The organism is Flexivirga sp. B27 (genome assembly GCF_052905685.1).
In genome coordinates this window covers 1,131,828-1,245,323 of record NZ_JBPYUM010000001.1, presented here as the reverse complement: position 1 = coordinate 1,245,323, position 113,496 = coordinate 1,131,828, and the positions used below count along the sequence as shown (strand labels likewise).

Below are 113,496 nucleotides of genomic sequence, written 5' to 3'. Positions count from 1 at the left end.
GGGTGCCGGCATCGTGGAAGTCTTCGCCAAGGGCGGGTTCGCGGTGTATGCCGTCGACGGCTCCGCCGAGCTCGCCGAGCGCGGTCGCGGGTTCGTCACCAAGTCGCTCGATCGCGCCGTGGGCAAGGGCAAGCTGTCCGAGCAGGATCGCGATGCGACGCTGGAGCGCATCACCTTCACTGCGGAGCTGACCGACCTGGCCGACGCCGATCTGGTCGTCGAGGCCGTGCCCGAACGGATGGAGATCAAGCACTCGATCTTCACCGCGCTGGACGACATCGTCCGGCCCGAGGCGATCCTGGCCTCCAACACCTCCAGCCTCTCGCTGACCGAGATCGCCGCGGGCACCCGCCACCCGGAGCGCGTGGTTGGCATGCATTTCTTCAACCCGGCGCCGGTGCTCAAGCTCGTCGAGGTCATCACGACGGTGCTGCAGGACCAGCAGGTCACGGACACGGTGCGCGAGCTGGCCCTGCAGCTGGGCAAGAAGCCGGTCGTCGTCGGTGACCGCGCCGGTTTCGTCGCGAACGCGCTGTTGATCCCCTACCTCGCCCGCGCGGTCGCGCTGCACGAGACCGGCAAGGTCGGGCGGGTAGATCTGGACAACGCCGGACGTGTGGGCATCGGCCTGCCGATGGGTCCGCTGACGTTGTCCGACCTCGTCGGCCTCGACGTGGTCAAGGAGGTCTGCGACGTCATGTATGCCGCCACCAAGCGCCCGTCCGACGCGGCGCCGTCGTTGCTGCGACAGCTGGTGCTCGCCGGACGATTGGGCCGCAAGACCGGACAGGGCTTCTACGACTACTCCGCGGACGCGGGTGCCGAGGAGGACGGCGGCTCTGACGCGATGACCGCGGCCGCTGCGATCGTCGGAAAGGGCGAGCTGGCAACACAGCTCGCCGATGCATTCGCCAAGGCGGGTGTCACGGTGATTGCCGTCGACGACCCGAAGGCCGACGTCAAGGCGCTCGCCGGCGCGCCTCTGGTCGTGCTGAGCGGTGGCGCCGAGGCGGACTGTGCTGACTGCAACGCCGGCGCGTGCATGATCGAGGACGACGGCGACCCGACCGACTGTGAGTGCTGTGGTGGAGCGGCGCCCGGCAACTGGTTCTCCGAGGTCGCCGAGGTGCTCGACGCTCGCACGGTCGTGCTCGCTGCCGACGAGGCGAGCGAATTCGCCGTGGCCGGTGTGCTCGACGACGACGTCGCGGTGCTGCCACTGCGGCTGCACCAGGAGACCAAGGCCGGGCAGGTCGCCGAGTTCGGCGAGGCGTTGGGCAGCACTCCGGAGCAGCGCCGAATGGTGCGGGCGACACTTGCTGCGGCCGGTTACGTGCCTGTCGCGGGCCCGGCACGCCCCGGGCTGGTCGTCGACGGACTGCTCTTCCAGCACCTGAACGACGCGGTCGCGATGGTGGACGCCGGCTACGCGACCCCGCAGGACATCGACACCGCGATGATGGCCGGATGCGGTTATCCACGAGGTCTTTTCGAGATCCTCGACGACCTCGGCGCGGACGTCGTCGCAGACGGCCTGGTCGAGCAGTCCGCACTCGACCCGACGGTCGTGCCGAGCCCGCTCCTGCTGGAGCACGCCGCGCGTGACCTGCGCTTCCTGAGCTGATCGGCTCAGCTTCCGTGCCGCGCCGCAATCGTCGTCCGAGCCGGCGGTCGGGTCAGCCCGACCGCCGGCCGGACGTCTCGCGGTTGTTGGACGGCGGCATACGGCGTGAGTCGTATGCCGGCCGGACCTACGCAGTGCGGCCGGTGCGTGGCAACGCGGCCGGTCGCAGTTATGTCTGCCCCGGATGCCAGCAATCGCTCTCGTCCGCCATCGGACACGTCGTCGTGTGGCCGGAGGACGGCCTGGGGGACGTGTCCGATCGCCGACACTGGCACACCGGCTGCTGGTCGGCCCGGGACCGGCGCCCGCCGCGCGGCTCCTGGCACTGACCGACGGCAGCCTCGGCAGACGCTCGCGCTGAGTTCCCTTATTGAGCAGGAGATTTCGTCCTGCAATAAGTCACTTTCGATGCGGACTTGTACGAGCGTCCGGCTTAATCTCCCGGCATCCGATCCGGATCGCCGACAGGGGAGAACCGATGTCTCAGCAGTCACCGCGCCACATTGTTTCGCGCCGTTCCGTCGCGAAGGGGGCTGCCTGGACCCTTCCGGTGGTCGCGTTCGCAGCCTCGGCCCCCGCCGCGAGTGCGTCGACCGCCACGACGTGCTCGGTGACGATCACCGGCAACGGAGTGAAGCAGAACGATCAGGGTGACAAGACCGTCACGTTCTCCTTCACCGTGGTCAACAACGGGAGCACCGCGCAGGCGGTCACCCTCGTGTCGATCGTCGGCCCGGCGAACGCCACCTGGTCCGGCATCACGCCGACGTCCTGGCAGGCCGCCCCCGGGACTTCCACCCAGGACGTGCTGGTCACCCGCGGCAACAACGCCAACGGCGATGCAACGATCACCTTCCACGTCTGTGACGGCGACCAGACGGTGACGGCATACGTCTCGCTCTGATCCCGCTGAGCACGTCGAGCCGCCCCGATTACAGTGGATGGCATGACTTCGTCTGACAACAACACCGCCGTCATCGTCGCCGGAGCGCGCACGCCGATGGGCAAACTGCAGGGCTCGCTCGCCGGATTCTCCGGGGCGGAGCTCGGTGGCTTCGCGATCAAGGGCGCCCTGGACAAGGCCGGTGTGACCGGTGACCAGATCGACTACGTGATCATGGGCCAGGTGCTCACCGCCGGGGCCGGGCAGATGCCGGCCCGGCAGGCCGCAGCCAAGGGCGGCATCCCGATGGATGTGCCGTCGTTGACGATCAACAAGGTGTGCCTGTCCGGCATGGACGCGATCGCGCTCGCAGCACAGCTGATCCGCGCCGGGGAGTTCGACACGGTGGTGGCGGGTGGTCAGGAGTCGATGAGCCAGGCGCCGCACCTGCTGCCCGGCAGCCGCAAGGGCTTCAAGTACGGCGACGTCACGATGAAGGACCACATGGCGCTCGACGGCCTGTGGGACGCCTACACCGACCAGGCGATGGGTGCGCTGACCGAGCAGGCCAACACCGGTGAGAAGCAGGTCAGCCGCGAGGAGCAGGACGCCTTCGGCGCTCGCAGCCACCAGCTCGCGGCCCGTGCCTGGAAGGACGGCATCTTCGACGACGAGGTCGTCAGCATCCAGATCCCGCAGCGCAAGGGCGACCCGATCGAGTTCAAGGCAGATGAGGGCATCCGTCCGGAGACGACGGCGGAGAGCCTCGCCGGGTTGCGCCCCGCGTTCGCCAAGGACGGCACGATCACCGCCGGGTCGAGTTCACCGATCTCAGACGGCGCGTGCGCGGTCGTGGTGATGAGCAAGGCCAAGGCGAAGGAGCTCGGCCTGGAGTGGCTGGCCGAGGTCGGTGCGCACGGCGTCGTCGCCGGGCCGGACTCCTCGCTGCAGTCGCAGCCGGCCAACGCGATCAATGCCGCCTGCGCCAAGGAAGGCATCGCGGCCACCGACCTGAGCCTCGTGGAGATCAACGAGGCGTTCGCCGCGGTCGGCATCGTGTCGACCAAGGAGATGGGCATCGATCCCGAGATCGTCAATGTCAACGGCGGTGCGATCGCGATGGGGCACCCGATCGGTATGTCGGGCGCGCGCCTCGTGCTGCACCTCGCACTCGAGCTGAAGCGTCGCGGCGGCGGTGTCGGAGCTGCCGGCCTGTGCGGTGGTGGCGGCCAGGGCGACGCGCTCATCGTCCGTGTGCCGCAGCGTGTGGAGCTGGACTCGCAGGCACGCAGCTGACGCTATTGACGCCGCTGGGCGAATAACTCGCGACAGTCGTGAGTGTGTCGTGGGTCCGGGGTGGATCGGGCGAATAACTCGCGACAGTCGCGAGTATGTCGTCGGTCTTGGGCCTTTCGGCTGTCGATGCCCGCTCCCACCCGGCATAGACTTGCCCGAGTGAAGCCCCTTCAGCCGGCGATCGTGCTCGTCGGGGACAGCCACGCCGACCAGCTGCAACACGAGTTTCAGCGGTACGCCGCCGACTACCGCGTCGAGTTCGCGCGCGGTCTTGGACAAGCGATGTCGCTGGTCCAGTCACTGCTGGCCCAGCATGTCGAGATCGCACTGTTCGCAGTCGAATTCACCCAGCCGGATGCCCCCGGGCTGGTCACCGTGGACTGCCTGCACGCGGTCAGCTCGGTCACCAAGCGCGCCCTGGTGTATGGCGCCGAGGAGTTCCGCGTCCACCGCGAGACGCTGCGCGAGGCACAGGTCGAAGGCCGGATCGAGGCAGGTCTCGGCATACCGCGTGGGGAGCGGGACGAGGAGTTCCACACCGCGATCACCGAGCTGCTTTCCGACTGGGGCTGGAGCTCCAGCAAGCCGGTCTTCGAGGCGGTGCAACTCATCGCCCCATCGGGCAACGCCGAGGCCGGCCGGCTGCGCGACTTCCTGGACCGGCTCGGTGTGCCGGCGCGCAGTTACTCCCCGGAGACTCCGGTGGCGCAGCAGCTGCTGGCGGACGTCGAGTGGCCGGACGGCGCGCCGGCATACCCGGTCCTCACGTCACCGCTGACCGACACTCTCGTCCGACCGACGATCGCCGAGTTGGGGCGCCGCTTCTACGCTTTCGACGACTTCGAGGACGACGAGATCTTCGACCTGGCGATCATCGGCGCGGGGCCGGCCGGTCTCGCGGCCGCGGTGTATGGCGCCTCCGAAGGCCTCTCGACGGTGGTGTTCGACTCCGAGGCCATCGGCGGACAGGCGGGCACCAGCTCGATGATTCGCAACTACCTCGGTTTCCCGCGTGGCATCTCCGGCATGCGGCTGGCGCAACGCGCGCGTGCCCAGGCGTCCCGCTTCGGTGCGAAGCTCTACTCCGCTCGCCCGGTCGTCGGCATGGAGCTGGCTGCCGAGGCCGGTGGCCCGCACGCCTTGCGGCTCGAGGACCGCGTCGTGCACGCGCGGACCCTGATCGTCGCGGCAGGTGTCGCATACCGCCGGATCGGTGTCGAGCAGATCGAGAAGTTCGTCGGGCTGGGTGTGCACTACGGCGCGGCGACGAGCTCGGCCCGTGAGTGTGAGGGCAAGGACGTGATCGTCGTCGGTGGCGGCAACTCGGCCGGGCAGGCGGCGGTGCACCTGTCCCGCTTCGCGCGGTCGGTGAAGATCGTCATCCGCCGACCGGATCTGTCGCAGACGATGTCGGACTATCTGATCCGCGAGATCGAGATCAACCCGCGCATCGGCGTGAAGCCGTGTTGCGAGGTTGTCGACGCGGGCGGCGCCACGCGTCTGGAGTGGGTCACGTTGCGCGACAACCGCACGGGTGCGGAGTTGCAGAAGCCCTGCGCCGGTCTCTTCCTGCTGCTCGGTGCGGACCCGTGCTGTGACTGGTTGCCGCGCGAGATCGCCCAGGACACAAAGGGTTTCGTGCTCACTGGCCGTGACGTTCCACGGGAGAGCTGGATCGGCGACTGTCCACCGGAGCCGCTCGGCACCACGGTGCCGGGGATCTTCGCAGCCGGCGACATACGAGCCGGGTCGATGAAGCGTGTTGCGTCGGCCAGTGGCGAGGGCGCTGCCGCCATACCGTCCGTGCACGACTACCTGGCGTCCCTCACCCCGGCGGCCGAGGGTCTCGAGGCGCCGTCGGCGTGACGCCGGGGTGAACTAGCCTGGAGGCATGCTTTTCGCCTTCTCCATCGCACCCGGCAGCAGCGACGACCCGGACGGTTCGGTCAGCGCCGCCGTCGCCGAGGCGATCCGCGTGGTGCGCGCCTCAGGCCTGCCCAACGAGACCACGTCGATGTTCACGACGATCGAAGGTGACTGGGACGAGTGCATGGCCGTCATCAAGGCCGCCTGCGAGGCGGTCGCGGCCACAAGCCCGCGGGTCAGCCTGGTGCTGAAGGCCGACATGCGTGCCGGCTTCACCGGCCAGCTCACCGAGAAGGTCGAGCGGGTCGAGGAGCGGCTCAAGTCCCAGCCATGAGCGGGGCGTTCCGCGTCGAGCCATTCGCCGACGCAGACGCGCCCGAGCTCGCCGCGATGCACATGCAGGTATGGCGGGACACCTATGCCGGCATGCTGTCGCAGAGCTACCTCGACGGCATGCAGCTCGAGCCGCGGATCGCGCACTGGCGCAAACGGATCGGCGTGACCAACGCACGCGAGCACGCAGCTGCGGGACAGGCTGCCGATGACGGCATAAAACACCGGTCGCGTCTGGCGCGACACTTCGCGACCGGGCGGATTGCCGGATTCTGCATGGTCGGCGGCCCGCGGGACGACGACGCGCCGGTGCCCCAGGAACTCGGCGCGCTGAATGTCCTTGCGCAATTCCACGGCACGGGTGTCGCACGGCTACTGGTCGACGCGACGCTGGGCGACCTTCCGGCATACCTGTGGGTCGTCCGGCAGAACCTGCGTGCGCAGGCGTTCTATCGCAAGCTCGGTTTCAGCGCCGATGGCGGCACCAAACGCGACGACACCCTGGAGTGCGACGAGATTCGCATGGTGCGTCACCGGTAGAGCAACGGCTTGATCTTCGCACTGCCCATGTTGGTCTTGTCATACCAGTAGAACCCGGTGTCGATCGTCTTCGGCAGCGGCTTGCAGTGCAGCGCCTTGATCGCGGCGGAGACCGTTTTCTCGCCGATGGCGATCGGGTTCTGCGTGATCGCCCCTGCTTCCAGGCCGGACCGGATCGCGTCCAATTGCGCTCCGCCGGAGTCGAATCCGACGATCACGACCTTCTTGTTGCCACTCTCCTTGGCACCCTGGACCACGCCGCCGGCCGACCCCTCGTTGGAGCCGTAGATGCCGGCCAGGTGCGGGTGCGCGGCGAGCATCGCCTTGGTGATGTTCGCCGACTTCGAGACGTCGCCGCCGCCGTACTGCGGGGTGAGCAGCTTGACCTTCGGGGCGTGCTTCTTCATCCACTCCACGAAGCCGTCCCGCCGCTGGATGCCCGACACACTCGTCTGGTCGTGTATGACGAGACCGACCGTCCCCTTGTAGTGGATGCGCTCGGCCAGGTTCTTCGCGGCTGCAGCGGCGGCGGCCTTGTTGTCGGTCGCGGCAGTGGTGAGCGGCACGGGGGAGTCCACGCCGGAGTCGAAGGCGATGACCGGCGTCTTGTTCTGCTGCAACTGCTTCATCATCGGGGCGGAGGCCTTGGAGTCCAGTGCCGCGAAGCCCAGGGCGTCCGGCTTCTTGGCGAGTGCGGTCTTGAGCATGTTGATCTGGCCCTCGACGTCGGACTCGGTCGCCGGACCGTTGAAGGTGATCCGAGCGCCCTCCTTCTTGGCCTGCTTCTTCGCGCCCTTGTAGACCGCCTGCCAGTACTGCTGCTGAAAACCCTTGGAAATTATGGCGATATAGGGCTTCTTGCCGGACTTGATCGGCGTGCAACCGGCCTGCACCCCGTGCGACGGCGCCGACCCGGCGAGGTCGTCCTTGTAGTCGCTGGCGCGCATGCACCCGGTGGTGGTCATCGCGATCAGCGCCGCCCCGACGGCGGCTGCCGGCAAGGTGCGGCGCCGCCGGCGCATGGTGTCCCGTGCAGTCACTTCAGACCACCTCCGCGCTGCGCTTGCGCAGCATGTCGACATAGACGGCGGCCAGGATCACGACGCCGAGGATGACGTACTGCCACTCCTGCGGGACGCCCATGATCTGCAGGCCGTTGTTGAGGACTCCGATGATGAGAGCGCCGATCACCGAGCCGATGATCGTGCCCTTGCCGCCCGCAAGTGATGTGCCGCCGATCACCACGGCGGCGATCGCCTGCAACTCCATCCCGCCGCCCGCGGTGGGACTCGCGCCGATGCGGGCGGACGAGAGGATGCCGGCGCAGGCGGTGAAGACCCCGGCGACCCCGTAGATGACCAGCTTCCACGTGCGTACGTTGATGCCGGACAGCGCGGTGGCTTCCTCGTTGCTGCCGATCGAGACGGCATACCGCCCGAAGACGGTGCGGTTCAACAGGATCCACGCGATGACCGCGAGCGCGAGGAAGATCAGCACCGCGTTGGGGAAGTTCGGGATGAGCTCACCGCCGGACAGGTCGGCATACGGCGGGAACTGGGTGTTGGTGTAGATCGTGGCGCCGCCGGCGCTGATCACCAGGGGTAGTCCCTGGCAGACCAGCATCATGGCCAGGGTTGCGATGAACGGCGGCATACCCAGGATCGACACGTTGAAGCCGTTGACCAGCCCGATCACCAGGCCGACCAGCAGCGTGAGCAGGAGACCGAGGCCGAGCGGCAGGTCCCAGGTGATCAGGAAGGTTCCCGCGCACATGCCGGTCAGTGCGATGCCCCAGCCGATCGACAGGTCGATGCCGCCGGTGACGATCACGAAGGTCGTGCCGAGCGCGAGCACGCCGATCAGCACCGACGACAGGAGCACGTTGTTGACCAGGTTGTCGTAGGTGAAGAAGTTGTCACCCGCGACAGCGAAGAAGATCGTGATGATGACCAGGCCCGCGAACGCGGCGAGTTGCTGCAGCCGCATGCGCACCTGGGGGCTCATCCCACGTGCGGCCGGTGGCACGTCCTCGGGTGGCGTGTTGTCCAGCAACGCGCTGGCGGTCTGGCTCGGCATGTCGTCCTCCTCGTGGCGGGCTTGAGATCCGAATGTCGTATGGCGACAGGGCTTTCCGGATGTCAGGCAGGTGCGTACCGCGCAGGTGTCTCGGTGGTGGCTAGCTGCATGACCGACTCCGGCGTGGCGTCCTGCGCGGCAAGCTCGCCGGTGATGCGGCCCCGCGCCATCACGACGACGCGGTGGCTGAGACGCAACACCTCGGGCAGCTCGGAGGAGATCACCACGACGGCCTTGCCCTCGGCGGCGAGGCGACCGATCAGCGCGTAGATCTCCTCCTTGGCGCCGACGTCGATGCCGCGGGTCGGCTCGTCGAAGATCAGCACGTCGCAGTCCTTCAGCAGCCACTTGGCGATGACCACCTTCTGCTGGTTGCCGCCGGACAGGTTGCCGACCACGGCGCGGATCGACGGTGTCTTGATCCGCAGCTCGTCGACCAGCCGTCGCGCGTCGGAGGCGGCCGGGCCCTCGTGGAGGAATCCGCCTCGGGAGAACTTGCTACCGACCGACGGCAGTGCGATGTTCTGGGTGACCGTCTGCTGCAGCAGCAGACCGAGGCCCTTGCGGTCCTCGGACAGATAGCCGATGCCTGCTGCTCCCGCCTGAGCAGGGTTGCGTGGTGACACCGCTTTGCCGTGCACGCTGATCTCGCCGGCTGTTCGGCGGTCGGCTCCGACAATCGCGCGGGCGACTTCTGTCCGGCCGGCGCCCATCAGCCCGGCGAAGCCGAGGATCTCTCCTGCGCGAACGTCGAAAGTAATGTCGCGCAACAGTTTCGGGGTCTCGACACCGCGCACCGCCAGCGCGACGGGAGCATCATCGGCGGGAGCATCTGCGCGCGCATGCTGCACCGGGGCGCTGTCTCGTCCGACCATCAGCGAGATGACTTCTCGCATCGTGGTCTGTTCCGCGTCCAGGGTCTCGATGAACCTGCCGTCCCGGATCACGGTGATGCGCTCCGAGATCGCTTTGAGCTCGTCCATCTTGTGCGAGATGTAGATGACGCCGGTGTCGTCGCTGACGAATCGCCGGATGAGATCGTGCAGCGTCGAGACCTCGGAGTCGTTCAGCGCTGCGGTCGGCTCGTCCATGATCAGCACCCGCGCGTCGAGCGACAGGGCCTTGGCGATCTCGACCATCTGCTGCCCGGCCACCGAGAGCCGGCCGACCGCGGTGTGGGGATCCAGGGGTAGCCGCAGTCGGTCCAGTAGCTCGGCGGCGCGGCGCTCGAGAGCGCGCGGGCGCAGCAGGAAGCGCCCCTGTGCCTGCTCGCGACCGATGAAGATGTTCTGCGCGACCGTGAGGTCCGGCATCAGGTTGAACTCCTGGAAGATGATGCCGATGCCGGCTTGTTGCGCTTCCTTGGGTGTTGCGAATTTCACTGGTGCGCCGTCGATCCGGAGCTGTCCGGAGTCGGGTTGATAGACACCGGAGAGGATCTTCATCAGCGTCGACTTGCCGGCGCCGTTCTCGCCGACCAGCGACAGGACTTCCCCGCGTCGCAGGTCCAGGTGCATGTCGTCCAGTGCGCGGACTCCGGGGAACGTCTTGCTGATCCCGGACACCGCGAGGAGCTCCTCCCGTGACGTGCTCGTGTCAGGTGTGGACATCGGTCCTCCAGCTGCTGTCGGTGGTGCCGGTGGGCGCACTGGTGCGGACACGCGTCGGACGAACGCTCGCACGCACGATCCGGCAGCAGATCGGCTGAATGAGAGTCGGCATTCGATCTGATCCCTCGTTCTGACCTCTGGTCGAGAAAACGATTACTTACTCATGGTGACACGGAGGATCGGCCGATGGGGCGGAAATGGCCGAGCGATGCGCCAGGGTGACGCGACGGCCGGTCACCGGACGCGTAAGAATGGGGCAATGACTGACCAGCCCATCACTCCGGCGTCGCTGCGCGGTGCCGTCGACCTGTCCGCTCTCTCGCGTCCGGCGACACCGGCCGGCGGCGCGCCCGGCACCGGAGCGCCGGGCGGTGGCTCCGACGCCCTGGTGATCGCCGTCGACGACGCCACTTTCGGCGACGCGATGCAGACCTCCGCCACTGTGCCGGTCATCCTCGCGCTCTGGTCGGGCGCACGCGCGGACAGCAAGACGCACATCGACGCGCTCGCCGAGGAAGTGCGCTCCTATGCAGGCCGCCTGCAGCTGGCGACCGTCGACATCGACGTTTCTCTGCAGATCCGCCAGGCCCTGCAGGTGCAGCAGGTGCCGATGGTGCTCGCCGTTCTCGCCGGCCAGCCGGTGCCGCTGTATGTCGGCGACCAGCCCGCCGACGCCATACGCCAGGTGCTGGACAAGGTGCTGGAGGCGGCCGCGGCCAACGGCGTCACCGGCACGCTGGACGCCGCGCCGCAGGAGTCGGGCGACCAGGAGACAGCGGCCGAGCCGGAGTTGCCCGCGACCCACCAGCAGGCGTTCGACGCGATCGAGCGGGGCGACTACGACGCCGCGACGGCGGCATACGAGCAGGCGCTGAAGGACAACCCGGCCGACGACGAGGCCCGGCTCGGGCTCGGGCAGGTCGGGCTGCTCAAGCGCACCTCGGGTGTCGACCTCAACACCGCGCGGGAGGAGGCGGCCGCGGCGCCGACGGATGTCGCGAAGCAGACACTGGTCGCCGACCTCGACGTGCTCGGCGGCCACATCGAGGACGCGTTCACGCGGCTGATCGATCTGGTCAAGGCGACTACCGGTGACGAGCGCAACGCCGCTCGCGAGCACCTCGTGCAGCTCTTCGACGTCGTCGGCCCGGCCGACGAGCGCGTCAAGAAGGCCCGCACCGCCCTCATGTCGGCCCTCTACTGACCCGACCCCGATATTCGCCAGTGACGGCTCCCTCGCCGAGTGACGGTCGTATGACGCCGTCACTCGGCAAATGAACCGTCACTCGGCGACGTCCCGCGGAGGATGCTCGTATGACGATCGCAGGCTCGGTGCGTCCACTCGCGAAACATGACGCCGAGGCGGTGCTCGCCGCCTTCCGCTCGGACCCGCAGATGCGTCGCCAGGGCACGGTGCGCGACGTGAGCGAGGCCCATCGGTATGTCGCGGCTCTCCTCGACCCCGACGCACATCGCCTGAGCTGGGCGATCACGGACGAAACCGATGTGCTCGTCGGGCTGGTGGCGGTGAATGTCGACACTGCTAACCGGAACGGCTGGTTCTGGTACTGGATGAACGCAGCGCATCGCGGGCGCGGATGGTCGAGTCGAGCCGCGATCGCCGTGGCGAACCAGGCGCTCGGGCCGGACGGGTTGGAGCGACTCGAGCTGGGGCACCGTGCGAATAACCCCGCTTCCGCACGGGTCGCCGAAGCGGCGGGATTCGTGCAGGAGGGCATCGAGCGGGCGAAATTCTTGATCGACGGCGAGCGGATCGACGTGCTGACCTACGGGCGGCTGCGCACGGATCCGTGGCCGACGGGCGAGGCTGCCATCATTCGACCCTGACCGCGGCGGCGTGCTCTGTCCCGTGAAGCCCGCGGGCGTCATACGCACCGAGTGACGGCGAGTTCGCCGAGCGACGGTGAAATGGAGCCGTCGTTCGGCGAGGAAGCCGTCACTGGCGATTGGGGGGGGTGCGTCGGGTGTGGCGGGTGCTTTCGGTGTGGCGGGTGGGGTCAGCGGGGACCGGTGATCTCGTCGAGTATGACGAGGTCCTCCGCGGTCGGCTCCCAGCCCAGCGCGCCGGCGTTGGTGCGGACCTGGTCGCCCGACGTCGCACCGGAGATCACCGAGGCGACCGCGGGCTGGGCGGCCAGCCCGGCGATGGCGACGTCGAGGACGGTGAGGTCGCGGTCCGCGGCATACGACTCGAGCGCCTCGATCCGGTCCCAGTCGGCGTCGTCCAGCCAGGGGGCCGGAGCTGACGTCGCGCGGGACCCGGCCGGCGGTTGCTCGCCACGGCGATATTTGCCGGTGAGCAGGCCACGCTCGAGTGGGAAGAACGGCAGCACGCCGAGGCCGAAGCTCTCCGCTGCCGGCACGACCTCGTCCTCGATGGCGCGGTCCAGTAACGAGTAGCGGTTCTGCACCGACACGAAACGCTCCAGGCCGGCGGTGCGGGCGGTCCAGTCGGCGTCGGCGATCTGCCAACCGGCGAAGTTGGAGCAGCCGAGGTAGCCGATCTTGCCCTCGTGCACCAGATCGGTCAGCACCGACAGGGTCTCCTCGATCGGTGTCACCTCGTCGGGTGCGTGCAGTTGGTAGAGGTCGATGTGGTCGGTGCGCAGTCGTCGCAGCGAACCCTCGACGGCCCGCCGGACGTATCTGCGCGCGCCGCGCACACCGTGGTCAGCTCCGTTGAGTCCACCGGTGTCCATGCCGAATTTCGTTGCCACGACGAAGTTTTCGCGGCGGCCCTGCAACGCGTCGCCGAGTAACTCCTCGCTGGCGCCGTTGCCGCCATACGTGTCGGCGGTGTCGAGCAGGGTGACGCCGACGTCCTGCGCAGCGTCGAGGATGTCGCGGACGCCGTCCTCGTCCACCCGTCGCCCGAAGGCGTTGCAGCCGATCCCGACCGCGCTGACCATCAATCCGGAGTCGCCCAACGGGCGGTATGTCATCGTCACGGTTCCGACGATACGACGCGTCCGAATTCATCCGCCGAAACCTCTTGCGTAACGGCGCGAGTGCGTCAGGATGAGCGAGTGGGTGATCGCATCGAACTGCCCGTGCCCGGGACGGACCTGTCGCTGGGCGTGGTTCGGCACGGCCACTGGGGCAGGCCGGTCCTGGTGTTCCCCAGCGAGGCGGGCAGCGCCGACGACTTCGCGAGCAACGGCATGGTCGAGGCGGTGCAGGACCTGGTGGAAGCCGGCCGGGTCAGCTTCTTCTGCGTCGACTCCGCCGACGGCTGGACCTGGTCGGACAACGACGCCACCACCGAGGAGCGCGCCACGCGCCACCGCAGCTATATCCGCTGGCTGGAGGGCGCGGTGCTGCCGTGGATCGCCGAACAGGTCGGTGGCGAGCGGCCGCTGATCACCCTCGGCGTCTCGATGGGCGCCTACCACGCGGTCAACTTCACGCTGACTCACGCGCATCAGGCGCCACTAGCGATCGGGATGTCGGGCAGTTATGACGTCACCGCCTGGCACGGGCACGGCGAGCACGGCGACGCCACCTACTTCGCCAACCCGATGGCGTATGTCGCAGGCATGCACGGGGAACACCTGGAGTGGTTGCGCAACACGGCGAGTGTGCTGCTCGTGGTGGGGGAGGGGCCTTTCGAAGTGTCGCCCACCCAGGCCCTGCCGTCGACACGAGCCTTCGCAGAGTTGTTGTCCGAGAAGGGGATTCCGCACCAACTGGACGTGTGGGGGCACGACAGTGCGCATGACTGGCCGTGGTGGCGCAAGCAACTGGCGCATCACCTGCCGCGGTTCTGCTGATGGATCGGCGAGTGGAAGGGAGCACACGATGAGCGAGCACCTGATCGGCCTGCTGCTGGGAGCCGAGGAGGACTGGCCGCGCGCCTTCGAGGAGTTGGTCCGGCGGGTCGGGCCGATCACGGCGCCGGACGGGTCGCAGCACGACATACGCACCGAACGTATGACGATCGAGCCCTTCAACCTGCGGGACAAACCGCGCACCGACCTGGTCATCGACCGGCTGGCGCACTGGTACTACCACCCCCGCGAGTGGCTGAAGAAAGCCGCGCTGATGGACGACGTCTACCTGCTCAACTCGCCGTTCACGTTCCAGTCGATGGAGAAGCACTCGGCATACTGCGCACTCATGCGGCTCGGGATGAACGTCCCCGAGACGGTGCTCGTGCCCTACAAGAACCCGGTCGACAACGTGCGCTGGGCCTACACCTCCTCGAAGTACAACCGGTCCTTCGACCTGCCGTCGGTCGCCGCGGAGTTGGGCTATCCGATGTTCATGAAGCCCTTCGACGGCGGTGCGTGGCGCGGTGTGTCGTCGATACGCAACGAAGCCGAATTGCGGCGCAGTTACGACGAATCCGGTGAGATGCTGATGCACCTGCAGCGGGCGGTGGACGGCTTCGAGGTCTTCGCCCGGGCGCTGACGATCGGCCCCGAGACGATGGTGATGAAGTTCCGTCCGGACGAGCCGATGCACGACCGCTACGAGGTCGCCTACGACTTCCTGACCCCGCAGATCGGTGCCGAGACGAGCACCATCGCCCAGACGGTCAACGCGTTCTTCCGGTGGGAGTTCAACAGTTGCGAGATGTTGGTCAAGGACGGCGTGGTCTACCCGATCGACTACGCCAACGCCTGCCCCGACGTGGCGGTCACGTCCCTGCACTACTACTTCCCGTGGGCGATCAAGTCGCTGCTGAAGTGGTCGATCTTCTGCGTGGTGACGGGGCGTGAAGGGCACACCCAGGTGGACCCGAAACCGTGGTTCGAGATCGCCGACCGGGACGACGACTATCAGGCGAAACTCGATGCATATCAACGACTTTCGGATCAATACTTCGAGACCGAGCGCTATCGGGAGTTCGTCGACACGTCGCTCTCGCACGTGGACGAGATGGTGCTCGACTGGGTGCTCTCCGACGACTTCGACCGGCTGCTGGTCGAGACGGTGCAATCGACCTACCCGCAGCACGAGCACGAGCGCTTCCTCGGGCACTTCCGTGGGCTGACCGGGCTGTGGGCCAAGGACGAGGAGAAGCTGCTCGGCTAGCCCGCCGGCCGGGTCAGAGCAGCGTGGCCAGTGACGCGATCGCGCCGTCGAACTCGCCGAGGACCTGCTCCCGGGCCGGTTGCCGGTCGCTGAGCACCCAGTCCACCGCGATCTGGATGCCGGCGCCCACCAGTGCGTCACCGACGAATCTCCGCTGACCCGAGGTGGTTTCGAGGCTAGGGGCCGTGGCGACCAACCGGTCGAAGAGCTCATCGCCCACCGATCGCGCATGCCCTCGGTAGAGCTCGTCGACGCGTGCGCTGACGCCGAGCACCTCGAAGAGGTGTACTCGTGAGCGGAGCGGATTCTCCTCGACCCAGCGCAGGAACCCGTCGACGAAGCCGCGGATGACGGTGACCGGATCTTCGCCCCCGCCCGCGAGCACGGCCTGCCGCAGGTCGGCCACGACGATCTCGTAGACCGCACACAGCAGGTCCTCCAGCGTGGCGAACGACTCGTAGAAGTAGCGCTTGTTGAGTCCGGCCGCCTCGCAGACGCCACCGACGGTGGCGTCGCGGAATCCGGTCGTGCCGAAGACGGTGATCGCCACGTCGATCAGCCGCTCGCGGCGAGCGGCCTCGCGGCTCTCGCGACTGGCTCCGGCATACGGGCGGGACGGTGCGGACATGAGGAGATCTTGACAACTTCTGGCCCTCCTCGCAAACTGGTACGGCTCTGTACCAGAAGGGATGAGATGCCTGCTTCTCTGCCGGTCGACGCGAGTCTGAACGTCGCGCGCCGCAGTCGCGAGCTCGCTGAGTTGTCCGGCGGCGACGCGGTCGACCTGCTGGTGATCGGCGGTGGGGTGACCGGTGTCGGCATCGCGCTCGACGCCGCCAGTCGCGGGCTGAGCGTCGCACTCGTCGAGCGTCGGGACCTCGCGTTCGGCACCAGCCGCTGGAGCTCGAAGCTCGCGCACGGCGGACTGCGATACCTGGCCAAGGGCGACGTCGCGATCGCCTGGGCGTCGGCCCGTGAGCGCGGCCACCTGATGACGGACATCGCTCCACACCTCGTGCGTCCGCTTCCGATGGTGCTGCCCCTGCACGAGGCCATCGGCCGCCGAACGGCTGCGATGCTCACCTCCGGTTTCGTTGCCGGGGATGTGTTGCGGATGGCGGCGCGCACACCGAAGGCGACCTTGCCGCACCCCAGCCGCATCGCGGCGCATCGGGTGCATGACATGGTGCCGGCGACCGCTCGGACCGGCCTGCGCGGCGGTCTGCTCAGCTGGGACGGTCAGCTGATCGACGATGCGCGCCTGGTCGTCACCATCGCGCGGACCGCAGCCTCGTATGGCGCACGCATCCTCACCTACGTCTCGGCGGCGACGATCGAGCGCGGTCGCGTCGAGGTCACCGACGAGCTCACCGGTGCGCAACATGTGCTCCGTGCTCGTCAGGTCGTCAATGCCGCGGGGGTCTGGGCCGACACGCTGTCGGACGACGTCCAGTTGTCGCCGAGCAAGGGCTCGCATCTGCTGGTGCGCGCCGAGCGCCTGGGCAACCCGACCGCGGCCCTCACCGCACCCGTGCCCGGCCATTTCGGTCGGTTCGTCTTCGCCGTGCCGTGGCACGACGGTCTGGTGATGATCGGCCTGACCGACGACCCGCACCGCGGCGCCATACCCGAGCGTGCGCGGCCGGACGACACCGAGCGGTCCTTCCTGCTCGACACGCTCAATGCGGTGCTCGACGAGCCGCTGACAGCGGACGACATCGTGGGCAGCTACGCCGGTTTCCGTCCGCTGCTCAGGGGCGAGGGCGGTCCCAGCGCGGACCTGTCCCGCAAGCACGCGATCGTGCCGGATCACCGCACCGGTGCGCTCACCATCGTCGGCGGCAAGCTGACCGAATATCGCCGGATGGCGCATGACGTCGTCGACGCCGCGATCGAGGCCGCCGGCCTGACCGCAGGACCGTGCCGGACAACCCACCTGCCGCTGGTCGGTGCCGGTGCCGTCGACCCGGGCCTGCCCGAGAGGCTGGTCGCGCGATACGGCACCGACGCGACGATCGTTGCGGCATACACCGCCGGCGATGCCGGTCTCGCCGAGCGGGTGACGGACCGAATCCCATTGACCGGAGCCGAGATCCGCTTCGCCGTCGACCACGAGCTCGCCGTGACCGTCGACGATGTCGTCGACCGTAGGACACGCTGGGGGTTGGTCGACGCCGACCGCGAGGACCTTGTCGCTGCCGTCCGCGAGCACGCGCCCGAACTCATCGCAGGACCCAGCTCAGCAGCCACGTCACACCTCGGCGGCGCCGAGCGGGAAGCCAATCAGGGAGAAGGATGACCACGATGGACAAAACGCAACCGCGCATGCGCTGGTGGGGCTGGGGTGAGGACGGCAACCACGGCCCGGTCAAGCCGGGGGCGCGCGCCATCCTGGCCGAGGTCTGCGGCTGGCCCGACGGCGTCGACAACCCGCCTGGCGCGCTTGCGGACGTGCACCTGCCGAGCGCCGAGTTGCCGGCATCGGTGCGTGGACGGTTCGCGGCTGTCATCGGCGCCGACCACGTGCGTGACGACCACGCGACCCTGGTGTCGCACGCCGCCGGTCGCAGCTATCCCGATCTGGTTCGCCTGCGCAGCGGTGACGTGCCGTTCGCACCTGACGCTGTGCTCTACCCGGCCGCGTCGGACGACGTCGACCGGTTGCTCGCGATCTGCCACGAGGAGCACATCGCGGTCGTGCCCTTCGGCGGCGGCACCAGCGTCGTCGGTGGCATTGACGCGTTCCGACCCGGGTTCGAGCACTGCGTGTGCATCAGCCTCGCTCGGCTCGACCGGATCGTCGAGGTCGACGAGGAGTCGCTGACCGCGACCGTGCAGGCCGGTGTGTTCGGGCCGGACCTCGAAAACGACCTGCAGGCAAAGGGATTCACGCTCGGACACTTTCCGCAGTCGTTCGAGTTCAGCACTGTCGGTGGCTGGGTGGCGACCCGGTCGGCCGGCCAGCAGTCGACCGGCTACGGCCGCATCGACGAGAACGTCTTCGGCCTGCGTTGCTCGACTCCGACCGGGGTCGTGGAGCTTCGCCCACTTCCCGCGACCGCCGCCGGACCCAACCCGCGCCAGGTGTTCGTCGGCAGCGAAGGCACGCTCGGCATCATCACCGAGGTGACCCTGCGCATCAAGCGGATGCCCGAGCACACCGCGCCGGACGCGTGGTTCTTCCCCGAGTTCGCCTCCGGTGCCAAGGCACTGCGGTTGTTCGAGCAGGAGGGCCTGCACCCGGACATCGCGCGACTTTCGGACGTCAACGAGACGGCCTTCGGGCTCGCCCAGCTGGGCAGCGAGCTGCAGCGCAAGGGCATGCTCAGCTACCTGCGGCTGCGCGGCATCAGCACGCCCTGCCTGATGGTCCTGCGGTATGACGGCACGTCGAGCGACAGCAGACTGCGCCGCTCGCGAGGCCGTGCGATCGCCAAGGAGCTGGGCGGCGTCACGATCGGCGGTGTCCCCGAGGTCATGTGGGAGAAGCACCGCTTCTCGACGCCATACCTGCGGGACACGCTGCTGACGCACGGCGTCATGGTCGACACGATGGAGACCGCCGCGCCGTGGAGCACAATCGAGGCGTTGCACGACTCGATCAAGCACGAGATCGAGCGGGCGCTCGCAGGCCGGGGGACTCCGGCATACGTGCTGTGCCACGTCTCGCACCTCTACACCGCCGGATGCTCGCTCTACTACACGGTTTTCGCTCGCCAGGAGACGGGCGTGGAGCTGGATCAGTGGCGTGCGATGAAGAACGCCGCCGGCGACGCCATTGTCGGCGGCGGTGGCACGATCACCCACCACCACGGGTGCGGCGCCGACCATGCTCCCTGGCTGCCGAAGGAGACCGGCGAGCTGTGGCCGCGCATGTTGCGCGCAGCGAAGGCCGAGGTCGACCCGGCCGGGATCATGAACCCCGGCAAGCTGATGAACGGTCCGACGGAGTTGTGACCGGCTCGTCGTCCGGTGGCAGACCGGAGCATGTCCCGGTCATCCTGAACCCGTCGGCGCGCAACGGCGCCGTGTTGGAACGGGTGGCGACGCTGCGCTCTTCGCTCGCCGCGCACGGAGTGGCCGCCGGGGTGGTCGAGAGCACGAGCGAGCAACACGCCACCGAACTCGCGAACGGTTTTGCCAACGAAGGACATCCGGTCGTCGTGTCACTCGGTGGCGACGGGATGGTCCGCGCGGTCGCAGCCGGGTTGGTCGGCACCGACGCAGCCCTCGGCATCGTTGCGGGCGGCCGTGGCAACGACTTCATCGGCAAGCTCGGCATACCCAAGAACATCGGCGAAGCGGCGGCGATCATCGCGTCGGGGGACGACCGCACGATCGACGTCCTCGACCTCGACGGTCGGATCTGCGTCGGCAATGTGAGCGCGGGGATGGACGCCGCGGTGCAGCATTACGCCGACACGGCGCGCCGCATCAAGGGCCACTGGGTCTACACGTACGGCCTCGTCCGCGCACTCCTGCAGCCGCGACGGATCGACCTGGCGCTCACGATCGACGGAGAGCGTGTCGAATTCCGGGGCTACTCAGCGGGATTCGCGAACTCCGGGAGGTATGGCGGTGGCCTCAAGCTCTCGCCGTCGGCACGGTTGGACGACGGTCTGATCGATGTGGTGCTGCTTCGTGATGTCTTCCTGCCGAAGCTCGGCGCGCAGCTCGTGCCGTTCAATCTGGGCAAGCACGACCGGCACCCCGACATCGACTTCCGGCACGCGACGGAGGTGCGCATCGAGACCCCCGCCGGTAGTGATCCGATGCAGCTCTTCGCCGACGGCGACGCCGTCGCAACCACACCGGCGACCCTGCGCGTCCGTCCGTCCGTGCTCAAGGTCCGTGTGCCGCGGTAGCGCTCTGCACCGACTGACGCAGTTGCCGCCGACTGACGCATTTGCAAATGCGTCACTCGATGCCAATTGCGTCACTCGGCGATGGGAGTGGGGAGCTCGAGGTCGCGGGTGATGCGCGAGAGCAGTTCCGCATGCGGCAGGTTCGCGTCCAGGACCTGCTCGCCCGGTATGCCGAGCGGGTCGTGGCCGCTCCACCACGAGCGCATGTCGTCACCCGTCCAGTCGGCCGCGTCCGGGCTCGACGCATGCCGGACGATGCTGTCCTCGAGCCCGATGCTCAGGTAGTAGACGTGGTTGTTGCCGCGGTGGTCCGTCAGGAGCCGGCGGATCATCTCGCCATACTTCTGTGACCACAGGATCCCTTCCAGGACAACGTCTTTGCCGTGATCGAGGCAGAAGCGCGCGGTCAGATCGATCAGCTCGACGGCGGCGGTCAGCTCCAGATGGTCACGGTCCTTGAGGATGATCCGACGGAGGTGATCCTGGCCGACGACGGACATCGGCCGCTGCCGCAGCGCCATCGAGAGCGTCGTCTTGCCGGCTCGGGACGGACCGCGCAGCACCACGAGTCGGGTTGTCGGACTGCCGACCGGCGAGCTCACGGGGCAGGCGTGTCGTCGAACCCGTCGAGCCCTTCGGCTTCGTCGGTTTCGGCGCTTTCAAAGGGGCGCGTGTCGACCAGCGCCTCACCGGTGCGACGCAGGATCTGCAGCACCGTCTGCCCGACGGACATCGTGGTGTTGTCGAGCCACAGGCCGACGCGGGTGGTCTCGTGCTCGATGGACCGCACCAGACCCTCGACGGTGAAGCCGTCCCGATAGGCGTTCTTGCCGCGGCCGGCCTCCCGCGACTCGATGATGGCGGCCGACGGCGTGAGCATCACGAAGTGCACCGGCTCCGGCGCGGCGATCATCAGGTAGTCGTCGAGGAACGTGCCGAAGATGTTGTCGGCGATCACCGCGTCGAACCCGGCCGAGCGATAGACGTCGGCGACGGTCAGTGCCCCGGCATACCGCAGGAAGAGCTGCTCGACGGCCTCGACCGACGGTGGCTCCGTCATCAACGCCTTGTCGGACACCACGAAATTGCCGATGGAGTCGCCGTCGATGAAGACCGACCGCGGGAGGGCGTCGGCCAGCGCCTGGCCGACGGTGCTCTTGCCGGCCGCCTGCGCACCGGAGATGACGAAGAGGCGGCCGATCTGGGTCGAAGTCATGCGCGCCAGGGTATGCCGAACCCCCGCCCCGTCTCAGCCGAGGGCAGCGGACACGATCTCCTTCGCCTCGGCCTGCACCTGCGCCAAGTGGTCGGCGCCCTGGAACGACTCGGCATAGATCTTGTAGACGTCCTCGGTGCCGGACGGACGCGCCGCGAACCACGCGTCCTCCGTCGTCACCTTCAGCCCGCCGACGGCTGCGTCGTTGCCGGGCGCACGGGTGAGCTTGGCGGTGATCGGCTGGCCGGCGAGCGAGGTGGACGCGACGTCGTCGGGGGAGAGGGCCGCGAGCTTTGCCTTCTGCTCGCGATCCGCCGGGGCGTCGATGCGGGCGTATGCCGGATCTCCGTGCTGGCGGACGAGTTTCGCGTAGTGCTGACTCGGTGTCTCCCCGGTGCGCGCCAGGATCTCCGAGGCCAGCAGGGCGAGCGCGATGCCATCTTTGTCCGTGGTCCACGCCGTGCCGTCGGTGCGCAGGAACGACGCCCCGGCAGACTCCTCACCGCCGAATCCGACACTGCCGTCGAGCAATCCCGGCACGAACCACTTGAACCCGACCGGCACCTCCCACAGCTGTGCGCCGATGGAGGTGACGACCCGGTCGATCATCGACGACGACACCAGGGTCTTGCCGACGCGGCGCGACGTCCAGCCCGGGCGAGCCCCGCCGTAGAGGTACTGGATCGCCACTGCCAGATAGTGATTGGGGTTCATCAGCCCGGCGTCGGGCGTGACGATGCCGTGCCGGTCGGAGTCCGCGTCGTTGCCCGTCGCGATGTCGTAGTCGGCGCGCTTGTCGATCAGCGATGCCATTGCGTATGGCGACGAGCAGTCCATCCGGATCTTCTCGTCCCAGTCCAGGGTCATGAAGCGCCACGTCGGGTCCACCAACGGGTTGACCACCGTGAGGTCGATATTGAAGCGGTCCGCGATCGCGCCCCAGTAGGCGACCGACGCGCCGCCCAGCGGGTCCGCACCGATGCGGACACCGGCCGACCGGATCGCCTCGAGATCAACGAGGTTCGGCAAGTCGTCGACATACGAGGTCATGAAGTCATAGCTGCCGGCGGCCTTGCGGGCCTTCCCGAAGGGCACCCGCGCCACGCCCTGCAGACCGGCACGCAGGTAGTCGTTGGCGGTGCCGGCGATGACCTTCGTCGCCTCGCTGTCGGCGGGTCCGCCGTGCGGCGGGTTGTATTTGAAACCGCCGTCCGCCGGAGGGTTGTGCGAGGGGGTGACCACGATGCCGTCGGCGAGACCGGGCCCGGCAGTGCGCCCCTTGTTGGCGCGCAGGATGGCGTGCGAGACCGCAGGGGTCGGCGTGTAGCCGCCGCCGCTGTCGACGAGCACCTGCACATCGTTGGCCGCCAGCACCTGCAGAGCGGACGCCCAGGCCGGCTCGGACAGCGCGTGTGTGTCGCGACCGATGAAGAGCGGCCCGTCATACCCCTGCTCGCGGCGGTAGTCCACGATGGCCTGCGTCGTGGCCAGGATGTGGGCCTCGTTGAACGCGGCTCGGAGCGATGACCCGCGATGCCCCGAGGTGCCGAAAACAACTTGCTGGTCGACGTTTTCGGGGTCCGGCTCGATCTCGTAGTAGCTGGTGACCAGGTGCGAGATGTCGACCAGGTCGCTCGACTCCGCCGGTTGTCCGGCACGACTGACGCTCATCGCACCAGGGTGCCACGGCGCGGGTCGACAGGACAGTCGCGCGCCCGGTCGTCGCAGCATCTGGACAACTGGATGAACGCGATCTCCCCGCGGGTCCGGCCAAGTCGCTAGTTTCGAATTATCCACTTTAGGAAGGGAAGCTATATGCGCTCACATATCGCCTTGCTCGGTGCGGTCACCCTCGCTGCCGGAGCTATCGGCGGGCCCGCTTTCGCGGCCGGCAACAACAATCACGATCGCAAGGTCGTCGCTCAGAGCGTCCATGCCCCGGGGAAGTCCTTGGGTGCGGCCTCGACGGCTGCCACCGAGCACTTCATCGTCACTTTCAAGTTGCGAGATCAGGCCGGCGCCGAAGCCTTCGTGAAGGCGGTCTCCGACCCCTCCAGCCGGCAGCACGGCAAATTCATCTCGCCGGCACAGTTCACCAAGCGTTTCGCAGCATCCAAGTCCGATGTCGACAAGGCGATCGCCTGGCTGCACAGCCAGGGCCTGAAGACCGGCAAGGTGTCCAAGAGCCGCAGCTACGTCCAGGTGAGTGGATCGGTCTCCCAGGTCAACAAGGCCTTCGGGACCAAGATGCAGAAGTACACCAAGAACGGTCGCACCTTCTCGGCCCCCGCGAAGGCCGTGACGATGCCCACCAGCATCGCCGGCGTCGTCGGCGGTGTTGTCGGACTCGACCACTCTCGGATCCTGCACACGACCAACGTGCGCACCAACGAGGCATCCAGCCAGCAGCGCAAGTCCGCGCGCACCCTGTCGGCGCTCGGCGCGAAGCCCAACGCGAAGTCGGGTGCCAGTGACGCCTGCTCGTCCTACTACGGGCAATACCACCTGCCCTACGCACCGAAGGCGGCCGCGCCGCTGAAGGGTGTGCAGCCGGGCAGCCTGTGCGGCTACACGCCGCAACAGATGCGTGCTGCTCGTGGCATGAAGGCCAAGAACACCGGCAAGGGTATGACGGTCGGCATCACGCTGTGGTGCAACGATCCTCGCATCGAGGCCGACACCAACACCTGGGCCAAGACCCTCGGCTTCCAGCCGCTGAAGAAGAACCAGCTGAAGGTGATCGAGCCCGACGGAGGCTACGACCCGCTCTACTGCGACGACCAGGACTCCGGCGGTGTCAACGCCGAGCAGGCCCTGGATGCACAGTCGATCCACGGTGCCGCGCCCGACGCGAAGATCATCTACTCCGCTGCGTCCCGGCCCTTCGACGACGCGTTGATGATGTCGATGCACAAGCTGATCGACGACAACAAGGTCGACTCCTTCACCAACTCCTGGGGCGGCGGCGAGGTCGACGACCCCGCGACCAACGACGCCTACTCGGCGATCTTCATGCAGGCGGCTGCGCAGGGCATCTCGGTGCTGTTCTCCTCCGGTGACTACGGCGACAACACCTACGGCGACCAGAAGTCCATGCCGCCGTCTCCGGACTACCCGGCGGCCAACCCGTGGGTGACCGCGGTGGGTGGCACGTCACTGGCCACCGCCAACGCCAAGGGCTCGAAGGTGAAGTTCGAGGAGGCGTGGAACACCTCCTACAACCTCCAGCAGGACGACGCGTGGAGCGGTTGGCAGTACCGCTACGGCGGTGGCGGCGGTGTGAGCCAGTTCCACGAGGAGCCCTACTACCAGAAGGGTGTCGTGCCGACCCGGTTCACCGGTGTCGACCCGCACCGCGCCTACCCGGACCTGGCTGGTGCAGGTGACCCCTACACCGGTTACCTGATCGGCTTCCACGACGCCGACGCGGGCAACAACTTCTCGCTGGAGAAGATCGGTGGGACCAGCTGGTCGTCGCCGTGGACCGCAGGCACGCTGGCGTTGGTCGGCAAGCGCGTCGGGTTCCTGAACCCGGCGATCTACGCGAAGGGCCACGCCGGCCTGACCGACGTGAAGGGCAACGCACTCAAGCACGGCTTCGAGTACAAGACGTCCGGCACGCTCGCGACCGTCGGCATCAACTCGCAGCAGGTGCAGGACCAGACACTGGTCTCGGACAAGGGTTACGACAACCTGACCGGCTTCGGTGTGCCGAGCTCGACGAAGGCGTTCATCAAGGCACTGAAGAAGTACTGAGCGAAGAAGTACTGAACGAAGAAGGACTGAACGCGGACGTCATACCGACGAGGCGAGGTCGTTCGCCTGACAGTGTTGGTTGACAGGCAAATGGCGGTCGACGGCCGTGACAGCAGAGGGCGCCACCCGGGAGATCCCGGGTGGCGCCTTCGTTGCTGATGGCTTCGGTACGCCTGGTCACGCCGCGCTGAGCTGCTCTCGTGCACTCTGCGGCTCCCGCCCGAGAAGGGACTCCAGCAGCGGGTCCGTTCCCGCGAAGAGGCCGCCTGCCGCTGCGTCATACATCCCGAGGTTGAAGCGGGCCAGGTACTCGCTGTTGCCGCTCGCGACCTGGGAGCGGACCCATTCCTCGGGGTCGACCACTTCGAATCCGACCTCGCGCCCGGTCACCGCCGATGCCTGCCGCGCGAGGTCCGCGAAGGTGGGTGCCGCACGGCCGGTGAGCGTCACCGGCCCGTCGTATGGCGTGTCCGACGCGATGATCACCGCCGCGGCTTCGGCAGCATCGGCGCGGGACGTCCAGGACACCGGGCCGTCGGCGGGCACCGAGACGACACCGGTCTCCCGCCAGGGACCGAGCAGCCAATCCAGCGAATGCAGGTAGAAGCCGTTGCGCAGTGCTGTCCACGGCGTCCCCGATGCGGCCAGTAGCGCCTCGGTGGCGGCGTGGTCACGTGCTGGTCCGAAGGGCGAGTCCGATGCCGCGCCCTGATGGCTCGTGTAGAGGATGCGCCCGACGCCTGCCGTGACTGCCGCCTCGATCGCGGTCCGATGCAGCTTCATGGCATCGGCGGTCGGGTCGCTCGACGAGACGAGAAGGAGTTGGTCCGCGCCGGCGAAGGCTGCGGGCAGTGAACTCGGGTCGGCGTAGTCGCCGTAGCGGACCTCGACGCCGAGTTCGGCGAAGCGGGCTGCCTTCGAGACGTCGCGTGCCACGACGGCGATGTCGGCTGCGGGTGTGGTGCGCAGCAGGTGATCCGTGGTGGCGCCGTTGAGGGCTCCGGTGGCTCCGGTGATGACGATCATGACGTACTCCTGTTATCAATGAATGGATGAACACGTTATCACTGATTACATATGCGATAACAGAGATCCGTTATCGTTGATACATGCCGAAGCAACGCAGCGCAGATCCACGCACGCGCATCATCGACGTGGCGTCCACCCTCCTGAGCGAAGAGGGTCGAGCGGGGGTCACCACTCGACGGGTGGCCGAGCTGGCCGGTGTGCAGGCGCCGGTGATCTACCGCTTGTTCGGCGACAAGGACGGATTGCTTGACGCAGTCGCCGAGCACGTGATGGCGGACTTCGCGGCCACCAAGTCAGCCGCCGTGGCCGGGTCCGCAACCCGCGGGGTCGACCCGGTCGCCGGTCTGCGCGCGGGCTGGGACATGACCATCGGCTTCGGGTTGGCCAACCCGGAGCTCTTCGTCCTGATCAACGACCCTGCTCGGGGCCCGTCGCCGAGCACCGAAGCCGGCATCCGGATCCTGGCCGACCGCGTGCATCAGGTGGCGATGGCCGGACGACTGCGGGTCAGCGAGGCGGAAGCGGTCGAGTTGATCCACGCCGCCGGCACCGGAGCAGTGCTGGCGATCCTGCGCAGGCCCGAGTCCGAGCGAGACACTGGCCCGGCCGACGTTCTCTACGAAGGTCTTTGCCAGCGCATCCTGACCGCGTCGGACTCGACGGGACGCGCGCCGGCCGACCCGGTGATCGCGCCGGCCGTCACGCTACGTGCCGCCGTGAGTGACCTGGCCGTGCTCAGCCCCGCAGAGCGGGCCATGCTCGGGGAGTGGCTCGAACGGATCATCGCGCAGGGCTGAACGACCCACCGGTCGCACAGGTAAAGGTTCAGGTCAATCGGGCTGGATCTCACTCTCGCCGCGCAGAATTCGCAGGGTCCAGTCCTTTTGGCGGGTATAGATGGCCCGCACGTGCTGACGGTCGAGCGCGCCCTGCCAGAACTCGACACGCTCCGGCTGCACCCACCACAGTCGCCAGTCCGCCGGGTCGACTTCAGCTCGGGCCTGGGGGCTGCGCGCAGCCAGATCCGCTCGACATTCTTCCGGTGTCGCGCTCGTGACCGCTCCGCGCACCCGCACCGCGCGCAGGATCGGCTGCCACCAGAAGTTCAGCGCCGCGGAGGGGCTCGCCGCGAGTTGTTCTCCCTTGCGGGACGATGCCGTGCTGGCGAAGGCGAATCCGCGGGAGCCGAGATCCTTGAGGATCAGCGTCCGACTGTCCGGGACACCGTCGGCGTCGGCCGTGGACAGCGTCATCGCGGTGGGCTCAGGGACATCCAGGGTGCGGGCCGTCTCGAGCCAGTCGCGGAACAACTCCACCGGATCATCCGGCAGGTGGTTGAGATCGAGCTGTGGCGCGGTCCCGGTCAGCGTCGGTATGGCGCGCAGCGTGTGCGCCATACCGTCGAGCGCGGCAGTTGATCGCGAGACAGCTCCCTCGCTCCGCTCCTCCGGCACGCGGTCAGCCTGCGTCATGCGTCTCCGGGACGAACCAGATCGCCGACAACGGCGGGATCGTCACGAGTGCGGAGAATTGCTGGTCGTTGTATGGCGTGTTCGTCGCCTCGACCCCGCCCAGGTTGCCCCGGTTGGAGCCGCCATACCGCTCGGCGTCGGTGTTGAGCACCTCCAGCCAGCGACCCTCGCGCGGCAGTCCGACGCGCACGTCGCGCACCTCTACACCACTGAAGTTCAGCACGGCGGCAACGACGTCACCGTCGCGCTCCGCGGTGTCGAAACGTAGATAGGAGAAGAGGTTTGCGTCCGCGGCGTTGGCGTCGATCCACTGGAATCCGTGCGGGTCGTGGTCGAGCCGCCAGAGAGCGGGGTGCGCGGTGTAGAGCCGGTTGAGGTCCGACACCAGGTGCGCGACGCCGAGATGCGCCGGTTGGTCCAGCAGCCACCAGTCGAGGCTGCGGCCGTCGGCCCACTCCGCCTCCTGGGCGAACTCGCAGCCCATGAAGAGCAGCTGCTTGCCGGGATGGCTCCACATGTCAGCCAGCAGCGATCGGACACCGGCGAGCTGCTGCCGGCGGTCGCCGGGCATCTTGCGCAGCAGCGACCCCTTGCCGTGCACGACCTCGTCGTGGCTGATCGGCAGGATGAACTGCTCGTCCCACGCGTAGACGAACGAGAACGTCAGCTTGTTGTGGTGGTATTTGCGGTGAATCGGTTGCTGCGCAACGTAATCCAGCGTGTCGTGCATCCAGCCCATGTTCCACTTGAAGCCGAAGCCGAGACCGTCGCTGCTGGTCGGCTTGGTGACTCCTGGCCACGAAGTCGACTCCTCGGCGATCATCACCGTGCCGGGCATCCGGCGGTATGCCGTGGCGTTGGTCTCCTGCAGCAACTGCATGGCCTCGAGGTTCTCCCGGCCGCCGTGCTTGTTGGGCAGCCACTCGCCGTCGTTGCGCGAGTAGTCGAGGTAGAGCATGGAGGCGACACCGTCGACCCGCAGCCCGTCGGCGTGGAACTCCTGCAGCCAGTAGATGGCGTTCGCGACCAGGAAGTTGCGCACCTGAGGGCGGCCGAAATCGAAGATGTAGGAACCCCATTCGGGGTGCCAGCCGCGCCTTGGGTCCGGGTGCTCGTAGAGCGCGGTGCCGTCGAAACGGGCCAGCGCCCACTCGTCGGTGGCGAAGTGTCCGGGCACCCAGTCGAGGATGACGCCCACGCCTGCCTGGTGCAGCTTGTCGACCAGGAAGCGGAAGTCGTCGGGGTCGCCGAGTCGCGAGTTCGGTGCGTAATAGCCCGTGACGTGGTAGCCCCAGGACGGTGGGTAAGGGTGCTCCATGACCGGCATGAACTCGACGTGGGTGAAGCCGAGTTCCGTGACATACGAGACCAGTTCGTCCGCCAGGTCGCGCCACGACTTGCCCTGCCGCCAGGACGTCGGATGCACCTCGTAGATGCTCATTGGGCGCTGGTGCGCTTGTGTCTCTGCGCGCTGCTGCAGCCAAGCACCGTCGCCCCATTCGTAGGTCGACGCAGTCACCACTGATGCCGTGGCGGGGGACGTCTCGGTGTAACGGGCAAGCGGATCCGACTTCTCTCGCCAGACACCGTCGGGGCCGAGAACGTCGAATTTGTAACGGTTTCCGACGCCAACACCGGGCACGAAGAGCTCCCAGACGCCACCGTCCAGCCGCCGCATCGGATGGCCCTGGCCGTCCCACGTGTTGAAGTCACCGATCAGCCGCACGCCACGGGCGTTGGGCGCCCACACCGCGAATGCCGTGCCGTCCACGGCACCTTGCGGGCTGTCATAGCGGTGCACGCGTGCCCCGAGCACGGTCCACAGCTGCTCGTGGCGCCCTTCACCGATCAGGTGCAGGTCCATGTCACCGAGCGTCGGGAGGAAACGGTAGGGGTCGTCCGCGACGTGCTCGACACCGTCGGAGTAGGTGGTCACGACGCGGTAGTCGGGGACCTCCGACGTCGACAGCGAGCCGCTCCACAGCCCCTCGTAGTCGTGCTGAAGGTCTGTCCGTGTGCCGTCCGGCAACTGCACCTGCACGGTGCTGGCCAGCGGCCGGAAAACCCTGACCAATGCACCGGATTCGCCGACGTGCGGGCCGAGCAGGTGATGGGGGTCGCCATACCGTCCGGTGAGCAGTTCGTGCGCCGTCTCCTGCGGGATCGCAGTCCGGTCGCCACCGTGGTCGTCGCTCATGCCTGCGGTCGCGCCTCTGCCCTCGGCTCCGGGCCTCACTGCGTTCGTGTCCTCGCCTCGGTCGTCGCTCATGTCGGTCCTCCTCGTCGGCAGCAGCCGCAGGATCGCGCTGCGTGGGATGTCCAGCCAGTCCGGTCGGTTGCGGGCCTCGTAGACGACTTCGTAGCTCGCCTTGTCGATCTCGAAGAGTTCGATCAGGCGGCGGTATGGCGCAAGGTCGATCCCGCTGCTCGCGGCATACCCGTCGAGGAACGCCGCGCGTGCCTCATCCGCCCACTCGCGACGGCTCTCGGCCGGATCGCGATGCTCGACCGAACCTGCCGCGTAGTCGAAGGACCGGAGCATGCCGGCGATGTCGCGCAACGGGACGTCGAGCTGGTTGCGCTCGTCCAGCGAGCGCAACGGCTCGCCCTCGAAGTCCAGCAGCACCCAGCCGCGCTCAGGGACATCGAGCACCTGCCCGAGATGTAGGTCGCCGTGAATCCGTTGCAGCGCAGGCCATTCCGCATCCTTGGCTGCGTCGAGCAGCGCATCGAACTCGCTCTGTCGATCCTGCAGCTCAGGCACCAAACCCGCGGCGACGGCGAAGCGGCGTCGCATGGCGTCCAGCTGCCGACTGATCGAGTCCGATGTGCTCGGGCCGGTCGGCAGCGCCTCGCTCAACTGGTGATGCACCTCCGCGGTCGCAGCGCCGAGGGCGTAGGCCGACGCAGCCACGGACTCGCTATGGGTGGCCGCGTCCAGCGCCACCCGCCATGCGTCCCGGACGCCGGGGAAGAACTCTTGCGCGAACGCGAGATCTCCCTGCACGCGCCGACCGGCCGCGGTCGCCCACTCACCGCGCAGTGACGCGATCATCTCGGGCACCCGCTCACTGCCGACGCGGCTGAGCGCCGTCTGCAGCGTGACGTCGGGGTTGTCGCCCGGGTGCAGCACCCGGAACACCTTGACTATCAGCGGCTGCTCGTCATCGGTCTGCACGATGATCGACGTGTTGGACTGCTCGCCGGCAAGCACCTCGGACGACGTCACCCGCGGCATCGCCGCGTGCCGAAAACCGCTGCCGCGCACCGTGATCGACGGCTCACGCGTGCCGACACTGCCGTCCACGACACTGTGCGTCTCCAGCACCGCCTGTCGGCCGCCGGTGACCATCACCCGCAGCAGCGCTCGGACGAAGGCCGGGTCGTGGCAGCCGTCATAGACCCAACGCCGACCCAGAGCCGAGTGCTCCATCTCGCCGATGAGCGAGGACGCAGCACCCTCCAGCGGTGCGTCGCGATAGGTGACCGGCACCTGGTAGATCACCGGCTCCGGGCCGGACGAGTCGGCCACCACGAGGACCTCGATGCCGACGGCACCGTCCGGGTCGTCGAACCGGTAGGAGCCGACGTTCGTCAGCGCCGGGTCGGTGCCCTTGCCGGCATACCAACGACGGTCACCGATCCAGGCGTGCAGCAGCTCCAGCTTGGTCGGGGTCAGCGAGGCGCCCGCGTGGATGATCGCCATCGCTCAGTCGCTCTCCGGCAGCTGCAACCCGAGCCAGAAGAAGTCGCGTGACCCGAGCGTCAGCGTGAGCGATCCGTCGGCGCCGACCGGGGTGAAGTAGACGCCCCCGAACAGGTCGCGCAGGCGGGCGCCGGCGAAGCGCTCCGGCAGGTTCAGCGTCACCGACTGCGGCCGGCCGGAGACGTTGTTGACACACAACACCGACCGGGTCTCGATCTCGTCGTCCGGGTCGTCGTCGGCGTGCACCGTCCGGGTGAAGGCCAGGATCGTGTCGTTCTCGGTATCGACGGCTTCGTAGTCGCCGAGCCCGAAGACGGGGTACTGCTTGCGGATCGCCAGCATCTCCCGGACCCAGTGCAGCAACGACGACGTCGACTCCATCTGCGCCTCGACGTTCACGTTGTTGTAGTGATAGACGAGGCTGGAAATGATTGGCAGATAAAGCTTTCCGGGGTCTGCGGTGGAGAAGCCGGCGTTGCGGTCCGGGGTCCACTGCATCGGCGTGCGCACCGCGTCGCGATCCTGCAGCCAGATGTTGTCGCCCATGCCGATCTCGTCGCCGTAGTAGAGGCACGGCGACCCGGGCAGCGACAACAGCAGTGCGTGGATCAGCTCGGTCTCGGCGCGCGAGTTGTCCAGCAACGTCGCGAGCCGGCGCCGGATGCCGACGTTGGCACGCATCCGCGGGTCGGGGGCGTACCAGCCGTACATCGCCGCGCGCTCGTCCGGCGTGACCATCTCCAGGGTCAGCTCGTCGTGGTTGCGCAGGAAGGTGCCCCACTGACCGCCACGCGGGATCTGGGGTGTCTCGGCCATCACCTCGTGGATGCGGGTCGCCTTCTCGTCACGCAGCGCGTAGTAGAGCCGCGGCATGATCGGGAAGTGGAAGCACATGTGGCACTCGGGGTCGGCCTCGGTGCCGAAGTAGTCCACCACCTCGTCGGGCATCTGGTTTGCCTCGGCGAGCAGCATCCGGCCGGGGTATTCATCGTCGACCATCGCGCGCAGCTTGGCGATAAATTCGTGTGTCTTGGGGTGGTTTTCGCCGCTGTGGCCCTCCTCGATGTAGAGGTAGGGGATCGCGTCCAGCCGGAACCCGTCGATGCCCAGGTCCATCCAGAAGCGCACGATGTCGAAGATCTCCTCGTGCACCGCTTCGTTCTCGAAGTTGAGGTCGGGCTGGTGGGAGAAGAAGCGGTGCCAGAAGAACTCGCGTCGCACCGGGTCGAAGGTCCAGTTGGAGACCTCGGTGTCGACGAAGATGATGCGCGCGTCGGCATACTTCTCGTCGGTGTCGGACCACATGTAGTAGTCGCCGTAGGGCCCGTCCGGCTCCGAGCGCGACGCCTGGAACCACGGGTGCTGGTCGCTGGTGTGGTTGATGACCAGGTCGGTCAGGATGCGTATGCCGCGGGCGTGTGCCTGCGAGACCAGCTCGGTGAACTCCGGCAGCGTGCCGAACTCCGGCAGCACCGCCTTGTAGTCGGCGATGTCGTAACCGCCGTCGCGCAGCGGCGAGGCGTAGAACGGCGGGATCCACAGGCAGTCGACGCCGAGCCACTGCAGGTAGTCGAGCCGGTTGATCAGCCCGGTGAAGTCACCGGAGCCGTTGCCGGTCGTGTCGCCGAAGGCGCGGACCAGCACTTCGTAGAAGACCGCCTTGCGGAACCACTGCGGGTCGTGCCGCAGGCCGGGCTGCGGGAGGTTGAAACCTGTTGCGGGCACGGTGGATCAAAACCTCCTGAGGTGGACGATGTGCAGTGGCTCGGTGTCGGGCCCGAGGCGGACGTAGTTGTCGGCGCCCCACTGCCAGCTGGCGTCGCTGAGCAGGTCGTGTGCGACGAAACGGTCGCCCGACTCGAGCCCGAGGGCACCCATGTCGAGGCGCACCGTCGACTCCCGCGTCGCGTGCGGGTCGGTGTTGGCGACGACGATGACGACGTCGTCGCCGTGCTTCTTGGAGAACGCCAGCATCTGCTGGTCGTCGACATGGTGGAAGGTGATGTTGCGCAACCAGTGCAACGCCGGGTGCTGGTGACGAATCTCGTTGAGCCGCTTGAGGAACGGCGCGAGCGACTGCCCCTCGCGGTCGCCGCCTTCCTCGTAACGGGACCACTCACGGTCCTTGTACTGGTATTTCTCGTTGTCGATCTGCTCCTCGGCGCCGGGCCGCGCGACGTGCTCGATCAGCTCGTAGCCGGCGTAGATGCCGTAGGTGGGGGAGAGCGTCGCCGCCAGCGCAGCGCGCAGCTTCCACGCGGTCGGCCCGCCATACTGCATGTATGGCGTGAGGATGTCGTGCGTCGTCGGCCAGAAGCTGGGCCGCATGTATGCCGCGGACTCGCGCGCCAATTCCTCGACATACTCACGCAATTCGGCTGCTTCGTTGCGCCAGGCGTAGTAGGTGTAGCTCTGCTGGAAGCCGACCTTGGCCAGGGTCGCCATCATCGCCGGACGGGTGAACGCCTCGGCCAGCCAGATGACGTCCGGGTGGTCCTTCGCGACATCGCTGATCAGCCACTGCCAGAACTCCACCGGCTTGGTGTGCGGGTTGTCGACGCGGAAGATCGTCACGCCGTGGTCGATCCAGACCTGCACGACGCGGCGCACCTCGGCGTAGATGCCGTCCGGGTCGTTGTCGAAATTGACCGGGTAGATGTCCTGGTATTTCTTCGGCGGGTTCTCGGCATACGCGATCGAGCCGTCGGCGCGGGTGGTGAACCACTCCGGGTGCTCGGCGACCCAGGGGTGGTCGGGGGAGCACTGCAGCGCCAGGTCGAGCGCGACCTCCAGCCCCTGCTTGCGGGCAGCCGCGACGAACGCGTCGAAGTCCTCGAACGTGCCGAGGTCCGGATGGATCGCGTCGTGCCCGCCGTCCGCATCGCCGATCGCGTATGGCGAGCCGGGGTCGTCCGGGCCTGCGGTGAGGGTGTTGTTGGGACCCTTGCGATTGGTCTCACCGATGGGATGCACCGGTGTCAGGTAGACCACGTCGAAACCCATGTCGGAGATCGCGGGCAGGCGTTTGGCGGCGGTCCGCAGCGTGCCGGTCGTCCATGTGCCGGTCTTCTCGTCGAAGTGGGCGCCCTCGCTGCGCGGGAAGATCTCGTACCACGCGCCATACAGCGCACGCTCCCGCTCCACCAGCCAGGTGTATGCCGGGCTCGGGCTGACCCAGTCACGCAACGGGGCCGAGAGCATCACTCGTCGCACCTCGTCCGAGGTGCCCGCCGAGATCCGCGCGCCGGGCGGTTGCTCGGCGTCACGCAGTCCGGTGATGGCGGCGGTCAGCGTCTTCCGGCCTGCGGCGTCGTGTTCCACCTCGCGCACTGCTCGTTCGAGTAGGCGCGCGCCCTCCTCCAGCATGACCTCGGTGTCGACGTCCGCTGCGATCTTGATCACGGCGTCATGGGTCCAGGTGGCGTAGGGATCGGACCAGCCCTCGACGCAGTAGGACCAGCTTCCGGGGCGATCCGCGCTCACGACACAACGCCAGGCGTCCAGCCCGGGGTTGGTGCAGGTCATCGGGACGTGGTGCACGACACCGTCCGGGTCGGTGAGGGCCGCGGTCGCGTTCACCGCGTCGTGTCCCTCCCGGAAGACCGTCGCGGTGACCGGAAACGACTCTCCGACAACGGATTTCGTCGCGAACTGGCCGCCGTTGACCGCCGGCTGGACGTCGACGACAGGGATCCGGCCGACATCCCGCAGGGGTCGGTCGAGCGAGCTCGGGTCACGCTGGGTGGTCGGCCGCGCCGCAGCGGCCGGCTGCTGATCAGTCACCTGAGCGACGCTACACAATCGACGGGTGCCACGGACAGCACTCTCGCCGGTGCGATCTGTCGGCCCGGAGAGGTCGGTGGAACGAACTTCGCGAGGGCGCCCGGCGCCCTTACCATCGGTGCCGTGAGAGCCATTCGTCGTTTCAATGTCCGCACCGCACTGCCCGAGCAGTTGGCCCCGCTGTCGGATCTCGCGACCAACCTGCGTTGGTCCTGGCACGCCCGCACCCGCGACCTGTTCCGGGACATGGACCCGGTCGTCTGGGACCGCGTGCACGGTGACCCGGTCGCGCTGCTGGCCGGGCTGACCCCGCAGCGGCTGGCCGCGCTCGCCGCCGACGAGGAGTTCGTCGCCCGGGTCCGCGCTGCCGCCGAGGGTTTGTCGGCATACCTGACGACGCCGTCCTGGTATGACGGCTTCGCGAAAGAGCGTCCCGCCTCGATCGCCTACTTCAGTGCCGAGTTCGGCATCACGCACGTGCTGCCGCAGTATTCCGGCGGCTTGGGCATCCTGGCCGGCGATCACCTGAAGTCGGCCAGTGACCTCGGCGTGCCGATCGTCGGTGTCGGGCTCTTCTACAAGGAGGGCTACTTCACCCAGCAGCTGTCCGGTGACGGCTGGCAGCTGGAGACCTACCCGCTGCTCGACCCGGACGGACTCCCGCTGACGCTGCTGCGCGAGGCCGACGGCACGCCGGTCGACATCACCCTGGCGTTGCCGGAGGACCGCACGCTGCATGCGCGAGTATGGCGCGCGCAGGTCGGCCGGGTGCCGCTGCTGCTGCTCGACTCCGACGTCGAAGCCAACGATGCGTCGGCCCGCGAGCTGACCTCGCGACTGTATGGCGGCGGCGGTGACCAGCGCCTGCAGCAGGAGCTGCTGCTGGGCGTCGGTGGCGTGCGTGCGCTGCGTGCCTGGAGTCGGCTGACTGACGCCCCGGCGCCGGAGGTCTACCACTGCAACGAGGGCCACGCCGGGTTCCTGTCCGTGGAGCGGATGCGCGAGCTGGTGACCGAGACCGGACTGGACTTCGAGCAGGCCCGTCGCGCCGTGCGCGCCAGCAACGTCTTCACCACACACACCCCGGTGCCGGCCGGCATCGACCGGTTCGACGCCGAGCGGGTGCAGGCGCACTTCAGCGGCAGCGCCGCGCTGCAGGGTGTGCCCGCCGAGCAGATCCTGCACCTGGGTGCCGAGGACTACGAGGGCGGCCAGGACGGCATCTTCAACATGGCGGTGATGGGCCTGCGGATGGCGCAGCGCAGCAACGGCGTGTCCGAGTTGCACGGCGCGGTCAGCCGCTCGATGTTCGATCAGCTATGGCCCGGTTTCGATGACGATGAGGTGCCGATCACCAGCATCACCAACGGTGTTCACGCTCCGACCTGGATGGACCCGCGGGTGATCGAGCTGGGGCGCAAATACCTCGGGGAGTCCGACGTGCGGACCGCCATCGGCTGGGACCGGGTGGGCCGCGTCCCGCGCGCCGAGCTGTGGGCGGTCAAGCGCGAGTTGCGCCGGCAGCTGGTCCTGGACGTGCGCGAGCGGGTGCGCGACTCGGCACACGTCCGTGGCGCCAGCGACGCCGAGCTCGGCTGGCTGGACAATCTGCTCGACCCGGACGTGCTGACCATCGGGTTCGCGCGACGGGTGCCGACATACAAGCGACTCACGCTGATGCTGCGCGACCCCGAGCGGCTCACGAAGCTGCTGCTGGACCCGGAGCGTCCGGTGCAGCTGGTCATCGCCGGCAAGTCGCACCCCGCGGACGAGACGGGCAAGCGGCTCATCCAGGAGATGGTGCAGTTCACCGACGACCCGAAGCTGCGGCAGCGGATCGTCTTCCTGCCCAACTACGACATGCAGATGGCACAGACCCTGATGCCCGGTGTCGACGTGTGGCTCAACAACCCGCTGCGGCCCTACGAGGCGTCCGGGACCTCCGGGATGAAGGCCGCGCTCAACGGCGCCCTGAACCTGTCGATCCTCGACGGCTGGTGGGACGAGTGGTTCGACGGCAGCAACGGCTGGGCGATCCCGTCCGCGGACCCGGCGCACGACACCGAGAGCTCGACGATGGACCCCGAGCGGCGGGACGACCTCGAGGCCGCCGCGCTCTACGACCTCATCGAGACACAGGTGGCCGCGCGGTTCTACGACCTGGACACGCAGGGCATCCCGCAGCGCTGGCTCGAGATGGTCGAGCACACCATGGCGGTGCTCGGCCCGAAGGTGCTGGCAACACGGATGGTCCGTGACTACACGACCAAGCTCTACACGCCGGCTGCCGTCGCCGGACGGGCCGCCGCCGGTGACGACTTCGCAGTCGCGAAGGACCTTGCGGCATACAGCGAGCAGGCGCGGGAAGCCTTCTCGCAGTTGCGGATCGAGCATGTCGAGGCCGACGGCGTCACCGACGTGCCGCTGCTCGGCGAGCGTTTGTCGGTGCGGGCGTATGTCGCACTGGCCGGCCTGCGGCCCGACCAGGTGCTGGTGCAGGTCGTGCACGGTCGCGCGAGCGACAGCGACGAGCTGCACGACATCGACACCACCGAGCTCTACCCGGTCGAGGATCTCGGTGACGGCCGCGCGCGTTTCGAGGGCGCCGTGACCCTCGGCCGGACCGGCGCGTTCGGCTACACCGTCCGCGTGCTCCCGCGGCACCCCGGTCTGGCGAATGTCGCCGAGCTCGGCCTGGTCGTCAACGCCTCCTGACCGAGAGGCGCACGAAACGACCGAGGGGAGTACGAAAACGGGTGGTTTTCGTACTCCCCTCGGTCGACAAGTACTCCTCGGCCAGGTAGGGGTGCTACCTGCTCTCGAGGAATTCCTTCGACTTGGCGATCGCGAATCCCCACGCCTGTGCGGTCGTCGGCTTCGGCGGCAGTGCGATCTCGTCGGGATTGGTCAGGAAATCCAGCAGGAACGGTCCGTCGTGCGCCAGGGCCTCCTGGACGGCGGCATCCACGTCGTTCGCGTCGGCGACCCGGCGTGATTCCAGTCCGAGCGATGCTGCGACCCCGGCCAGGTCCGGGTTGTCCAGCTGCGTGCCGAACTCCGGCAGACCGCCCTCCTCCTGCTCGAGCTTGACCATGCCGAGCCGTCCGTTGTCGTAGACGACGAACGTCACCGGTAGCCGATAGCTCACGGCGGTCCGCAGATCGCCGAGCAGCATCATCAGCCCGCCGTCGCCGCAGTTGGCGATCACCTGACGGCTCCGGTCCACCGCCTGTATGCCGAGTGCCTGCGGCATCGCATTCGCCATCGAACCCAGGTTGTAGGAGCCGATCAGCTTGCGGTCACCCCGCATCTGCACGAAGCGGCTGATCCAGACCGACGACATACCCGTGTCGCTGGTGAAGACCGCGTCGTCGGACGCATGCCGGTTCAGGGCGGCCGCGACGAGCTCCGGCCGGATGCGTTCATCCGGGTTGTCTGCCTTGCTGCGCAGCTTGCCGAGGAACTTCCGGTCGTGACGTGGATCGGTCAGCCGAGCCTGGTCCTCGAGCCATCCGGCATACGCGCTGGTTGCAGTCTTCAGGTGCTTGTCACTGCGCTTGGCCGTCAGTAACGGCTCCAGCGCGCGCAGAGTCGGCCCTGCATGCCCGACCAGACCGTGGTCGACCGGGGTACGACGACCGATGTGGCCGGCGCGGGAGTTGAGCGCGATGACCGTCTTGCCCTCCGGATACCAGTCCCGGTAGGGAAAGTCGGTGCCGATCAGGAAGAGGGTGTCGCAGTCGTCGAAGGCCTTCTTGGTGGACGGATTGCCGATCAGACCGGACTGGCCGATCTGGTAGGGGTTGTCCGCATCGAGGCCGGCCTTCGCCTTGAGGGTCAACACCATGGGGGCTTTCAACGTCTCGGCGAGTGACAACACCTCGTCGCGGTCCTGTGCGGCTCCACAACCGACGAGCAGGGTGACCTTGTCGGCATCGTTGAGCACCTCGGCAGCAGCGCGGACCTCGTCCGCCGGAGCGGCGACCTCCGCGGACCGGGGAGCGAACTGCGGGTCCCTGCTGTCCTCGACCTCCAGCGAGCCGACGTCCCCGGGCAGCGTCAGCACCGCCACCCCCTGCTCGGCGTATGCCGTGTTGACCGCCTGCTCGAGCAGTTGCGGCAGCTGCCCGGAGCTGGTGACAGTTTGCGCGAAGTCGCTGACGTCGGCGAAGAGGACGTCGTTGTTGACCTCCTGGAAGAAGTCGGTGCCGATGTCGGGCGTCGGCACCTGTCCGCAGATCGCCAACACCGGGGCGTGAGATTTCTTCGCGTCATACAGACCGTTGAGCAGGTGGATCGAGCCGGGGCCGACGGTGCCCATACAGACCCCGATGCGACCGGTGAGCTGTGCCTGCGCGCCGGCCGCGAACGCGGCGGCTTCCTCGTGACGCACCCCGATCCACTCGATGCCGTCCTGTCGCCGGATGGCGTCGGTCACCGGGTTGAGTGCATCGCCCACCACGCCCCACACCTGGGTGACGCCGTGGTCGGCCAGTGCCGCGACGATGAGTTCGGCGACGGTGCTCATGCGGTCCTCCCCTCTCCGGCCCGGTAGACCGACAGTTGCGGGCTGAAGCTGTCGGCGCTCGCGGCCTGCCAGTCCGCCACCCACTCGTGCGGTGCGCCCTGCAGCAGCTCACCAGGTTGCAACCAGGTGAACAGCTCGGCGTAGCTACGACTTTCATTGGGCGAGATGTTGTGCCGGAGCATGTGCGGGCTGAGCTCGTGCGGCGCCCGGGCACCCAGCGTGGCCATGATCTGTGCTGCCTGCTCGACCGTTGCCTTGTGATAGCGATGCACTCGCTCGCTCTTGCTGGGCACGTCGAGCGCCCGGGCACGCCGCTTGTTCTGCGTGGCCACACCGACAGGGCACTTGCCGGTGTGGCATTCCTGTGCCTGGATGCAGCCGATCGCCATCATCATGGCGCGCGCGGAGTTGGTGTAGTCGGCCCCTTGGATCAGGCGCTTGACGATGTCGGCGCCGCCCGCGACCTTGCCGCTGGCGCCCAGCTTGATGCTGTCCCGCAGGCCGGTCCCGACCAGCGCGTTGTGCACCGTCATCAGGCCGTGGGTGAGCGACATACCCACGTGGTCCTCGTATTCCAGCGGTGCCGCGCCAGTGCCGCCCTCCGAGCCGTCGACGATGATGAAGTCAGGTGCGGTGCCGACCTCGCGGATCGCCTTGCAGATCGCCAGCACGTCGCGCCGGGATCCGACGCAGAGTTTGAAGCCGGCCGGTTTGCCGCCGCTGAGCTCCCGCATCTTCGCGATGAATTCGATGAGTTCGACCGGCGTGGAGAAGACCCTGTGTCGTGCTGGGCTGACGCACTTCTCGCCCTCCGGGACGCCGCGGAACTTCGCGATCTCGGCGGTGACCTTGGCGGCCGGCAGTACGCCGCCGATACCGGGCTTGGCGCCCTGGCTGAGCTTGAGCGACACACACTTGACCTGGTCCTCGGATGCTTTGTCCTGGAAGAGTTCCGGGTCGAAGTCGCCGTCCTTGGTGCGGGTGCCGAAGTAGCCCGAGCCGATCTCCCAGACCAGATCGCCGCCATGCTCCTGGTGGTATGGCGTCAGCCCGCCCTCGCCGGTGTCGTGCGCGAAGCCGCCGAGCTTCGCACCCTTGTTGAGTGCACGGATCGCGTTGGCGGACAGGGCGCCGAAGCTCATCGCGGAGACGTTGAGCAGTGACATGTCGTAGGGCTGTGAGCAGTCGGGTCCGCCGATGCGGACCCGCGGCGGAGTGTCGGGTGCTTCCAAGGGTGCGGTCGAGTGGACCAGGGCTTCGTAACCTGCTCGCTCGACGTCCCGCTCGGTCCCGAACGGCTGCTCGCCGTGAGTGCCCTTGGCGCGCTGGTAGATGACCGAGCGGGTGTCACGGTCGAACGGCCGGCCGTCCCAGTTGCGCTCGATGAAGTACTGCTGGATCTCGGGCCGGATGTCCTCCAGCAGATACCGCATGTGACCGAGCACCGGGTAGTTGCGCAGCACCGAGTGCTGGCGCTGCACCACGTCGCGCACTGCCAGGCCGACGATCGATCCTGCCGCGGCGGCCGTCGTCACTTGCTGCCATCGCACCATGCGTTTGCTCCTCTTCGTCATCGTCCGACCCGGCCGGACCGTCGGGCCGAGGGGTAGTGGCTTGCCCGGTCATGGTGCGTGTCGCGGCTGCGTGGAAGCTGAGTCGGCCGTGTCCGTACGATGTTCGGGTGCTGCTGCCCCTCACCACCGTGCTTATCGCATTGCTTGCGGTGTTGGCCATCTATGCAGCGATATTGACCCTGCGCGGCCGTCCGGTCGACAACCCGATGTTCTACCTCGCCTGCGCAGCGGAGATTGCCGTCATCGCGCAGCTGGTCGTCGGCTTCGTGCGTCTGGAGGATGCCGACTCGCACATGTCCAAGGGGCTGTTCATCGCCTATCTCGCCGGTCTGGTGTGTGTCCTGCCGGTCGCCGGGTTCTGGGGTGTCGCGGAGCGTGAATCCCGTTGGGGGACAGGCGTTCTGCTGGTAGCGACGCTCGGTCTGCTGGTGATGGTCGCCCGCCTCCTACAGCTCTGGAACGGACAATGACAGCATGCGAGGTTTCTTCCGATGATGCTCGGCCAGGAATGACATGACGTCCAAGAACACAACAGCGGCACGGATCAACAGCGGCCCGGGTCGCATGCTGGTGGCCGTCTACGGCCTGCTCGGCCTGGCCGCGACCGGGCGGTCGATCATGCAGATCGCGCAGACCTGGCCCGACCAGCACCTTCCGTACTGGCTGTCGGCAGTGGCGGCAGTGGTCTATCTGGTCGCGACCGTCGCGCTCGCTCGCGGCGACCGGGCCAGCGCGCGAGTCGCCCTGGCAACCATCAGTTTCGAGCTCTTCGGCGTCATCGCGGTCGGCATCTGGTCGTATGCCGACAAGGCTGCGTTCGTCGCCCAGGGCAGCGCCGGTGACACGACGGTCTGGTCAAAATTCGGTCAGGGCTACGGCTACGTCCCGCTGATCCTGCCGATCCTCGGGCTCTGGTGGTTGCGACACAACCTGAATCGTCCTGGCCGAGCCTGAACGATTTCACGACGTCACCTCGGGGGCGTGCACGAGTCTCCCCAGTGTCGGGGTGTGTGCGGGTATGCCGGGTCCGGGCGTGCACAACTCTCCCCAGGGGAGGCGCGTGACCGGGGCACCGGCGTGCATCAGCCCTTGGCCGGCCCGCCGACTCCGAGGATCGCCCGGGTGGACACCCGCACAGCGTCATCCAGCCAGGCGGGCACCGCGGCGGTCTGGTCACGCCGACCGACATACGGCCGGACCAGCCCGTAAGGGCTCTGCTGGCAGGCCGTGCGGACGACGTCCAGCCGATGTTGCGTGGCCCGGCCGTAATAGCTCCTCGTCAGGTGGGTCATCGTCTCGAGGACATCGTCGTTGAGGTGCCGCACCTCGTCGGCCACCTCTGCAGGAGCCTGCGCCGCCGCGACCTTCTGTCGGTAGAGCGTCAGTGCGAATGCCTGCGCGGGGTGCTCGCGGCAGTAGCGGACCACGTGGACTGCCGCGGATTCGAGTGCGTGCGCGGCATCGGGCGACCCGTCCGGCTTGAACAGTCCGCGCTGGAAGGTCCGGATCTCGCGGATCCACAGGCGGATCAGCAACTCTTCACGCGATCCGAAGCGGTGGTAGATCGAGCCGACCGGCGCCCCCGCGGACGCTGCGATCTGGCCGATCGTCGCATCACGACCGTGCGTGTGGACGCTGCTGCATGCGGCGTCGAGTAGATCATCGTCGGTGAATTTTGCGGGTCTTGCCATGGCAGGCAGCCTAGCGTAATTTACGAGTATGAATTCTAGAAGGCATATTCTAAAAACTCCGTCCAGGGACATCACCCCGTGGTCACGCCGGGACGGCGACTGGCTGGTCAGCGTGCACCGCCGGCGGGTGGATGCCGAGCTGGCGGACCGGCTCCTGCTGGCGTTGCTCGATCCGTCGGCGCGGATCTGGCCCGGCGACGTGTGGCCGCAGCTGGTGCTCGACGACGGGCTGAACGTCGGCTCGACAGGCGGGCACGGGCCGATTCGCTACCACGTGATCGAGTCCGAGCCGGACCGCGTGCGCTTCCAATTCGACGAACTCGACGGCTGGCACGAGTTTCGTCTCGAGGCCGACGCCGTCGTCCACGAGGCGCGGATCCGGCGGCCGTCAGCGCAGGTTCGGCTCTTCGTGATCCAGTTGCACGACGCTCTGCTGGAGCACCTCCTGGACGACGTCGCGCACGGTGGCGGCCACTACCCGGCGAGACGATGGCCGCAGGGCACCCGATGGCGGTATGTCGTTGCGTCCGCCGGCCGGCGCCGCAAGCGCGTGCCCGCGGCCCGCACGATCGGGGCGGCGGCTGCCCGCCGTTCGTGGCCGGTGGCGCGCTGATCCCGAGTACGTTGGCCAGGTCGAGTATCGGACGGGCCGATGGAGGGCTGATGGCGCACAAGGCGACGATGGCCGACATCGCCCATCGGTTGGGCATCTCGCGCGCCGCGGTCTCCTACGCGCTCAACGGACAACCGGGCGTCGCGGAGGACACCAGAGCCCGCGTCCTCGACCTCGCGGTCGAGCTCGGCTGGCACCCCAGCGCCAGCGCGAAGGCCCTGGGCGGCTCCGCCATCAAGGTGATCGGGCTGGCTCTCTCCCGGCCGACGGACACCTTCGCCGTCGATTCCTTCTTCTTCGAGTTCCTGGCAGGGGTCGAGAGTGTGCTCGAGGAGCGGGGCTGGAGCCTGCTCCTGCGTGTCATCGGTGACAAGCCCGCGGTCGAGATCGAGACCTACCGACGCTGGTGGGGGGAGGGTCGGATCGACGGCGTCATCCTGGTCGACGAGCGCCATCGGGACGAACGCGTCGCTGCAGTCGAGGAGATCGGGTTGCCCGCCGTGCTCTGCGGTGGCCCGCGCGACAACAGCACGTTGCCGTGCATCTGGACCGACCAGGCTGCCGATGCGGCGTTGATCGTCGATCACCTTGCGGGTCTCGGCCACACGCGGATCGCGCACGTGACCGGGCCGCAGGCTTTCGTCCACGAGCGGGCCCGTCGGGGCGGTCTGCAGGCGGCGGCCGGCGTGCACGGTATGTCGGTGACCTCGCTGGAAGGCAGTTACGGCCCCGAGAGTGCCCGACGGGCGGTCTGTCAGCTGCTCGACCGGCTGGATCGGCCGACCGCGATGGTCTTCGCCAACGACCACATGTCCGTCGCCGCGCTGCGGGCGCTGCGGGCGGCGGGAGTTGCCGTCCCAGGCGAGATTTCCGTTGTGAGCTGGGACGATTCGCCGCTGACGCGCGCGGTCGATCCTGAGCTCACTGCGCTGAGTCGCGACAACGTGGCCTACGGCCGGAAGGCCGCCGCAGCGCTGCTCGACCTGGTCGCGGGCGCCCACCCCGGGCATGTCGCCGTGCCGGGCTCGCAGTTGCAGGTGCGGGAGAGCTCGGGTCGGCCGGCCTGAGTCGTCGCCGCGCACGGCAGTTTGCGGCAACACCTTCACTTAATCGCGTAAGTATGATCGGATGCCCGCATCCGATCTTTCCCGCCCACGCCCCAGGAGCCCCTGGAGAGGAGCACCACCGTGACAGCTCAGTTCCCGCCCGACTTCGTCTTCGGCGCAGCGACGGCGTCATACCAGATCGAAGGCGCAGTGGCTGAGGACGGCCGACGGCCTTCGATCTGGGACACGTTCAGCCACACGCCCGGCAAGGTGGTGGCGGACGAGAACGGCGACATCGCCTGCGATCACTACCACCGGTTCGGCGAGGACATCGAGCTCATGCGGCAGCTCGGCCTCGACAGCTATCGCTTCTCGCTCGCGTGGCCCCGGATCAAGCCCGACGACGGACCGGTCAACGCCGCAGGCCTGGCGTTCTACGACAAGCTCGTCGACGAGCTGCTCGCGGCCGGCATCGAGCCTGCGGCCACGCTCTATCACTGGGACCTGCCGCAGGCGCTGGAGGACCGCGGCGGCTGGCGGGAGCGCTCGACCGCCGAGCAGTTCGCGGAGTATGCCGCGGTGGCGGCCGAGCACCTGGGAGACCGGGTGAAGCGGTGGATCACCCTCAACGAGCCCTTCTGCTCCTCGATCCTCGGTTACTCCGAGGGCGTCCACGCGCCGGGAGTGCAGGAGGGTGAGGGCGCGCTCAAGGCCGCCCACCATCTGATGCTCGCTCACGGCCTGGCCGCTCAGCGGGTCCGCGCTGCTGTGCCGGACGCTGAGGTCGGCATCACGCTGAATCTTGCTTCGGTGCAACAGGTCTCGGACTCACAGGCCGACGCGGACGCAGCGCGCCGCAGCATGTTGATCGACAACCTGATCTTCACCGAGCCGGTGCTGAAGGGGACATACCCGGCCCTCGCACGCGAGGTCTGGGCAGGCATCACCGACTTCTCCTGGATCCAGGACTGCGACCTGGCGACCGCCCACCAGCCGCTGGACTTCCTTGGGGTCAACTTCTACTTCCCGACCCGTCCCAAGGCGGTCGCGCACGACGAGCCCGACCCGGCGAAGCGGGTGGCTTCCGACCTCGGCACCGAGCAGGTCATCCATGAGGGGGAGTACCTCACCGAGATGGGCTGGCCGGTCGACGCCGACGCGTTCACCGCACTGTTCACCTGGCTGCGTGACGAGTACGGCGACGCGTTGCCCCCGATCTACGTCACCGAGAACGGCATCGCCTGCCCCGATGTGGTCGGCCCGGACGGCACCGTCGACGACCAGGACCGGATCCGGTATGTGGGCGACCATCTCGCGGCGGTCCGGTCGGCGATGGACCAGGGCGTCGATATACGCGGTTATTACCTGTGGTCGCTGATGGACAACTTCGAGTGGGCGCGTGGCTATCAGCCCCGCTTCGGCCTGGTGCACGTCGATTACGAGACGCAGCAGCGCACTCCCAAGGCCAGCTTCGGCTGGTATCGCGACGTCATCGCCACCCACGAAGTGGAGTAGCAATGCTGGTCGAGTGCCGGAGGAGCGCAGCGGGGGAGGTGTATCGAGACCACATTCGGTGGTCTCGATACGCGATTCCCCCGCTGCGCTCCTCCATCGCTACTCGACCAGCATGACGGTGCTACGCGCCCAGGAGTATGGCGAAAGACCCGGCCCGGACCGGCAGCTCGTCACCGACCGGCACCGTCATGCTGGGCAGCTCGTCCGGCCGCTCGCACGCGCTGTCCCAGGCCAACTGCCACGCGTCGACCCCGCGTTGCTCGGGCACCCGGACGGCGGTGTCTCGCGCACTTCCGTTGAGTACCAACAGGATTCGGTCGTCGTCGACGTCCGACCCGTCGAAGACCACCTGGAGGATCCGGGTGCCGGGGTCGTTCCACTGGTCCGCGGTGAGGATCGACCCGTCTGCGCCGTGCCAGTGCAGCGCGGCGAGCGCGTCCCCGTCGATGGGGTCGCCGGGGAAGAACGTGCGCTGTCGCAGCACGGGGTGCGCAGTGCGGAACTCGGACAGGAACGCCGTGGTGTCGATCAGGTCTCGCTGCCGGTCGGTCAACTCCCAGTCGTACCAACTGATCTCGTTGTCCTGGCAGTAGGCGTTGTTGTTGCCGTGCTGGGTGCGGCCGAACTCGTCACCGCCCAGCAGCATCGGCACCCCGGCCGACACGAGCATCGTCGCCAGCAGGTTGCGGATCGCGCGGCGGCGGAGCGCCTCGATGTCGTCACCGGCCGACTCGTGCCCTTCGACGCCGAAGTTCCACGACCGGTTGTCGCTGCTGCCGTCGCGGTTGTCCTCGCCGTTCGCCTCGTTGTGTTTCTCGTCGTATGCCGTCAGGTCGGCGGCTGTGAAGCCGTCGTGCGTCGTGACGATGTTGATCGACGCCAGCGGCGAGCGTGACCCGAAGAGGTCACGCGACCCGGCGATGCGCGTCCCGAGATCGCTGACGCCGTGGCCTCCGTGACCGGCGGAGTCGGCGGCCAGATCGGTCAGCCAGAAGCTACGCACCGTGTCACGGAAGCGGTCGTTCCAGTCCGCGAACGGACTCGGAAACTGTCCGGTGCGCCACCCGTGCGAGCCGACGTCCCACGGCTCGGCGATCAGCTTCACCCGCGACAGCACCGGGTCGGTGCGCAGCGCCATCAGGAAGGGATGATCGGGGTGGAAGGCGTCGTCCAGCCCGCGCGCGAGTGCCGGCGCGAGGTCGAAGCGGAAGCCGTCGACACGCATCTCGGCCGCCCAGTAGCGGAGCGAATCCAGCACCATACGAACGGTTTCCGGGTGTCGCATGTCGAGGGTGTTGCCGCAGCCCGTGACGTCCACGTCGTTGCCGCGCTCGTCGAGCCGGTAGTAGGACTGTGACGACAGGCCACGCCACGACAACGTCGCACCACTGCCGCTGCCCTGCTCGCAGGTGTGGTTGTAGACGACGTCGAGGATCACCTCGATGCCGGCCGCGTGCAGCAGCTTCACCATGCCCTTGAACTCGTGGATGGCCTCCTGCGGGGACTGCGCCGACGCATACGCGGGGTGCGGCGCGAAGAAGCCGAGCGTGTTGTAGCCCCAGTAGTTCGTCAGGCCCCGCTGCACCAGCTGCGGCTCGGAGGTGAAGGCGTGCACCGGCAGCAGCTCGACGGCGGTCACCCCGAGTCGGGTGAGGTGCGCGATCGTCGCGGGGTGCGCGACACCGGCATACGTCCCGCGCAGGTGCTCCGGCACTTCGGGCAGCTGCTCGGTCAATCCGCGCACGTGCGTCTCGTAGATCAGCGTGCGATCCCACGGGGTGTGCGGCGGCCGGTCGTCTCCCCAGTCGAAACCGTTGCCGATGACCACGCTGCGGGCGGTGTATGGCGCGCTGTCCCTGCCGTCCTGCACGCCACCGTCGCCGCTCAGACTGTCGTCGACCGTGTGCCCGAAAACCTCCGGGCACCAGTCGATTTCGCCCACGACACCGCGCGCGTACGGGTCGAGCAACAGCTTCGCGGCGTTGTAGCGGTGCCCGTGCGTCGGATCCCACGGGCCGTGTGCGCGGTAGCCGTAGAGCTGGCCGACGCCGATGCCGGGAACGTGCCCGGCCCAGACCCCGTGCGCGTGCTCGTGCAACGCGACCCGGCGTTCGGTGCTGGTCTCGTCGGTGCCGGCCCCGTCGAAGAGGCAGACCTCGACAGCGGTCGCGCTCCCGGCATACACACTGAATTCGACGCCCTCGGCGTCCGCAGTCGCGCCGAACGCCGGGGGAGCGTCGGGTGAGGTGCGGGCGATGGCGGTCTCGTTCGTGGGTTCGGGCACCCACCGGAGGGTAGTCATCTCCGGGCTGTCGGCCCGGGAAGTGCCGCTCACCGGCCCGGTGAACCCGGGAAGTGCCGCCCGGTGCCACGGTGAAGTAGCGTGGCCCACATGACAGATCCGACTTCCTTGCCCAACTTCTCCCCGCCCGCGCCCGAGTCTGCCGGTGGGTCCGGTGCACCGGCCGCAGACGGCCAGTTGCAGAAGCGCGTGCTGGACGCGTTGCAGGGGGAGGGCTTCCGTCCCGAGGTCGACGCCGACGGCGACGTCAGCTACAAGGTCGAGGGCCAGCAGCTCTTCGTGCGCTGCGTCGACGGCGAGCCCGCGATGATGCGCGTCTTCGGCCAGTGGCAGATCACCGACGACCTGCCGCAGGACATCACCAAGCAGTTGCTCGCTGCCAACGACGTGTCGCTGAGCCTCAACATCGTCAAGACCGGCCTGGCCAACGGCAACCTCATCGTCACCGGTGAGCATCTGGTCGCAGCCGGCGACGACGTGGCCGCGCTGGTCCAGTCGACCACGCAGATGGTGTTGACCGCCGTCCAGCTGTGGCACCAGGCCGTCACCAGCGACGGTCCGCACGCCGCGAACTCCGACCAGCCGCCGGCGGTCGCGCAGACGATGGCGCAGGCTGCTCAGGGCGACGCCGAGGACGGCCAGCAGCAGTAGGACCGCAACAAGAGTTCGTCCCGATCACCTACACCGAGGCCGGTGGTGGCGCTAGTCTCTGCGTCACCACCGGCCTCGGTGGCGTTCAGACCGAAAGGCGGAGATGAGCACCGATCAGATCCCGGTCAGCCCGGGTAGCGCGGCGGCCGACCGCAGTCGGCTGGTGGCGATCACGGTCGCGGTCGTCGGACTGGTCGGCATGTTCGTGGCGCTGCTGGGATGGACCGGCATCGCCAAGGAGGTCGACAGCACCGCCGGCGTGCCGCCGTGGCTGATCTTCGTCGTCGGCGCGGTGATCGTCGTCGGCGCGGCCGTCTTCGACCTGGCGGCCGGGACGCGCTCCGACGTCTTCGTCGTGGCTCCCGGTCAGCGGCTGAGCACCCTGCAATTCGTGCTCAACAAGCTCGCCCCGTGGATCATCGTCGCGCTGACGGTCGTCGGCATGATCATCATCTGGATCCGCCAGCGCTGAGCCGGCACCGAGCCGGGGGCGTTTCTCGAGCGTTGTTACTCGCGGGTAGCATGCTGTCGGCGACGGTCCGCCGGACCCGGCATACCATCGCCGCAGCGAAGGCGCCGCTCAGGCTCCAATCGTGACCGCTGACTGACGTCAGACACTCGCACCCGTGAGAAGAAGAGGACAAAAGACGCATGAACATCGTGGTCTGTGTCAAGTACGTGCCGGATGCGCAAGCCGACCGCACGTTCAATGAAGACAACACGACGGATCGTTCGAACGTGGATGGTCTGTTGTCCGAGCTCGACGAGTATGCCGTTGAGGAAGCTCTGAAGATCGTCGAAGCCGGGGAGGGCGAGGTGACGGTCGTGACCGTCGGCCCGGAGGCCGCCTCGGACGCGATCAAGAAGGCGTTGCAGATGGGTGCGCACAAGGGCGTGCACGTGCTGGACGACGCGATCCACGGCTCGGATGCGCCGGCGACCTCGCTGGTGCTGGCCGAGGCGATCAAGAAGGCCACCGACGGCAAGCCGGAGCTGGTGCTGATGGGCCTGGCGTCCACCGACGGCACGATGAGCGTGGTCCCGGCGATGCTGGCCGAGCGCCTGGGCCTGCCGCAGGTGACGCAGCTGTCGACCCTCGAGGTCGCCGACGGAGTGGTGAAGGGCCGCCGCGACTCCGATGTCGCGTCCGACTCCTTCGAGTCGCCGCTGCCGGCGGTCGTCTCGGTGACCGACCAGATCAGCGAGCCGCGCTACCCCTCCTTCAAGGGCATCATGGCGGCCAAGAAGAAGCCGGTCGAGACCTGGTCGCTGGCCGACCTGGGCGTCGACACCGGGCAGGTCGGGCTGGACAACGCCGCGACCAAGGTCCTGTCCTTCCAGGCCCGTCCGCCGCGTGAGCAGGGCGAGATCGTCACCGATGAGGGCGACGGCGGCACCAAGCTGGCCGAGTTCCTCGCCAAGGCAAAACTGATCTAGTCGCCCTTGGCAGGCACTCCTCCTCCGGGTGGGCTCGCAGGCTCGCCCGACCGGCATCGTCGTACCTGCGATCCCGACTGACTTACAGAAATTGCAAGGAGATTCATCATGGCTGAAGTCCTGGTTCTGGTCGATCACACCGACGGACAGGTCAAGAAGAACACCGCCGAGCTGCTGACGCTCGCGCGTGCGCTGGGTGAGCCGGCAGCGGTCTTCATCGGCGGCAACGTCGAGGCCGCCCGCCCGCGGCTGGCGCAGTTCGGCGCCGGCAAGGTCTACGTGGTGGACAACCCCGACGTCACCGGTGCCATCGCGGCGCCGTTGGCCGAGGCGCTGGCCGCGGTTGCCGAGCAGGCGAGCCCGGCCGCGGTCCTGCTGCCGACCAGCGGTGTCAACAAGGAGGCCGGTGCGCGCCTCGCGATCAAGACCGGCGGCGGTGTCATCACCGACGCCACCAATGTCGAGGCCGGTGACGGTGGCGTGCAGACCACGCAGTCGGCGTTCGCCTCCAACTACACGGTGACGTCCCTGGTCACCAAGTCCCCGGCGATCGTGACCGTCAAGGCCAACGCGACCGCGCCGAAGGCCGAGCAGGCCGGCGCCACCGTGGTCCCGGTCGAGGTCACCGTCTCCGACGTGGCCAAGGCAGCGAAGATCACCGGCACCGAGGCCAAGGAGAAGTCCGGCCGTCCCGAGCTGACCGACGCCCAGATCGTGGTGTCCGGCGGTCGTGGCACCGGCGGCGACTTCGGTCCGGTCGAGGCCTTCGCCGACACGCTGGGTGCCGCCGTCGGTGCGTCGCGCGCCGCGGTCGACGCCGGCTGGTACCCCCACTCCAACCAGGTGGGTCAGACCGGCAAGCAGGTCAGCCCGCAGCTGTATGTCGCCGCCGGCATCTCCGGTGCGATCCAGCACCGCGCCGGGATGCAGACGTCCAAGACGATCGTCGCGGTCAACAAGGACGAGGAAGCCCCGATCTTCGAGTTGGTCGACTTCGGCGTGGTCGGTGACCTGTTCACCGTGCTGCCGCAGGCCGACGAGGCGGTGAAGGCCGCCAAGAGCTGAGGCGTCACCCCCGTGCCCGCTCCTGACCGAGCGGACACGCAATTACCGAGCGGACCGGATAATCAACCCGATTATCCGGTCCGCTCGGTGTGTTTCCGGTCCCCTCGATGTGCGGGGGACCGGCCGACAGACCTACGTCAGCGGCTTCAGCGTGAGTTTCGGGTCCGACCACACCGACTCGGCCTTCGAGCCACCGGGTTTGGTCAGCTGCAGCAGTTTCAGACCGTGTATGGCGCTGTCCTTCGGCACCCAGAACACGATCGTGTAGTCCTTCGAGTGCCCCTTCTTCACCAGCGCGCTGGTCAGCGTCTGGCCGGCGCTGGTGTCGGAGCTGCGACACAGCCGGCCCGACCCGTCGACCAGGGCGAAGGAGCGCCGGTCGACATACGCATCGGCGCCGTCGGCGCTCACCCGCAGCTTCACGTCGATCGCGTCGACGTTGTTGGGCTGGGTCGGACCGGGGTCGAAGGCGCGGCGGTGCGGCGTGCCGGCGCGCACCGACATCGAGACGACGTCGTCACCGTGCCGGATGGTCTTGCCGAACGATCCCTTGTCGGCCCCGGACGTCTTCAGCGCGGACTTCTCACCGTCGCAGGAGTCCGTCGACCGACTCGGCGCGGGAGTCTTGGCGTCCGCGCGCCACGCGAGGCTGGCGGAGTCGGCCCCCGTCGCGGGCAGGTAGCGCACCATGAGCAGGTTCGACGCCACCGACTTCGGGACGAGGAAGGCGACATATCCGGAGCCGGACTTCGCCTCGTCGACGGTGAGCGCGACGAAGCCGCCGGCGAGTGGGTTGATGGACGGCTGCTTGCAGCTGTGCCCCGCGCGGTCCACGAGCTCGAACTGGCCGTGGTCGATCGCGAAGGTGCCGTTGGTGCGGACGGCGGCCTTGACCGGCACCTGCACCAGCCGATATCCGTCGCGGCCCGAGGGCACGCTGCTCACCCGTGGCCGGCCGGCGCTGATCTCCAGCGCGGACGAGGACCCGGTCGGCGCAGCGGTGCCGAACGGCAGGGGCGTGCCGGTGAAGTTCGCCGCCGACGTACTCGAGCACTTGCTCGGCCCGGTCGACCCGGTCGATGCGCCGCTCCCGTTCGGGGAGGCGGCGCTCCCGCCGGACGAACCGCAGCCCGCCAGTCCGAACGTCGCCGCGCACGCGACGGCTGCGACGGCTGTGCGTGACCGAGTCAGAGAACGACCTGCGTGAAGTGACACACGGCATAGTCTGGCAAACCCCGCTGCCGCACCGGTTCACCGGACGCCGTTGCCCGCTGCGGTCGCGCGTACGCTTGACGGGTGAATTCCTCGGCATACCTCGACCACGCGGCGACGACCCCGACCCGCCCGGAGGTCGTCGCAGCGATCAGCGAGCAACTCGTCGCAGGCGGGAACGCCTCGTCGTTGCACACCGTGGGCCGGGCGGCCCGCAAGGTCGTCGAGGAGTCCCGTGAGGCCGTCGCGCGGGCCCTGGGGTGCGGCCCCTCGGAGGTCGTCTTCACCTCCGGAGGCACCGAGTCGGACAACCTGGCGGTCAAGGGCACCTTCTGGCACCGCCGCGCGCAGGACCCGCGCCGCACTCGGGTGCTGGTCGGCACCACCGAGCACCACGCGGTCCTGGACGCCGTGGAGCACCTCGTGGATCACGACGGGGCCACCGTCGACTGGATCGAGGTCGACCGCCTCGGCCGCAGCGACCCCGCACAGGTGCGTGAGCTGATCGAGCGGGACCCGGCGTCGGTCGCGCTGGTGTCGATGATGTGGGCCAACAATGAGGTGGGCACGATCCAGCCGGTGGCCGACGTCGCGGCTGTGGCGCACGAGCACGGCATACCGATGCACACCGACGCGGTGCAGGCAGTCGGTCAGGTCCCGGTCGACTTCACCGCGTCGGGCGCGGACCTGCTCACCGCGAGCGCGCACAAGTTCGGCGGACCGCTGGGCGCCGGTGTGCTCCTCGCCCGCCGGGACGCCGCACTGACGCCGATCACCCACGGTGGTGGCCAGGAGCGCCAGTTGCGCAGCGGCACCCTCAACACCCCGGGCATCAGGGGTATGGCGCTCGCGGCGTCGCTCGCGACACAGGATCTCCCGGGGGAGCAGGACCGGCTCGCTGCGTTGCGGGACAAGCTGATTCGCGGTGCGCTCGACCTCGGGCTGGACATCGAGGTGACCGGTGCCCACGAGGTCGGCAACGTGTCCGCGCGACTGGCCGGCAACGCACACCTGCGGGTGCCCGGCTGCGACGGTGACTCGCTGCTCTACCTGCTGGACGCCGCGGGCATCGAGTGTTCGACCGGCTCGGCATGTCAGGCGGGCGTGCCGCAACCCAGCCACGTCCTGCTGGCGATGGGCATCAGCGAGGACGATGCACGCGGCGCGCTGCGCCTCACGCTGGGGCACACCTCGACCGACGCCGACGTGGCGGCGTTCCTCGAAGCGCTGCCGGCCGCCGTCGAGCGGGCCCGCCGCGCTCGGTCGGCGAGCAGGGGTGGTCGCTGATGCGGGTGGTCGCTGCGATGAGCGGCGGGGTCGACTCGGCAGTCGCCGCCGCCCGGATGGTCGACGCCGGTCACGAGGTGGTCGGTGTGCACCTGGCACTGTCCCAATCCGCAGCAACACTGCGCGAATCCGCGCGCGGCTGCTGCACGATCGAGGACGCTGGCGACGCCCGCCGGGTGGCCGACCGGGTCGGCATACCTTTCTATGTCTGGGACATGGCACAGCGGTTCAAGGAGGACGTGGTCGAGGACTTCGTCGCCGAATACACCGCCGGGCGCACGCCCAACCCGTGCCTGCGCTGCAACGAGCGGATCAAGTTCGCGGCCCTGCTGGACAAGGCACTCGCGCTCGGATTCGACGCGGTCGCGACCGGTCACTACGCGCAGATCGTCGACGGCCCGAACGGCCGTGAGCTGCACCGCGCGGTCGACATGGCCAAGGACCAGTCCTACGTGCTCGGCGTTCTGGATGCCGACCAGCTGGCCCGGTCGTTCTTCCCGCTGGGCGACACGACCAAGCCGCAGATCCGCGAGGAGGCCGCAGCGCGTGGCTTCTCGGTCGCGAAGAAGCCCGACAGCCACGACATCTGCTTCATCGCCGACGGCGACACCAAGGGCTGGTTGACCAAGCGGCTCGGCGAGCAGCCGGGTGACATCGTCGACAGCGACGGTGAGGTGGTGGGGCAGCACCAGGGTGCCTTCGCCTACACCGTCGGGCAGCGCCGCGGACTCGGTCTGCAGGTGCCGCGCGAGGACGGCGCGAAGCGTTACGTCGTCGACGTGCAGCCCAGCACCAACACCGTCGTGGTGGGCACGCAGGACCTGCTCGGCATCGACGTCGTCATCGGAGAGCACGCCCGGTGGTGCGGTTCCGCACCGACCGGTGAGCTGCAGGTGGGCGCCCAATTGCGAGCGCACGGAGAGGAATTCCCGGCCACGGCCGTCGCCGACGGTGACCGGGTGACGGTGCGGCTCGACCAGCGGGCACGCGGGGTCGCGCCCGGCCAGTCCGTCGTCCTGTATGACGGCACCCGGGTCGTCGGGTCCGCGACGATCACCGCCACCGACCGCGCCTGAGCGGCTCGGCCCCGCCCGCTCGGGCGCGTCTGGGAGCACTGCTCCGCAGCGGCCACTAGGTGAGACGTGCAACCGTTTCCGCGCCCGAATCGTCAAGGCTGGAGGAGGGGTGACGCGCCACCGGCTATCGTTACCGCGGATCGACGGGAACAAAAGGAAAATTCTCATGGCTCTGACCGACCACCGCACGACTCGACCGCTGCTCGCCGTGGCGACCCTCAGCACGTTGTGCCTCGGGCTGGCTGCCTGTGGCGGCAGCGACTCCGGGGTCACGGTGACCCCCGGCAAGACGACGGCGGCTTCCGCCCCGACGGCGGCCACGTCCTCGGAGTCCTCGCCGTCGGAGTCGTCCTCGTCGTCATCGGAATCGTCGGCGCCGTCCTCCGAGTCCGCGGATCCGAGCGCGAGCAGCAGCGCAGCGCCGGCCGCTTTCAAGGCCGGACAATGCCTCAACGACACGACCAATTGGGAGTCCACGCCGTGCGACCAGCAGCACAAGCTGGAGGTCATCTCGGTGGTCAAGACCGGCAAGTACGCCGACGACCTGGTCAAGCGCGGCATCCTGCGCAACTGGACGTGCAACAACGAGTTGGCTGCCTACATCGGTAACAAGGACGCCGGCTTCGCGCGGATCCTCGCCCAGCCGGTGCCGACGGCGACCGACCCCAACGCCTCGAAGCAGATCGTGTGTGCGGCCGCGGTCACCAAGCCGGACGACACCGGTTATGAGCAGATCACCTACCGGTTGAAGAACCGCATCAAGACCAAGGGCTACACCGACTACCGCATCTGCACCAGCGACCGCCCCAGCAAGACCGACTCTCCGCACATCGTGCCCTGCGATGAGGCGCACAAGGCCGAGACCATCGGCGGCTACGTCATCGGCAAGCCGGACGGCAAATACCCCGGCAGCAACACCGTCGACAAGCGGGCGCTGAAGAAGTGCGTGCCGCTGGCCAAGAAGTACCTCGGCACCACCCGCGGTGACGTGATCGCCGCGGTGAACAGCACCGGTGAGTCCGGGTGGAAGCGCGGCACGACGATGACGGCCTGCTTCGTCGAGGCCACCAACGGCACGTTCACCAAGCCGCTCAAGGGCATGAAGAACAAGCCGCTGTCCAGTTACAAATAACGGATAGACGTGACGATGGCTCGCCGTCCGTTGCAGTTGGCCGCCGTCGGCGCGGCAGTGTGCACTCTCACTGCCTGCGGCTCCGACGGCGGTGTCGTGGTCTCGCCCCGGACCGAGGCCAGCGGAGCGCCGAGCTCCGCGCCGTCCGCGACCGCCAGTGCCTCATCCACGTCTGACCAGCTGCCCGACTACCTGCGGGACATCGCGGTCGGTGACTGCTTGGACAACAACCCTGGTGGGGAGTGGAAGACCGCAGACTGCGCGACCGGGCACGACTTCGAGGTGTCCGCGATCGTGCCGAGCAAGTGGGACAAGCACGACCTGGCAGCCCGCAGCGCGTTGCGGATCTGGACCTGCAACGACGTCGCGGCGGCATACCTCGGCGGCCCGCCGTTGGCGACCTTCTTCATGGCGGCGACGCTGCCCACGGCGGCCGATCCGCAGTCGGACGAGCGGATCATCTGCCTGACCACGCAGAGCGGCCCGGGCGGCAACTCCGTGCAGACGGTCGGCCCGATGCGCGGGGCGTTGGCCGATCCGCAGAAGCTGGCCGAGCACCGGACCTGCCTGCGCAGCCGCACCACCGAGGGTGCGCCGCAATTCGTGTCCTGTTCTGAAAAGCACGCGGCGGAGGCGGTCACCACCATCTCGCTGGGCAACGCGACCGACCCGTTCCCCGGCGACTCGGCCGTGCGCGCGAAGACCCGCAAGGTGTGCGACCAGAAGGTCCGTGCCTATCTCGGCGGCGTGACACGCAAGGACCTGGTGACCGGAGCTCTGACCTCGAGCAAGTCCAACTGGCAGCGGGGCGATCGCCACGCGACGTGCTTCGTCAACATCGACGGACCCAAGCTGACCGCTTCGGTCAAGAACATCAAGAACAAACCATTGGAGGACCTCAAGTGACCACGATCCTGGCCAGCGGTGTCGGATCCCTGCCCGGCGACGACGTCGAGGGCGCGGCGCGGGCGGTGCGCGAGACGTATGGCGACGGCGGCATCCCCTACCTGGTGGAGCTGCCGGAGCGCGGCCCGGGCGCCGACCTGATCGGGCGCACCGCCGCGCAGCTGAGCGGCCTGGCCGTGGAGTTGCAACCGACCGGGTGGCATCTGACCGACTCGCCCGGCCACGAGGCCGCTCAGGCGCGTGGCTACGTGCAGCAGGACCTCGACGTGCTGGCCGAGGTGTATGACGGCTACGCCGGTCCGCTCAAACTGCAGTTCTGCGGCCCGTGGACGCTGGCCGCGGCGCTGTCGTTGCCAAAGGGGGAGCGCGCCGTCAGTGACACCGGTGCCCTGCGCGACATCGCACAGTCGCTGGCCGACACCGTCGTCGAGCAGCTGACCGCAGTGAAGCGGCTGGTGCCCGGTGCCGAGCTCGTCGTGCAGTGGGACGAGCCCGGTCTGCCGGCCGTGCTGGAGGGGCGGCTGCCCACGGCTTCCGGTTTGGGCAAGCTGGCGGCGATCGACACCGACGTGGCGCGAGACGGACTGCGAGACATCACCGAAGCCGTTGCGCCGCAGGTGGATTCGCAGGTGCTGCACTGTTGTGCTCCGGGTGTCCCGGTGCCGTTGGTGCGCCAGGTCGACGGACTGGGGCTCTCGCTGGACACGGCGCGGCTTCGCACGGCGCAGTGGGACGGGATCGCCGAGTTCGTCGAGTCCGGCCGGAGCCTCTGGGCAGGACTGATTCCGACCGACACGACGGCGCAGCACCCGCGCGAGTTCGTGGACCCGTTTGCCGAGCAGTGGCACCGGGTCGGGCTGGAGTCGGCATTGCTGGAGCGTCTCGTCGTGACGCCTGCATGCGGGCTGGCCGGCAGCACCACTGCCGAAGCGTCCCGGCTGTCCCGCCTCACCGTCGACACCGCCAAGGCTCTCGAGGATGCCGCCGTGCGCTGATCGCAGCCCAAGGTGATCGAGTAGCGCCGCCGCCACTCCAAGGTGATCGAGTAGCGACGAGGCCTCTCCAAGGTGATCGAGTAGCGACGAAGGAGCGTATCGAGATCAAGCGCGCTCTCCGCTGTCAGCGCCATACGGCAGGATTGATCAGGTGAGCGAGCGCAGCGAACGACCAATGATGCAGGGGAACGACGACACCCGAGGGACGAGGGTGTCGTCGTGAGCGAGATCGAATCCGACGGCATACCGGCAGAAGTGCGGCACGAGTGGGGCGAGCTCGCGGAGGAGGCACGCGGCCACCAGTTCGCCTACCACGTGCGTGACGCCCCGACGATCAGTGACGGCGCCTATGACGAGCTGATGCGCAAGCTCAACGCGCTCGAGGAGCAGCACCCCGCGCTGCGCACCCCGGACAGCCCCACCCAGCAGGTCGGCGGCGCGATCTTCAACACCGACTTCACCGCGGTCAAGCACGCCGAGCGGATGCTCAGCCTGGACAACGTGTTCAGCGCCGAGGAGCTGGCGACCTGGATCGCGCGGGTGCAGCGCGAGGTCGGCGACCAATCGCTGCACTTCCTGTGCGAGCTGAAGATCGACGGCCTGGCGATCAACCTCACCTACGAGCACGGTCGTCTGGTGCGAGGAGTGACCCGCGGCGACGGCACCACAGGTGAGGACGTCACCTCCAATGTCCGCACGGTGCAAGGCATTCCGCACAAGCTCGCCGGTGACAACATCCCCGAGCTGGTCGAGATCCGCGGCGAGATCTTCATGAGCATGTCCGACTTCGAGCAGCTCAACGCCGACCTCGTCGAGTCGGGCAAGCCGCCGTTCGCCAACCCGCGCAACACCGCGGCCGGCTCGCTGCGCCAGAAGGATCCGCGCGTCACCGCACGTCGTGCGCTGCGGATGCTGGTGCACGGCATCGGTGCGCGGCGCGGCTTCGACATCGAGCGTCAGTCGCAGGCATACGACCTGCTGCGGGAGTGGGGGCTGCCGGTCTCGACGCACTACAAGGTCGTCGACACCGCCGCCAAGGTCCAGAAGTATGTCGAGTGGGCCGGCGCCAACCGGCATTCCGTCGAGCACGAGTTGGACGGCGTCGTGGTCAAGGTCGACGAGGTGCCGGTCCAGCGAGCACTGGGCTCGACGTCGCGGGCGCCGCGGTGGGCGATCGCCTACAAGTACCCGCCCGAAGAGGTCAACACCAAGCTGCTCGACATCGAGGTCAACGTCGGCCGCACCGGCCGGGTCACGCCGTTCGGTGTGATGGAGCCGGTGGTGGTCGCCGGCTCGACGGTCGCGAATGCCACGCTGCACAACGCTTTCGAGGTCAAGCGCAAGGGCGTGCTGATCGGCGACACGGTGGTGCTGCGCAAGGCCGGTGACGTCATACCCGAGATCCTGGGCCCGGTCGTTGACCTGCGCGACGGCAGCGAGCGGGAGTTCGTGATGCCGACGCACTGTCCGTCGTGCGGCACCGAACTGGCCTACGAGAAGGAGGGCGACAAGGACATCCGGTGCCCCAACTCACGCACGTGTCCGTCGCAGCTGCGCGAGCGACTCTTCAGCCTCGCCGGGCGCAGCGCCTTCGACATCGACGCGCTCGGCTGGGAGGGTGCGGTCGCGCTGCTGGAGTCCGACGTGATCACCGACGAGTCGACCCTCTTCCGACTGACTCGTGAGCAGCTCGTGCAGGTGCCGATCTACACCCGCGCCGCCAAGAAGTCCGACCCCGAGGACGAGATCGTCGACGGGAAGGTGTTGTCAGCCAACGGTATTCGGCTGCTCGACAACCTCGTCAGCGCCAAGGAGCAGCCGCTGTGGCGGGTGATCGTCGGCCTGTCGATCCGCCACGTCGGCCCGACCGCGGCGCGTGCGCTCGCGACCGAGTTCGGCTCCATCGAGGCGATCCGATCGGCGAGCGTCGAGGAGCTGGCGGCCGCCGACGGGGTCGGGGGCATCATCGCCCAGGCGGTGATCGACTGGTTCGAGGTCGACTGGCACCGGCAGATCGTGGATCGCTGGGCGCAGGACGGCGTGCGGATGGCCGATGAACGCGACGAGTCGATCGTGCAGACCCTGTCGGGCCTCACAGTCGTGGTGACCGGCTCGCTGGAGCGATACACCCGCGACTCGGCCAAGGAGGCGATCATCGCCCGCGGCGGCAAGGCGGCCGGCTCGGTCTCCAAGAAGACTTCGTATGTCGTCCTCGGCGCCAACGCCGGCTCCAAGGCCGACAAGGCCGAGCAACTCGGCGTGCCGACCCTCGACGAGGACGGCTTCGACGACCTGCTCGAGAACGGCCCGGAAGTTGGCGACGGCGCACGCTGATCGAGTGCCGGAGGAGCGGAGCGGAGGAGGCGTATCGAGATCAAGTGCTCCGGTCGCTTTGGTGGGGCGACGGCTACGCCGCCGTGCCTGACTCACTCCACTGCACTCCGCTAGCGCTCCGTTCCGTTGCATAGGCCAGGCCCGACGACGCAGCCGCCGCCGATGTACCCCGCCTTCGCGGCTGGTCGGTTGAAGTCCCGTGGTCACCATTTCTCGTTGCTCACCCAGGAAACAAGGAGTCTGACATGAGCGAAGCAGTCCCACTGGACGTCGTCATGATCCACGTCGACCGCGCACTCGACGGTATGTCGGCAACCCTGCGTGACCTGGGTGACGACCTGGTCAACGCCGGCACCGACCTACCGGGCGGCAACACGGCATACCAGATCGTGCGGCACTGTTGCGGCGTCCTGGAGTTCTGGGGCGGCAAGGTGCTCGCCGACCGGCCGATCACCCGCGACCGACCCGCGGAGTTCACCTCCTCTGGCACGGTCGACGAGATCGTGGCGATCGTGGCGGAGCAGCGCGCGAAGTTCCGTGCAGACCTGCAGCGCTTCGACGGCGAAGCCGACACTCCTGGCGAGATGAACGCGTGGAGCATGGACCCCGACGAGTCCCGCACGCAGGCCGGCGTGCTGATGCATGTCTACGAGGAGCTGGCGCAGCACCGCGGCCACCTGGAGATCACCGCCGACATCGTCCGCGCCCGCTGACGCGCGTTCATCAATGACCAAGGAGGTCCGCCCATGACTGTGAGACACGCCGACGGCAGCGCCGGGGACGCTGACTACGGGCAGATCGGTGGCGCGTATTCGTCCTATCGACAACCGGATCCGCGCATCGCGGGCCGCATCGAGGATGCCCTCGGCAACGCACGGACCGTGCTGAATGTCGGGGCCGGCGCCGGGTCCTACGAGCCGACCGGCCGCGACGTGACCGCGGTCGAGCCGTCGGGCTCGATGCGCGCGCAACGACCGCCGCACCTGCCGGAGGCGATCGACGCGACGGCGGAGTCGTTGCCGTTCGCCGACTACTCGTTCGATGCCGCCATGACGACGTTCAGCATTCACCAGTGGAGCGACCTCGCTGCCGGGCTGCGCGAACTGCGTCGTGTCACCACCGGTCCGATCGTGATCATGACCTGCGACCCGGAGTTGCTCGACCGCTTCTGGCTGGCCGAATACGCGCCGGAGGTCATCGGCACCGAAGCGCGCCGGTATCCGTCCATCGCTGCGATCCGGGAGGTGCTGGGCGACGTCGAGGTGCTCGACGTGCCGGTGCCGCTCGACTGCTCCGACGGCTTCAACGAGGCCTACTACGGGCGGCCGGAGATGTTGCTCGATCCCGCGGCGCGGGCGTCCTGCTCGGCGTGGAGTTTCGTGGACGAGGCGACCGTTTCGTCATACAGCGCGCGGTTGCGGGCGGATCTGGCCGACGGTGCCTGGGACCGAGCGCACGGCGAGCTGCGCACCCAGCCGACCTTCGACGGCTCGCTCGTCCTCGTCGTGAGTCCGGGCCGCACACCCTGACCGAGGCGCGTCAGGAACGTGTCCTAGGTTCGAAGGCGTGAGCACGCCTGATATCTGGCCCCATTCACAGACCGCACGGGCAGCGTCACCGTTCGTCATCCTCGGACTCGTGCTGGTGGTCGTCGGAGGTCTGGTGTCCGCCGCAGCAGCACCGAACGCGAGCTATCACAGCAGTTGGGCCGTCGCCTACATCGTGTTGGTCGCCGGCGCGGCACAGGGAGTGCTCGGCCTGGCGCAGGCTGCGTTGACCGGCGGTGACGTGTCCGGTGCTGTCCGGCAAGCCGAGCTGTGGTGCTGGAACGTCGGCAATGCGCTGGTCGTCGCCGGGACACTGGCCGACGTGCCGGTCGTGCTCTACCTCGGGTGCGTGCCGCTGATCATCACGCTCGTGCTGATGCTCCGGGCGATCGCACACGTCCCGTCGAACTGGCTGGTCTGGCTGATGCGCATCGTCGTGGTCGTGTTGTTGGTCAGTATGCCGACCGGCATTGTGCTGCAAGCCGTTTCGCACTGAGGGCGTCGTTAGAGTTCCGCCATGGGCGGGGGAGATCGACGCACGCGAGTCGTCACCGAGTTGCTGACCCGGTTGCAGAACGTGCGGCCCGGCGGCCGGGCCCTGGTCGCGCTGGACGGCTTCGACGGTGTCGGCAAGACACATCTCGCGGCGGAACTGGTCGCGTTGGCTTCCACCGCAGGTCGCCCGGTGGTCGGCGTGAGCATCGACGGTTTCCACCGGCCGAAGGCGGAGCGCGTCGCGGCCGGCACGGGTGCTGAGGGTTTCTACCGCGGTTCTTATCGGTATGACGCCTTCCGCGCCTGCGTGGTGGACGCCGTCCGGACGGGCAAACCGATCACGCCCGCCGTCTGGGACGTCGCCGTCGACCGGCCGGTCAAGGTCGATCCGCTCGAAATCCCTTCGGACACAATCGTGTTGGTGGACGGCATCTTCTTGCAACGTCCGGAGCTGGTCGATGTCTGGGACGCCACGGTCTGGGTCGACGCACCATTCGCAGTGACCGTCCCGAGAGGCAATGCGCGCTTCCCAGGCGATCACGACAACGACCCGAGCGCCCCGGTCAATCAGCGGTATGTCGGTGGTCAGCAGCTGTACCTCGCCGAAGCGGACCCTCGCACACGGAGCACGTGGGTGTTCGACAACACCGATCTGGTGCGGCCTTCGCTCACCGGGACCGCCTGAGCACCGGATGTCGCCGGGTCCAGCCCGCCCTCAGCCTGGTTACTCGGGTTCGACCAGCTTCCCGCTCTTGGCGACCTCCGGGTCTGTGCACGACGCCAGGTCGAAGCAACACGGCCGGCGCTTGCCCGATCGCAGCTTGGAGATGCCGACCTCGACCCGGCGGTCGCGGGTCACCGGGTTCTTTGTCGCATTGATCCACCGGACCCACTCCCAGCGAGCCATCGGCGTGATGTCCTGCCAGGTGTCGGCAAGGTCGGTCGCGTCGGCCAGAGCGGACGAAAAGTCCTCGGGGACTTCGGGTTCCGGCCAGTCCTTCGTCGGCTCGATCGTCAGCTGCACGGTCGCGCCGACCCGCAGATCGAGCTCACTGCGCAGCCCGTCGTCGATCGCGATCCAGTGCCCCTTCCGCCCGTCCGGCTCGATCACGGTCGGGTATGGCGCACCGTCAACGGTGACCGTGGCCGCGACCTGACCGCGGGACGGCAGCTCGGCGCTTGCTTCCGTGGGTAGTCGGACGATCATCCGGTCCCCGATGGTTTCGATCGGTGCGGAGCATTCGACGGTCGTGGGTGTCGCCTTGGTCGCCATACCGCAAAGGTTAGAAGAAGGCCGGAGTGCACGCGTCCTGCAGATCGTGCGCACGCAGCCCGCACGATCGGCAGGTCCGGCGCGGCATACCGGTGACGGTGACTTTTGGGCCGGCAGGAGGTGCGCTCCGGCGCACGTCTTGCGGGTCCGAGGTTGTGGAGGCCTCGAGACGCCTCCTCGGCTGCGCTCCTCCGGCTCCTCGGCCACCTCAGCCGGGCTTGCGGGCCAGCACGACCAATGCGTCGTTCTCGAGGTGGACGCCGTCGGGCCCGGCGAGCGCAGTGAGGTCTGCGCGGACGGCGGCTCGGCGCTCGTCGTCGAGCACGACGTAGCGCGAGTAGGTGAAGACCAGGTTCAACCAAGCCTCCGTCGTCATCACCCGGTCGCTTCGGAAGGTATGACGCTCAACGGTGAACCCCATCCCACGCAGCAACTCGTCGACCGACTCCTCGCGGTCCTCCGACGGTCGGGCGCTGGGCGTGACCGCCAGGTGCCGTTCGTCGATCGCAGTGATCGCATCGCGTGGCGGATCGAGCTCGGTGTAGCGATTCCACATCAGCGCCAGCGCGCCACCGGGGCGCAGCACGTCCCACGCCTTCCGGGCCGCGGACGTGGGCTCCACCCAGTGGAACGACTGCGCGAAGGTCACGGCATCGAAGCTGCGACCGGCCGGCTCCCAGGCCTCGAAGGTCGCAACCTCCACCGCGAGCCCGGTGCTCTCGGCAATTGCGGCCATGTCCGGATCGGGTTCGACAGCGTGCACTTCCGCGCCGGCCCCACGCAGCTGCCGGGCGGCGATGCCGGTGCCTGATCCGACGTCGAGCACCTCGAGGGGCCGCCGGCCCGTCGCCGGAGCGTTCAACACCGTCTCGATCAGCGCGGTCGGGTAGGTCGGCCGGTGCTCGTCATACGCAGCGGCGACCGCCCCGAACGACTCGGCACGCGCCCTGTCCAGGTGCAGGTCGTCTCCGCCGTGGTCGGTGTCTGTCGGCACCCGCGTCAGTCCGCGTCCGGAGCGTAGGTCGGCCGCTCCTCGGAGCCGGGCGTCCCGCTGAACGCGCGGTAGGCGTCGATGATCATGGCGACGCACTGGTCGAGTTCGAGCAGTGGCGTGTTGAGCTGCAGGTGATAGAGCGCGGGGTCGTCGATGTCGCGGCAGTAGAGGTGCTGCACGTACTTCGCCCGGGCGGCGTCGACCTTCTCGAGGTTCGCCTCCGCCTGCTCGGGGGTGACGCCGCCCTCGCCGAATTTCTCGGCTGCCTTGATGCGCTCCTCGGCCGTGCCGTAGAGACGGATCCGCAGCACATCGGTGCGGTCGTGCAGCGCTGCGGCGCCGCCGCGGCCGAGGATCACCGCACCGTCGGTGAGTGCCTCGCGCATGATCTTGTCGGCCTCGGTGCGGAACTCCTCGGCGGCCGCACCGTCCGCGGCGGCAATGGCCGAGCCGCCGCTGATCGTGTCGGCCAGGGGAGCGAGGTTGCGGAAGAAGCGGTCGGCGAAGCTGAGCTTGCGCTCGCCCTCGGCCGCCTCTTCGACCGACACGTCGAGTTCATGGGCGACCCGTGCACTGATGGCACGGTCCAGCATGGCGAAACCGAGTCTTTCGGCGACACGCGGCGCAACGATCCCGCCCCCTGCGCCATACGCGGACGAAATGGTGATGCCTGGCATGAGTGCCTCCTCGGCGTCGTTTTCGGGGATGCTCCACACATACTTCGTTCTGCTATCAAGTTGTATCACTGCATGTGACCAGTGTGACGCCTGAACGTATCCCGCGCTGCAGGGAAGCCGGGCGAATTGCGCCGAGCGCGGCGAAATAGACTGATCAGCATGTCTGACCTCTCCCGCGACGAGGTGGCGCACGTCGCCATGCTCGCCCGCATACAGCTCACCGATGACGAACTCGACCGGTTGGCCGACCAGTTGGACCAGATCGTCGGATTCGTGGCTACCGTCGGCGATCTCGCGACCGACGACATCACCCCGATGTCGCACCCGCTGCCGCTGGAGAACATCACCCGCCCGGACGAGGTCCGGCAGAGCCTGACGCCCGAGGAGGCGCTGGCCGCCGCACCGAAGGCACAGGCCGAGCGATTCGCCGTGCCCCGCATCCTGGACGAGGACTGAGACATCGATGACTGACTACACCCGGCTCACGGCTGCCGAGATCGCCGACGCACTCGCCACTGGATCGACCACCTCCGTCGAGGTCACCCAGGCACACCTGGACCGCATCGCAGAGGTCGACGGCGACATACACGCCTTCCTGCAGGTCGACGCCGACGGCGCCCTCGCCACCGCCAAGTCGGTCGACGAGGCGCGCACCGCGGGGGAGAAGCTCGGCCCGCTCGCCGGCGTCCCCATCGCCGTCAAGGACGTCCTGGCGACCAAGGGTCTGGAGACCACGGCCGGCAGCAAGATCCTCGCCGGCTGGATCCCGCCGTATGACGCAACGGTCGTCACCAAGCTGCGCGCCGCCGGCATGCCCATCCTCGGCAAGACCAACATGGACGAGTTCGCGATGGGCAGCTCGACCGAGCACTCGGCATACGGCCCGACCCACAACCCGTGGGACCTCGACCGCACGCCCGGCGGATCCGGTGGCGGCTCGTCCGCTGCAGTCGCCGCGTTCGAGGCGCCGCTCGCGATCGGCACCGACACCGGCGGCTCGATCCGCCAGCCCGCGTCGGTCACCGGCACCGTCGGCACCAAGCCGACGTATGGCGGCGTTTCGCGCTACGGCCTCATCGCGATGGCCAGCTCGCTGGACCAGGCCGGGCCGTGCACGCGCTCCGTGCTCGACGCGGCGCTGCTGCACGAGGTGATCGGCGGCCACGACCGGATGGACTCGACGTCCATCGACGCGCCCGTCCCGCCGGTGGTCGAGGCTGCCCGCAACGGCGACGTATCGGGCATGAAGATCGGTGTCATCAAAGGCATTTCGGGCGACGGCTTCCAGCCGGGCGTCAAGCAGCTCTTCGACGAGTCGGTGCAGCTGCTGGTCGACCGTGGCGCCGAGGTCGTCGAGGTCGAGTGCCCCAGCTTCGAGAAGGGCTTGGCGGCCTACTACCTGATCATGCCCAGCGAGGCCAGCTCCAACCTGGCGCGCTTCGACGCGATGCGCTACGGCCTGCGCGTCGGCCCGGAGGGTGTCGACAGCCCGAGCGCGGAGCAGGTCATGGCCGCCACGCGTGAGGCAGGCTTCGGCGACGAGGTGAAGCGCCGGATCATCCTGGGCACCTACGCACTGTCCGCCGGCTACTACGACGCCTACTACGGCCAGGCCCAGAAGGTCCGCACGCTGATCGCGCGCGACTTCGCGGCGGCATACGAAAAGGTCGACGTGCTGGTCACCCCGACTGCGCCGACCACGGCGTTCAAGCTCGGCGAGAAGCTCGACGACCCGATGGCGATGTACCTCAACGACGTCGCCACCATCCCGGCCAATCTCGCTGGCGTTCCTGGCATTTCGATCCCCAACGGCCTCGCGGCCGAGGACGGTCTGCCCAGCGGTTTCCAGATCCTCGCGCCGGCTACGAAGGACGAGCGGCTCTACCGTGCCGCGGCGGTCCTCGAGGCGGCGCTGCACGAGAAGTGGGGCGGGCCGATCCTGGCGCAAGCCCCGGCACTGACAGCAAAGGCGGGCAACTGATGACTGACGCAGTCGTCGACTACGACGAGGCTCTCGCGACATACGACCCGGTGATGGGTTTCGAGGTGCACGTCGAGCTCAACACCGCGACCAAGATGTTCTGCGGGTGCGCGACCGTCTTCGGGGCGGAGCCCAACTCGCACACCTGCCCGACCTGCCTCGGCCTGCCCGGCGCGCTGCCGGTCGTCAACCACCAGGCGGTCGAGTCGGCGATCCGGCTCGGGCTCGCGCTCAACTGCAGCATCGCCGACTGGTGCCGCTTCGCCCGGAAGAACTACTTCTACCCGGACATGCCCAAGAACTTCCAGACCAGCCAGTACGACGAGCCGATCTGCTTCGAGGGCTACCTCGACGTCGAGGTCCCGGCCGCATCCGGCAAGGGCACCGAGACCTTCCGCGTGGAGATCGAGCGCGCGCACATGGAGGAGGACACCGGCAAGTCGCTGCACGTCGGCGGCGCCACCGGTCGCATCCAGGGCGCCGAATACTCGCTCGTCGACTTCAACCGCGCCGGCATCCCGCTGATCGAGATCGTCACCAAACCCATTGAGGGTGCAGGAGATCGGGCCCCGGAGATCGCTCGTGCGTATGTCGCCACGCTGCGCGACCTGGTCAAGGCGCTGGACATCAGCGACGTGAAGATGGAGCAGGGCTCGGTGCGCTGCGACGCCAACGTGTCGTTGCGGCCCAAGGGCGCCGAGAAGCTCGGCACCCGCACCGAGACCAAGAACGTCAACTCGCTGCGCTCCATCGAGCGTGCGGTGCGCTACGAGATCAGCCGGCAGGCTGCGATCCTCGAAGAGGGCGGGTCGATCCTGCAGGAGACCCGTCACTGGCACGAGGACACCGGCGTCACGACGTCCGGTCGTCCCAAGTCCGACGCCGACGACTACCGCTACTTCCCCGAGCCCGACCTGGTGCCTGTCGCACCTCCGGCGGACCGGGTCGAGCAGCTGCGCTCCACGCTGCCCGAGCCGCCGGCCCAGCGCCGCAAGCGGCTCCAATCCGACTGGGGTTACAGCGATCTGGAGATGCGCGACGTGATCAACGCCGGCGCGATCGACCTCATCGAGGCAAGCGTTGCCGAAGGCGCCACACCCGCGGGTGCCCGCAAGTGGTGGACCGGTGAGCTCGCCCGCCGGGCCAACGTCGAGGAGAAGTCCGTCGACGAGTTCAACGTCACCCCGGCGTATGTCGCCGAGCTCGACGGCCTGGTCAAGGGCGGCCGGCTCAACGACTCGATGGCGCGCCAGGTGCTGGAAGGCGTCATCGACGGTGAAGGCTCGCCGACGGCGGTTGCCGACGCCCGCGGCCTCGAGCTGGTCCAGGACGACGGTGCGCTCGAGGCAGCGGTCGACAAGGTCATCGCCGCCAACGAGCCGATCGCTGCCAAGGTCCGTGACGGCAAGCTCAACGCCGCCGGCGCGCTCATCGGCCAGGTCATGAAGGAGCTGAACGGTCAGGCTGACGCCGCCAAGGCGCGCGAGCTGATCCTGTCGAAGCTCACCAGCTGACCATGCTGATCGAGGGCCCGCCCAAGCTGGTCGAGTAGGTCGAGCCGCTAGGCGAGGCCGTATCGAGACCCTGCCCAAGCTGGTTGAGTAGGTCGAGCCGCTAGGCGAGGCCGTATCGAGGCCTCTTGCCGTTGTTGCGTTTTCGTGCGCCCTCGGTCACCTGGGTAGCGGTGTCGAGGCAGCCGCCCGCCCGAACGCACTCCACTGCACTCCGCTAGCGCTCCGTTCCGCTCCATAGGTTCGTTCGGACGACCACCTCGACACCTACGGATCTCACCTGCCGCTGCCTTGTCGTTGTGCCGGCACCCGGAGCCAGCCGATAGCGGTGCCCCGATTAGGTTCTGACGCATGAGCGTTGTGTCGTTGCCGGAGGAACACTGGGTCACTGCACTGGCGGACGTCGAGGGCGTCGAGCCGGTGCTGTGGGACATGAAGGACGCGCCGCCGCGGGACGACATCGAGTTGGTCGTGCCGCCATACCTCGGCAATCCCAAGCGGCTCGCGCGGTTGGCGGAGCTGCCGCGGCTGCGTGCGGTGCAGCTGGTGACGGCCGGCTTCGAGCACGCGGTGCCCTACCTCCCCGACGGGGTCGAGCTGGCCAACGGACGCGGTATCCACGACACCTCGACCGCGGAGCTCGCCGTCGGTCTGGCGATCGCCGCGCAGCGCGGCATACCGCAGGCCGTGCGGGCGCAGGGTGACGGTGAGTGGCTGCGGATGGCCGGCCTGCCGTCGCTCGCGGACCGGCGTGCGCTGATCATCGGCTATGGCGCGATCGGTGTCGCCATCGCGAAACGGCTGCTGCCGATGGAGGTTTCGGTCACCGCCGTGGCGTCCAAGGCACGCGGGGGAGACGACCTGGTCGATCAGGTCCACGGCATCGACGAGCTGTCCACGCTCCTGCCGGACCACGACGTCGTCTTCCTGATCCTCCCGCTCACCGACGAGACCCGGCATCTCGTGGACGCCGACTTCTTGGCTCGTATGCCGCGAAACGCCTTGCTGGTCAACGTTGCTCGCGGGGGCGTCGTCGACACCGATGCGCTCGTCGAGGCGTGCGCTGCCGGCCGGGTGCGCGCCGCGCTCGACGTGACCGACCCGGAGCCGCTGCCGCAGGACCACCCGCTGTGGCACACCGAGGGAGTGTTGATCACGCCGCACGTCGGCGGCGCGTCGACGGCCTTTGAGCCACGCGCGCTCCGCCTGCTGCGTTCCGAACTCGCGCGATTCGGCGGCGGCGCTCCGTTGCGGAATGTCGTCGCTACCGGGCACAGGTGACATGCTCTCGGGTATGAGCCCAGCCACCCGTCAGCTGATCCTCGTCCGTCACGCCAAGGCCGCCGACCCGGGCGCGGCCACGCGCGATCACGACCGCCCGCTCACCGAGCGCGGCCATGCTGATGCCGAGGCGCTCGGGCACTGGTTCAAGGAGCAGGCACTGCGGGCCGACCTGGTGCTGTGCTCGACCGCCGTCCGCACTCGGGAGACGTGGGCCGACGTCGTGGCGAGCAGCGGACTCGGTGCGCTGGTCGCTAACGATCAGCGCGTCTACAACGCCTCCGTCGAGCGACTGATCGAGCTGGTCCGTGAGGAGGGCGGCCCGTCCCGCTCGGTGGTTGTCGTCGGACACGCACCGGGTATGCCGGGCCTCGCGGCCACGCTCACCGAGGGCGTGACGTCCGAACCGGACGGGCCGACCCTCGACGCGGGTTTCCCCACCTGCACCGTGGCCGTCCTGCAGGTCGACACGAAGTGGAAGGACCTCGCGGCCGGCACGGGTCGGTTGACGGCGGTGCACACCGCCCGCGCGTCCGACTGATGGGATCGCCGTCCCAGTCCGTGGACGTGGGGCGTAGCCTGACGGCATGCCAGATCTGAGGTCACGGACAACCACATTCGGTCGTGCGGCGTCGGGCGCTCGCTCGCTCTGGCGCGCGACGGGTATGACGGACAGCGACTTCGGCAAGCCGATCGTCGCGATCGCCAACTCCTACACGCAGTTCGTTCCCGGCCACGTCCACCTCAAGGACGTCGGCGAGATCGTCGCCGAGGGCGTGCGCGCAGCCGGCGGCGTGCCGCGTGAGTTCAACACCATCGCGGTCGACGACGGCATCGCGATGGGACACGGCGGCATGCTCTACTCGCTGCCCAGCCGCGAGATCATCGCCGACTCGGTCGAATACATGGTCAACGCGCACACCGCGGACGCGCTGGTGTGCATCTCCAACTGCGACAAGATCACCCCCGGCATGCTCAATGCCGCGATGCGGCTCAACATCCCGGTGGTCTTCGTCTCCGGCGGTCCGATGGAGGCCGGCAAGTCCGTCGTCGTCGACGGCGTCGTGCACCCGTCCTCGGACCTGATCACCTCGATCTCGGCCTCCGCCGACGACAAGATCGACGACGACAAGCTCAGCGAGATCGAGCTGTCCGCCTGCCCGACCTGCGGCAGCTGCTCGGGTATGTTCACCGCCAACTCGATGAACTGCCTGACCGAGGCGCTCGGTCTTGCGCTGCCCGGCAATGGCTCGACGCTCGCCACCCACTCGGCACGTCGCGCGCTCTTCGAGCGGGCCGGCGAGACCGTGGTCGAGCTGGCCAAGCGCTACTACGAGCAGGACGACCACTCGGCGCTGCCGCGCAACATCGCGACGTCGGCAGCGTTCCGCAACGCCATGGCGCTCGACGTCGCCATGGGCGGATCGACCAACACCGTGCTGCACATCCTGGCCGCCGCTCAGGAGGGCGAGGTCAAGGACTTCGACCTGGCCACGATCGACGAGATCAGCAAGCGGGTGCCGTGCCTGTCGAAGGTCGCGCCCAACTCCTTCTTCCACATGGAGGATGTGCACCGGGCAGGCGGCATACCCGCGATCCTGGGCGAGTTGCGTCGTGCCGGGATGCTCGAGCGGGACGTGACCACGGTCCACACGCCGACCATGGAGCAGTGGCTGGACGACTGGGACATCCGCTCCGGCAAGACGACCGACGAGGCGATCGAGCTCTTCCACGCCGCACCCGGGGGAGTGCGCACCACCACGCCGTTCTCCACCGACAACCGGTGGGCCGACCTGGACACCGACGCCGAGAACGGCTGCGTCCACGACGCGGAGCACGCCTACACCTCCGAGGGCGGGCTGGCCATCCTGCGCGGCAACCTCGCGCCCAACGGGGCTGTCATCAAGACTGCCGGTGTCGACGAGGAGCAGTGGCACTTCGAGGGGCCGGCGCGCGTCGTGGAGTCCCAGGAGGAGGCCGTCGACGTCATCCTGAGCAAGACCATCCAGCCCGGTGAGGTCCTCGTGGTGCGCTACGAAGGCCCGGCCGGCGGCCCGGGGATGCAGGAGATGCTGCACCCGACCGCCTTCATGAAGGGCACCGGCATGGGCAAGAAGTGCGCCTTGGTCACCGACGGCCGCTTCTCCGGCGGGTCCAGCGGCCTGTCGATCGGGCACGTTTCGCCCGAGGCTGCGGCCGGCGGTGAGATCGGCCTGGTCTGTGACGGCGACCCGATCCTCATCGACGTGATCGAGCGCAGGCTCGAGTTGCACGTCGACGACGCCGAGCTGGAGCGGCGCCGCGCCGAGGTGGAGTCCTCGGAGGCCGGCTGGCAGCCGAAGTCGCGCGACCGGGTGGTCACCAAGGCACTGCAGGCGTATGCCGCCATGGCGACCTCGGCCGACCGCGGCGCTGTCCGTGAGGTGCCGACGCGCCGCTGACGGCGGTCAGTGGGTGCCGGTCATCCCGCCATCGACCGGGATGTCGGCGCCGTTGACATAGCCGGCGTCGTCGCCGGTCAGGAACGCCACGACCGCAGCGACATCCTCCGAACGCCCTAGTCGTTGTTGAGGATTCGGCGCATAGTCGGTCGTGATCGATGCTTCGATCTCGGCCCAGGAGCGACCCTGCGATCGCGATGAACTCGCACCGCTCTCCAGGTCATGCCCTGCAGCGTCGGCGCGCGCCAGGAACATCTGCTGCATCGCCGGGGTGAGGATGACACCCGGGCTGACCATGTTGAGGGTGACGCCGGGAGCGACGGCGCTGCGTGCCAGGCTGATCGTCGCGCTCGCGAGGGCCGCCTTGGCAGCGGAGTATTCGATCATCGTCGGGATCGGCGTCCGCGTCGCGCGCGTGCCGATCAGGATCACCCGACCGAAGCCACGCTCCCGCATCGGCGCGAGCGCGGCGGTCGCCAGCTGCACCGCCGAGACGACGTTCGTCCGGTAGGCCGACTCCCAATCCGCAGGCGTCGCAGTGTCATATGTGTGTTCGGCATACGGGCCGGCGCAGTGCACGAATATGTCGAAGCCTGCAGCGCCGATGCGGTCGGCGAGTGTCTGCACCTGCTCGGGGTCGCCCATGTCGCCATAGACGAAGCTCACTGTGTCGCCGATCGACCGGGCAGCCTCGGCCGCAGAGTCCGCACTCCTGCCATGCACGGTGACCGACATGCCGCGCCGGTGCAGCAGCTCGGCGACCGCTCGACCGATGCCCGCGGTGCTTGCGGTGACCAGGGCGCTACGGGGTGACTGCGTCATGCCGAGGACGATAGGCGCCGCCGGTGACAGGCCCTAGTCAAAGGCCGGTCAGAGCTCGAGCTTCATCATCACGTCGGTGGTGATGAAACCGAGTGACCGGTAGAGATTGATGGCGATGTCGTTGCCGCCGAAGACGTGCAGCGCCAAGGTCTGGTAGCCGTTGTCGCGCGACCACTTCTCGGCTTCGCGCATGAGCGCTCGCCCGTAGCCCTTGCCGCGCTGGTCCGCCTGCACCTCGATGTCGTAGATGAACGCGGTGTCCTTGTCGACTCCCCGCGGCGCCATCCACAGTCGACCGACGCGTGCACCGGCGTCGTCGGTGGCGATGAACACAGCGTGCCCTTCGCTCAGCCGACCGCCGGGGAAGTACTGCTCACTCTCGGCCTCGGACTCGGCGACAGCCTGCTCGAGCGGCACGCCACCCATCCGATGCTTCTGGTCGGCGTACTCGCGCATGGTGGTGGAAATGAAGTCGGGGAGCTCGGCATCGGTGACCGGTCGGACGCGCATGACCTGCACAGTAACCGGTGTCCGGCGCGAGTGGCGGTCGTCGGATCCGCGCAATAAGTGCCGGTTTTGTCTCAAACTCGTAACGAAGATTTCGTGATCGGTGGTGCGGGTGTGACGGCCTTCGCGACCGCGCTCAGGGTGGTGTTTCCGCAGGTCAGCGGTATGTCGCGGGACTTTGACATCGCTTGACCTGTCCATGACGCGCCCAAAACCTGTGATTGAGATGTGCCCGCCCCCGACATAGTGTCCAGTGGACCGATTCTCCCCGGAGGTGCGTTCGGCGCGGCTCCCGTGTGTCGAAAGGCTCGATGAAGATGACACTGCGTACACCACGTACGACCAGCGCCGCTGCTGTGCTGGCTGCAGGCGCGCTCGCGCTCTCCCTGGCCGGGTGCGGCGGATCGAGCGGCGGCTCGGGCGGGGGCGACGACACGCTCGCCTCGCTGCAGAAGGCCGGCAAGGTCACCGTCGGCATCAACGGCGAGAACCCCTACAGCTACTTCGACAAGGACGGCAAGCTGGACGGTGCGACCATCGCGCTCGACCGCGCCGTCTACAAGAAGCTCGGCATCAACAAGGTCGAGGGCAAGAAGGTCGAGTGGGACGCCTTGATCCCCGGCCTCAACTCCGGTCAGTACGACGAGGTCAGCGCCGGTATGTCGATCCTCCCGGACCGTTGCAAGAAGGCCGCCTTCAGCTACCCGGAGATCACCTACGAAACGGCCTTCCTGGTGCCCAAGGGCAACCCGAAGGACCTGCACACGATGCAGGACCTGAAGAAGAAGAAGGTCAACCTGGTCACCGAGAACGGCGCCATCGAGCAGGGCTACGCCAAGACGATGGGCATCAAGACACAGACGGTCGGCTCGCCGCAGGACGGTCTGCGGGCCGTTGAGAACGGCCAGGCAGATGTCTTCGCGCTGACCGCGATCTCGCTGCGCACCCTGGTCAAGACCCAGAAGGCCGAGAGCAAGGTCGAGGTCACCAAGGCGTTCACCGCCACGGTCGACGGCAAGCTGCAGATCGGCGCCGGCGCCGCTGTCTTCCGCAAGGGCGACACCAAGCTCCTGAAGGCTTACAACAAGGAGCTGAAGAAGATCATCGACGACCCGAAGCAGTTCAACAAGATCGTCGGCAAGTACGGCTTCACCGAGGCGGAGCGTCCCAAGGGCAAGACCACGGACACCAAGTACCTCTGCTCGGGCAAGCTGCCGGACGCGAAGTAAGTGACTGCGCGGCGAAAAGACGCTGATTGTGGTTGATTTTCTGTCCACTGCCCCGGCGGGCGTGGTCGATACCGTCAAGGACAACTGGCACACACTGCTCGACGGGCTTCGCGTCACTATGGAGCTGTCGGTCTTCGGCGGCGCGCTCGCGTTCGTCGTGGCCGTCGTGCTGGGACTGGCCGCGATCTCCCGGTTCGCGGTGCTGCGGACGATCTCACGCATCATTGTGGAGTTCTTCCGCGGTACGTCGCTGGTCGTGCAGTTGTTCGTGCTCGTCTACGTCGTACCGCAGGTCTCGAGCTCGGGCTCACACCCGTTGTTGTTCGCGATCATCGCGCTCGGGCTCAACTACGGCGCCTACGGCTCCGAGGTGGTCCGTGGCTCGTTGGCTGCGGTCCCGCCAGGGCAGTGGGAGACCACCACCGCTTTGTCGATGTCGTGGCTGACCAAGATCCGGCGCATCATCTGGCCGCAGGCCTGGGCACTGATGCTGCCTGGCCTCAACAACCTGATGGTCATGCTGGTGAAGGGCACCGCGATCGCATTGTTCATCGGCCTGCCCGACCTCACCTCGGTGGGCGACGACCTGCGCAAGAGCGGCGTGAATGCCTGGACCGTCTACACGATCTCCTTCGTCCTGTACTACCTCGCGGCACTGCTCTTCTCCGCGTTCCTGCGGCACCTGGAGGTCCGCGCTCAGCGCCGGCTGGGGCAGAGGCCGCACCGTGACCTGAAGGTCGACCGCGCCGTCGCGCTGACGCCGGCCGGCGGATGAGGGGGCTGACCATGCAATCATCCGTGAAGTGGGACTGGGGCATCGCCAACGAGGCGTTCCCGGAGATCCTCAAGGCGTTCCTCGAGGTCACACTCCTCGTCACCGTCGCGGCGTCGATCCTGTCGGCGCTCCTCGGCCTGGTCTGGGCTGTTGCGTTGCGGGAACTGCCGGGTCCGCTCAGCAAGGTGCTGGCCTGGCTGCTCGGCGTCATCCGGATGACGCCGCTTCCGCTGCAGTTGCTGATCGTGACCTACGGGATCGTCACGCCACAGGGCTGGCTGGCACACCTGGACGGCCCGGACCAGCTGAACCACCGGCTGACGATGATCGGCATCGTGGTGTTCGCCGTGCACTACTCGACCTACATGGCCGAGTCCTACCGTGCCGGCATCGAGTCACTGCCCAAGGGCCAATGGGAGGCAGCCACTGCGTTGTCGCTGCCGCAGAGCCGCACGTGGCGCGCCGTCATCATTCCGCAGGCATTGCGCGCGACGCTACCGTCCCTGGGTAACTGGGCGATCGCGATGTTCAAGGACACGCCCTATCTGCTGGCTATCGGCGTCCTGGAGATGGTGACCGTGGCCAGAGGGATCGGGGGTGACCACTTCGACTACATCGAGGTATTCACCATCGCCGGTTTGATCTTCCTGGCGGCCAGTTATCCCACCGCCATCCTCATGCGCCGATTGGAGAAGAAGCTTGCCTACTGAGCAGACCGAGGGCCCCGACCTGTCCAAGAACGCGGACAAGGCCGCCGCCCCCGCATGGCAGCCCGCCCGGAACGGCACACCGCGGATCACCTTCGAGGACGTCTCGAAGCAGTTCGGCAAGAACGTCGTCCTCAACGACCTCAACTTCAACGTTGCCAAGGGCGAGCGGGTCACGCTCATCGGGCCGAGCGGCTCGGGCAAGACCACGATCCTGCGGCTGCTGATGACGCTGGAGGAGTTGTCCGGCGGATTCATCTACGTCGACGGCGACCCGCTCACGCACCGGAAGAACGACGCCGGCAAGCGTGTGGCGATGAAGCCCAAGGAAGTGTCGGCGATCCGTAAGCGGATCGGTATGGTCTTCCAGCAGTTCAACCTCTTCCCGAACATGTCGGTGATCGACAACATCACCGAGGCGCCGGTGCACGTGCTCGGCAAATCGAAGGAGGAGGCCCGGACCCAGGCCAAGGGGCTGCTCGACCAGGTCGGCCTCGGCGACAAGGCGGAGGAGCACCCGACGCGGTTGTCCGGCGGTCAGCAGCAGCGGGTCGCGATCGCCCGCGCGCTCGCGATGGAGCCGGAGATCCTGCTGCTCGACGAGGTCACCTCGGCGCTCGACCCCGAGCTGGTCGGTGACGTCCTCGGCGTCCTGCGGGACATCGCCGACAGCACCGACATCACCATGCTGCTGGTGACGCACGAGATGCAGTTCGCCCGGGACGTCTCGCACCGCGTGATGATGTTCGACTCCGGTCACATCATCGAGGAGGCCAAGCCCGACGCGATGTTCTCCGACCCACAGCACGAGCGCACCAAGAAGTTCCTGCAGGCAATTTTGTAGGTCCTCGGCGCATCGTCTCTCGTTCCGCCCATGTCAGGCGGGAGCCATCGCTCCCGCCTGACATGGGCGGAAGTCGTCTCGGCGTGTCCTACATCACTGCCCGCATGTTGAGACGCCCATCTCAGAATGTTGACGCTTTACGTCGTCCGCACGAAACTGAAGCGGTGGCACGAATTCTCGTACTTCCCAGGCGCGCAAGCTGATCCACTCGGCTCGCGCGCTAACCCTCACTGCCCGTAATCCGGGATGGGGGTTTTTTTTATGTGAGGTTCACGAGCCAGTTGCTGATGCGCGAGCGTGCTGTCGAAGAGTTAAGGACGACAAGGTGACAACGCAAAGTCAGATCCCGACCCCGGCCGAGGTGGCGCCGACGGTGAAGAAGCCGGCGGTGGTTCCCGACGTGACAGGCGCGCAGAGTCTCGTGCTCTCGCTCGAGGCCGCCGGGGTCGAAGTCGTCTTCGGCCTGCCCGGCGGGGCGATCCTGCCGGCATACGACCCGTTGCTGGACTCCACCAAGCTCCGGCACATCCTGGTCCGCCACGAGCAGGGTGCCGGACACGCCGCCGAGGGTTACGCGTCGGCCACCGGCAAGGTCGGCGTCTGTATGGCGACGAGCGGCCCGGGCGCGACCAACCTGGTCACCGCGATCGCGGATGCCTACATGGACTCGGTCCCGTTGGTCGCGATCACCGGCCAGGTCAACTCCAAGACCATCGGCACGGACGCGTTCCAGGAAGCCGACATCCGCGGCATCACGATGCCGATCACCAAGCACAGCTACCTGGTCACCGAGGCGGGCGACATACCGACCGCGATCCAGCAGGCGTTCCACATCGCCTCGACCGGCCGGCCAGGCCCGGTGCTGGTCGACGTCACCAAGGACGCGATGACCGGCAAGACCGCATTCGAGTGGCCTGCCGAGGTCGGGCTGCCGGGCTATCGCCCGGTCACGCGACCGCACCACAAGCAGATCCGCGCCGCGGCCAAGCTGATCCGCGAGGCCAAGCGCCCGGTCTTCTACCTGGGCGGCGGCATCGTGCGCTCGGGGGCGACCGAGGAGCTGCGCGAGTTGGTCGATCTGGCCGGAATCCCTTTGGTGACAACGCTGATGGCGCGCGGCGTCGTCCCCGACAGCCACCCGCTGCACCTGGGCATGCCCGGTATGCACGGCTCGGTCTCCGCGGTCACCGCGTTGCAGAAGTCGGACCTGCTGATCGCGATCGGCACCCGCTTCGACGACCGGGTCACCGGGCACCTGCCGTCATTCGCGCCCGGCGCCAAGGTGATCCACGCCGACATCGACCCGGCCGAGATCTCCAAGAACCGCGTCGCCGACGTCCCGATCGTCGGTGACGCCAAGGCGGTCATCGCCGACCTGATCTCCGCACTGCGATCGGACCGCGACGCCGGCCGAGCAGGCGACTTCTCCGAGTGGCAACAGCGCACACACGGCTGGACGGAGACCTACCCCTTGGGCTACAGCCCTGCCGAGGATGCGACGGCGATCCCGCCGCAGTACGTCATCGAGCGGATCGGCGCGCTCACCGGCCCGGAAGCGGTGTATGCCGCGGGCGTCGGCCAGCACCAGATGTGGGCTGCGCAGTTCGTGCAGTACGAACGCCCCAACGCCTGGCTGAACTCCGGCGGGCTCGGCACGATGGGCTACTCGGTGCCCGCCGCGATGGGTGCGAAGGTCGGCGAACCCGACCGCACCGTCTGGGCGATCGACGGGGACGGCTGCTTCCAGATGACCAATCAGGAGCTGGCCACCTGCATGATCAACAAGATCCCGATCAAGGTCGCGATCATCAACAACTCCAGCCTCGGGATGGTGCGGCAGTGGCAGACGCTCTTCTACAACGAGCGTTACTCCAACACCGACCTGCACACCTCGGCTGCCGGCTCGCGGATCCCGGACTTCGTCAAGCTCGCCGAGGCCTACGGCTGCGTGGGACTGCGCTGCGACAAGACCGAGGACGTCGACGCGACGATCGCAAAGGCGTTGGAGATCAACGACGTTCCGGTGGTCATCGACTTCGTGGTCGAGCGGGACGCCATGGTCTGGCCGATGGTGCCGGCCGGGGTGAGCAATGACCTGGTCACCACAGCGCGGGCGATGACACCCGTGTGGGACCGCGACGACGATGCAGAAGGAGACCGCTGATGGCACGCCATACCTTGTCGGTGCTGGTGGAGGACAAGCCCGGTGTGCTGGCGCGCATCTCGGGGCTGATCTCCCGCCGCGGCTTCAACATCGACTCGCTCGCGGTCGGCCCGACCGAGAACGACGAGGTCTCCCGCATGACGATCGTCGTCGACGTCGACGAGACCGCCCTGGAGCAGGTGACCAAGCAGCTCAACAAGCTCATCGAGGTGCTCAAGGTCGTGGAGCTGGACGAGGACGCCTCGGTCCAGCGCGAGCTGGTCCTGATCAAGGTCCGGTGCGACGCGGTGTCCCGGGCCGAGATCGTGCAGATCACCCAGATGTTCCGCTGCAACGTGGTCGACGTCGGCCTGGACGCGGTGGTCATCGAGGCGACCGGCACGCCCGGCAAGCTGGCCGCGCTGCTCGAAGTGCTCGACCCGTATGGCGTCCGGGAGATCGTGCAGTCCGGTCTGGTCGGCGTGGGCCGCGGTGGCAAGTCGATCACCGACCGCGGACGGCGCAGCGCCTGACGGCGGCGAGTTCCTTGAGGAGCTCGTGAGGGACGAGCGAGCGTCTCGAAAGGACGCCAGCCTTGCGCCATACAAATTGAATTGCCTTACAGACCAACAGAATTCACATTTCAATCAAGGAGATACCAGTGGCCGAGATGTATTACGACGACGATGCCGACCTGTCGGTGATCCAGGGGCGCAAGGTCGCCGTGATCGGCTACGGCAGCCAGGGGCACGCGCACGCGTTGAACCTGCGTGACTCGGGCGTCGACGTCCGCATCGGCCTGCGCGACGGCTCGAAGTCCAAGGAGAAGGCGGAGAACGAAGGGCTGCGCGTGCTGCCCGTCGCCGACGCGGTGAAGGAGGCCGACGTCGTCGTCATCCTCGCGCCCGACCAGGTGCAGCGCACCCTGTATGCCGAGGAGATCGAGCCGAACCTCAACCCGGGTTCCGCGCTCGTCTTCGGGCACGGCTTCAACATCCGCTACGACTACATCAAGCCCAAGTCCGACGCCGACGTGCTGATGGTCGCGCCGAAGGGCCCGGGGCACATCGTGCGCCGCGAGTATGTCGACGGTCGTGGCGTCCCGGTGGTCGTCGCGGTCGAGCAGGACGCGTCGGGCAGCACCTGGGACCTGGCGAAGTCCTACGCCAAGGGGATCGGCGGCCTGCGTGCCGGCGGCATCAAGACGACCTTCACCGAGGAGACCGAGACCGACCTGTTCGGTGAGCAGACCGTGCTGTGCGGTGGCGCGTCGCAGCTGGTGCAGTACGGCTTCGAGGTGCTGACCGAGGCCGGTTACCAGCCGGAGGTCGCCTACTTCGAGTGCCTGCACGAGCTGAAGCTGATCGTCGACCTGATGATCGAGGGCGGCATCGCCAAGCAGCGCTGGTCGATCTCGGACACTGCCGAGTTCGGTGACTACGTCTCCGGCCCGCGCGTGATCGACCCGCACGTGAAGGAGAACATGAAGGCGGTCCTGGCCGACATCCAGGACGGTTCTTTCGCCAAGCGGTTCATCGATGACCAGGACGCCGGCGCGCCGGAGTTCAACGCGTTCCGTGAGAAGGCCGCCCAGCACCCGATCGAGTCCACCGGCAAGAAGCTGCGTGGCCTGATGAGCTGGCTGAAGGACAACGACACCGACACGGACTACGTCGAGGGTTCCGCCGCGCGCTGACCCTTATTCGCCAGTGACGGCTTCCTCGGCGAGAGACGGCGAAACTTCACCGTCTCTCGACGAAGGGGCCGTCACTCGGCGTTTCAGGGTTTGTCGCCCGGTCACCGGCGTCAGTCGCCGGACCCCAGCCGACCCAGCGCGTTGCGCACGCGGCTCGGCACGCGGACCGCGCGTTGTGACCGGTCGTCGGCCCGTTCGGCCTCGGCGGAGACGGCGCGCAACCGCTTGTCGAGGTCGGCCGCCTTCTTGGCGGCGCGTCCGGCGCGCTGCTCGGCAGCCCGTGCGCGTTCTTCGGCAGCGGCCGCTCGCTTCTCGGCCTCGTCCAGCCGGCGACTCAGCTTGGCCAGCTCGTCCTTGCTCGTGCTCTGCAGCCGACCGAGGTCACGTCGCAACGCCGCCTGTTGCTTCTTCTGCTTGTTGCTGCGCTCCTGCAGCACCGCGTGCCGGTGCGCCACGTCGGCAGGGCGGTCCTGCCAGGTCGGGCGGACCGGCGGCGGGAACTGCACGGCGGCGATCCGGGCCTCGTAGTCGGCGCGGGCAGCCTCCTGCCCGGGGTCGTAGATGTGCTCGAATCCGTTCTCGTGGATGAAGTCGCTCAGCCGGTCGAAGCGCTCGCCGTGGCCACGGTTGAACTCGTCGTAGTCGGCCAGTGCGTAGAGGTCTTGCACCGTGTCCGGCATAGTTCCCTCGCCGCGCACCACGCACGGAATCCCGTGGTAGCGCGCGAGTTCGAGCGTGCGTGAGTCGTGCGCGAGCATGACGCTGGGCGTGCCGCCGAGGATGGCGGCGATGTTGCCGTGGGCGCGGGCGCCGAAGGAGAAATCCATCTCGCTGAGCCGGGTGATCCACGGGTAGGCGTCCAGGTAGAACTCCGCCATACCGGCGGCGAACTGTTGGTGCGATGCGTCGAGCGGCAGCCGCAGGTCTGCGTCGTCGTATGGCGCTGTCGCCCACAGCATCAGCTCGAGGGTGCCGTGCTCTTGCGGTAGGTATGTCGCCCGGTAGTGCCGCTCGGCGTCCTGGATGAGTTCGCCCCCGAAGGGGTCCTTCGTCTCCAGGTTGTAGGCGACGGCCGACCCGAGGGCGAGCGTCTCCGGAACCTCGACCCGGTGCCCGCGACCGTGCAATGTCATCGAGGGACAGCCGATGACCACGACGTCGTCGAACCCCAGCGAGCGCAGGTAGTCGGCGCTCAGCTCGCCGCGGACCGACAACCGGCTGGAACCCTGCAGCACCGCCCGGGCGAAACGCTTGACGGTCGGCTCCATCTTCTGCAGCGCGGCGGGGTCACCGTCGAGCGGCAACTGCGCGCCGCCGGACAGCATCAGGAACGGGATCTTCAGGCGTTCGAGGAACTGCGCGGTCCGGAGCAGTTCGTTCTCGAACTCCGGCCGGAACGCGTTGGCCAACGGCAGGATGAACCCGTCGTACTCCTCGTTGACCCGATCGGCCATCGCAGCGTTCATCGTGTAGTGCGTGGCATCGACGACGGTGCCCTCGGTGGAGAAGAGCTTGTGCGCGGCGGCACCGTAGACGAGGTTGCCGTTGTTGGTGCCGAGAGTGTTGCGGTCGAGGGTGTGGAAAGCGTCGACGACGTCGAACGGCGTCTTGCCGAGTCGCATGAGGAACCGCTTGGTCATTGTTTGTCGCTCATTGTCTCCGGCCCGCCCCGATCTGAGCGTGACAGTCGCGGGCCGTCGACTGCACGTGTTTGGTTCCAGCAGCCTAGTCAGCGGTGCGCGATGTCAGGTTCGAACGCATGAAACCGATGTGAAACCGCCAGGAATCCGACCTCGGGTGAAGTGGTTCCCACGCCGGCAGAGTGCCGGCAGGGTCCGATGAGGACCTCGACGATCTCGAGTGGGGGCAACCACCATGACTCGACCTGCTGTCGACGCCACTGGCCTGGTCAAGCGATTCGACACCGTGCACGCCGTCGACGGCATCGACCTGTGGGTCGAGCCGGGTGAGGTGTATGGCGTGCTCGGCCCGAACGGCGCCGGTAAGACGACGACGTTGAGCATGCTCGCGACACTGCTGCGGATAGACGCGGGCTCGGCGCGCATCTTCGGCGTCGATGTGCACGACGAACCGCACAAGGTGCGGCAACTGATCGGCCTGACCGGGCAGTATGCCTCGGTCGACGAAAAGCTCACTGCCCGTGAGAATCTCGTGCTTTTCGCACGCATCCACGGGCAGCACAAGCAACGGGCGCGAGCGACTGCGGGGGACCTGCTCGACCGCTTCGGCCTCACCGAGGCGGGGGACCGCTTGCTGGAGAAGTTCTCCGGCGGGATGCGGCGCCGGCTCGACCTGGCGGCAAGCCTCATCGCGTCGCCGCCGTTGATCTTCCTGGACGAGCCGACCACCGGTCTCGATCCGCGCACCCGCGGTCAGATGTGGGACACGATCCGCGACCTCGTCCGGCAGGGTTCGACGATCCTGCTGACCACGCAGTATCTCGACGAGGCCGACCAGCTCGCCGACCGGATCGCCGTGATCGACAAGGGCCGCAAGGTCGCTGAGGGCACCTCGGGGGAGCTCAAGGCGTCCGTCGGCCGGTCGACACTGGCGGTCCGGCTGGCGGACCCGGCGGACATGGACGCCGCCGCCCGCGCGGTCGGGCAGGTCCTCGGCCGTCCGGCCAGTCGCACGCCGGAGGCGGCGCGGCTCACGGTGCCGATGGAGCGCGCCGACGAGGCCGCCGATGCGCTGATCGCGTTGCGGCGCAACGAGATCAGCGTGCGCGAGGTGAAGGTCGAGGAGCCGACCCTGGACGAGGTCTTCCTCGCCCTGACCGGCGCGCCGGCCACCTCTGACTCCGACCGCTCCGAGGACCGCTCCGATGACGGCACCCACTCCGCTGCGCCCTCGCAGCTCGACACGATGGAGGTTTGGCGATGACCGCACTCACCGCACCCGAACGTATGCCGCTGCCCGAGCTCCGCTCGCGGGTCAGTCCACGGGAGACGCTGCGACAGATCCTGCTGATGACCGGGCGTGCCGTGCAGAAGATGCGCCGCAACCCGGAGCAGTTCTTCGACGTGACGCTCCAACCTCTTTTGTTCACACCGATGTTCGGGCTGATCTTCGGCGGCGCGATCGCCGGCGACGTGTCGGACTACCTGCCGTTGCTGGTGCCGGGCATCCTCGTGCAGACCTCACTCACGACCTGTATGGCGACAGGCGTGACCCTGCGGGAGGATATGGAGAAGGGCGTCTTCGACAGGTTCAAGTCGCTGCCGATGTCACGCGTTGCGGCGCTGGCCGGCCCGGCCGTCGCGGACACGCTCCGCTACACGATTGCCACGACGCTGACGTTCCTTGTCGGCATCGCGATGGGGTATCGGCCAGGTGGTGGTGTCCTCGGTGTCGTCGCCGCGGGCCTGCTGATGATCGTCGCGGCGTGGTCGCTGTCGTGGGTGTTCACCTTCCTCGGCACGATCATGAAGTCGGCACAGGGGCTGCAGGGCATCTCGATGATGGTGCTCTTCCCGCTGACCTTCCTGTCCAACGCCTACGTGCCGACGTCGACACTGCCGGACTGGCTGGAGAGCTTCGTGCAGGTCAACCCGGTCTCGCACGTGGTGTCGGCGCTGCGTTCGCTGGCGAACGACGGCACGGTCAACGGTGAGGTCGGTTGGGCACTGCTCGCGTGCGCAGCGGTCGTGGCGGTCTTCCTCCCGCTCGCGGTCCGCGGTTATCGACGACAGCTCTGACGACAGCTCTGACGACAGCTCTGACTTCAGCTCTGTCGTCAGCTCTGCGGCAGGCCGCCCAGCCAGTCGCTGAGGTGCTGCAGCGACTCGTCGCGATCGGCGTCGGCATACAGCTTCCCCGCGGAGGCGTATGCCGACGCATCGGTCTGTATGGCGAGTTGCTGCGCGCGTTCCCGGGACATCGTCGGGGGAGTGCGTGACACACCCAGTGCGTCGGACAGTGCGACGCCGCGTGCCGCGTGTGCGCGTTCCGCGGCGGTGGTCGCAGAGGCGGAGAGTGCATAGCTGAGCCCGAGCACGGCGCAGCCGCAGACCGGCAGATCGACCCGGATGACCAGCGACGCGGGGTGCGAGACGTTGTCGGCGACGCTGTGCAACGACGTCGCGAGTGTCTGGGCCAGGTCGGGAACGTCGGCCAGCCGGTCGTGCGTCGCGTGCGCGGCGAGGCTGCCGGCGCGCGCAATGGTCACCCACGGAGTCGTGGTCTCCTCGCCGATGAACGGCGCCAGGTGCGAGCGCGTCTCGGCGTGCTCGACCGCGGCACGGTAGCGGCGCAGCCCCGAGGTGATCTCGCCGCGGGCCAGGTCGAGCTCGGCACGGATTGTCAGCCCGGTCGTGCCCTCACCGAACGAGTCGTCGGTTGCTTCCTGGCCGGCGGCCCGCAACTGATCCGCCGCCGCGTCGACGTCACCGCGGTGCAGGTGCAGCATCGCGAGGATCCAGCGCATCGAGGTGATGTCGCCCTGCGCGCCGAAGCGCTCCAGCAGCGGCAGGATCTGCTCGGCAGCCGTGGCGGCTTCGGCGTATTCGCCCATCGATGCTGCCAATTCGGCGATCCGGGAACGCAGCACCAAGCTGCCCCACACACTGGAGGCGGAGGCTTCCTCGTGCACTGCGCTGCGAGCGACCTTCAGTGCCTGACGGACGCGCCCGTCGTTCTCCAGGATGTGCGAACCGAGCAACAACGCCGTGACACGCAGCATCGGGTCCGCCGACTCGGCGAGCGCGAGCGCACGGTCGGCGTCGAGGAGTTTGGCGGCCTTCGGCAGCCGCGCACCGTTGTCGGTGATCAGCCGCCCGAGCGCCTCGATCATGCCGCGCTCCTGCGCGGGAGGCAGTCGCTGCAGCAGCACGATGGCGCGCAGGCCGGTGGGATTGCCGACGATGTTGAGGCTGACCGCGCCGAGCACGAGCGCCTGCCGGGTGATCTCGACGTCGTCCGGCCCGGGCCGGTAGTGGCTGATGGCGCGTATGGCGTCGGCCGCCGGCCCGAAGACCTGCTCGTGCCGTGATTGGAGCGACCACACACCGGCGAGTGCACCGAAGATCGCGGCCGCAGCTGCCACGTCGTCGGTGGCCAGCGCGGATCGCAGTGCGGCAGAGAGGTTGTCCTCCTCCGCCAGCAGTGTCTGCAGCGCGGCGTCGGGCTCTCGGCCGAAGATGACCTGACCGTTGGCGCGGGCGACATCGGCAGCCCATCCGGTGACCGCCTGCACGGCATCCGCGGTGCATCCGGCACGGTCCAGTTGCTCGGCGCCGAACTCGCGCACGGTCTCCAGCATCCGGAAGCGCGGTCGCCCGTCGCGGTCCACCCGGCGCAGCAGCGACTGGTCGACCAGGTGCTCCACCACGTCGACCGGATCGGACGCCGGCGCCGAGCCGGCCGCGGAGAGCACCACCTCGGCAGCGTCGAGGTCGAAGCCGTCGGCGAAGACGGAGAGGATCGCCAGGGCCTGCTGCTCGGGCGTGCCGAGCAGCTGCCAGCTCCAGTCGATGACGGCCTGCAGGGTGCGGTGCCGATCCGGCGCGTCGCGTGCGCCCCTGTTGAGCAACGCGAAGCGGTCACCCAGCCGTTGCTCGATCTGCTCCACCGACAGCACATTGGTGCGTGCCGCGGCCAGTTCGAGGGCGAGCGGCAGACCGTCCAGGCGGGTGCACAGGCGGCGTACGACGTCATCGGGAAGGTCGATCTCCGGGCGCACCGCGCGAGCGCGCTGGGTGAACAGCTCGACGGCAGTGTCCGACGCGAGTTCGGCGAGGGGGTAGACCGTCTCGGAGGACAGCCCGAGCGGCGCGCGGCTCGTGGTCAGAATGTGCAGCTCGGGCACCTGCGCGACGAGGCTGCGCACCAGCTCGACAACGCCGGGCAGCACGTGCTCGCAGTTGTCCAGCACGAGCAGGGCCGAGCTGCCGGACAGGTTCCGGGCGATCGAGGTGGCAACGTCGGTCGGGACCTCGGTGGTGAGCGCAGTGCGCGAGCTCACGCCCGTGACGCCCAGCGCCGACGCGACCTCCGTGGCGACGTTGACCGGATCGGTCACGCCGGCCAGACCGACGAACTGCACCGTGCGGTGCAGCGCGCCACGGCTCACCGCGTGCGCCAGGCGGGTCTTGCCGAGCCCGCCGGGGCCGATGATCGAGGTGACCCGGGACGTGCCGGTCAATGCAGTCACTGCTTCGACGTCGCGGTCGCGGCCGAGCAACGGGTTGGGATCGTGCTCGACGCCGACCCGGATCTGTGGGCGGTCATGGTCGAGCAACTGTCGGTGGACGGACTGCAGCGCGGGCCCGGGGTCGGTGCCGAGTTGGTCACGCAGCGCGCGGCGATGGCGTTCGTAGCGCTCCAGTGCGGCCGCGGCGGATCCGGTCGCGGCCTCGGCGCGCAGCAGTGCAGCGAGCACGGTTTCATCGCCGGGGAAGTCGGCCATGCACGTCTCGAGCGGCGCCCGCGCCTCCTCGTGGCGGCCCAGCGCGGCAAGCGCCAGTGCTCGTTCGCGGTGCAGGTTGGCCAGCACCGGCAATATGTCGAGGCGCAGTCGGTCCAGCGGGTCGTCCGGGTCGAGGCCGTCACGGGTCGCGTCCGGCCAGAGCGCGAGACCGGCATCGGCGTGAGCGAGCGCGGACGTGGCGTCATTGTCGCGAGCGGCTCGGCGGGCTGCTGTCAGGCGCAGCCCGATCGCCGCCGCGTCGGTCTCGTCGTCGCCGAGGGTGAGGCGGTAACCGGTGGGGGTGTTGGCGATGGTGTCGTGGCCGAGCGTCGAGCGGGCGCGGGAGACCAGGACCTGCAGTGCCTTGGCCGGGTGTTCGGGCCGCTGTTGCGGCCAGAGTTCGTCGATCAGGCGGCTGCTGCTGACGCCCGCATGCAGATCGCCGCAGAGCGTGGCAGCCAGGCGGCCGATGGCGACGCTCCGGATGACGGTGCCGTCGAAGGAGATCTCGGGCAGCACGATCAACCGGAGGCTCACACCGAGAGCGTAGTCCGCGCGCGACATCGGTGTGATATTGCACCGTGTTCATATGGTGAGATTCGGGTATCGCAGAGCGGACGCGGCGGCGTACCTTTGACGACATGAAGCGGAGCCTCATCCTCATCGGCTGCCGCGGCGAGTTCTAGGTCAGCCTCTCGTCGCGGAGATCCCGCGTTGCCGCTGACCACTCGCCAATCTTTTTCGAACTTTCGCCCGGCTTCGTTCCAACGGGGGAGCACCGTGGCCGCGTTTGACCAGAAGGACCGCATCATGACCGAAGAACAGCTGGAAACCCGTCGCGCACTGCAGGAGTCCATGGACCTGCGCGACTGACGTCGCTGCTTCGACTCCTGCATCGGCAGGAGCGCAGAGCTGCGAGGGAGTTGTCGGGTGTTGGCGACTCTCGCGCATCGCATCGTGTTCAGCGCGCGATGCATTCTCCTAGAAAGAGGGGCCCCGACCGGATTCCGGTCGGGGCCCTTTTCTGTGTGGGGCGGGTGCGGGGTCGTGCGTCCGGGTGTCCGTCGTGGGCCGGCGGTCGCTGTGCCCGTCCGACATACAAGATTTGAATATCGTATGGCGAGACGTGTGATTACTCTGGCGGTATGACGACAGCTCCCACGCAGAACATCAATCTCGCCGTCATCGGCGGTGACGGCATCGGTCCGGAGGTTGTCGCAGAAGGGCTGAAGGTCCTCGACGCGGTGACTGACGCCAAGGTGGACCGCACTGAGTACGACCTCGGCGCGCGGCGCTGGCACGAGACCGGTGAGACTCTCCCGGACGGCGTGCTCGACGAGCTCCGCGGGCACGACGCGATCCTGCTGGGGGCTATCGGTGATCCGTCGGTGCCCAGCGGCGTGCTGGAGCGAAACCTCCTGCTGCGGCTGCGCTTCGAGCTCGATCACTACATCAACCTGCGTCCGTCGAAGCTCTTCCCGGGCACCTCGTCCCCGCTCGACGTCGCGAAGGTCGCACCGGACGGTATCGACTTCGTCGTCGTGCGCGAGGGCACCGAGGGGCCCTACACCGGCAACGGCGGGGCGCTGCGGGTCGGCACGCCGCACGAGCTGGCGACCGAGGTCAGCGTCAACACCCGCTTCGGTGCCGAGCGGACGGTGCGGGACGCGTTCGCTCGTGCCCAGGCGCGCGAGCGCAAGAAGCTGACGCTGGTGCACAAGCACAACGTGCTCACCCACGCCGGCCACCTGTGGCGCCGCACCGTCGAGGAGGTCGGCGCCGAGTTCCCCGACGTGACAACGGATTACACCCACGTCGACGCTGCGACGATCTATCTGGCGACCGACCCCGGCCGCTTCGACGTCATCGTCACCGACAACCTCTTCGGCGACATCATCACCGACCTCGCAGCCGCTGTGACTGGTGGCATCGGCCTGGCCGCGTCGGGGAACATCAACCCCGACCGCACCGCGCCGAGCATGTTCGAGCCGGTGCACGGCTCCGCGCCGGACATCGCCGGCAAGGGCATCGCTGACCCCACCGCGGCCATCCTGTCGGTGGGTCTACTGCTGGCGCACTTGGGCCACGACGCTGCGGCGCAGCGCGTGCAGGACGCAGTGTCCGCAGATCTCGCCGCCCGCGGCGACGCACCGCGGTCGACGACAGAGGTCGGCGACGCGATCGCTGCGCGCCTGGGGTAGTCGCCGCCGCGGCATACCGCCCAGCGCATGTGGCCCACGTCACCGACCGCTTCCACGTGGTCGGCGCCGTGGGCCTACGCTATTGCTTGGAAGTCCAACCAACGAGCACGAAGCCACCCGGAGGAAGTCATGGGCCTGCAGTTCACGGTCACCGAGCGCACCGACCGCGCGAGCGAAGCCGACCGCGAGAAGGTCCTCGCCGACCCGGGCTTCGGCAACTACTTCACCGACCACATGGCCCGCATCGAGTGGGACGCGGACGGTGGTTGGCATGACGCGAGCGTCACGGCATACGCGCCGTTCCAGCTCGACCCGGCCGCGGCCGTCCTTCACTACGCGCAGGAGATCTTCGAGGGGATGAAGGCCTACCGGCACGCCGACGGTTCGGTGTGGACCTTCCGTCCGGAAGCCAACGCGGCCCGGTTTGCCCGCAGCGCAACGCGATTGGCGCTTCCGGTGCTGCCCGAGGAGGACTTCATCCAGTCCCTCAAGGAGCTCGTCGCGATCGACAAGGTGTGGGTGCCCGAGGCCGGTGACGGCGGCGAGGCGTCGCTCTACCTGCGGCCCTTCATGTTCGCCTCCGAGGCATTCCTCGGTGTCCGTCCGGCGAAGCGGGTGACCTACTCGGTGATCGCATCCCCGGCCGGCGCCTACTTCGGCGGCGACGGCATCAAGCCGGTCAACCTGTGGATCTCGACCGACTACGCGCGAGCCGGTGAGGGTGGCACCGGTGGCGCAAAGTGCGGCGGCAACTACGCGTCCTCGCTCGCCGGGCAGCTGGAGGGCATCGCCGCCGGATGTGACCAGGCGGTCTTCCTGGACTCCTCGACGCACACCTACATCGAAGAGCTCGGCGGCATGAACCTCTTCCTGGTCTACAAGGACGGCCGGATCGTCACGCCCGAGCTGACCGGATCGATCCTCGAGGGCGTCACCCGCAGCTCGATCCTGGAGATGGCCAAGGAGCTCGGACTGTCGCCGGAGGAGCGCCGCATCCCGATCCAGGAGTGGAAGGACGCCGCCGACAGCGGCGAGCTCGCCGAGGTCTTCGCCTGCGGCACCGCAGCCGTCGTCACACCGGTCGGTGAGCTGCGCTGGGAGGGTGGCTCGTGCGACCACCGGCGCGACGGGCACGTCGACGAGATCGCGACCAAGATCCGGGAGACGCTGCTGGACATCCAGTACGGCCGGGTCGAGGACACCCACGGCTGGCTGACCCGACTCGCATGAGTCGCAACGCTCTTCGCGCTCGATGACGGGGCGTCCCCGGCTGGTGGCCAGCGACCTGGACGGCACGTTGCTCGGTCCGGACGCGACGGTCTCCGCCCGAACAGCTGCTGCGTGGCACCGGTTGCCCGAGCTGGGCATCGAGTCGGTCGTGGTGACCGCGCGCCCGCCGCGCTGGCTGCGGTCCCTGGAGTCGCTCGTCGGCGAGCACGGCACGGCGATCTGCGCCAACGGCGCTTTCGTGTATGACGTGCCGACCCAGACCGTGCGCCAATCCCATGCAATGCCAAGGGATCTCGTGCTGGAGTTGGAAGCAACTCTGCGCGAGCGCTTCCCAGGGGTCGGCTTCCTGGCCGAACTCGCCGCCGGCGTGCACGTCAGCCCCGACTATCCCGGCATCCCGCTGGAGTGGACACCCGCGGAGAAGTCGGACTGGTTCCCGCAGGGCGCGACGGTGCACGCTCCGCTGGCCGAGCTCGCTCCCGACGCCGCCGTCGGCAAGCTGCTTGCCCGTCGCGGGGAGACCGACGACGCCGGTTTCGTCGCGGCAGTGGCCGAGGCGTTGGGGGACCGGGCGACCGTCGCCCAGTCACACCACGGCGGCCCGGCCGAGATCGCCGCACCGGGGGTCACGAAGGCCAGCGGTCTGCAGCACTGGTGCGACACGCTCGGCATCGACGCGGCCGAGGTGTGGGCGTTCGGGGACATGCCCAACGACCTGCCGATGCTGCGCTGGGCCGGCACGTCATACGCGATGGCCAATGGGCACCCCGACGTGATCGCCGCGGCCGACCACACCTGTGCCAGCAATGTCGACGACGGTGTCGCACAGGTGCTGGAGCGCCTGTAGCTCAGTCGCGCGACGGTCGCTCTATCGGAGGTTGATGATGCCGGGCCGCACGCGCAGCTGGCGGCACAACTGCTCGGGGCGGGGTGCGCGGGGTCCGACCATCGACATCTCGCCGCGCAGCACGTTGATCAGCTGCGGCAATGCGTCGAGAGCCGGCCGCCGCCGACGGGTGCGGAAGGCCAACTGCCGGAAGACCGTGCCGTTGACGCCGATTCGGCGCTGACTGCGCAGCAGTTGTCGACCCGGCCGGCGGCGGGCCAGTAGCGCCATACCGACGAAGACCGGGCTCGCGATCACGAGAGCGAGCACGGCCAGCACCTTGTCGAGTGCGTGGGTGCAGGCGGCGACGAACCGGCCGACGGGTCCAGCGGACGCGCGGCGTCGTATCGGGTGCAAGCGAGGTAGGGCGGCGGGCTCAGGCATGGACACGAGGACCTGCGTTCGTTGCGCGCCGGGCGCTGCGCGGGCGCGTGTCGAACCACTCGTCACGGACGGCCTGCACCTCGTCGGCGCCGCCGTTCGCGGCCAGCCGGTCGATCGAGGCGCGCAACCAGGCGACATAACGTTCGACGCCCGGTGCGTCCGCGGTGGAGGCGAGTGCCCGGGTCAGCTCGCGCTGCAGCTGCCCGGAGAGCTCGGCCGCCGAGGTGCCGGAGTCGTGCTGGTCCATGGGTGATTGCTCCTGTCTGCGGATGTATGCCGTCACCGGGTAGGACACGGCAGCTCCGAAAAAGTGACGCGGAGGCCTCGCGTCACACTTTCGCCGGTCGCGAGTCCTTCCTGATGACGGCAGAAATCAGGGAGGTATGACGTGGCCGGTGAACACCCCGCGGAGCTGGACCATGGGTCCGAGGAGTTCCGCACGCTTGCTGCTGCCGTGCGCACCTACAGCCGGTTGGTGGAGGAGTCGCGCCTGCGGCCGACACAGATCGACCCGGTGGACCTGTTGCATGCCCTGTCCGACGTGGGGGAGGCGTCGGTCGCGATGGTGCGCAGTGCGGGAGCGCTCTGAGGTGCCTGGGGGCTGCTTGCTCCGACAACTCACCCCTGAGCGACCTACTGTGGGACAATCTGGCCGCTGCCGACCACACCCGAGAGACGTGACATGACCCTGTGCGCTGCGCGGACGGCGAGGCTGCGATGAGCATCCTCGCCGAGACCGACGACGCAGATCTGCTGACCCTCGTCCGCGATGGTGACCAGAGTGCGATGGCCGAGCTGTGGTCGCGCCACTACCCGGCGACCCTGGCCGCGGCCCGAAGGGTCAGCCGCCAGCCCCGTGATGCCGAGGAATTCGCCTCCGACGCGTTCGCCGGGATGCTGCATGCTGTCAGCAACAACGGCGGTCCGTCGGCGTCCGTGCGCGGCTACCTGCTGGTCGCGGTCCGCAACCAGGCGGCCAACCGCGCCCGTCGGTCCTCCTCCGCCGACGTGCTGACCGACGAGATCTCCGACTACGAAGGCGTGCAGCACGGAGCACTCGACCCGGTCGCGCACCACGCGGAGCTCGGCCTCGTGCGCGAGGCATTCGGCTCCTTGCCGCGTCGTTGGCAACACGTGCTGTGGCGCACCGCCGTCGACCACGACAAGAACACCGCCATAGCGGCGGACCTGGACATGTCCCCGAACGCCGTCGCGGCGCTGGCCCGGCGCGCGCGGGCCGGCTTCCGGACGGCCTACATCCAGGTGCACACCTCTACACACGGCATCGCGCCCGAGTGCGAGCCGTTCGTGCCCCGACTGGTGGAGCTGCTGGCGGACGACGGCGCGGCCGGCGCGCCGGAGGTGCGCGACCACGTCGAGGACTGCTCGGCGTGTGCCCGACGGCTGGCCGATCTGCGCATCCTCGACCGCGACCTGCGGGGTGTGTTGTTGCCGGCGCTGCTCGCACTCGGACCGGGCATCGCCTGGGCGACAGCCGGTCACGCGACCCATGCCGCCGGCGGTGCACTGTGGCTGAAGTTCGGCGGGCACGGGGCCGGGCAGTCGCGCAAACTCGCGGTGCTCGGCACGGCGACAGCAGTGACGGTCGCCGGAGCGTGCTCGGCCTTCGCGCTGACCCGCAGCGGGGACACCCCGCCGCCGCAAGCCGCGACCAGTACCTCGGTGCACAGCTCGGTGCACAGCTCGGTGCACAGCTCGATGGACAACTCGGTGAACAGCTCGATGGCGCCCGGCAGCAGCCGGGCGTCCGACGACGCGACTCGCACCTCGGCAACCCGCGGCAGCTCGGCGGCCGACCGTGCCGCCCGATCGGCGACTGCGCTGCCGCCGGTCAGCACGCAGGTTGGCCGGACCAGCAGCACGCGTCCGGCCCCGACGTCCGCGCCCTCATCCGTGCAGTCATCGGTGCCGGTCGCGCCGGTTACCTCGACCCGCAAGCGGACCTCTCCGCCGCAGCGACGCACCACGACGGCCCCGCGCACCACCTCGACCACGTCGCCGCGGCCCTCCTCGACGACGTCGCCACGACCGTCGTCCACCTCGACCAGCACCCGGACGATGCCGCCGACCTCACCACCCAGCCGGACGAAGACCCCGCCGCCGAAACCGACGCCGACGGGCAGCCCGACGACCCCGCCGCCGCGGTGCACGCCGTGGTGGTTGTGCTGGATCTTCGGCTGAGCCGCGCCGCCCCGCACAGGATTCACCCGGGCAGTCATCACCTGCGCATGCATTCCTGCACGCATCCATGCGCGCACTCCGCGTCACGGATCGCGGGCTCGGGACTCTTCACTGGTGATGGCGGCGGTTCAGGGGGCCGCCGCCCCAACTTCAGCTCGTCATCTTGTCCGTATGGCAAGACGCCGGTGTCACGCATCGGACCTCTGGTGGCATCATGTGCGCGTGGCTTCACTCGTGACCGCGGTCATCCCCGCACAGGTCATTATCAGCTAGCGCGTCGGACCCGGTCCGACGCGCAACCTCCCGTTACCCCGGGAGGTTTTTTCGTGTCCGGGCCACCCACACCCGACGCGAGCGAAGGACCGGCCGACGCGGCCACGCAGGACCAGGCAACGCAAGGCCACCAAAAGGCCCGAAAGGCGCACTCGCCATGACCGACTTCCACGTCTACGACACCACCCTGCGCGACGGTGCCCAGCAAGAGGGGCTCAACCTGTCGGTGGGCGACAAGCTCGCGATCGCGGCATACCTGGACGAGCTCGGCGTGGGATTCATCGAAGGCGGCTGGCCCGGTGCCAACCCCAAGGACACCGAGTTCTTCGCCCGCGCTCGCACCGAGTTGCAGTTGCAGCACGCCACCCTTGCTGCCTTCGGCTCCACCCGGCGAGCCGGGAGCAACGCGGCCGACGACCCGCAGGTGCGCGCACTGCTCGACGCGCAGACCCAGGTCGTCACGCTCGTCGCCAAGTCGCACTCGCGGCACGTCACCGAGGCGCTGCACACGACACCGGCCGAGAACCTCGCGATGATCGCCGACACGGTGAGTTTCCTGACCGGAGAAGGGCGTTCGGTCTTCCTGGACGCCGAGCACTTCTTCGACGGCTACCGCACCGACCCGGCATACGCGCTGGAGGTGGTGCAGACCGCGGCCGCTGCCGGCGCCGAGGTGATCGCGCTGTGCGACACCAACGGCGGGATGCTGCCGCCGCAGGTCACCGATGTCGTCGGCGACGTGCTGACCCGCACGCAGGCACGGCTCGGCATCCACTGCCACAACGACACCGGTTGCGCGGTGGCCAATTCGCTGGCCGCAGTCGAGGCTGGCGCCGACCACGTGCAGGGCACCATCAACGGATATGGCGAACGCACCGGCAACGCCGACCTGATCACCGTCGTCAGCAATCTGCAGCTCAAGCTCGGCCGCGAGGTCATCGACCCGGACCGGCTGCGCCGCGCCCTGCACCTGAGTCACGCCATCAGCGAGGTCACCAACGTCGTGCCCTACGGGCGTCAGCCGTATGTCGGAGCGAGTGCCTTCGCGCACAAGGCCGGCCTGCACGCGTCGGCTCTGAAGGTCGACCCCGACCTCTACCAACACACCGATCCGGCACTGGTCGGCAACTCGATGCGCACGCTCGTCTCGGACATGGCCGGTCGCGCGAGCATCGAGCTGAAGGCCAAGGAGCTCGGCTACGACCTGACGCATGACCCAGGACTGGCGGCGCGAATCGTCAAGCGGGTCAAGGAATACGAGCAGCAAGGCTGGACCTTCGACGCCGCCGACGCGTCCTTCGAGCTGCTGCTGCGTGAGGAGGTCACTGGGGAGCCGCTGGACTACTTCGCGGCGGAGTCCTGGCGGATCATCACCGACTCGAACGGCGCCGACCAGCCGTCCCTGTCGGAGGCGACGGTCAAGCTGCGCGCCGCGGGCAAGCGGGTCGTCGCGACCGGCGAGGGCAACGGCCCGGTCAACGCACTCGACCACGCGCTGCGCGAGGCGCTCGCCGATGCCTACCCGGAGCTGGCGGCATTCGAGCTGATCGACTTCCGGGTGCGCATCCTGGACGCCTCGCACGGCACCGACGCCACGACCCGCGTGCTGATCGAGACCAGCGACGAGGCGGGCAGCTGGCAGACCCTGGGCGTTGCGCCGAACATCGTGCACGCCAGCTGGACCGCGCTGGTCGACTCGTTCACCTACGGACTGCTCAAGCGCGGTGTGCAGCCCCGGACCTGATGTCACTCGGCGGAGTTGATGGTGAGGGCGTGAGGATCGTGTCGCAGACCGTGAGCAGCCGCTGCCGGAGCGCCTGACCCCGGTCGGCGAATTCCCTTTGCCGGCGCACGTATTCAGCCTTGCCTTCCGGCGTCTCGATCGGCACGGCGCGATAACCCAGCTCACTCAGGTCATATGGCGACGCCTGCATGTCGAGCGTCCGGATGTCCCTGGCCAGCTCGAAGCAGTCCACCACCAGCTCACCGGGTATGGCGGGCGTCAGCTTGTAGGCCCACTTGTAGAGATCCATGCCGGCATGCAAACAGCCGGGCTGCTCCATGGCGACCTGCCGCTCGCGCGTCGGCTGGAGCGTGTTGCGCGGCCGGGCATCGTCGGTGAAGAAGCGGAACGCGTCGTAGTGCGAGCACCGGATCGTATGCCGCTCCACGACCTCGTCGGTGCCTGCACCGCCCAGTCGCAACGGCCAGTCCTCGTGCCGGACGTCCCCGGCGCGGTAGACCATCGCCCACTCGTGCAGCCCGAAGCAGCCCAGCATCGGCGTGCGCTCCGCGGTCGCCGACAGCAGCGATCTGATGAATCGCACTGTCGAACCACGCTTTTCGAGGAAGAGCGGCAGGTCGACCTCGACGGCGCCGTCGACCTGTCGGTAGAGCGGCCAGTCCGCACGTGCGTCGGCGTCCTCGAGCCCGACGCCGACTCCCGGGTGCCAGCGGCGCAACCGGCTGGGGCGGTGCGAGTAGTAGGTGAACAGGAAGTCCTCGACCGGGTGCGCGCGCCCGCCGCGGCGGCGTTGCCGGTGTGCCGCGGTCAGTTCGTCGACCCGGCGCTCGTGCGCGGCGGCGAGCGGCGCCCAGGCGGCATACGACAGGCGAGTGGACATCTGCGCGAGTCTAACTTTTCCGAAGCGAGTGGCCCGGGTCACATCGCTGGCTAGAGTGAACGTGCTCAGGTCATCTGCGAAAAGGAGCGCACCGTCATGCGCCGTCAGCTCGCCCTCGTCACGGCCACCGCGATCGCCGCCGCCACCGCGTCACTACCGATGACCGCAGCTGATGCGGCCCCGCACCGGTCACCGGCAAGCGGGAGCTTGACGCGCTCGGCCACCTCGACCGCGCCGCAGTGGTATCTCGCGCTCGGTGACTCACTGGCGGCCGGCTACCAGCCGGGCAAGGGCGACAACAAGACCGGCGGGTATGTCGGGGGCGCCCTGCAGATGCTGAAGCTGCAGAACCCGAACATCACGCTGACGAACTACGCGTGCTCGGGGGAGGACACCAACACCTTCACCAACGGTGCGATCTGCGGTGGCGGGGACCCTGCGCAGAGCCAGCAGACCAAGGCACTGGCCTTCCTCAAGGCGCATGCCAAGACCAAGGGTGTCGTCACGATCGACTTGGGAGCCAACGACATTCAGCGTTGTGTCGAGGGCTCCGACATCGACTTCGGTTGCCTGACCAAGGGGTTGTCCGACGTGGCGACCAACCTGCCGACGATCCTGCAGAAGCTGCACGCGGCGGCGCCGAACGCGAAGATCGTCGTGCTCAACTACTACAACCCGTTCCTGGCGGCCTACCTGACCGGGCCGGACGGGCAGAAGCTGGCAAAGCTGTCCGAGACGCTCGCGCACACCTTCAACGGCTCGATCGCGACGGCGGCCAAGACCATCGACGCGCCGGTCGCCGACATCGCCAAGGCGTTCCTCAGCGACGCGGACACCCCGATGGTCAAGACGTCGTTCGGCGAGATCCCCACCAACGTCGCCCGCATCTGCACCTGGACGTGGATGTGCAGCCTGCAGAACATCCACGCCAACGACGCCGGCTACACGCTGATGTGGTGGGCGCTCGCGCCATACCTGAAAGCCTGAGTGACCTTGCGTCGGTAGTCTTAGCCGGTGCGCATCGCGAGATACACCACTGGTGAGGATCCGACATTCGGGCTGGTCGACGGAGCCGGCGAGAAGATCGCCGAGATCTCCGGCGACCCGCTCTACACCAAGATCGAGCTGACCGGAGTCACGACCACGGTCGACGAGGTGCGGCTGCTAGCTCCCGTCATCCCGCGCTCCAAGGTGATCGGCATCGGCCGCAACTACGCCGAGCATGCTGCCGAGCTCGGCCACGACGTGCCGGCGGAGCCGTTGATGTTCCTCATCCCCAACACCGCTGTCGCCGGTCCGGGCGACCCGGTTGTCATGCCGCCGCAGTCCGAGCGCGTCGACTACGAGGGCGAGCTCGCCGTCGTCATCGGCCGCATGTGCAAGGACATCGAGCCGGAGGAAGCCCGGTCGGTGATCTTCGGCTACACCTGCGCCAACGACGTCACCGCCCGCGACCTGCAGAAGTCCGACGGCCAGTGGTCGCGTGCCAAGGGCTTCGACACCTTCTGCCCGCTCGGGCCGTGGATCGAGACCGACCTCGACCCGACGCAGCAGCACGTCGTCACCCGCCTCGACGGCGACGCCGTGCAGGACGGCACCAGCGCCGACATGATCTTCGACGTCGCGACGCTGGTGTCCTACGCGTCCAAGGCGTTCACCCTCCTTCCCGGCGACGTCATCCTGACCGGCACCCCCGAAGGCGTGGGTCCCGTGCAGCCCGGGCAGCGAGTGACCGTGGAGATCGGCGACATCGGCGTCCTCGACAACCCGTTCGTGCGGCATACCGACGACGAGGACTGACCGAGGTTTGCCCGAGCACTGACCGAGGCGTCCGCTGCATGTCTCATGGCTGTCTCACCTGTGACTGAGGTGTGACCGAGGTGTGACGTGATCGACGCGCGAACAGGTCGAAGTGGCACGGGCGAGACCTTAGGCTGGAGATCGTGTCCGCAGCGCCGCCCCGTAGCCCCCGAGAGCCCCAAAAGCCTCGGACACCGCTGCCCGAAGACACCCCCGCGGAGCGCCGCGATGCACCGATCGGCATCTTCGACAGCGGGTATGGCGGACTGACCGTCGCCCGCGCGGTGCTCGACCAGCTGCCGCACGAGTCGATCGCCTACCTCGGCGACACCGCCCATGCGCCATACGGCCCGCGACGGATCGGTGAGGTGCGGGCCCTCGCGCTGGAGTGCCTGGACCGGCTCGTCGACCACGGTGTCAAGGCGCTGGTGATCGCCTGCAACACCGCGTCGGCCGCCGTGTTGCACGACGCTCGGGAGCGGTATGACGTCCCCGTCGTCGAGGTGATTCGCCCGGCTGTGCGGCGAGCGGTGCGCGCCACCAGCAACGGCCGGGTCGGCGTCATCTCCACCCGCGGCACCTGCCAGTCCCGTGCCTACCCGGACGCGTTCGCGGCGGCCCCCGACCTGCACGTCGTCAACGTCCCGTGCCCGCGGTTCGTGGAGTTCGTCGAAGCCGGCGTCACCGGCGGCCCAGAGCTGCTGGCGTGCGCGCGGACCTACCTGGAACCGCTGAAGGCGGACGACGTCGACACCCTGGTGCTCGGGTGCACGCACTACCCGCTGCTGACCGGCGTCATCGCCTACGTCATGGGCGACGGCGTCACGCTCGTGTCGTCGGCGGAGGAGACGGCCAAGGATCTCTACCGCGTCCTCGCTGACACCGACATGCTCCGCGCGGACAGCACAGCGCCCGGGCACTCGTTCACCACGACCGGCGACCCCGACGAATTCCGAAGGTTGGCAAGGCGATTCCTCGGTCTCGGTCCCGAATTCGACCACGTCTTCACCGGCAACTTCCGACACGGAAGTCATTCACGAGAACGGCAGGAGGCTTGAGGTCCGTCGCGTCGCGGGGAGTCCGCACCCCGCTACCCGGACGCACCCCGAGCCGCATTGCGACAGACAAGGAAATTTCATGAAGCTGACGGTCGTGGGCTGTTCCGGCTCGTTCGCCGGACCCGACTCGCCTGCCTCCTGCTACCTGGTGCAGGCCGAGCACGAGGGCCGCACCTGGAACATCGCGCTCGACATGGGCAACGGTGCGCTCGGCACGCTGCAGCGGTTCATCGACCCGCTGGAGCTCGACGCGGTCGTGCTCTCGCACCTGCACCCGGACCACTGCGCCGACCTGTCCGGCCTGCACGTCGTGCTGCGCTATCACCCGGTGCACCCGCAGTCGGTGACAGTGCCGGTGTGGGGTCCGCGCGGCACCGGCCTGCGGGTCGCACGTGCCGCCGGAGTCACCGACGAGGAAGCCAACGACCCGTCGGTGCTGGAGCCGGAGTTCGACTTCCGCGACCTCGGCGACGGTGCATCGTTCACCGTCGGTCCGTTCACCGTGACGGCATACCGCGTCAATCACCCGGTGGAGGCGTTCGGCCTGCGGGTCGAGGCCGGCGGCAAGGTGCTGGCCTACACCGGTGACACCGACAGCACCCCGGCCCTGACGCCGTTGCTCACCGGCGCCGACATCGCGCTCGCGGACTCGGCGTTCTGTGACGAGCGGGACGACGCGGAGGGGATCCACCTGTCCGGCCGGCGGGCTGCCGAGGCCGCTGTCGCTGCCGGTGGCGTGCGCCGGTTGATGCTCACGCACATCCCGGCGTGGAACGACCCCGAGGTGTGCTGCAAGCAGGCCGCGTCGGTCTGGCCGGGCGAGGTCGAGCTGGCCGAGCCGTTTGCGACATACGACCTCTGAGGCGGCCGGCGAGCGTCCCGAAGTGCCGACGGTCGGTTGGTCGGGACGGGTTGTGGGGGTGAGTCGGTCCCGAAGTGCCGACGGTCGTCAGTGCGGGACGTATGCCGCGATGACCGCGGCCTCGTCTCGCAACTGCTGTGCCCACTCCGGCGCGGAGGCGGCACATTCTGCGGCTGCGGTCTCCCACTCGTCGACCTCGGCCTGCAGGACTCGGTGCAGGTCGGCTGCCGACAGCTCCTGACGGGCAGCTTCGGTGCTGCCCACGCCGACGGACGCGTCCTCGATGGCACCGGCACGGGCCATGGTCGGCGTTGCTTCGGCGTTGTCGATCGCACCGAGCGCCGACCGCAGCGCACGCACCCGCGACTCCTCGCGCTCCCGCATCGCCGGCAGCAGGTCGGCGCGGATGCGGTCTCGGATCGTCGCGGCGTCGCTCATCGGACCATCTTGACAACAACGGCGACGATGGTGATAACGATTATTGCGGCCACGATCGCGAACGCGATCTTGACCTTGCTCCACGGGCGTCGGCCCTGCACCTCACCGGTCACACCGTTGATGAAGACCTGGAAGGGCTTGCCCTCGTAGGTCACGGTGAGCAACCACACCGGCAACAGCAACTGCGCGAAGGTGAGCATCTTGTATGAGGTCTGCACGTTTTCCACCCGCTGCTCGTCGCCGCCGATGTCCCGGCGCACCGTGCTCTCGATGACCGCATCCATCTGACCGCGTGCGCCGTGCTTGAAGCGTTGGTTGGCGTCCTCGTCGTAGGTGCGGCTGAGGTGACCGGCGACATACTGCGGTGAATACGGCTGCGCGGCCGGGATCGGCCAGGGCTCGAGCTCCATGATCTTCTTGTGGTCCAAGCCGGTGTTCGCCGGCTGGAGCACGTCACGGAAGCTGTTGGACACCTTGCCCGAGACGCGGTGCCATCGCGTGCGGATCTCCGTGTGCCGATCCTTGCCGCTGCCGACCGTGACGGTGTAGTGCTGCCCGCGCTTCCCGGTGTAGTGGCTGACGGTCTGGGCGTCATACGCGAAGTAGCTCAGGTAGATGCTGGTGAATGAACCCACCTGGCGGTAGGTCTTGAACTCGGTGGGTGCGAACCAGCGGCTGTTGATCCACTTCTTGACGTTGGCGTGTGCGGTCTGCTGGTCGATCTGGAAGGGCAGCACACCGTCGATCGGCAACCGCTCGGGTGCCTTCTGCAGGTCGTTGCGTTGGATCGGCGTGGCGCAGTAGGGGCACCTGGTCGCGGTCAAGGTGCCTTCGAATGACGTTCTGCCACCACAGTTCTGGCAGACGACCTCACGCGTGAGCGACTGGCGCTGTCCGTGGTTGCTCTCGTCGATCCGGTGCGCGAGCTCGCGCATCGCCTGCCGGAGATCACGCTTGCCGACGGTGCCGGTCGGTGCGGTCAGCGCCTCGGCGTGCCCGCAGGCGCGGCACAGCAACCGGTGGTGCCCGGGCTCGTAGAACAGGTTCGCCCCGCACTGCGGGCACGGGTAGGTGCGGGTGCGCTCGGTCCGCTGGATCTGTCCCGGGTCCTGGAGCGCGCCCGGATCGGGGAGCCGGGCAGGTTGGGGCAGCGGCGGAGGTGTCGGGAGCGGCGGCGGCTGGTCGGGGTCCCTCGGCTGGTCGGTCATCGGTATGGCGTCAGGCCTGCGGAGCGTCCGGACCGTCTGCCGGCGGAGCGGGTGGCGCCGGCGGGGTCGCGTTCGGCAGCGGCGGCGGGGTCGGGGCGAAGAGAGCGGCCAACTCCGGCACACCGGAGGCGGGCGCCCATTGCGGCATACCCGCGGCCCAGACCAGCGACTGCGGTGTCACCTGCCCGGACGCACGCAACTGGTCGACGGTGAACGGTCCCTGCTGCTGTCCGTTCACGGCGACGTAGAAGGTCTTCCCACCGGGCAACGGCGGGGGAGTGCCGGCAGGCTGGCCAGCCAACGAACCCGTCGTCTGGCCGGCCATCTGCGCGCCCATGGCGGCGCCCATCCCGGCCGCCATCATCTGGCCCATCGCGCCGCCGCCCTCGTTGCCGGCGGCGGTCGTCATCGCCTCTGCTGCCATTGCCTGCTGGTAGCGCTGCATGTCACCGAGGTTGTTCGTCCAACCGGCGGCTTCGACACCCTTGGCGACGCCGCGCGTCATGGCATTGGTGATCTCGTCCGGCAGCGAGATGTTCATCGTGATCGAGTCGATGCCCAGGCCGTATTCGTCGTCGACGCGTTCGGCGACGAAGTCGCGCAGCTTCGCGGAGAGTTCGACCTGCCTACCCTGCAGGTCGATGACGCCGAGCTTGGTCTCCATCACCATGTCGGAGAACGCCAGGGTGATCACCCGGCGCAGCAGCTCGCCGATCTCGTCGATGTCGACACGGCTGTCGGTGCCGATGACCTCGCGCAGGAAGATCGCCGGGTCGACGACCCGCACGACGCACAGGCCGTTGGCGCGCAGTTGCACCATCTTGAAGTCGGGGTCGCGCACGGTCACGGGATTGGCTGTGCCCCACCGGAAGTCGGTGACCGGGCGGGTGTTGATGAAGTAGACCTCGCTGCGGAAGGGGCTGTTGAAGCCGTGCTGCCAACCCTGCAGGGTCGCCATGATCGGCAGGTTCTCGGTGGTCAGCTCGTACATCCCCGGGCCGAAGCGGTCGGCCAGCTTGCCGGTGTGCACGAAGACCGCTTCCTGCCCCTCCCGGACGATCAGTTTCGCGCCGTTCTTGATCTCGTTGTTGTAGCGGGGGAAGCGCCACGCCAGCGCCGAGTGTGAGTCGTCGACCCACTCGATGATGTCGACGAGTTCGCCCCTGAGCTTGTCCATGAGTCCCATGACGGACAGCTTAGGTATGGCGCGCGCCCCGCGCAGCCGGGTCCGCTGCACCACACCGTGTCCACACCGCCCGGAGGGCGACCCCTGATCGAGCGGCATACCTGCGCATCGACCGTCATATGGATCCCGCCCGATTCGGTGCGCCGCTCAATCACGAGGTATGCCGCTCGATCGAAACGACGCCCGCCTCTTACGCTGGCACGCATGACTGATGACGTGACCCGACATGACGGGCGTGCCCAGGACCAGCTGCGCGAGGTGCGCATCACCCGCAACTGGCTGGACCACGCCGAGGGCAGTGTGCTGGTGGAGTTCGGCAAGACTCGGGTGCTGGTCGCGGCATCGTTCACCGCCGGCGTGCCGCGCTGGCTGGCCGGGCAGGGCACCGGCTGGGTGACGGCTGAATACGAAATGCTGCCGCGCTCGACCAACACCCGCTCCAGCCGCGAGTCGCGCAAGGGCAAGGTCGGCGGGCGCACCCACGAGATCTCCCGGCTGATCGGCCGCTCGCTGCGCGCCATCATCGACACCAAGGCGCTGGGCGAGAACACCATCGTGCTCGACTGCGACGTCCTGCAGGCCGACGGCGGCACCCGCACCGCCTCGATCACCGGCGCGTATGTCGCCCTGGTCGACGCGATCGCGGACGCCCGTGAGAAGGGCCTCATCGCCGCGAAGGCCAAGCCGCTGACCGGCTCGATCGCCGCTGTCAGCGTCGGCATCGTCAAGGGACAGCCCGTGCTGGACCTGGACTACCCCGAGGACTCCACGGCCGAGACGGACATGAACGTCGTGATGACCGGTGCAGGCGGGTTCGTCGAGGTGCAGGGCACCGCCGAGGGCGCACCCTTCGACCGCAAGGAGCTCGACGCGCTGCTTGCCTTGGCGGAGAAGGGGATCGGCGACCTGACCGCCCTGCAGCAGGAGGCGCTCGACGCTCCTGCCCGGGAGCGCGACCAGTGACCACCCTGGTGCTTGCCACCCGCAACGAGGGCAAGTTGCGGGAGATGCGCCAGCTGATCGCGGAAGTGCCCGAGCTGGCCGACGTCGAGGTCGTGTCCGTCGGGTCGTTCCCCGAGTTGGAGGACGTCGTCGAGACCGGCGTGACCTTCCTGGAGAACTCCTCGCTCAAGGCACACGCGGTCGCCAAGGCGACGGGCCTGCCTGCCATTGCTGATGATTCGGGCCTCGCGGTGGATGTGCTGGGCGGTTGTCCCGGTGTCTTCTCGGCGCGCTGGTCCGGGACACACGGTGCCGACCAAGCCAACATCGACCTCTTGCTCGCGCAGACCGGTGACGTGCCGGCCGATCGGCTGACCGCGCACTTCGTGTGCTGCGTGGTGCTGGCGTTGCCGGACGGCACCGAGCGGTCACGCGTGGGTCAACTGCACGGAGTCATCTCCCGGACCCAGCGCGGCGACAACGGTTTCGGCTACGACCCGATCTTCGAGTTGCCGGATGGTCGGTCGCTCGCCGAGGTGTCGCCGGAGGAGAAGAACTCCATCTCGCACCGTGGCAAGGCACTGCGTGCACTGCGGGCGGACATTACGGAGTTGTTAGGACGATAGGTCCTCCCAGTCTCGGATGGGACGATCGGAGCGTGCTCAACCAAGACCTCCCAGCAGCGTCCGCGTCGTCATCCGAGGCGCCATCGAAGTCGCCCTCCAAGACTTTGTGGGCGCGTCGATCGCTCGCGGCCGCAGGCGGATTCGTCGCGGGGGTCGTCACGGTCGGCATTGCGGAGTTCCTCGCCGGCATCCTGCTGCGACAGGGGTGGAGCGACGGCACCCCGTCGCCCGTGCTGGCCGTCGGCGGCGCGTTCATCGACCGCACACCCGCCTGGCTGAAGACCTGGGCAATCGACACCTTTGGCACCAACGACAAGAACGTGCTGCTGGGCGGGATCGCCGCGGTGCTCGTCCTGCTCAGCCTGCTGATCGGCACGCTGCTGCGCCGCGCATTCACGGCGTCGCTGGTCGTCTTCGTCGTGCTCATCGGCGTCGCCGCGGCTGCCGTCACGTCCCGGCCGCACGCCGGCGCTGCGGACCTGCTGCCACTGCTCATCGGAGCGGCTGCCGGGCTGGTCACCCTGCAACTGTGGCGGGAGCATGTTGTGCTGCGCGCGTCGCGGGAGCGAGCGGCAGCCGAGGACGAGGACAACGCGCGGCACGCAGCGCCTTCGCCGGTGCAGAGCGGTCGGCGGCCGGTGCTGCTGGGCGCCGGAGCGTCGGTCGTGGCCGTACTGCTCGGGTCGGTCGGTCGTGCCTGGGGGAATGGCGCCCGGGCCGTGCAGTCTGCGCGCGAGTCGTTCGTCGTGCCCCGGGTCGGTAAGAAGGTCAAGCCGCCCGCAGGTGCGTCCGTGGGGGTGCCGGGCGTGACGCCATACATCGTGCCGAACGGCGACTTCTATCGGATCGACACGGCGCTCGTGGTCCCGCAGGTCGACCCCACGACGTGGAAGCTGCGGGTGACCGGCATGGTCGAGCACGAGATCGAGATCGACTGGCAGACCTTGCTTTCCAAGCCGATGCAGGAGTCGATGGTCACGCTGATGTGCGTCTCGAACGAGGTCGGCGGACATCTGAACGGCAACGCCGTCTGGACCGGCTGGCCGGTGCGGGAGCTGCTCAAGGAGGCGGGGGTGAAGCCCGAAGCCGACATGGTGCTGTCGCGCAGCGTCGACGGATTCACCGCCGGCACCCCGTTGGAGGCGATGACCGACGACCGCAACTCACTGATCGCGGTGGCGATGAACGGCGAGGCGCTGCCGGCCGAGCACGGCTTCCCGGTGCGGCTCGTGGTGCCTGGGCTCTACGGCTACGTGTCGGCGACGAAGTGGCTGACCGAGCTGAAGCTGACGACGTTCCAACAGGACCAGGGTTATTGGACCCCGCGTGGCTGGTCCGCACGCGGTCCGGTGAAGACATCCTCGCGGATCGAAGTCCCGAGGAATGGCGCGAAGGTCGACGCGGGCACCGTCGCTGTCGCCGGCGTCGCCTGGCGTCAGCACACCGGCATCGCGAAGGTGCAGGTCAAGGTCGACGACGGTGACTGGCACGACGCGAAGCTCGGCGCCGCTGCGAACTCGGACGTATGGCGCCAGTGGGTCTACCCGTGGAAGGCGACCTCCGGGCACCACACGCTGACCGTGCGGGCCATCGACGCGCACGGCGACGTGCAGATCGCGGCATTCGCGCCGCCTGCGCCGAACGGTTCGTCCGGATATCACTCGATCTCGGTGACCGTCCGCTGAGCGGAGGTCATTGAGCCCTCACGGGGCGGCTCGTGCGGTCGTGAAAAACCAGGCGACGTGTGGTTCGGCAATGGTTAGCGTTCTGGGGATGACACTGGAATTCACCGCAGTGACGTTCGACGTGAGCGATGTGCAGCCGGCCGCCCGATTCTGGGGCCGCTTGCTCGAACGCCGACCGAGGGCGGATCGCGGTGGCATCCTCCTCGTGGGTGACGAGACCCAGGTCGGCCTGCGGTTCGGCCCGCCGACGACGAATGAGGCCGGGCAGGACTACCTGCATCTGCACGTGACCAGCGAAGGTGTCGGGAGCCAGGACCGGGTCGTCGAGCGAGCCGTCGAGCTCGGTGCGGTGCACGCCGACGTCGGCCAGCTGCCCGAGGAGGATCACGTTGTCGTGGCCGACCCGGCCGGGAACGCGTTCTGCGTCATACCGCCCGGCAACAACTTCCTCGCCGGCTGCGGCTTGCTCGGTGAGGTCACCTGTGACGGCAGTCGTGAAGTCGGGATCTTCTGGCGCGACGCGCTCGGCTGGGACCTGGTGTGGGACGAGGACGGGGAGACCGCGGTCCAGGCGCCGCAAGGCGGCACGAAGCTCTCCTGGGGCGGTCCGCCGATCGAGCCGAAGACCGGGCGCTGCAGCCAGCGGTTCCTGCTGTCGGCCGCCGACCCTTCCGCCGAGGCGCAGCGGTTGACCGCGTTGGGCGCGACCGTCCTCCACGGGATGGACGACGAGACGGATGACGAGATCGAACTCGCCGACCCGGACGGACACGAGTTCTCGATCCGCCGACGCTGACCTCTCGGCGGCACGTGGCGGGAGCGGTCATCCCGACCAGGACGCGAGATCGAAACGCGCAGTGGGCAATTCGAGGTCACGCAGCGTTGCGCCGAGCGTGTCGACCGACCCCGTGCCGACGCGATCGCGCCATACCTGGACGCACTGCTCGAACGCTGCCTCCGACAGTGCCAGGAGGCCGGTGCCGCGGGCGGTCCGACGCACGATGACGCGTCGCGCGTCGGCCGTGTCACCGGATCGTTCGACGTAGCCCTCCCGCTCGAGCGACGCGATCGTCTTTGCGGCGGCCTGCTTCGTGACGCCGAGCCGCGTCGCGAGCTCGGCGTTCGTCGCGCCTTCGCCGATCGCCTGCAATGCGAACCCGTGCGCCGGTCGCGCTCCGGCATGCCCCTGCTCCGCGAGCCTGCGGTGTGTCTCGTCGACTAGCTCGCGGAAACCGGCGAGCAGCAGCAGCGCCAACTGCCAGCCGGGCACTTGATCGTCAACCGGGTTGTCTATAACGTCAACCATGTTGTCTATCTTAGGAGATGTCATGCAGATCGTGCGAGCAGCGCAGCGCCGGACGGCCACCACGCCGAACGCGACGATGACCACCCTTGCCTCGCCGACCCTCGGTGCCGCCGGGACCAGCCTGTGGCTGGTCGAGATGCCGGCCGGCATACAGGGCCCGGAGCATGCGTTCGCGGGGGAAGTCGTCTGGGCGATCACCGAGGGCTCGGCGAGCGTCCGAGTCGGTGAGTCCGAGCACTCGCTGGAAGCCGGGGACACCGTCGTGATCCCTGCGGGGGTGATGCGCCAATTCACCGCCGGTGCAACGGGTTTCACCGGGGTCGTGACGGTCGGAGAGGGTGAGGTGACGCGCGGGGACGGTGCGTCGGCCGGCGTGCCGCCGTGGGTGGCGTGAGTGCTCAGCCGCGCAGCACGTCGGTGAAGTGGTCGACCGTCGGCACGGGGTCGTAGAAGTGATGCAGGGCGGCCCGCCAGAGCTGATAGTCGTCCGACTCACGGAAGCCGACCGTGTGGTCGGTCAGCTGCTCCCACTGCACCTGGAGGAGATATTCGTTCGGTCTCTCGACACACCGAGTGAGTCGTAGGTCGCGAAAACCCTTCTGCCGGCTGATGATCGGTATGGCGCCGGCGAACGCCTCCTCGAATTCGCGCTCCTGCCCGGGGCGCACGGGCAACACCACGGACTCGAGGGCTGGCGTCGCCGCACGATCATCGTCGACCCGGGCGGTCATCAGCAGGGCGTCCTCCGGCGCGCCGTCGACTTGCCGGGCGGCGCGTCGTCGGCCGGTCACCCGGAAGCCTGCCTTCTCGTAAGCCCTCCGTGCACGGTCGTTGCCGATGAACACCTCGAGCTCGACCTGTTCGATGCCCACCGTGAACGCGTGCTCGATGATCAGTCGCGTCGCCTCCGAGCCCAGCCCTCGGCTGCGCCCGCCCGGGCCGATCAGCGTCCGGAAGTTGCACGAGCTCGCATCCGGGTCGAAGTCGTTGAGCACGACCTCGCCGACACACTCGCCGGACGCTCGGTCGACGATCGCCAGGTCGAGTCGATCGGTCTGCGCGTGCCGGCTGAGATACCAATCGCGCAGCCGGTCGTCGACCTCCGCAGGTGCATCAGCGGCCGGGAGAGTGCGGGTGTCGAGGTCGTACTCTGTCCACCGGCTGACCTCCGGGTCCCGAATCGCGGACGCCATCCGGGCAAGGTCGGCCTCGACGAACGGTCGGAGCACCACGCGCTCGCCGGTCAGGGTGGGCTTGTCGCGCAGGGCGTGGGGAGCGGTCATGGGATCGGACTGTACGTGTCCGCCGGTTTCCGTTCGACCGCTTTCCGTTCCGTGGCACGCTGACGACATGACTTCGCTCTCGCTGCCCGACGGACGCGCCCTCGACCTCCGCATCAACGGCCCCGAGGACGGGCCGGTGCTCGTCTTCCATCACGGGACGCCGGGCTCGGTGCTGCCGCGGAGCAAGATGGTGGAGCAGGCCACCGAGCGGGGCATCCGCTTGGTGACGTATTCCCGTGCGGGGTATGGCGATTCGGCTCGTCGCGAAGGTCGCACGGTGGCCGACATTGCCGACGACGTGACCGCGATCCTGGACCATCTCGGCGTCGAGAAGGCGATGACCGCCGGCTGGTCCGGCGGTGGTCCCCACGCGCTGGCCACGGGCGCGCTGCTGCCCGACCGCATCACCGGGGTGCTGTGCATCGCGGGGGTGGCGCCATACGACGTCGACGACCTGGACTTCCTCGGCGGCATGGGTGAGGGCAACGTCGAGGAGTTCGGCGCTGCGCTCAAGGGCGAGGACACGTTGCGCCCGCTGCTGGACGGCATGCGCGAAGAATTGAAGGAGGCCACGCCCGAGGCAATCCTCGGTGAGCTCAGCACGCTGCTGCCGGACGTCGACCGAGCGCAGATCACCGACGAGGCGGGTGAGGAGATGGCCGCCAACTTCCGCGAGGCGCTGAAGAACGGCGTCGACGGCTGGCTCGACGACGACTTGGCGTTCACCCGGCCATGGGGCTTCGACCTGGCGTCGATCAGCGTGCCGACATTCGTCTGGCAGGGGAGTGCGGACCTGATGGTGCCCTTCGCCCACGGCGAGTGGCTCGCCGCGCACGTGCCGGGCGTGACTCCGCACCTGCTGGACGGCGAAGGTCACCTGTCGGTCGGCGTCGGCGCGATGCCGCAGATGCTGGAGGAACTGCACGCGACTTACTGAGCCGGCTGGTGCGCGAGGCGGGACTCGAACCCGCACACCCGAAGGCACCAGAACCTAAATCTGGCGCGTCTACCTGTTCCGCCACTCGCGCGCGCCGAAGAGTCTACGTCCTGATCTCGGTGCGGTGATCGTCCCGTGCAAGTGCTCGATCACACAGCGCGGAAGATCCCGACGAAGAACATGTCCTCGCCCGGCTCCGGGCGCAGGTCGTAGGTCGCGAAGCGCGACTCAAGCTGCCAACCGCTCGCCTCGGCGTCGGCGATGAACTCCTCCGCGGGGTAGCTGCGCCGCCCGGAGCCGCCGTCCTGATGGAAGCCCGCGAGCAGCCGACCCTCGGGCGTCACGACCGTGCGCAGCGCGCTGAGAGCAGGACGCTCGGCCTCCTCGGCGAGGAAAGTCAGGACATTGCCGACGCACACGATCAGGTCGTATGACGTCGGGAACTCCTGTGCGGCAAGCGAATCCGGACTGACGTCCTCCAAACGGACCTGCGCGACCGGCAGGGCCGGGTAGGTCCTGCCCGCCTGTGCGAGCAGGTCTGCGTCGAGGTCCACGCCATACGCATCGTGCCCGGCCTCCTCGAGCGCGGCGGCGATGCGCCCCATGCCGCAGCCCGCGTCGAGAACGCGACTGTTGCGGGGGAGAAGTGCGTCCGCCAGCCGGGCCTCACCGGTGATGTCGACGCCGTCCTTGAGCAGCTGCGCGAACCGCGCGCCGTAGCCGTGGTGGCCCTGCTCCCAACGCGAGAGGTTGCTCATGCGACGTCCAGCTTCAGCGCCTTGGACAGCGACGCGACGTGCCCGGTGGCCTTGACGTTGTAGCGAGCCAGCTCCACCGTGCCGTCCGGGCTCACCACGATGGTGGAGCGGATCACGCCGACGACGGTCTTGCCGTAGAGCTTCTTCTCGCCATACGCACCGTAGGTCTCCAGGACCTCCTTGTCGGGGTCGGCGAGCAGGGGATAGGTCAGCGACTCCTTCTCGACGAACTTCGCCAGCTTCTCCGGCTTGTCCGGCGAGATGCCGATGACCTCGTAGCCCGCGTCCCGCAAGGTCGTCAGCGAGTCACGGAAGTCGCACGCTTCCTTGGTGCAGCCCGGGGTCATCGCAGCGGGGTAGAAGAAGATCACCAGGTGCTTGCCGGCGAAGTCGGACAGCGAGACCTGCTTGCCGGTGTCCGAGGTGAGCGTGAAGTCCGGTGCCTGGTCGCCGATCTCGAGTCGAGCCATCCGAATAAACCTCCTGGTCGGTCTGCGGCGACCGGACCGGCCGCTGCGAATGTCGTTCGTCATCCGTTATCGTCTCAGGCGAGCCACACGCGGCATGAGCCGTGTCGGCGAGACACGTCACACACTGCGTGTTCCGCCGCCGCGTCTCGGGCCTCGCGACTGCAGTGAACGAAATCCGAGCCGAGGAGAGACCATGGCTGACAAGGCCCCCGCGAAACCTGCCACGCGTTCCGCCAAGGACATCGAGGCGGATCTGGCAGCGACGCGTGAGCGCCTGGCCGGGACCATCGACGAGCTGGCGTTCCGGGCGCAGCCCAAGGAGCTGGCCAAGCGCCAGGTCGAGGACGTCAAGCTGAAGGTCGGCGGCTTCACACACACCCCGGACGGTGAGCTCAACAACCAGAAGCTGGCGATCGCGCTCGGCGGTGTCGCCGCTGTGCTGCTGACGCTTGGGCTTCTGCGTCGCGCACGTGCCTGAGACCGCCCCGGGCAACCTGCCCATCAAGATGCTGCACGACCGCGTGCTGGTGTCCGCCGACAGCGAGAGCGGTGAACGCAAGTCCGGCGGCGGCATCGTCATACCGGCGACGGCTTCGGTCGGCAAGCGCCTCGCCTGGGCCGAAGTCGTGGCGATCGGTGCGCACGTGCGCCAGGTGAAGGTCGGCGACCGGGTGCTCTTCGACCCCGACGACCGGGCCGAGGTCGAGCTGCAGACCCGCAACTACATCCTGCTGCGCGAGCGTGACCTGCACGCCGTCGCCGCGCAGCGCGTCGAGACGGGTAGCACCGGGCTGTATCTCTGAGCGTTGCTTGGTCTCGATACGGGCTCGCCTAGCGGCTCGCCCTACTCGACCAGCTTGCGTGAGCTACTCGACCACCGTGTGGGGGTCTCGATACGGGCTCGCCTAGCGGCTCGCCCTACTCGACCAGCTTGCGTGAGCTACTCGACCACCTTGTGGGGGTCTCGATACGGGCTCGACCAGCTTGTTGGGCTACTCGACCAGCTTTAGTTGAGCACCTCGGCGCGGGCTTCCTCGAAGGCCTTGACGCAGGCACGCACGTCGTCCTCGCTGTGTGCGGCGGACAACTGCACGCGGATGCGCGCCTTGCCCTGCGGCACGACGGGGTAGGAGAACGCGATGACGTAGACCCCGCGGGCCAGCATTGCGTCGGCGATCTGCGCCGCCTGCCGGGCGCCGTCCTCGCCGGGGAACATGATCGGGGTGATCGGGTGGCTGCCCGGCAGCACCTCGAAGCCGGCCTCGCTCATCATCGTCCGGAAGAGCACCGTGTTGGCGTTGAGCTTCTCG

General features: G+C 68.2%; 106 protein-coding genes and 1 tRNA gene (2 of these 107 running past the window's edge). 70 read left to right on the top strand and 37 right to left on the bottom strand.

The features are described 5' to 3' along the window. The 7 genes from ACSZL9_RS05715 to ACSZL9_RS05685 all read left to right on the top strand — a co-directional run. Window positions 1-1,624: the 3' portion of a 3-hydroxybutyryl-CoA dehydrogenase gene (locus tag ACSZL9_RS05715; protein WP_446664501.1), read on the top strand. The gene continues 44 nt to the left of window position 1, outside the view; only the last 1,624 of its 1,668 coding nucleotides appear in the window; its start codon lies off the left edge, out of view; the stop codon is at window positions 1,622-1,624. 14 nt (window positions 1,625-1,638) lie between these two features. Continuing rightward, entirely contained in the window at window positions 1,639-1,953 is a 315-nt protein-coding gene (locus ACSZL9_RS05710) for a hypothetical protein (protein ID WP_446664500.1), read from the top strand. 149 nt (window positions 1,954-2,102) lie between these two features. Then, on the top strand, window positions 2,103-2,528 hold the full coding sequence (locus ACSZL9_RS05705) for a hypothetical protein (protein ID WP_446664499.1): 426 nt from the start codon (window positions 2,103-2,105) through the stop codon (window positions 2,526-2,528). A gap of 42 nt (window positions 2,529-2,570) precedes the next feature. Beyond that, window positions 2,571-3,803: an acetyl-CoA C-acetyltransferase gene (locus ACSZL9_RS05700; RefSeq protein ID WP_446664498.1), complete on the top strand. Its 1,233-nt coding sequence runs from the start codon at window positions 2,571-2,573 to the stop codon at window positions 3,801-3,803. 159 nt (window positions 3,804-3,962) lie between these two features. Further along, window positions 3,963-5,669 carry an NAD(P)/FAD-dependent oxidoreductase gene (locus ACSZL9_RS05695; RefSeq protein WP_446664497.1) on the top strand — a complete coding sequence of 569 codons (1,707 nt, stop codon included), beginning with the start codon at window positions 3,963-3,965 and terminating at the stop codon, window positions 5,667-5,669. 25 nt (window positions 5,670-5,694) lie between these two features. Next, entirely contained in the window at window positions 5,695-6,003 is a 309-nt protein-coding gene (locus ACSZL9_RS05690; RefSeq protein ID WP_446664496.1) for an MTH1187 family thiamine-binding protein, read from the top strand. Further along, the gene (locus tag ACSZL9_RS05685; protein WP_446664495.1) at window positions 6,000-6,542 is read left to right on the top strand and encodes a GNAT family N-acetyltransferase; all 543 of its coding nucleotides are present in this window, start codon (window positions 6,000-6,002) and stop codon (window positions 6,540-6,542) included. Before ACSZL9_RS05690 ends, ACSZL9_RS05685 begins: the two co-directional genes overlap by 4 nt. Here the strand turns inward: ACSZL9_RS05685 and ACSZL9_RS05680 are convergent. The 3 genes from ACSZL9_RS05680 to ACSZL9_RS05670 all read right to left on the bottom strand — a co-directional run bounded on the left by ACSZL9_RS05680 (window position 6,533) and on the right by ACSZL9_RS05670 (window position 10,228). Then, on the bottom strand, window positions 6,533-7,582 hold the full coding sequence (locus ACSZL9_RS05680; RefSeq protein WP_446664494.1) for a substrate-binding domain-containing protein: 1,050 nt from the start codon (window positions 7,580-7,582) through the stop codon (window positions 6,533-6,535). The two genes, ACSZL9_RS05685 and ACSZL9_RS05680, sit on opposite strands and share 10 nt — an antisense overlap. 1 nt (window position 7,583) lies before the next feature. Beyond that, window positions 7,584-8,618 carry an ABC transporter permease gene (locus ACSZL9_RS05675; RefSeq protein ID WP_446664493.1) on the bottom strand — a complete coding sequence of 345 codons (1,035 nt, stop codon included), beginning with the start codon at window positions 8,616-8,618 and terminating at the stop codon, window positions 7,584-7,586. A gap of 62 nt (window positions 8,619-8,680) precedes the next feature. After that, window positions 8,681-10,228 (bottom strand): sugar ABC transporter ATP-binding protein, encoded by a 1,548-nt coding sequence (locus ACSZL9_RS05670; RefSeq protein ID WP_446664492.1) that lies wholly within the window; start codon window positions 10,226-10,228, stop codon window positions 8,681-8,683. Window positions 10,229-10,487: 259 nt separating this feature from the next. Here ACSZL9_RS05670 and ACSZL9_RS05665 point away from each other — a divergent pair, with 259 nt between their 5' ends. Both ACSZL9_RS05665 and ACSZL9_RS05660 read left to right on the top strand, forming a co-directional pair. After that, window positions 10,488-11,432 carry a tetratricopeptide repeat protein gene (locus ACSZL9_RS05665; protein WP_446664491.1) on the top strand — a complete coding sequence of 315 codons (945 nt, stop codon included), beginning with the start codon at window positions 10,488-10,490 and terminating at the stop codon, window positions 11,430-11,432. A 110-nt stretch (window positions 11,433-11,542) separates the two neighbouring features. Next, entirely contained in the window at window positions 11,543-12,076 is a 534-nt protein-coding gene (locus ACSZL9_RS05660) for a GNAT family N-acetyltransferase (protein ID WP_446664490.1), read from the top strand. 170 nt (window positions 12,077-12,246) lie between these two features. Here ACSZL9_RS05660 and ACSZL9_RS05655 read toward each other — a convergent pair whose 3' ends face one another. After that, a complete protein-coding gene (locus tag ACSZL9_RS05655; RefSeq protein ID WP_446665111.1) occupies window positions 12,247-13,191 on the bottom strand; it encodes an aldo/keto reductase in 945 nt (314 codons plus the stop codon). Window positions 13,192-13,275: 84 nt separating this feature from the next. Between ACSZL9_RS05655 and ACSZL9_RS05650 the strand changes: the two genes are divergently transcribed. Beyond that, a complete protein-coding gene (locus ACSZL9_RS05650) occupies window positions 13,276-14,019 on the top strand; it encodes an esterase family protein (RefSeq protein WP_446664489.1) in 744 nt (247 codons plus the stop codon). A 28-nt stretch (window positions 14,020-14,047) separates the two neighbouring features. Next, window positions 14,048-15,286 carry an ATP-grasp domain-containing protein gene (locus tag ACSZL9_RS05645; RefSeq protein WP_446664488.1) on the top strand — a complete coding sequence of 413 codons (1,239 nt, stop codon included), beginning with the start codon at window positions 14,048-14,050 and terminating at the stop codon, window positions 15,284-15,286. Window positions 15,287-15,299: 13 nt separating this feature from the next. Here the strand turns inward: ACSZL9_RS05645 and ACSZL9_RS05640 are convergent, their stop codons facing one another. Then, the gene (locus ACSZL9_RS05640) at window positions 15,300-15,914 is read right to left on the bottom strand and encodes a TetR/AcrR family transcriptional regulator (protein ID WP_446664487.1); all 615 of its coding nucleotides are present in this window, start codon (window positions 15,912-15,914) and stop codon (window positions 15,300-15,302) included. A 66-nt stretch (window positions 15,915-15,980) separates the two neighbouring features. Here ACSZL9_RS05640 and ACSZL9_RS05635 point away from each other — a divergent pair, with 66 nt between their 5' ends. From ACSZL9_RS05635 to ACSZL9_RS05625, 3 genes are read left to right on the top strand one after another with little or no spacing between them, the layout of a single operon-like run. Further along, window positions 15,981-17,585, top strand: a complete 1,605-nt coding sequence (locus tag ACSZL9_RS05635) for a glycerol-3-phosphate dehydrogenase/oxidase (RefSeq protein ID WP_446664486.1) — start codon at window positions 15,981-15,983, stop codon at window positions 17,583-17,585. A gap of 5 nt (window positions 17,586-17,590) precedes the next feature. Next, window positions 17,591-19,243 (top strand): FAD-binding oxidoreductase, encoded by a 1,653-nt coding sequence (locus ACSZL9_RS05630; RefSeq protein WP_446664485.1) that lies wholly within the window; start codon window positions 17,591-17,593, stop codon window positions 19,241-19,243. Beyond that, window positions 19,240-20,151: a diacylglycerol/lipid kinase family protein gene (locus ACSZL9_RS05625; RefSeq protein ID WP_446664484.1), complete on the top strand. Its 912-nt coding sequence runs from the start codon at window positions 19,240-19,242 to the stop codon at window positions 20,149-20,151. Before ACSZL9_RS05630 ends, ACSZL9_RS05625 begins: the two co-directional genes overlap by 4 nt. Window positions 20,152-20,222: 71 nt before the next feature. On the opposite strand, the gene ACSZL9_RS05620 is transcribed toward ACSZL9_RS05625, so the two are convergent. The 3 genes from ACSZL9_RS05620 to pgm are packed head-to-tail and all read right to left on the bottom strand — an operon-like array spanning window position 20,223 to window position 23,038. Continuing rightward, window positions 20,223-20,753: a kinase gene (locus ACSZL9_RS05620; protein WP_446664483.1), complete on the bottom strand. Its 531-nt coding sequence runs from the start codon at window positions 20,751-20,753 to the stop codon at window positions 20,223-20,225. Further along, window positions 20,750-21,367 (bottom strand): phosphotransferase, encoded by a 618-nt coding sequence (locus tag ACSZL9_RS05615; RefSeq protein ID WP_446664482.1) that lies wholly within the window; start codon window positions 21,365-21,367, stop codon window positions 20,750-20,752. Before ACSZL9_RS05615 ends, ACSZL9_RS05620 begins: the two co-directional genes overlap by 4 nt. A 33-nt stretch (window positions 21,368-21,400) precedes the next feature. Then, complete coding sequence (pgm, locus tag ACSZL9_RS05610) at window positions 21,401-23,038, bottom strand: phosphoglucomutase (alpha-D-glucose-1,6-bisphosphate-dependent) (protein WP_446664481.1); 1,638 nt, start codon at window positions 23,036-23,038, stop codon at window positions 21,401-21,403. 144 nt (window positions 23,039-23,182) lie between these two features. On the opposite strand from pgm, the gene ACSZL9_RS05605 reads away from it, so the two are divergent. Continuing rightward, entirely contained in the window at window positions 23,183-25,123 is a 1,941-nt protein-coding gene (locus ACSZL9_RS05605) for a S53 family peptidase (protein WP_446664480.1), read from the top strand. Between the two features lie 177 nt (window positions 25,124-25,300). On the opposite strand, the gene ACSZL9_RS05600 is transcribed toward ACSZL9_RS05605, so the two are convergent. Further along, window positions 25,301-26,149, bottom strand: coding sequence for an NAD(P)H-binding protein (locus ACSZL9_RS05600; protein ID WP_446664479.1), 849 nt, complete (start codon window positions 26,147-26,149; stop codon window positions 25,301-25,303). A gap of 83 nt (window positions 26,150-26,232) precedes the next feature. Between ACSZL9_RS05600 and ACSZL9_RS05595 the strand changes: the two genes are divergently transcribed. Then, the gene (locus ACSZL9_RS05595; RefSeq protein ID WP_446664478.1) at window positions 26,233-26,949 is read left to right on the top strand and encodes a TetR/AcrR family transcriptional regulator; all 717 of its coding nucleotides are present in this window, start codon (window positions 26,233-26,235) and stop codon (window positions 26,947-26,949) included. A 33-nt stretch (window positions 26,950-26,982) separates the two neighbouring features. On the opposite strand, the gene ACSZL9_RS05590 is transcribed toward ACSZL9_RS05595, so the two are convergent. The 4 genes from ACSZL9_RS05590 to ACSZL9_RS05575 are packed head-to-tail and all read right to left on the bottom strand — an operon-like array spanning window position 26,983 to window position 35,113. Further along, window positions 26,983-27,624, bottom strand: a complete 642-nt coding sequence (locus ACSZL9_RS05590; RefSeq protein ID WP_446664477.1) for a pyridoxine/pyridoxamine 5'-phosphate oxidase — start codon at window positions 27,622-27,624, stop codon at window positions 26,983-26,985. Continuing rightward, a complete protein-coding gene (gene glgB / locus ACSZL9_RS05585; protein ID WP_446664476.1) occupies window positions 27,611-31,330 on the bottom strand; it encodes a 1,4-alpha-glucan branching protein GlgB in 3,720 nt (1,239 codons plus the stop codon). The genes ACSZL9_RS05590 and glgB overlap by 14 nt, the downstream gene beginning before the upstream one ends. 3 nt (window positions 31,331-31,333) lie before the next feature. Further along, window positions 31,334-33,055 carry a maltose alpha-D-glucosyltransferase gene (gene treS, locus ACSZL9_RS05580; RefSeq protein WP_446664475.1) on the bottom strand — a complete coding sequence of 574 codons (1,722 nt, stop codon included), beginning with the start codon at window positions 33,053-33,055 and terminating at the stop codon, window positions 31,334-31,336. A gap of 6 nt (window positions 33,056-33,061) precedes the next feature. Then, complete coding sequence (locus tag ACSZL9_RS05575; RefSeq protein WP_446664474.1) at window positions 33,062-35,113, bottom strand: alpha-1,4-glucan--maltose-1-phosphate maltosyltransferase; 2,052 nt, start codon at window positions 35,111-35,113, stop codon at window positions 33,062-33,064. 123 nt (window positions 35,114-35,236) lie between these two features. On the opposite strand from ACSZL9_RS05575, the gene glgP reads away from it, so the two are divergent. After that, window positions 35,237-37,828 carry an alpha-glucan family phosphorylase gene (gene glgP, locus ACSZL9_RS05570; protein WP_446664473.1) on the top strand — a complete coding sequence of 864 codons (2,592 nt, stop codon included), beginning with the start codon at window positions 35,237-35,239 and terminating at the stop codon, window positions 37,826-37,828. A 94-nt stretch (window positions 37,829-37,922) separates the two neighbouring features. Here the strand turns inward: glgP and ACSZL9_RS05565 are convergent, their stop codons facing one another. Next, on the bottom strand, window positions 37,923-39,641 hold the full coding sequence (locus ACSZL9_RS05565) for a thiamine pyrophosphate-dependent enzyme (RefSeq protein ID WP_446664472.1): 1,719 nt from the start codon (window positions 39,639-39,641) through the stop codon (window positions 37,923-37,925). Continuing rightward, on the bottom strand, window positions 39,638-41,194 hold the full coding sequence (locus ACSZL9_RS05560) for an FMN-binding glutamate synthase family protein (protein ID WP_446664471.1): 1,557 nt from the start codon (window positions 41,192-41,194) through the stop codon (window positions 39,638-39,640). Before ACSZL9_RS05560 ends, ACSZL9_RS05565 begins: the two co-directional genes overlap by 4 nt. Window positions 41,195-41,322: 128 nt before the next feature. Between ACSZL9_RS05560 and ACSZL9_RS05555 the strand changes: the two genes are divergently transcribed. Then, window positions 41,323-41,685 (top strand): hypothetical protein, encoded by a 363-nt coding sequence (locus ACSZL9_RS05555; RefSeq protein WP_446664470.1) that lies wholly within the window; start codon window positions 41,323-41,325, stop codon window positions 41,683-41,685. A gap of 43 nt (window positions 41,686-41,728) precedes the next feature. Further along, a complete protein-coding gene (locus tag ACSZL9_RS05550; RefSeq protein WP_446664469.1) occupies window positions 41,729-42,169 on the top strand; it encodes a hypothetical protein in 441 nt (146 codons plus the stop codon). A gap of 128 nt (window positions 42,170-42,297) precedes the next feature. Here ACSZL9_RS05550 and ACSZL9_RS05545 read toward each other — a convergent pair whose 3' ends face one another. Further along, a complete protein-coding gene (locus ACSZL9_RS05545) occupies window positions 42,298-42,906 on the bottom strand; it encodes a TetR/AcrR family transcriptional regulator (RefSeq protein WP_446664468.1) in 609 nt (202 codons plus the stop codon). Window positions 42,907-42,934: 28 nt separating this feature from the next. Here ACSZL9_RS05545 and ACSZL9_RS05540 point away from each other — a divergent pair, with 28 nt between their 5' ends. The 3 genes from ACSZL9_RS05540 (at window position 42,935) to ACSZL9_RS05530 (ending at window position 46,080) form a co-directional block, all read left to right on the top strand. Beyond that, window positions 42,935-43,519, top strand: coding sequence for a hypothetical protein (locus tag ACSZL9_RS05540; protein ID WP_446664467.1), 585 nt, complete (start codon window positions 42,935-42,937; stop codon window positions 43,517-43,519). Between the two features lie 50 nt (window positions 43,520-43,569). Beyond that, window positions 43,570-44,586, top strand: a complete 1,017-nt coding sequence (locus ACSZL9_RS05535; RefSeq protein ID WP_446664466.1) for a LacI family DNA-binding transcriptional regulator — start codon at window positions 43,570-43,572, stop codon at window positions 44,584-44,586. Window positions 44,587-44,706: 120 nt separating this feature from the next. Continuing rightward, window positions 44,707-46,080: a GH1 family beta-glucosidase gene (locus tag ACSZL9_RS05530; RefSeq protein ID WP_446664465.1), complete on the top strand. Its 1,374-nt coding sequence runs from the start codon at window positions 44,707-44,709 to the stop codon at window positions 46,078-46,080. A gap of 121 nt (window positions 46,081-46,201) precedes the next feature. Here ACSZL9_RS05530 and glgX read toward each other — a convergent pair whose 3' ends face one another. Continuing rightward, window positions 46,202-48,364 (bottom strand): glycogen debranching protein GlgX, encoded by a 2,163-nt coding sequence (glgX, locus tag ACSZL9_RS05525; RefSeq protein WP_446664464.1) that lies wholly within the window; start codon window positions 48,362-48,364, stop codon window positions 46,202-46,204. A 108-nt stretch (window positions 48,365-48,472) separates the two neighbouring features. On the opposite strand from glgX, the gene ACSZL9_RS05520 reads away from it, so the two are divergent. From ACSZL9_RS05520 to ACSZL9_RS05505, 4 genes are all read left to right on the top strand, one after another. Continuing rightward, window positions 48,473-49,033 carry a hypothetical protein gene (locus ACSZL9_RS05520; protein ID WP_446664463.1) on the top strand — a complete coding sequence of 187 codons (561 nt, stop codon included), beginning with the start codon at window positions 48,473-48,475 and terminating at the stop codon, window positions 49,031-49,033. Between the two features lie 103 nt (window positions 49,034-49,136). Next, the gene (locus ACSZL9_RS05515) at window positions 49,137-49,505 is read left to right on the top strand and encodes a hypothetical protein (protein WP_446664462.1); all 369 of its coding nucleotides are present in this window, start codon (window positions 49,137-49,139) and stop codon (window positions 49,503-49,505) included. 179 nt (window positions 49,506-49,684) lie between these two features. Further along, complete coding sequence (locus tag ACSZL9_RS05510; protein WP_446664461.1) at window positions 49,685-50,470, top strand: electron transfer flavoprotein subunit beta/FixA family protein; 786 nt, start codon at window positions 49,685-49,687, stop codon at window positions 50,468-50,470. Between the two features lie 108 nt (window positions 50,471-50,578). Continuing rightward, a complete protein-coding gene (locus tag ACSZL9_RS05505) occupies window positions 50,579-51,535 on the top strand; it encodes an electron transfer flavoprotein subunit alpha/FixB family protein (RefSeq protein ID WP_446664460.1) in 957 nt (318 codons plus the stop codon). Window positions 51,536-51,667: 132 nt separating this feature from the next. On the opposite strand, the gene ACSZL9_RS05500 is transcribed toward ACSZL9_RS05505, so the two are convergent. Next, entirely contained in the window at window positions 51,668-52,441 is a 774-nt protein-coding gene (locus tag ACSZL9_RS05500; protein ID WP_446664459.1) for a hypothetical protein, read from the bottom strand. Between ACSZL9_RS05500 and ACSZL9_RS05495 the strand changes: the two genes are divergently transcribed. From ACSZL9_RS05495 to ACSZL9_RS05445, 11 genes are all read left to right on the top strand, one after another. Next, the gene (locus ACSZL9_RS05495; RefSeq protein ID WP_446664458.1) at window positions 52,410-52,742 is read left to right on the top strand and encodes a hypothetical protein; all 333 of its coding nucleotides are present in this window, start codon (window positions 52,410-52,412) and stop codon (window positions 52,740-52,742) included. The two genes, ACSZL9_RS05500 and ACSZL9_RS05495, sit on opposite strands and share 32 nt — an antisense overlap. An 89-nt stretch (window positions 52,743-52,831) precedes the next feature. Continuing rightward, window positions 52,832-54,034 (top strand): cysteine desulfurase family protein, encoded by a 1,203-nt coding sequence (locus ACSZL9_RS05490; protein WP_446664457.1) that lies wholly within the window; start codon window positions 52,832-52,834, stop codon window positions 54,032-54,034. Further along, entirely contained in the window at window positions 54,034-55,110 is a 1,077-nt protein-coding gene (gene mnmA, locus ACSZL9_RS05485; protein ID WP_446664456.1) for a tRNA 2-thiouridine(34) synthase MnmA, read from the top strand. Before ACSZL9_RS05490 ends, mnmA begins: the two co-directional genes overlap by 1 nt. A 166-nt stretch (window positions 55,111-55,276) precedes the next feature. Further along, window positions 55,277-56,242, top strand: coding sequence for a septum formation family protein (locus tag ACSZL9_RS05480; protein WP_446664455.1), 966 nt, complete (start codon window positions 55,277-55,279; stop codon window positions 56,240-56,242). Between the two features lie 15 nt (window positions 56,243-56,257). Further along, window positions 56,258-57,148: a septum formation family protein gene (locus tag ACSZL9_RS05475; protein ID WP_446665110.1), complete on the top strand. Its 891-nt coding sequence runs from the start codon at window positions 56,258-56,260 to the stop codon at window positions 57,146-57,148. Beyond that, complete coding sequence (locus ACSZL9_RS05470; RefSeq protein WP_446664454.1) at window positions 57,145-58,143, top strand: methionine synthase; 999 nt, start codon at window positions 57,145-57,147, stop codon at window positions 58,141-58,143. Before ACSZL9_RS05475 ends, ACSZL9_RS05470 begins: the two co-directional genes overlap by 4 nt. A gap of 219 nt (window positions 58,144-58,362) precedes the next feature. Further along, a complete protein-coding gene (gene ligA / locus ACSZL9_RS05465; protein WP_446664453.1) occupies window positions 58,363-60,477 on the top strand; it encodes an NAD-dependent DNA ligase LigA in 2,115 nt (704 codons plus the stop codon). 245 nt (window positions 60,478-60,722) lie between these two features. Next, a complete protein-coding gene (locus ACSZL9_RS05460) occupies window positions 60,723-61,190 on the top strand; it encodes a mycothiol transferase (protein WP_446664452.1) in 468 nt (155 codons plus the stop codon). 33 nt (window positions 61,191-61,223) lie between these two features. Further along, the gene (locus tag ACSZL9_RS05455; RefSeq protein WP_446664451.1) at window positions 61,224-62,006 is read left to right on the top strand and encodes a class I SAM-dependent methyltransferase; all 783 of its coding nucleotides are present in this window, start codon (window positions 61,224-61,226) and stop codon (window positions 62,004-62,006) included. A 37-nt stretch (window positions 62,007-62,043) separates the two neighbouring features. Then, on the top strand, window positions 62,044-62,520 hold the full coding sequence (locus ACSZL9_RS05450; protein WP_446664450.1) for a hypothetical protein: 477 nt from the start codon (window positions 62,044-62,046) through the stop codon (window positions 62,518-62,520). Between the two features lie 21 nt (window positions 62,521-62,541). After that, a complete protein-coding gene (locus tag ACSZL9_RS05445; protein ID WP_446664449.1) occupies window positions 62,542-63,204 on the top strand; it encodes a uridine kinase in 663 nt (220 codons plus the stop codon). Window positions 63,205-63,243: 39 nt separating this feature from the next. Here the strand turns inward: ACSZL9_RS05445 and ACSZL9_RS05440 are convergent, their stop codons facing one another. The 3 genes from ACSZL9_RS05440 to ACSZL9_RS05430 all read right to left on the bottom strand — a co-directional run bounded on the left by ACSZL9_RS05440 (window position 63,244) and on the right by ACSZL9_RS05430 (window position 65,463). After that, a complete protein-coding gene (locus ACSZL9_RS05440) occupies window positions 63,244-63,792 on the bottom strand; it encodes a YdeI/OmpD-associated family protein (RefSeq protein WP_446664448.1) in 549 nt (182 codons plus the stop codon). A gap of 208 nt (window positions 63,793-64,000) precedes the next feature. After that, window positions 64,001-64,786: a class I SAM-dependent methyltransferase gene (locus ACSZL9_RS05435; RefSeq protein ID WP_446664447.1), complete on the bottom strand. Its 786-nt coding sequence runs from the start codon at window positions 64,784-64,786 to the stop codon at window positions 64,001-64,003. 5 nt (window positions 64,787-64,791) lie between these two features. Continuing rightward, window positions 64,792-65,463 (bottom strand): cytidylate kinase-like family protein, encoded by a 672-nt coding sequence (locus tag ACSZL9_RS05430; protein ID WP_446664446.1) that lies wholly within the window; start codon window positions 65,461-65,463, stop codon window positions 64,792-64,794. A gap of 159 nt (window positions 65,464-65,622) precedes the next feature. Between ACSZL9_RS05430 and gatC the strand changes: the two genes are divergently transcribed. From gatC to ilvD, 6 genes are all read left to right on the top strand, one after another. After that, on the top strand, window positions 65,623-65,919 hold the full coding sequence (gene gatC, locus ACSZL9_RS05425) for an Asp-tRNA(Asn)/Glu-tRNA(Gln) amidotransferase subunit GatC (protein ID WP_446664445.1): 297 nt from the start codon (window positions 65,623-65,625) through the stop codon (window positions 65,917-65,919). 7 nt (window positions 65,920-65,926) lie between these two features. Then, complete coding sequence (gatA, locus tag ACSZL9_RS05420; protein WP_446664444.1) at window positions 65,927-67,444, top strand: Asp-tRNA(Asn)/Glu-tRNA(Gln) amidotransferase subunit GatA; 1,518 nt, start codon at window positions 65,927-65,929, stop codon at window positions 67,442-67,444. After that, a complete protein-coding gene (gene gatB, locus ACSZL9_RS05415) occupies window positions 67,444-68,958 on the top strand; it encodes an Asp-tRNA(Asn)/Glu-tRNA(Gln) amidotransferase subunit GatB (protein WP_446664443.1) in 1,515 nt (504 codons plus the stop codon). The genes gatA and gatB overlap by 1 nt, the downstream gene beginning before the upstream one ends. Before the next feature lie 348 nt (window positions 68,959-69,306). Then, window positions 69,307-70,236: a 2-hydroxyacid dehydrogenase gene (locus tag ACSZL9_RS05410; protein WP_446664442.1), complete on the top strand. Its 930-nt coding sequence runs from the start codon at window positions 69,307-69,309 to the stop codon at window positions 70,234-70,236. Window positions 70,237-70,249: 13 nt separating this feature from the next. Continuing rightward, window positions 70,250-70,777, top strand: a complete 528-nt coding sequence (locus tag ACSZL9_RS05405) for a SixA phosphatase family protein (RefSeq protein WP_446664441.1) — start codon at window positions 70,250-70,252, stop codon at window positions 70,775-70,777. Window positions 70,778-70,823: 46 nt separating this feature from the next. Beyond that, complete coding sequence (ilvD, locus tag ACSZL9_RS05400; protein ID WP_446664440.1) at window positions 70,824-72,677, top strand: dihydroxy-acid dehydratase; 1,854 nt, start codon at window positions 70,824-70,826, stop codon at window positions 72,675-72,677. 6 nt (window positions 72,678-72,683) lie between these two features. Here the strand turns inward: ilvD and ACSZL9_RS05395 are convergent, their stop codons facing one another. Both ACSZL9_RS05395 and ACSZL9_RS05390 read right to left on the bottom strand, forming a co-directional pair. Beyond that, the gene (locus ACSZL9_RS05395) at window positions 72,684-73,499 is read right to left on the bottom strand and encodes an SDR family NAD(P)-dependent oxidoreductase (protein ID WP_446664439.1); all 816 of its coding nucleotides are present in this window, start codon (window positions 73,497-73,499) and stop codon (window positions 72,684-72,686) included. Between the two features lie 48 nt (window positions 73,500-73,547). After that, complete coding sequence (locus ACSZL9_RS05390) at window positions 73,548-74,009, bottom strand: N-acetyltransferase family protein (RefSeq protein ID WP_446664438.1); 462 nt, start codon at window positions 74,007-74,009, stop codon at window positions 73,548-73,550. A gap of 314 nt (window positions 74,010-74,323) precedes the next feature. Between ACSZL9_RS05390 and ACSZL9_RS05385 the strand changes: the two genes are divergently transcribed. The 7 genes from ACSZL9_RS05385 (at window position 74,324) to ilvC (ending at window position 81,400) form a co-directional block, all read left to right on the top strand. Further along, entirely contained in the window at window positions 74,324-75,235 is a 912-nt protein-coding gene (locus tag ACSZL9_RS05385) for a transporter substrate-binding domain-containing protein (protein WP_446664437.1), read from the top strand. Between the two features lie 28 nt (window positions 75,236-75,263). Beyond that, window positions 75,264-76,010, top strand: coding sequence for an amino acid ABC transporter permease (locus ACSZL9_RS05380; RefSeq protein WP_446664436.1), 747 nt, complete (start codon window positions 75,264-75,266; stop codon window positions 76,008-76,010). Window positions 76,011-76,021: 11 nt separating this feature from the next. Beyond that, window positions 76,022-76,720, top strand: coding sequence for an amino acid ABC transporter permease (locus ACSZL9_RS05375; RefSeq protein ID WP_446664435.1), 699 nt, complete (start codon window positions 76,022-76,024; stop codon window positions 76,718-76,720). Window positions 76,721-76,805: 85 nt separating this feature from the next. Then, entirely contained in the window at window positions 76,806-77,561 is a 756-nt protein-coding gene (gene ehuA, locus ACSZL9_RS05370; protein ID WP_446665109.1) for an ectoine/hydroxyectoine ABC transporter ATP-binding protein EhuA, read from the top strand. Window positions 77,562-77,886: 325 nt separating this feature from the next. Continuing rightward, complete coding sequence (locus ACSZL9_RS05365; protein ID WP_446664434.1) at window positions 77,887-79,725, top strand: acetolactate synthase large subunit; 1,839 nt, start codon at window positions 77,887-77,889, stop codon at window positions 79,723-79,725. Then, window positions 79,725-80,237 carry an acetolactate synthase small subunit gene (gene ilvN / locus ACSZL9_RS05360; protein ID WP_446664433.1) on the top strand — a complete coding sequence of 171 codons (513 nt, stop codon included), beginning with the start codon at window positions 79,725-79,727 and terminating at the stop codon, window positions 80,235-80,237. Before ACSZL9_RS05365 ends, ilvN begins: the two co-directional genes overlap by 1 nt. A gap of 128 nt (window positions 80,238-80,365) precedes the next feature. Beyond that, window positions 80,366-81,400 (top strand): ketol-acid reductoisomerase, encoded by a 1,035-nt coding sequence (gene ilvC, locus ACSZL9_RS05355; RefSeq protein WP_446664432.1) that lies wholly within the window; start codon window positions 80,366-80,368, stop codon window positions 81,398-81,400. 110 nt (window positions 81,401-81,510) lie between these two features. Here the strand turns inward: ilvC and ACSZL9_RS05350 are convergent, their stop codons facing one another. Continuing rightward, window positions 81,511-83,040: a polysaccharide pyruvyl transferase family protein gene (locus tag ACSZL9_RS05350; protein ID WP_446664431.1), complete on the bottom strand. Its 1,530-nt coding sequence runs from the start codon at window positions 83,038-83,040 to the stop codon at window positions 81,511-81,513. A 235-nt stretch (window positions 83,041-83,275) separates the two neighbouring features. Here ACSZL9_RS05350 and ACSZL9_RS05345 point away from each other — a divergent pair, with 235 nt between their 5' ends. Beyond that, a complete protein-coding gene (locus tag ACSZL9_RS05345) occupies window positions 83,276-84,304 on the top strand; it encodes an ATP-binding cassette domain-containing protein (RefSeq protein WP_446664430.1) in 1,029 nt (342 codons plus the stop codon). Then, entirely contained in the window at window positions 84,301-85,119 is an 819-nt protein-coding gene (locus ACSZL9_RS05340) for an ABC transporter permease (protein ID WP_446664429.1), read from the top strand. The genes ACSZL9_RS05345 and ACSZL9_RS05340 overlap by 4 nt, the downstream gene beginning before the upstream one ends. Window positions 85,120-85,157: 38 nt before the next feature. On the opposite strand, the gene ACSZL9_RS05335 is transcribed toward ACSZL9_RS05340, so the two are convergent. Continuing rightward, window positions 85,158-88,364, bottom strand: a complete 3,207-nt coding sequence (locus ACSZL9_RS05335; RefSeq protein WP_446664428.1) for an ATP-binding protein — start codon at window positions 88,362-88,364, stop codon at window positions 85,158-85,160. 608 nt (window positions 88,365-88,972) lie between these two features. Here ACSZL9_RS05335 and ACSZL9_RS05330 point away from each other — a divergent pair. The 3 genes from ACSZL9_RS05330 to ACSZL9_RS05320 all read left to right on the top strand — a co-directional run bounded on the left by ACSZL9_RS05330 (window position 88,973) and on the right by ACSZL9_RS05320 (window position 92,105). Continuing rightward, on the top strand, window positions 88,973-90,028 hold the full coding sequence (locus ACSZL9_RS05330; protein WP_446664427.1) for a 3-isopropylmalate dehydrogenase: 1,056 nt from the start codon (window positions 88,973-88,975) through the stop codon (window positions 90,026-90,028). A gap of 129 nt (window positions 90,029-90,157) precedes the next feature. Then, complete coding sequence (locus tag ACSZL9_RS05325) at window positions 90,158-91,258, top strand: branched-chain amino acid aminotransferase (protein WP_446664426.1); 1,101 nt, start codon at window positions 90,158-90,160, stop codon at window positions 91,256-91,258. A 22-nt stretch (window positions 91,259-91,280) separates the two neighbouring features. Further along, window positions 91,281-92,105: an HAD family hydrolase gene (locus tag ACSZL9_RS05320; RefSeq protein ID WP_446664425.1), complete on the top strand. Its 825-nt coding sequence runs from the start codon at window positions 91,281-91,283 to the stop codon at window positions 92,103-92,105. A gap of 21 nt (window positions 92,106-92,126) precedes the next feature. On the opposite strand, the gene ACSZL9_RS05315 is transcribed toward ACSZL9_RS05320, so the two are convergent. Further along, window positions 92,127-92,528 (bottom strand): sugar transferase, encoded by a 402-nt coding sequence (locus ACSZL9_RS05315; protein ID WP_446664424.1) that lies wholly within the window; start codon window positions 92,526-92,528, stop codon window positions 92,127-92,129. After that, window positions 92,521-92,823: a hypothetical protein gene (locus ACSZL9_RS05310; protein WP_446664423.1), complete on the bottom strand. Its 303-nt coding sequence runs from the start codon at window positions 92,821-92,823 to the stop codon at window positions 92,521-92,523. Before ACSZL9_RS05310 ends, ACSZL9_RS05315 begins: the two co-directional genes overlap by 8 nt. A gap of 93 nt (window positions 92,824-92,916) precedes the next feature. Here ACSZL9_RS05310 and ACSZL9_RS05305 point away from each other — a divergent pair, with 93 nt between their 5' ends. From ACSZL9_RS05305 to cimA, 3 genes are all read left to right on the top strand, one after another. Continuing rightward, window positions 92,917-93,117, top strand: a complete 201-nt coding sequence (locus tag ACSZL9_RS05305) for a hypothetical protein (RefSeq protein WP_446664422.1) — start codon at window positions 92,917-92,919, stop codon at window positions 93,115-93,117. 128 nt (window positions 93,118-93,245) lie between these two features. Beyond that, entirely contained in the window at window positions 93,246-94,730 is a 1,485-nt protein-coding gene (locus ACSZL9_RS05300; RefSeq protein ID WP_446664421.1) for an RNA polymerase sigma factor, read from the top strand. Between the two features lie 430 nt (window positions 94,731-95,160). Further along, window positions 95,161-96,747: a citramalate synthase gene (cimA, locus tag ACSZL9_RS05295; protein WP_446664420.1), complete on the top strand. Its 1,587-nt coding sequence runs from the start codon at window positions 95,161-95,163 to the stop codon at window positions 96,745-96,747. Here the strand turns inward: cimA and ACSZL9_RS05290 are convergent. Continuing rightward, entirely contained in the window at window positions 96,719-97,627 is a 909-nt protein-coding gene (locus tag ACSZL9_RS05290) for a 3-methyladenine DNA glycosylase (protein WP_446664419.1), read from the bottom strand. The two genes, cimA and ACSZL9_RS05290, sit on opposite strands and share 29 nt — an antisense overlap. Before the next feature lie 96 nt (window positions 97,628-97,723). Here ACSZL9_RS05290 and ACSZL9_RS05285 point away from each other — a divergent pair, with 96 nt between their 5' ends. The 4 genes from ACSZL9_RS05285 (at window position 97,724) to ACSZL9_RS05270 (ending at window position 101,347) form a co-directional block, all read left to right on the top strand. After that, window positions 97,724-98,614, top strand: a complete 891-nt coding sequence (locus ACSZL9_RS05285) for an SGNH/GDSL hydrolase family protein (protein WP_446664418.1) — start codon at window positions 97,724-97,726, stop codon at window positions 98,612-98,614. 27 nt (window positions 98,615-98,641) lie between these two features. Beyond that, window positions 98,642-99,427, top strand: coding sequence for a fumarylacetoacetate hydrolase family protein (locus ACSZL9_RS05280; RefSeq protein WP_446664417.1), 786 nt, complete (start codon window positions 98,642-98,644; stop codon window positions 99,425-99,427). Window positions 99,428-99,624: 197 nt separating this feature from the next. Beyond that, window positions 99,625-100,485, top strand: a complete 861-nt coding sequence (gene murI, locus ACSZL9_RS05275; RefSeq protein WP_446665108.1) for a glutamate racemase — start codon at window positions 99,625-99,627, stop codon at window positions 100,483-100,485. Between the two features lie 79 nt (window positions 100,486-100,564). Next, the gene (locus tag ACSZL9_RS05270) at window positions 100,565-101,347 is read left to right on the top strand and encodes an MBL fold metallo-hydrolase (RefSeq protein WP_446664416.1); all 783 of its coding nucleotides are present in this window, start codon (window positions 100,565-100,567) and stop codon (window positions 101,345-101,347) included. An 87-nt stretch (window positions 101,348-101,434) separates the two neighbouring features. On the opposite strand, the gene ACSZL9_RS05265 is transcribed toward ACSZL9_RS05270, so the two are convergent. The 3 genes from ACSZL9_RS05265 to ACSZL9_RS05255 are packed head-to-tail and all read right to left on the bottom strand — an operon-like array spanning window position 101,435 to window position 104,179. Beyond that, window positions 101,435-101,785: a hypothetical protein gene (locus ACSZL9_RS05265; RefSeq protein WP_446664415.1), complete on the bottom strand. Its 351-nt coding sequence runs from the start codon at window positions 101,783-101,785 to the stop codon at window positions 101,435-101,437. After that, the gene (locus ACSZL9_RS05260) at window positions 101,782-102,993 is read right to left on the bottom strand and encodes a hypothetical protein (protein WP_446664414.1); all 1,212 of its coding nucleotides are present in this window, start codon (window positions 102,991-102,993) and stop codon (window positions 101,782-101,784) included. Before ACSZL9_RS05260 ends, ACSZL9_RS05265 begins: the two co-directional genes overlap by 4 nt. Before the next feature lie 10 nt (window positions 102,994-103,003). Then, window positions 103,004-104,179, bottom strand: a complete 1,176-nt coding sequence (locus ACSZL9_RS05255) for an SPFH domain-containing protein (RefSeq protein ID WP_446664413.1) — start codon at window positions 104,177-104,179, stop codon at window positions 103,004-103,006. A gap of 204 nt (window positions 104,180-104,383) precedes the next feature. On the opposite strand from ACSZL9_RS05255, the gene rph reads away from it, so the two are divergent. From rph to ACSZL9_RS05235, 4 genes are all read left to right on the top strand, one after another. After that, window positions 104,384-105,142, top strand: a complete 759-nt coding sequence (rph, locus tag ACSZL9_RS05250) for a ribonuclease PH (protein WP_446664412.1) — start codon at window positions 104,384-104,386, stop codon at window positions 105,140-105,142. Beyond that, window positions 105,139-105,747, top strand: coding sequence for an RdgB/HAM1 family non-canonical purine NTP pyrophosphatase (gene rdgB / locus ACSZL9_RS05245; protein ID WP_446664411.1), 609 nt, complete (start codon window positions 105,139-105,141; stop codon window positions 105,745-105,747). Before rph ends, rdgB begins: the two co-directional genes overlap by 4 nt. A gap of 32 nt (window positions 105,748-105,779) precedes the next feature. Next, window positions 105,780-107,432 carry a molybdopterin-dependent oxidoreductase gene (locus ACSZL9_RS05240; protein WP_446664410.1) on the top strand — a complete coding sequence of 551 codons (1,653 nt, stop codon included), beginning with the start codon at window positions 105,780-105,782 and terminating at the stop codon, window positions 107,430-107,432. A gap of 88 nt (window positions 107,433-107,520) precedes the next feature. Continuing rightward, the gene (locus ACSZL9_RS05235; RefSeq protein ID WP_446664409.1) at window positions 107,521-108,228 is read left to right on the top strand and encodes a VOC family protein; all 708 of its coding nucleotides are present in this window, start codon (window positions 107,521-107,523) and stop codon (window positions 108,226-108,228) included. 27 nt (window positions 108,229-108,255) lie between these two features. Here the strand turns inward: ACSZL9_RS05235 and ACSZL9_RS05230 are convergent, their stop codons facing one another. Next, window positions 108,256-108,738 (bottom strand): MarR family winged helix-turn-helix transcriptional regulator, encoded by a 483-nt coding sequence (locus ACSZL9_RS05230; RefSeq protein ID WP_446664408.1) that lies wholly within the window; start codon window positions 108,736-108,738, stop codon window positions 108,256-108,258. Between the two features lie 22 nt (window positions 108,739-108,760). Here ACSZL9_RS05230 and ACSZL9_RS05225 point away from each other — a divergent pair, with 22 nt between their 5' ends. Further along, window positions 108,761-109,132 (top strand): cupin domain-containing protein, encoded by a 372-nt coding sequence (locus tag ACSZL9_RS05225; protein ID WP_446664407.1) that lies wholly within the window; start codon window positions 108,761-108,763, stop codon window positions 109,130-109,132. A 4-nt stretch (window positions 109,133-109,136) separates the two neighbouring features. Here the strand turns inward: ACSZL9_RS05225 and ACSZL9_RS05220 are convergent, their stop codons facing one another. Further along, a complete protein-coding gene (locus ACSZL9_RS05220; RefSeq protein ID WP_446664406.1) occupies window positions 109,137-110,021 on the bottom strand; it encodes a GNAT family N-acetyltransferase in 885 nt (294 codons plus the stop codon). Between the two features lie 67 nt (window positions 110,022-110,088). Here ACSZL9_RS05220 and ACSZL9_RS05215 point away from each other — a divergent pair, with 67 nt between their 5' ends. Next, window positions 110,089-110,958, top strand: a complete 870-nt coding sequence (locus ACSZL9_RS05215; protein ID WP_446664405.1) for an alpha/beta fold hydrolase — start codon at window positions 110,089-110,091, stop codon at window positions 110,956-110,958. A 6-nt stretch (window positions 110,959-110,964) separates the two neighbouring features. Here the strand turns inward: ACSZL9_RS05215 and ACSZL9_RS05210 are convergent. From ACSZL9_RS05210 to bcp, 3 genes are all read right to left on the bottom strand, one after another. Continuing rightward, window positions 110,965-111,049 (bottom strand) — tRNA-Leu (locus ACSZL9_RS05210). A 58-nt stretch (window positions 111,050-111,107) separates the two neighbouring features. Continuing rightward, the gene (locus tag ACSZL9_RS05205; protein WP_446664404.1) at window positions 111,108-111,716 is read right to left on the bottom strand and encodes a class I SAM-dependent DNA methyltransferase; all 609 of its coding nucleotides are present in this window, start codon (window positions 111,714-111,716) and stop codon (window positions 111,108-111,110) included. Continuing rightward, entirely contained in the window at window positions 111,713-112,186 is a 474-nt protein-coding gene (bcp, locus tag ACSZL9_RS05200; RefSeq protein WP_446664403.1) for a thioredoxin-dependent thiol peroxidase, read from the bottom strand. The genes ACSZL9_RS05205 and bcp overlap by 4 nt, the downstream gene beginning before the upstream one ends. Window positions 112,187-112,379: 193 nt before the next feature. Here bcp and ACSZL9_RS05195 point away from each other — a divergent pair, with 193 nt between their 5' ends. Both ACSZL9_RS05195 and ACSZL9_RS05190 read left to right on the top strand, forming a co-directional pair. Further along, window positions 112,380-112,664: a DUF3618 domain-containing protein gene (locus tag ACSZL9_RS05195; RefSeq protein WP_446664402.1), complete on the top strand. Its 285-nt coding sequence runs from the start codon at window positions 112,380-112,382 to the stop codon at window positions 112,662-112,664. Window positions 112,665-112,692: 28 nt separating this feature from the next. Then, window positions 112,693-112,989, top strand: coding sequence for a GroES family chaperonin (locus ACSZL9_RS05190; protein ID WP_446665107.1), 297 nt, complete (start codon window positions 112,693-112,695; stop codon window positions 112,987-112,989). A 203-nt stretch (window positions 112,990-113,192) separates the two neighbouring features. On the opposite strand, the gene ACSZL9_RS05185 is transcribed toward ACSZL9_RS05190, so the two are convergent. Beyond that, window positions 113,193-113,496: the 3' end of a glycine C-acetyltransferase gene (locus ACSZL9_RS05185; protein WP_446665106.1), read on the bottom strand. It continues 890 nt past the right edge of the window; 304 of the gene's 1,194 nt are visible here — the last part of the coding sequence; the start codon falls outside the window, past its right edge; the stop codon is at window positions 113,193-113,195.

Excerpts from the sequence above, each read along its gene's own strand:
- ACSZL9_RS05410 (WP_446664442.1), top strand. The coding sequence starts at position 69,307 with ATGAGCGTTGTGTCGTTGCCGGAGGAACACTGGGTCACTGCACTGGCG.
- ACSZL9_RS05690 (WP_446664496.1), top strand. The coding sequence starts at position 5,695 with ATGCTTTTCGCCTTCTCCATCGCACCCGGCAGCAGCGACGACCCGGAC.
- bcp (WP_446664403.1), bottom strand. The coding sequence starts at position 112,186 with ATGGCTCGACTCGAGATCGGCGACCAGGCACCGGACTTCACGCTCACC.
- ACSZL9_RS05675 (WP_446664493.1), bottom strand. The coding sequence starts at position 8,618 with ATGCCGAGCCAGACCGCCAGCGCGTTGCTGGACAACACGCCACCCGAG.
- ACSZL9_RS05635 (WP_446664486.1), top strand. The coding sequence starts at position 15,981 with ATGCCTGCTTCTCTGCCGGTCGACGCGAGTCTGAACGTCGCGCGCCGC.
- ACSZL9_RS05285 (WP_446664418.1), top strand. The coding sequence starts at position 97,724 with ATGCGCCGTCAGCTCGCCCTCGTCACGGCCACCGCGATCGCCGCCGCC.
- ACSZL9_RS05235 (WP_446664409.1), top strand. The coding sequence starts at position 107,521 with ATGACACTGGAATTCACCGCAGTGACGTTCGACGTGAGCGATGTGCAG.
- ACSZL9_RS05340 (WP_446664429.1), top strand. The coding sequence starts at position 84,301 with ATGACCGCACTCACCGCACCCGAACGTATGCCGCTGCCCGAGCTCCGC.
- ACSZL9_RS05685 (WP_446664495.1), top strand. The coding sequence starts at position 6,000 with ATGAGCGGGGCGTTCCGCGTCGAGCCATTCGCCGACGCAGACGCGCCC.
- ACSZL9_RS05315 (WP_446664424.1), bottom strand. The coding sequence starts at position 92,528 with ATGCCTGAGCCCGCCGCCCTACCTCGCTTGCACCCGATACGACGCCGC.
- ACSZL9_RS05375 (WP_446664435.1), top strand. The coding sequence starts at position 76,022 with ATGCAATCATCCGTGAAGTGGGACTGGGGCATCGCCAACGAGGCGTTC.
- ACSZL9_RS05460 (WP_446664452.1), top strand. The coding sequence starts at position 60,723 with ATGAGCGAAGCAGTCCCACTGGACGTCGTCATGATCCACGTCGACCGC.
- ACSZL9_RS05615 (WP_446664482.1), bottom strand. The coding sequence starts at position 21,367 with ATGACTTCGACCCAGATCGGCCGCCTCTTCGTCATCTCCGGTGCGCAG.
- ACSZL9_RS05195 (WP_446664402.1), top strand. The coding sequence starts at position 112,380 with ATGGCTGACAAGGCCCCCGCGAAACCTGCCACGCGTTCCGCCAAGGAC.
- ACSZL9_RS05230 (WP_446664408.1), bottom strand. The coding sequence starts at position 108,738 with ATGGTTGACGTTATAGACAACCCGGTTGACGATCAAGTGCCCGGCTGG.
- ACSZL9_RS05320 (WP_446664425.1), top strand. The coding sequence starts at position 91,281 with ATGACGGGGCGTCCCCGGCTGGTGGCCAGCGACCTGGACGGCACGTTG.
- ACSZL9_RS05510 (WP_446664461.1), top strand. The coding sequence starts at position 49,685 with ATGAACATCGTGGTCTGTGTCAAGTACGTGCCGGATGCGCAAGCCGAC.
- gatC (WP_446664445.1), top strand. The coding sequence starts at position 65,623 with ATGTCTGACCTCTCCCGCGACGAGGTGGCGCACGTCGCCATGCTCGCC.
- ACSZL9_RS05505 (WP_446664460.1), top strand. The coding sequence starts at position 50,579 with ATGGCTGAAGTCCTGGTTCTGGTCGATCACACCGACGGACAGGTCAAG.
- ACSZL9_RS05670 (WP_446664492.1), bottom strand. The coding sequence starts at position 10,228 with ATGTCCACACCTGACACGAGCACGTCACGGGAGGAGCTCCTCGCGGTG.
- ACSZL9_RS05600 (WP_446664479.1), bottom strand. The coding sequence starts at position 26,149 with ATGATCGTCATCACCGGAGCCACCGGAGCCCTCAACGGCGCCACCACG.
- gatA (WP_446664444.1), top strand. The coding sequence starts at position 65,927 with ATGACTGACTACACCCGGCTCACGGCTGCCGAGATCGCCGACGCACTC.
- ACSZL9_RS05190 (WP_446665107.1), top strand. The coding sequence starts at position 112,693 with ATGCTGCACGACCGCGTGCTGGTGTCCGCCGACAGCGAGAGCGGTGAA.
- ACSZL9_RS05325 (WP_446664426.1), top strand. The coding sequence starts at position 90,158 with ATGGGCCTGCAGTTCACGGTCACCGAGCGCACCGACCGCGCGAGCGAA.
- ACSZL9_RS05590 (WP_446664477.1), bottom strand. The coding sequence starts at position 27,624 with ATGACGCAGGCTGACCGCGTGCCGGAGGAGCGGAGCGAGGGAGCTGTC.
- ACSZL9_RS05665 (WP_446664491.1), top strand. The coding sequence starts at position 10,488 with ATGACTGACCAGCCCATCACTCCGGCGTCGCTGCGCGGTGCCGTCGAC.
- ACSZL9_RS05630 (WP_446664485.1), top strand. The coding sequence starts at position 17,591 with ATGGACAAAACGCAACCGCGCATGCGCTGGTGGGGCTGGGGTGAGGAC.
- ACSZL9_RS05290 (WP_446664419.1), bottom strand. The coding sequence starts at position 97,627 with ATGTCCACTCGCCTGTCGTATGCCGCCTGGGCGCCGCTCGCCGCCGCG.
- cimA (WP_446664420.1), top strand. The coding sequence starts at position 95,161 with ATGACCGACTTCCACGTCTACGACACCACCCTGCGCGACGGTGCCCAG.
- ACSZL9_RS05550 (WP_446664469.1), top strand. The coding sequence starts at position 41,729 with ATGACGTCCAAGAACACAACAGCGGCACGGATCAACAGCGGCCCGGGT.
- ACSZL9_RS05655 (WP_446665111.1), bottom strand. The coding sequence starts at position 13,191 with ATGACATACCGCCCGTTGGGCGACTCCGGATTGATGGTCAGCGCGGTC.
- ACSZL9_RS05520 (WP_446664463.1), top strand. The coding sequence starts at position 48,473 with ATGACAGATCCGACTTCCTTGCCCAACTTCTCCCCGCCCGCGCCCGAG.
- ACSZL9_RS05225 (WP_446664407.1), top strand. The coding sequence starts at position 108,761 with ATGCAGATCGTGCGAGCAGCGCAGCGCCGGACGGCCACCACGCCGAAC.
- ACSZL9_RS05395 (WP_446664439.1), bottom strand. The coding sequence starts at position 73,499 with ATGACGCAGTCACCCCGTAGCGCCCTGGTCACCGCAAGCACCGCGGGC.
- ACSZL9_RS05300 (WP_446664421.1), top strand. The coding sequence starts at position 93,246 with ATGAGCATCCTCGCCGAGACCGACGACGCAGATCTGCTGACCCTCGTC.
- ACSZL9_RS05330 (WP_446664427.1), top strand. The coding sequence starts at position 88,973 with ATGACGACAGCTCCCACGCAGAACATCAATCTCGCCGTCATCGGCGGT.
- ACSZL9_RS05255 (WP_446664413.1), bottom strand. The coding sequence starts at position 104,179 with ATGGGACTCATGGACAAGCTCAGGGGCGAACTCGTCGACATCATCGAG.
- ACSZL9_RS05705 (WP_446664499.1), top strand. The coding sequence starts at position 2,103 with ATGTCTCAGCAGTCACCGCGCCACATTGTTTCGCGCCGTTCCGTCGCG.
- ACSZL9_RS05345 (WP_446664430.1), top strand. The coding sequence starts at position 83,276 with ATGACTCGACCTGCTGTCGACGCCACTGGCCTGGTCAAGCGATTCGAC.
- ACSZL9_RS05220 (WP_446664406.1), bottom strand. The coding sequence starts at position 110,021 with ATGACCGCTCCCCACGCCCTGCGCGACAAGCCCACCCTGACCGGCGAG.
- ACSZL9_RS05445 (WP_446664449.1), top strand. The coding sequence starts at position 62,542 with ATGGGCGGGGGAGATCGACGCACGCGAGTCGTCACCGAGTTGCTGACC.
- ACSZL9_RS05545 (WP_446664468.1), bottom strand. The coding sequence starts at position 42,906 with ATGGCAAGACCCGCAAAATTCACCGACGATGATCTACTCGACGCCGCA.
- ACSZL9_RS05640 (WP_446664487.1), bottom strand. The coding sequence starts at position 15,914 with ATGTCCGCACCGTCCCGCCCGTATGCCGGAGCCAGTCGCGAGAGCCGC.
- ilvN (WP_446664433.1), top strand. The coding sequence starts at position 79,725 with ATGGCACGCCATACCTTGTCGGTGCTGGTGGAGGACAAGCCCGGTGTG.
- ACSZL9_RS05595 (WP_446664478.1), top strand. The coding sequence starts at position 26,233 with ATGCCGAAGCAACGCAGCGCAGATCCACGCACGCGCATCATCGACGTG.
- ACSZL9_RS05540 (WP_446664467.1), top strand. The coding sequence starts at position 42,935 with ATGAATTCTAGAAGGCATATTCTAAAAACTCCGTCCAGGGACATCACC.
- ACSZL9_RS05265 (WP_446664415.1), bottom strand. The coding sequence starts at position 101,785 with ATGAGCGACGCCGCGACGATCCGAGACCGCATCCGCGCCGACCTGCTG.
- ACSZL9_RS05605 (WP_446664480.1), top strand. The coding sequence starts at position 23,183 with ATGCGCTCACATATCGCCTTGCTCGGTGCGGTCACCCTCGCTGCCGGA.
- ACSZL9_RS05535 (WP_446664466.1), top strand. The coding sequence starts at position 43,570 with ATGGCGCACAAGGCGACGATGGCCGACATCGCCCATCGGTTGGGCATC.
- ACSZL9_RS05390 (WP_446664438.1), bottom strand. The coding sequence starts at position 74,009 with ATGCGCGTCCGACCGGTCACCGATGCCGAGCTCCCCGACTTCATTTCC.
- ACSZL9_RS05350 (WP_446664431.1), bottom strand. The coding sequence starts at position 83,040 with ATGACCAAGCGGTTCCTCATGCGACTCGGCAAGACGCCGTTCGACGTC.
- ACSZL9_RS05205 (WP_446664404.1), bottom strand. The coding sequence starts at position 111,716 with ATGAGCAACCTCTCGCGTTGGGAGCAGGGCCACCACGGCTACGGCGCG.
- ACSZL9_RS05645 (WP_446664488.1), top strand. The coding sequence starts at position 14,048 with ATGAGCGAGCACCTGATCGGCCTGCTGCTGGGAGCCGAGGAGGACTGG.
- ACSZL9_RS05480 (WP_446664455.1), top strand. The coding sequence starts at position 55,277 with ATGGCTCTGACCGACCACCGCACGACTCGACCGCTGCTCGCCGTGGCG.
- ACSZL9_RS05385 (WP_446664437.1), top strand. The coding sequence starts at position 74,324 with ATGACACTGCGTACACCACGTACGACCAGCGCCGCTGCTGTGCTGGCT.
- ACSZL9_RS05515 (WP_446664462.1), top strand. The coding sequence starts at position 49,137 with ATGAGCACCGATCAGATCCCGGTCAGCCCGGGTAGCGCGGCGGCCGAC.
- ACSZL9_RS05430 (WP_446664446.1), bottom strand. The coding sequence starts at position 65,463 with ATGCCAGGCATCACCATTTCGTCCGCGTATGGCGCAGGGGGCGGGATC.
- ACSZL9_RS05475 (WP_446665110.1), top strand. The coding sequence starts at position 56,258 with ATGGCTCGCCGTCCGTTGCAGTTGGCCGCCGTCGGCGCGGCAGTGTGC.
- ACSZL9_RS05565 (WP_446664472.1), bottom strand. The coding sequence starts at position 39,641 with ATGAGCACCGTCGCCGAACTCATCGTCGCGGCACTGGCCGACCACGGC.
- ilvD (WP_446664440.1), top strand. The coding sequence starts at position 70,824 with ATGCCAGATCTGAGGTCACGGACAACCACATTCGGTCGTGCGGCGTCG.
- ACSZL9_RS05405 (WP_446664441.1), top strand. The coding sequence starts at position 70,250 with ATGAGCCCAGCCACCCGTCAGCTGATCCTCGTCCGTCACGCCAAGGCC.
- glgB (WP_446664476.1), bottom strand. The coding sequence starts at position 31,330 with ATGGCGATCATCCACGCGGGCGCCTCGCTGACCCCGACCAAGCTGGAG.
- ACSZL9_RS05270 (WP_446664416.1), top strand. The coding sequence starts at position 100,565 with ATGAAGCTGACGGTCGTGGGCTGTTCCGGCTCGTTCGCCGGACCCGAC.
- ACSZL9_RS05700 (WP_446664498.1), top strand. The coding sequence starts at position 2,571 with ATGACTTCGTCTGACAACAACACCGCCGTCATCGTCGCCGGAGCGCGC.
- ACSZL9_RS05440 (WP_446664448.1), bottom strand. The coding sequence starts at position 63,792 with ATGGCGACCAAGGCGACACCCACGACCGTCGAATGCTCCGCACCGATC.
- gatB (WP_446664443.1), top strand. The coding sequence starts at position 67,444 with ATGACTGACGCAGTCGTCGACTACGACGAGGCTCTCGCGACATACGAC.
- ACSZL9_RS05215 (WP_446664405.1), top strand. The coding sequence starts at position 110,089 with ATGACTTCGCTCTCGCTGCCCGACGGACGCGCCCTCGACCTCCGCATC.
- ACSZL9_RS05660 (WP_446664490.1), top strand. The coding sequence starts at position 11,543 with ATGACGATCGCAGGCTCGGTGCGTCCACTCGCGAAACATGACGCCGAG.
- ACSZL9_RS05455 (WP_446664451.1), top strand. The coding sequence starts at position 61,224 with ATGACTGTGAGACACGCCGACGGCAGCGCCGGGGACGCTGACTACGGG.
- pgm (WP_446664481.1), bottom strand. The coding sequence starts at position 23,038 with ATGAGCGTCAGTCGTGCCGGACAACCGGCGGAGTCGAGCGACCTGGTC.
- rph (WP_446664412.1), top strand. The coding sequence starts at position 104,384 with ATGACTGATGACGTGACCCGACATGACGGGCGTGCCCAGGACCAGCTG.
- mnmA (WP_446664456.1), top strand. The coding sequence starts at position 54,034 with ATGCGGGTGGTCGCTGCGATGAGCGGCGGGGTCGACTCGGCAGTCGCC.
- ACSZL9_RS05260 (WP_446664414.1), bottom strand. The coding sequence starts at position 102,993 with ATGACCGACCAGCCGAGGGACCCCGACCAGCCGCCGCCGCTCCCGACA.
- ACSZL9_RS05560 (WP_446664471.1), bottom strand. The coding sequence starts at position 41,194 with ATGGTGCGATGGCAGCAAGTGACGACGGCCGCCGCGGCAGGATCGATC.